The sequence below is a fragment of the Halorientalis regularis genome (assembly GCF_023698535.1).
Taxonomy (GTDB): domain Archaea; phylum Halobacteriota; class Halobacteria; order Halobacteriales; family Haloarculaceae; genus Halorientalis; species Halorientalis regularis.
This window is the reverse complement of record NZ_JALJCL010000011.1, coordinates 54,826-165,386: the sequence shown is the minus strand read 5'-3', so window position 1 is coordinate 165,386 and position 110,561 is coordinate 54,826. Positions and strand designations below refer to the sequence as shown.

95 protein-coding genes and 5 pseudogenes (1 of these 100 running past the window's edge) are annotated in these 110,561 nt (G+C 63.3%); 52 read left to right on the top strand and 48 right to left on the bottom strand.

Annotation, left to right across the window (positions count from 1 at the left end):
• Window positions 1-119 (top strand): integrase core domain-containing protein (locus MU521_RS15175; protein WP_250864791.1); only part of this gene is annotated, 119 nt, incomplete at its 5' end.
• Between the two features lie 441 nt (window positions 120-560).
• On the opposite strand, the gene MU521_RS15170 is transcribed toward MU521_RS15175, so the two are convergent.
• Window positions 561-1,670, bottom strand: a complete 1,110-nt coding sequence (locus MU521_RS15170) for a glycosyltransferase (RefSeq protein WP_092695257.1) — start codon at window positions 1,668-1,670, stop codon at window positions 561-563.
• Between the two features lie 98 nt (window positions 1,671-1,768).
• Here MU521_RS15170 and MU521_RS15165 point away from each other — a divergent pair, with 98 nt between their 5' ends.
• The 3 genes from MU521_RS15165 to MU521_RS15155 are packed head-to-tail and all read left to right on the top strand — an operon-like array spanning window position 1,769 to window position 4,163.
• The gene (locus MU521_RS15165) at window positions 1,769-2,044 is read left to right on the top strand and encodes a DUF8044 family membrane protein (protein WP_092695259.1); all 276 of its coding nucleotides are present in this window, start codon (window positions 1,769-1,771) and stop codon (window positions 2,042-2,044) included.
• Complete coding sequence (locus tag MU521_RS21675; protein WP_342670349.1) at window positions 2,045-3,163, top strand: DUF4350 domain-containing protein; 1,119 nt, start codon at window positions 2,045-2,047, stop codon at window positions 3,161-3,163. It begins immediately after the preceding gene.
• Window positions 3,156-4,163 carry an AAA family ATPase gene (locus MU521_RS15155; RefSeq protein WP_092695263.1) on the top strand — a complete coding sequence of 336 codons (1,008 nt, stop codon included), beginning with the start codon at window positions 3,156-3,158 and terminating at the stop codon, window positions 4,161-4,163. Before MU521_RS21675 ends, MU521_RS15155 begins: the two co-directional genes overlap by 8 nt.
• A 30-nt stretch (window positions 4,164-4,193) precedes the next feature.
• Here MU521_RS15155 and MU521_RS15150 read toward each other — a convergent pair whose 3' ends face one another.
• From MU521_RS15150 to MU521_RS15140, 3 genes are all read right to left on the bottom strand, one after another.
• Window positions 4,194-5,054, bottom strand: a complete 861-nt coding sequence (locus MU521_RS15150) for a DUF7982 domain-containing protein (protein WP_245681234.1) — start codon at window positions 5,052-5,054, stop codon at window positions 4,194-4,196.
• Window positions 5,044-5,418, bottom strand: a complete 375-nt coding sequence (locus tag MU521_RS15145) for a DUF8163 family membrane protein (protein WP_092695267.1) — start codon at window positions 5,416-5,418, stop codon at window positions 5,044-5,046. The genes MU521_RS15150 and MU521_RS15145 overlap by 11 nt, the downstream gene beginning before the upstream one ends.
• Before the next feature lie 67 nt (window positions 5,419-5,485).
• Window positions 5,486-6,931, bottom strand: coding sequence for a DUF58 domain-containing protein (locus MU521_RS15140; protein WP_092695269.1), 1,446 nt, complete (start codon window positions 6,929-6,931; stop codon window positions 5,486-5,488).
• A gap of 90 nt (window positions 6,932-7,021) precedes the next feature.
• Between MU521_RS15140 and MU521_RS15135 the strand changes: the two genes are divergently transcribed.
• The 4 genes from MU521_RS15135 to MU521_RS21835 all read left to right on the top strand — a co-directional run bounded on the left by MU521_RS15135 (window position 7,022) and on the right by MU521_RS21835 (window position 12,694).
• Window positions 7,022-9,211, top strand: a complete 2,190-nt coding sequence (locus tag MU521_RS15135; protein ID WP_092695271.1) for a DUF4129 domain-containing protein — start codon at window positions 7,022-7,024, stop codon at window positions 9,209-9,211.
• A gap of 51 nt (window positions 9,212-9,262) precedes the next feature.
• Complete coding sequence (locus tag MU521_RS15130) at window positions 9,263-10,285, top strand: DUF1616 domain-containing protein (protein WP_092695272.1); 1,023 nt, start codon at window positions 9,263-9,265, stop codon at window positions 10,283-10,285.
• Between the two features lie 220 nt (window positions 10,286-10,505).
• A complete protein-coding gene (locus MU521_RS15125; RefSeq protein WP_092695274.1) occupies window positions 10,506-11,831 on the top strand; it encodes a glycosyltransferase family 2 protein in 1,326 nt (441 codons plus the stop codon).
• Complete coding sequence (locus MU521_RS21835; RefSeq protein WP_092695276.1) at window positions 11,828-12,694, top strand: polysaccharide deacetylase family protein; 867 nt, start codon at window positions 11,828-11,830, stop codon at window positions 12,692-12,694. Before MU521_RS15125 ends, MU521_RS21835 begins: the two co-directional genes overlap by 4 nt.
• Here MU521_RS21835 and MU521_RS15115 read toward each other — a convergent pair.
• A complete protein-coding gene (locus MU521_RS15115; RefSeq protein ID WP_092695278.1) occupies window positions 12,666-15,665 on the bottom strand; it encodes a LamG-like jellyroll fold domain-containing protein in 3,000 nt (999 codons plus the stop codon). The two genes, MU521_RS21835 and MU521_RS15115, sit on opposite strands and share 29 nt — an antisense overlap.
• Before the next feature lie 129 nt (window positions 15,666-15,794).
• On the opposite strand from MU521_RS15115, the gene MU521_RS15110 reads away from it, so the two are divergent.
• A complete protein-coding gene (locus MU521_RS15110; RefSeq protein ID WP_092695280.1) occupies window positions 15,795-15,974 on the top strand; it encodes a hypothetical protein in 180 nt (59 codons plus the stop codon).
• Between the two features lie 331 nt (window positions 15,975-16,305).
• Entirely contained in the window at window positions 16,306-18,219 is a 1,914-nt protein-coding gene (locus MU521_RS15105; RefSeq protein ID WP_139171193.1) for a hypothetical protein, read from the top strand.
• A gap of 158 nt (window positions 18,220-18,377) precedes the next feature.
• Here MU521_RS15105 and MU521_RS15100 read toward each other — a convergent pair whose 3' ends face one another.
• The 3 genes and pseudogenes from MU521_RS15100 to MU521_RS15090 form a co-directional block, all read right to left on the bottom strand.
• Entirely contained in the window at window positions 18,378-19,784 is a 1,407-nt protein-coding gene (locus MU521_RS15100) for an oligosaccharide flippase family protein (protein ID WP_092695286.1), read from the bottom strand.
• A 54-nt stretch (window positions 19,785-19,838) separates the two neighbouring features.
• On the bottom strand, window positions 19,839-20,729 hold the full coding sequence (locus MU521_RS15095; RefSeq protein ID WP_092695288.1) for a glycosyltransferase family 2 protein: 891 nt from the start codon (window positions 20,727-20,729) through the stop codon (window positions 19,839-19,841).
• A 75-nt stretch (window positions 20,730-20,804) separates the two neighbouring features.
• Window positions 20,805-21,440, bottom strand: a pseudogene (locus MU521_RS15090) (IS6 family transposase).
• Between the two features lie 375 nt (window positions 21,441-21,815).
• On the opposite strand from MU521_RS15090, the gene MU521_RS15085 reads away from it, so the two are divergent.
• Together MU521_RS15085 and MU521_RS15080 are read left to right on the top strand one after the other, a co-directional pair.
• Entirely contained in the window at window positions 21,816-22,913 is a 1,098-nt protein-coding gene (locus MU521_RS15085) for a glycosyltransferase family 4 protein (RefSeq protein WP_092695290.1), read from the top strand.
• Window positions 22,914-23,010: 97 nt separating this feature from the next.
• The gene (locus MU521_RS15080; RefSeq protein WP_175452949.1) at window positions 23,011-24,405 is read left to right on the top strand and encodes a sulfatase-like hydrolase/transferase; all 1,395 of its coding nucleotides are present in this window, start codon (window positions 23,011-23,013) and stop codon (window positions 24,403-24,405) included.
• 28 nt (window positions 24,406-24,433) lie between these two features.
• Here MU521_RS15080 and MU521_RS15075 read toward each other — a convergent pair whose 3' ends face one another.
• On the bottom strand, window positions 24,434-25,978 hold the full coding sequence (locus MU521_RS15075) for an alkaline phosphatase family protein (RefSeq protein WP_092695294.1): 1,545 nt from the start codon (window positions 25,976-25,978) through the stop codon (window positions 24,434-24,436).
• Between the two features lie 23 nt (window positions 25,979-26,001).
• Entirely contained in the window at window positions 26,002-27,138 is a 1,137-nt protein-coding gene (locus tag MU521_RS15070) for a glycosyltransferase family 4 protein (RefSeq protein ID WP_092695296.1), read from the bottom strand.
• 161 nt (window positions 27,139-27,299) lie between these two features.
• On the opposite strand from MU521_RS15070, the gene MU521_RS15065 reads away from it, so the two are divergent.
• Entirely contained in the window at window positions 27,300-28,574 is a 1,275-nt protein-coding gene (locus MU521_RS15065; RefSeq protein WP_092695298.1) for a sulfatase, read from the top strand.
• Window positions 28,575-28,579: 5 nt separating this feature from the next.
• Here MU521_RS15065 and MU521_RS15060 read toward each other — a convergent pair whose 3' ends face one another.
• Genes MU521_RS15060 through MU521_RS15050 form a run of 3 tightly spaced genes read right to left on the bottom strand, consistent with a single transcriptional unit; the run spans window position 28,580 to window position 32,154 of the window.
• The gene (locus MU521_RS15060) at window positions 28,580-30,115 is read right to left on the bottom strand and encodes an alkaline phosphatase family protein (protein WP_092695300.1); all 1,536 of its coding nucleotides are present in this window, start codon (window positions 30,113-30,115) and stop codon (window positions 28,580-28,582) included.
• Between the two features lie 40 nt (window positions 30,116-30,155).
• Window positions 30,156-31,217, bottom strand: a complete 1,062-nt coding sequence (locus tag MU521_RS15055; RefSeq protein ID WP_092695302.1) for a glycosyltransferase family 4 protein — start codon at window positions 31,215-31,217, stop codon at window positions 30,156-30,158.
• Complete coding sequence (locus tag MU521_RS15050) at window positions 31,210-32,154, bottom strand: polysaccharide deacetylase family protein (protein WP_092695304.1); 945 nt, start codon at window positions 32,152-32,154, stop codon at window positions 31,210-31,212. Before MU521_RS15050 ends, MU521_RS15055 begins: the two co-directional genes overlap by 8 nt.
• A gap of 490 nt (window positions 32,155-32,644) precedes the next feature.
• Here MU521_RS15050 and MU521_RS15045 point away from each other — a divergent pair, with 490 nt between their 5' ends.
• A complete protein-coding gene (locus MU521_RS15045) occupies window positions 32,645-34,345 on the top strand; it encodes a hypothetical protein (RefSeq protein WP_092695306.1) in 1,701 nt (566 codons plus the stop codon).
• Between the two features lie 615 nt (window positions 34,346-34,960).
• Here MU521_RS15045 and MU521_RS15040 read toward each other — a convergent pair.
• Window positions 34,961-35,959 carry an STT3 domain-containing protein gene (locus MU521_RS15040; RefSeq protein ID WP_092695308.1) on the bottom strand — a complete coding sequence of 333 codons (999 nt, stop codon included), beginning with the start codon at window positions 35,957-35,959 and terminating at the stop codon, window positions 34,961-34,963.
• Window positions 35,960-36,116: 157 nt separating this feature from the next.
• On the opposite strand from MU521_RS15040, the pseudogene MU521_RS15035 reads away from it, so the two are divergent.
• Window positions 36,117-37,010, top strand: a pseudogene (locus MU521_RS15035) (NAD-dependent epimerase/dehydratase family protein); the annotation flags it as partial.
• Between the two features lie 52 nt (window positions 37,011-37,062).
• On the opposite strand, the pseudogene MU521_RS15030 reads toward MU521_RS15035, so the two are convergent.
• Window positions 37,063-38,317, bottom strand: a pseudogene (locus MU521_RS15030) (RNA-guided endonuclease InsQ/TnpB family protein).
• Window positions 38,318-38,602: 285 nt separating this feature from the next.
• Window positions 38,603-39,052 carry a hypothetical protein gene (locus tag MU521_RS15025; protein ID WP_092693518.1) on the bottom strand — a complete coding sequence of 150 codons (450 nt, stop codon included), beginning with the start codon at window positions 39,050-39,052 and terminating at the stop codon, window positions 38,603-38,605.
• 169 nt (window positions 39,053-39,221) lie between these two features.
• Here MU521_RS15025 and MU521_RS15020 point away from each other — a divergent pair, with 169 nt between their 5' ends.
• The 3 genes from MU521_RS15020 to MU521_RS15010 all read left to right on the top strand — a co-directional run bounded on the left by MU521_RS15020 (window position 39,222) and on the right by MU521_RS15010 (window position 42,070).
• Window positions 39,222-40,952, top strand: a complete 1,731-nt coding sequence (locus tag MU521_RS15020; RefSeq protein ID WP_092693520.1) for a transposase — start codon at window positions 39,222-39,224, stop codon at window positions 40,950-40,952.
• Between the two features lie 421 nt (window positions 40,953-41,373).
• The gene (locus tag MU521_RS15015; RefSeq protein ID WP_092693726.1) at window positions 41,374-41,622 is read left to right on the top strand and encodes a toxin-antitoxin system TumE family protein; all 249 of its coding nucleotides are present in this window, start codon (window positions 41,374-41,376) and stop codon (window positions 41,620-41,622) included.
• Window positions 41,603-42,070, top strand: coding sequence for an HVO_A0114 family putative DNA-binding protein (locus MU521_RS15010; RefSeq protein ID WP_092693522.1), 468 nt, complete (start codon window positions 41,603-41,605; stop codon window positions 42,068-42,070). Before MU521_RS15015 ends, MU521_RS15010 begins: the two co-directional genes overlap by 20 nt.
• A 1,542-nt stretch (window positions 42,071-43,612) precedes the next feature.
• Here the strand turns inward: MU521_RS15010 and MU521_RS15005 are convergent.
• Window positions 43,613-44,287 carry a helix-turn-helix domain-containing protein gene (locus tag MU521_RS15005; protein ID WP_245681193.1) on the bottom strand — a complete coding sequence of 225 codons (675 nt, stop codon included), beginning with the start codon at window positions 44,285-44,287 and terminating at the stop codon, window positions 43,613-43,615.
• A 298-nt stretch (window positions 44,288-44,585) separates the two neighbouring features.
• Here MU521_RS15005 and MU521_RS15000 point away from each other — a divergent pair, with 298 nt between their 5' ends.
• On the top strand, window positions 44,586-45,146 hold the full coding sequence (locus MU521_RS15000) for a cupin domain-containing protein (RefSeq protein ID WP_175452891.1): 561 nt from the start codon (window positions 44,586-44,588) through the stop codon (window positions 45,144-45,146).
• 575 nt (window positions 45,147-45,721) lie between these two features.
• Here the strand turns inward: MU521_RS15000 and MU521_RS14995 are convergent.
• Entirely contained in the window at window positions 45,722-46,621 is a 900-nt protein-coding gene (locus tag MU521_RS14995) for a M14 family metallopeptidase (RefSeq protein ID WP_092693530.1), read from the bottom strand.
• 56 nt (window positions 46,622-46,677) lie between these two features.
• On the opposite strand from MU521_RS14995, the pseudogene MU521_RS14990 reads away from it, so the two are divergent.
• A pseudogene (locus tag MU521_RS14990) lies at window positions 46,678-47,600 on the top strand (transposase); the annotation flags it as partial.
• Window positions 47,601-47,848: 248 nt separating this feature from the next.
• Here MU521_RS14990 and MU521_RS14985 read toward each other — a convergent pair.
• Window positions 47,849-49,102 carry a DUF2238 domain-containing protein gene (locus tag MU521_RS14985; RefSeq protein WP_245681194.1) on the bottom strand — a complete coding sequence of 418 codons (1,254 nt, stop codon included), beginning with the start codon at window positions 49,100-49,102 and terminating at the stop codon, window positions 47,849-47,851.
• A 103-nt stretch (window positions 49,103-49,205) separates the two neighbouring features.
• Between MU521_RS14985 and MU521_RS14980 the strand changes: the two genes are divergently transcribed.
• The 4 genes from MU521_RS14980 to MU521_RS14965 all read left to right on the top strand — a co-directional run bounded on the left by MU521_RS14980 (window position 49,206) and on the right by MU521_RS14965 (window position 52,800).
• The gene (locus MU521_RS14980; protein ID WP_092693531.1) at window positions 49,206-49,901 is read left to right on the top strand and encodes a TVP38/TMEM64 family protein; all 696 of its coding nucleotides are present in this window, start codon (window positions 49,206-49,208) and stop codon (window positions 49,899-49,901) included.
• A gap of 204 nt (window positions 49,902-50,105) precedes the next feature.
• Window positions 50,106-50,696 (top strand): 50S ribosomal protein L15e, encoded by a 591-nt coding sequence (locus MU521_RS14975; RefSeq protein WP_092693533.1) that lies wholly within the window; start codon window positions 50,106-50,108, stop codon window positions 50,694-50,696.
• A 231-nt stretch (window positions 50,697-50,927) separates the two neighbouring features.
• Window positions 50,928-52,214 (top strand): endonuclease/exonuclease/phosphatase family protein, encoded by a 1,287-nt coding sequence (locus MU521_RS14970; RefSeq protein ID WP_092693535.1) that lies wholly within the window; start codon window positions 50,928-50,930, stop codon window positions 52,212-52,214.
• Window positions 52,215-52,284: 70 nt separating this feature from the next.
• Window positions 52,285-52,800 (top strand): hypothetical protein, encoded by a 516-nt coding sequence (locus MU521_RS14965; RefSeq protein WP_092693536.1) that lies wholly within the window; start codon window positions 52,285-52,287, stop codon window positions 52,798-52,800.
• Here MU521_RS14965 and MU521_RS14960 read toward each other — a convergent pair.
• The 3 genes from MU521_RS14960 to MU521_RS14950 all read right to left on the bottom strand — a co-directional run bounded on the left by MU521_RS14960 (window position 52,787) and on the right by MU521_RS14950 (window position 55,473).
• Window positions 52,787-53,902, bottom strand: coding sequence for a Brp/Blh family beta-carotene 15,15'-dioxygenase (locus tag MU521_RS14960; RefSeq protein ID WP_245681195.1), 1,116 nt, complete (start codon window positions 53,900-53,902; stop codon window positions 52,787-52,789). The genes MU521_RS14965 and MU521_RS14960 overlap by 14 nt on opposite strands.
• Window positions 53,836-54,606: a lycopene cyclase domain-containing protein gene (locus MU521_RS14955; protein ID WP_092693539.1), complete on the bottom strand. Its 771-nt coding sequence runs from the start codon at window positions 54,604-54,606 to the stop codon at window positions 53,836-53,838. Before MU521_RS14955 ends, MU521_RS14960 begins: the two co-directional genes overlap by 67 nt.
• Before the next feature lie 129 nt (window positions 54,607-54,735).
• Window positions 54,736-55,473 carry a bacteriorhodopsin gene (locus tag MU521_RS14950; RefSeq protein ID WP_092693540.1) on the bottom strand — a complete coding sequence of 246 codons (738 nt, stop codon included), beginning with the start codon at window positions 55,471-55,473 and terminating at the stop codon, window positions 54,736-54,738.
• A 345-nt stretch (window positions 55,474-55,818) separates the two neighbouring features.
• Here MU521_RS14950 and MU521_RS14945 point away from each other — a divergent pair, with 345 nt between their 5' ends.
• From MU521_RS14945 to MU521_RS14915, 7 genes are all read left to right on the top strand, one after another.
• A complete protein-coding gene (locus MU521_RS14945) occupies window positions 55,819-56,280 on the top strand; it encodes a DUF6789 family protein (protein WP_092693542.1) in 462 nt (153 codons plus the stop codon).
• 74 nt (window positions 56,281-56,354) lie between these two features.
• The gene (locus MU521_RS14940) at window positions 56,355-57,530 is read left to right on the top strand and encodes a tRNA sulfurtransferase (RefSeq protein ID WP_092693543.1); all 1,176 of its coding nucleotides are present in this window, start codon (window positions 56,355-56,357) and stop codon (window positions 57,528-57,530) included.
• Window positions 57,531-57,674: 144 nt separating this feature from the next.
• Window positions 57,675-58,046 (top strand): Hsp20/alpha crystallin family protein, encoded by a 372-nt coding sequence (locus MU521_RS14935; RefSeq protein WP_092693544.1) that lies wholly within the window; start codon window positions 57,675-57,677, stop codon window positions 58,044-58,046.
• 42 nt (window positions 58,047-58,088) lie between these two features.
• A complete protein-coding gene (locus MU521_RS14930) occupies window positions 58,089-58,655 on the top strand; it encodes a DUF6735 family protein (protein WP_092693546.1) in 567 nt (188 codons plus the stop codon).
• A gap of 238 nt (window positions 58,656-58,893) precedes the next feature.
• On the top strand, window positions 58,894-59,655 hold the full coding sequence (gene nucS / locus MU521_RS14925; protein WP_394327228.1) for an endonuclease NucS: 762 nt from the start codon (window positions 58,894-58,896) through the stop codon (window positions 59,653-59,655).
• A 109-nt stretch (window positions 59,656-59,764) separates the two neighbouring features.
• Window positions 59,765-61,336, top strand: coding sequence for a methyl-accepting chemotaxis protein (locus MU521_RS14920; RefSeq protein ID WP_092693549.1), 1,572 nt, complete (start codon window positions 59,765-59,767; stop codon window positions 61,334-61,336).
• Window positions 61,336-62,079 (top strand): bacteriorhodopsin, encoded by a 744-nt coding sequence (locus tag MU521_RS14915; protein WP_092693551.1) that lies wholly within the window; start codon window positions 61,336-61,338, stop codon window positions 62,077-62,079. The genes MU521_RS14920 and MU521_RS14915 overlap by 1 nt, the downstream gene beginning before the upstream one ends.
• Before the next feature lie 64 nt (window positions 62,080-62,143).
• Here the strand turns inward: MU521_RS14915 and mutS (MU521_RS14910) are convergent, their stop codons facing one another.
• Window positions 62,144-64,825: a DNA mismatch repair protein MutS gene (gene mutS, locus MU521_RS14910; RefSeq protein WP_092693552.1), complete on the bottom strand. Its 2,682-nt coding sequence runs from the start codon at window positions 64,823-64,825 to the stop codon at window positions 62,144-62,146.
• A gap of 105 nt (window positions 64,826-64,930) precedes the next feature.
• On the opposite strand from mutS (MU521_RS14910), the gene mobA reads away from it, so the two are divergent.
• Window positions 64,931-65,542, top strand: a complete 612-nt coding sequence (mobA, locus tag MU521_RS14905) for a molybdenum cofactor guanylyltransferase (RefSeq protein ID WP_092693554.1) — start codon at window positions 64,931-64,933, stop codon at window positions 65,540-65,542.
• A gap of 59 nt (window positions 65,543-65,601) precedes the next feature.
• The gene (locus tag MU521_RS14900; protein ID WP_092693555.1) at window positions 65,602-67,260 is read left to right on the top strand and encodes a class I adenylate-forming enzyme family protein; all 1,659 of its coding nucleotides are present in this window, start codon (window positions 65,602-65,604) and stop codon (window positions 67,258-67,260) included.
• Window positions 67,261-67,294: 34 nt separating this feature from the next.
• On the opposite strand, the gene MU521_RS14895 is transcribed toward MU521_RS14900, so the two are convergent.
• The 3 genes from MU521_RS14895 to MU521_RS14885 form a co-directional block, all read right to left on the bottom strand.
• Window positions 67,295-67,720 carry an HVO_A0114 family putative DNA-binding protein gene (locus MU521_RS14895; protein WP_092693557.1) on the bottom strand — a complete coding sequence of 142 codons (426 nt, stop codon included), beginning with the start codon at window positions 67,718-67,720 and terminating at the stop codon, window positions 67,295-67,297.
• Window positions 67,717-67,998, bottom strand: a complete 282-nt coding sequence (locus tag MU521_RS14890) for a toxin-antitoxin system TumE family protein (RefSeq protein ID WP_092693558.1) — start codon at window positions 67,996-67,998, stop codon at window positions 67,717-67,719. The genes MU521_RS14895 and MU521_RS14890 overlap by 4 nt, the downstream gene beginning before the upstream one ends.
• Before the next feature lie 139 nt (window positions 67,999-68,137).
• Entirely contained in the window at window positions 68,138-68,773 is a 636-nt protein-coding gene (locus tag MU521_RS14885; RefSeq protein ID WP_092693560.1) for a DsbA family oxidoreductase, read from the bottom strand.
• A gap of 160 nt (window positions 68,774-68,933) precedes the next feature.
• Between MU521_RS14885 and MU521_RS14880 the strand changes: the two genes are divergently transcribed.
• On the top strand, window positions 68,934-69,422 hold the full coding sequence (locus MU521_RS14880) for an AIR synthase-related protein (RefSeq protein WP_245681196.1): 489 nt from the start codon (window positions 68,934-68,936) through the stop codon (window positions 69,420-69,422).
• Window positions 69,423-69,470: 48 nt separating this feature from the next.
• Here MU521_RS14880 and MU521_RS14875 read toward each other — a convergent pair whose 3' ends face one another.
• A complete protein-coding gene (locus MU521_RS14875; RefSeq protein ID WP_175452892.1) occupies window positions 69,471-69,617 on the bottom strand; it encodes a DUF7331 family protein in 147 nt (48 codons plus the stop codon).
• A gap of 207 nt (window positions 69,618-69,824) precedes the next feature.
• Here MU521_RS14875 and thiD point away from each other — a divergent pair, with 207 nt between their 5' ends.
• Together thiD and MU521_RS14865 are read left to right on the top strand one after the other, a co-directional pair.
• Window positions 69,825-71,192 carry a bifunctional hydroxymethylpyrimidine kinase/phosphomethylpyrimidine kinase gene (gene thiD, locus MU521_RS14870; protein ID WP_092693562.1) on the top strand — a complete coding sequence of 456 codons (1,368 nt, stop codon included), beginning with the start codon at window positions 69,825-69,827 and terminating at the stop codon, window positions 71,190-71,192.
• Window positions 71,193-71,271: 79 nt separating this feature from the next.
• Window positions 71,272-73,224 (top strand): PAS domain-containing sensor histidine kinase, encoded by a 1,953-nt coding sequence (locus MU521_RS14865; protein WP_092693564.1) that lies wholly within the window; start codon window positions 71,272-71,274, stop codon window positions 73,222-73,224.
• Window positions 73,225-73,247: 23 nt separating this feature from the next.
• Here the strand turns inward: MU521_RS14865 and MU521_RS14860 are convergent, their stop codons facing one another.
• Complete coding sequence (locus MU521_RS14860) at window positions 73,248-74,762, bottom strand: alpha/beta hydrolase family protein (RefSeq protein ID WP_092693566.1); 1,515 nt, start codon at window positions 74,760-74,762, stop codon at window positions 73,248-73,250.
• A gap of 207 nt (window positions 74,763-74,969) precedes the next feature.
• On the opposite strand from MU521_RS14860, the gene mutS (MU521_RS14855) reads away from it, so the two are divergent.
• A complete protein-coding gene (gene mutS / locus MU521_RS14855; RefSeq protein WP_092693567.1) occupies window positions 74,970-77,669 on the top strand; it encodes a DNA mismatch repair protein MutS in 2,700 nt (899 codons plus the stop codon).
• Window positions 77,670-77,740: 71 nt separating this feature from the next.
• On the opposite strand, the gene MU521_RS14850 is transcribed toward mutS (MU521_RS14855), so the two are convergent.
• From MU521_RS14850 to MU521_RS14800, 11 genes are all read right to left on the bottom strand, one after another.
• Window positions 77,741-78,550 (bottom strand): hypothetical protein, encoded by an 810-nt coding sequence (locus MU521_RS14850; RefSeq protein WP_092693569.1) that lies wholly within the window; start codon window positions 78,548-78,550, stop codon window positions 77,741-77,743.
• A complete protein-coding gene (locus MU521_RS14845; RefSeq protein ID WP_092693571.1) occupies window positions 78,550-79,497 on the bottom strand; it encodes a hypothetical protein in 948 nt (315 codons plus the stop codon). The genes MU521_RS14850 and MU521_RS14845 overlap by 1 nt, the downstream gene beginning before the upstream one ends.
• Window positions 79,497-81,170, bottom strand: coding sequence for a hypothetical protein (locus MU521_RS14840; RefSeq protein WP_139171136.1), 1,674 nt, complete (start codon window positions 81,168-81,170; stop codon window positions 79,497-79,499). Before MU521_RS14840 ends, MU521_RS14845 begins: the two co-directional genes overlap by 1 nt.
• Before the next feature lie 94 nt (window positions 81,171-81,264).
• Entirely contained in the window at window positions 81,265-82,470 is a 1,206-nt protein-coding gene (locus MU521_RS14835; protein ID WP_092693575.1) for a HEAT repeat domain-containing protein, read from the bottom strand.
• Window positions 82,471-82,904: 434 nt separating this feature from the next.
• Window positions 82,905-83,309, bottom strand: a complete 405-nt coding sequence (locus MU521_RS14830; RefSeq protein ID WP_092693577.1) for a Zn-ribbon domain-containing OB-fold protein — start codon at window positions 83,307-83,309, stop codon at window positions 82,905-82,907.
• Window positions 83,302-84,459 (bottom strand): thiolase family protein, encoded by a 1,158-nt coding sequence (locus tag MU521_RS14825; RefSeq protein ID WP_092693579.1) that lies wholly within the window; start codon window positions 84,457-84,459, stop codon window positions 83,302-83,304. Before MU521_RS14825 ends, MU521_RS14830 begins: the two co-directional genes overlap by 8 nt.
• A gap of 170 nt (window positions 84,460-84,629) precedes the next feature.
• Window positions 84,630-85,838 carry a CaiB/BaiF CoA transferase family protein gene (locus MU521_RS14820; protein ID WP_175452894.1) on the bottom strand — a complete coding sequence of 403 codons (1,209 nt, stop codon included), beginning with the start codon at window positions 85,836-85,838 and terminating at the stop codon, window positions 84,630-84,632.
• A gap of 62 nt (window positions 85,839-85,900) precedes the next feature.
• A complete protein-coding gene (locus MU521_RS14815) occupies window positions 85,901-86,017 on the bottom strand; it encodes a PhlB family protein (protein ID WP_217630173.1) in 117 nt (38 codons plus the stop codon).
• The gene (locus MU521_RS14810; RefSeq protein WP_139171137.1) at window positions 85,995-86,213 is read right to left on the bottom strand and encodes a hypothetical protein; all 219 of its coding nucleotides are present in this window, start codon (window positions 86,211-86,213) and stop codon (window positions 85,995-85,997) included. The genes MU521_RS14815 and MU521_RS14810 overlap by 23 nt, the downstream gene beginning before the upstream one ends.
• Window positions 86,213-87,412, bottom strand: a complete 1,200-nt coding sequence (locus MU521_RS14805) for an acyl-CoA dehydrogenase family protein (protein ID WP_092693584.1) — start codon at window positions 87,410-87,412, stop codon at window positions 86,213-86,215. The genes MU521_RS14810 and MU521_RS14805 overlap by 1 nt, the downstream gene beginning before the upstream one ends.
• Before the next feature lie 36 nt (window positions 87,413-87,448).
• The gene (locus MU521_RS14800) at window positions 87,449-88,795 is read right to left on the bottom strand and encodes an MmgE/PrpD family protein (protein WP_092693586.1); all 1,347 of its coding nucleotides are present in this window, start codon (window positions 88,793-88,795) and stop codon (window positions 87,449-87,451) included.
• 104 nt (window positions 88,796-88,899) lie between these two features.
• On the opposite strand from MU521_RS14800, the gene MU521_RS14795 reads away from it, so the two are divergent.
• The 4 genes from MU521_RS14795 to MU521_RS14780 all read left to right on the top strand — a co-directional run bounded on the left by MU521_RS14795 (window position 88,900) and on the right by MU521_RS14780 (window position 93,239).
• Window positions 88,900-90,039, top strand: coding sequence for an acyl-CoA dehydrogenase family protein (locus MU521_RS14795; protein WP_092693588.1), 1,140 nt, complete (start codon window positions 88,900-88,902; stop codon window positions 90,037-90,039).
• A gap of 181 nt (window positions 90,040-90,220) precedes the next feature.
• Window positions 90,221-91,909, top strand: coding sequence for a flavin-containing monooxygenase (locus MU521_RS14790; protein ID WP_245681197.1), 1,689 nt, complete (start codon window positions 90,221-90,223; stop codon window positions 91,907-91,909).
• Window positions 91,910-91,958: 49 nt separating this feature from the next.
• On the top strand, window positions 91,959-92,249 hold the full coding sequence (locus MU521_RS14785) for a cyclase (protein ID WP_092693590.1): 291 nt from the start codon (window positions 91,959-91,961) through the stop codon (window positions 92,247-92,249).
• Between the two features lie 51 nt (window positions 92,250-92,300).
• Entirely contained in the window at window positions 92,301-93,239 is a 939-nt protein-coding gene (locus MU521_RS14780) for a DUF5995 family protein (RefSeq protein ID WP_092693592.1), read from the top strand.
• 15 nt (window positions 93,240-93,254) lie between these two features.
• Here MU521_RS14780 and MU521_RS14775 read toward each other — a convergent pair whose 3' ends face one another.
• On the bottom strand, window positions 93,255-94,118 hold the full coding sequence (locus MU521_RS14775) for a universal stress protein (RefSeq protein WP_092693594.1): 864 nt from the start codon (window positions 94,116-94,118) through the stop codon (window positions 93,255-93,257).
• A 105-nt stretch (window positions 94,119-94,223) separates the two neighbouring features.
• Here MU521_RS14775 and MU521_RS14770 point away from each other — a divergent pair, with 105 nt between their 5' ends.
• Together MU521_RS14770 and MU521_RS14765 are read left to right on the top strand one after the other, a co-directional pair.
• Window positions 94,224-94,388 carry a DUF211 domain-containing protein gene (locus MU521_RS14770; RefSeq protein WP_139171138.1) on the top strand — a complete coding sequence of 55 codons (165 nt, stop codon included), beginning with the start codon at window positions 94,224-94,226 and terminating at the stop codon, window positions 94,386-94,388.
• Window positions 94,389-94,413: 25 nt separating this feature from the next.
• A pseudogene (locus MU521_RS14765) lies at window positions 94,414-94,839 on the top strand (VIT1/CCC1 transporter family protein); the annotation flags it as partial.
• 33 nt (window positions 94,840-94,872) lie between these two features.
• Here MU521_RS14765 and MU521_RS14760 read toward each other — a convergent pair.
• Entirely contained in the window at window positions 94,873-95,670 is a 798-nt protein-coding gene (locus MU521_RS14760; RefSeq protein ID WP_092693597.1) for an SDR family NAD(P)-dependent oxidoreductase, read from the bottom strand.
• Between the two features lie 89 nt (window positions 95,671-95,759).
• Window positions 95,760-96,518 carry an SDR family NAD(P)-dependent oxidoreductase gene (locus tag MU521_RS14755; RefSeq protein WP_092693598.1) on the bottom strand — a complete coding sequence of 253 codons (759 nt, stop codon included), beginning with the start codon at window positions 96,516-96,518 and terminating at the stop codon, window positions 95,760-95,762.
• Window positions 96,519-96,642: 124 nt separating this feature from the next.
• Between MU521_RS14755 and MU521_RS14750 the strand changes: the two genes are divergently transcribed.
• The 5 genes from MU521_RS14750 to MU521_RS14730 all read left to right on the top strand — a co-directional run bounded on the left by MU521_RS14750 (window position 96,643) and on the right by MU521_RS14730 (window position 103,941).
• A complete protein-coding gene (locus tag MU521_RS14750; RefSeq protein WP_092693599.1) occupies window positions 96,643-97,854 on the top strand; it encodes an MFS transporter in 1,212 nt (403 codons plus the stop codon).
• 55 nt (window positions 97,855-97,909) lie between these two features.
• Window positions 97,910-100,078 (top strand): DNA mismatch repair endonuclease MutL, encoded by a 2,169-nt coding sequence (mutL, locus tag MU521_RS14745; RefSeq protein ID WP_092693601.1) that lies wholly within the window; start codon window positions 97,910-97,912, stop codon window positions 100,076-100,078.
• A gap of 90 nt (window positions 100,079-100,168) precedes the next feature.
• Complete coding sequence (locus MU521_RS14740; RefSeq protein WP_092693603.1) at window positions 100,169-101,140, top strand: sugar kinase; 972 nt, start codon at window positions 100,169-100,171, stop codon at window positions 101,138-101,140.
• A 109-nt stretch (window positions 101,141-101,249) separates the two neighbouring features.
• Window positions 101,250-102,470, top strand: a complete 1,221-nt coding sequence (locus MU521_RS14735; RefSeq protein WP_092693605.1) for a carboxypeptidase-like regulatory domain-containing protein — start codon at window positions 101,250-101,252, stop codon at window positions 102,468-102,470.
• 121 nt (window positions 102,471-102,591) lie between these two features.
• Entirely contained in the window at window positions 102,592-103,941 is a 1,350-nt protein-coding gene (locus MU521_RS14730; protein WP_092693607.1) for an MFS transporter, read from the top strand.
• Here MU521_RS14730 and MU521_RS14725 read toward each other — a convergent pair whose 3' ends face one another.
• A complete protein-coding gene (locus MU521_RS14725; RefSeq protein ID WP_092693609.1) occupies window positions 103,942-104,715 on the bottom strand; it encodes an SDR family NAD(P)-dependent oxidoreductase in 774 nt (257 codons plus the stop codon).
• A gap of 138 nt (window positions 104,716-104,853) precedes the next feature.
• Entirely contained in the window at window positions 104,854-106,032 is a 1,179-nt protein-coding gene (locus MU521_RS14720) for an MBL fold metallo-hydrolase (RefSeq protein ID WP_092693610.1), read from the bottom strand.
• A 105-nt stretch (window positions 106,033-106,137) separates the two neighbouring features.
• Here MU521_RS14720 and MU521_RS14715 point away from each other — a divergent pair, with 105 nt between their 5' ends.
• The gene (locus tag MU521_RS14715; RefSeq protein WP_092693611.1) at window positions 106,138-106,761 is read left to right on the top strand and encodes a hypothetical protein; all 624 of its coding nucleotides are present in this window, start codon (window positions 106,138-106,140) and stop codon (window positions 106,759-106,761) included.
• Here MU521_RS14715 and MU521_RS14710 read toward each other — a convergent pair.
• The 3 genes from MU521_RS14710 to MU521_RS14700 all read right to left on the bottom strand — a co-directional run bounded on the left by MU521_RS14710 (window position 106,758) and on the right by MU521_RS14700 (window position 108,255).
• Complete coding sequence (locus MU521_RS14710) at window positions 106,758-107,189, bottom strand: acyl-CoA thioesterase (protein ID WP_092693613.1); 432 nt, start codon at window positions 107,187-107,189, stop codon at window positions 106,758-106,760. The genes MU521_RS14715 and MU521_RS14710 overlap by 4 nt on opposite strands.
• A gap of 64 nt (window positions 107,190-107,253) precedes the next feature.
• The gene (locus MU521_RS14705; RefSeq protein ID WP_092693614.1) at window positions 107,254-107,610 is read right to left on the bottom strand and encodes a DUF8159 domain-containing protein; all 357 of its coding nucleotides are present in this window, start codon (window positions 107,608-107,610) and stop codon (window positions 107,254-107,256) included.
• 42 nt (window positions 107,611-107,652) lie between these two features.
• Complete coding sequence (locus MU521_RS14700) at window positions 107,653-108,255, bottom strand: DUF6663 family protein (RefSeq protein WP_092693616.1); 603 nt, start codon at window positions 108,253-108,255, stop codon at window positions 107,653-107,655.
• Window positions 108,256-108,359: 104 nt separating this feature from the next.
• Between MU521_RS14700 and MU521_RS14695 the strand changes: the two genes are divergently transcribed.
• Genes MU521_RS14695 through MU521_RS14685 form a run of 3 tightly spaced genes read left to right on the top strand, consistent with a single transcriptional unit; the run spans window position 108,360 to window position 110,349 of the window.
• Entirely contained in the window at window positions 108,360-108,962 is a 603-nt protein-coding gene (locus MU521_RS14695) for a hypothetical protein (protein ID WP_092693617.1), read from the top strand.
• Window positions 108,963-108,992: 30 nt separating this feature from the next.
• Window positions 108,993-109,907: a cobalamin-binding protein gene (locus MU521_RS14690; RefSeq protein ID WP_092693619.1), complete on the top strand. Its 915-nt coding sequence runs from the start codon at window positions 108,993-108,995 to the stop codon at window positions 109,905-109,907.
• 1 nt (window position 109,908) lies between these two features.
• The gene (locus MU521_RS14685; protein WP_092693621.1) at window positions 109,909-110,349 is read left to right on the top strand and encodes a desampylase; all 441 of its coding nucleotides are present in this window, start codon (window positions 109,909-109,911) and stop codon (window positions 110,347-110,349) included.
• On the opposite strand, the gene MU521_RS14680 is transcribed toward MU521_RS14685, so the two are convergent.
• On the bottom strand, window positions 110,325-110,561 hold the 3' portion of the coding sequence (locus tag MU521_RS14680; RefSeq protein WP_092693623.1) for a DUF5658 family protein. Its footprint extends 132 nt past the window's final position; the window shows 237 of its 369 coding nt (coding positions 133-369); the start codon falls outside the window, past its right edge; its stop codon occupies window positions 110,325-110,327. The two genes, MU521_RS14685 and MU521_RS14680, sit on opposite strands and share 25 nt — an antisense overlap.

Here is a 110,561-nt window from a genome sequence, read left to right as displayed (position 1 = left end):
GGCGGGGCAGTCAGACAAGCGCGAAACAGTGGTTACGACGCTTTAGACACCACTACAACCACGAACGACCGAATCAAGCACTCGATGGACAGACGCCAGCTGAGCAGATCCAGAACTAGACAGTGCCATTTCTACAAATCAAAATAATTCTGATGTTTTGGATTACCGTCTGATTCAGCAGTTGCTCAAATCGCTCCCAGGGGCCTTGTGGAGATACTATTACAGTTGAAATATCAAATTATCAAAATTCGAGGGCAATAGATCCGTGGGTTACCTGATCAACATGAATACCCGTGGTTGATGATCGGTGCGTTACTGAAGAAGTCGAAATCTGCTGAAAGTCAGCGTACAAGACCTCTGATGATGGCGTTACTAACCTGAGAATAGAACGGATGCTACGAGAAGTATACTCCCCCACATCACGATCGATAGGAGTGTGCCTGACAATAGCCCAATCCACACCGACCCCCCACTTCCACGTTCTTGCATATTGGAACGAACCCCAGTCATATCGGTAACGTAGAGAACCAGCCACTAATAGTCAACGTATTCTGGCAAGGTTAATTCGACAGACTCTGCTGGATCTGATCTTCATAATCTGGAATAAGAGCGTCTGGCGCATAGTGTGACTTTACTGTTTGTCGAGTACTCTCGTATCGATCCACCAGAGGCATACGCTCAGAAAATTGGGTAATCATTGTGTTCAATTCCTCAAAGCTACCTGTGGAGGTATGCGCATCTCCACGGTATGGAATCTGCCCTACAGCGTTGTGTCGTGAGAGTGTTGGTGTACCATATGCCCACGCCTGAACAAGCGGCGCTGGAAATCCCATCCTTTCGGCAGTACTTACAACAGCAATTGCCCCACTGTACAACGCTGGGAGTTCGTCAACCGGGACAAAGCCATTGAAATTGACGTTTTCGGTAGCCTGAGCGCGCTCTTTGACCTCATTGTGGAACTCATTCGTGTCTTCTATCGGCCCATACATCCGGAATTGAAGATCAGGATGCTGGTCAGCGAGATCAAGAAACCGCATCGGCTTCTGGTTGGGTTGTAGTCTGTCGACCCAGAGGAAGTATTTCCGCTCTCTTGGTGACGTGAGGGTTTCCTTTGCCGGGAGATCGTAGCAGTCCTGGAGTACAGTCGCTTCACGACCGTATTGTGACTGTAGTGTCTCCTGATGTTGCTGAGTTTGCGCAACAAGAGTTGTCGTATCGTCGATTGCAGTATCGAAAATGTCTCTGACTTCACCGAGCCGACTATCGTTATGATCGGGATACACACTCACGTCCGTCATGTGGAAAATATATTCGGCATCAGTGAGTTGCGTATACTTCCAGATTAGCGGAAGGAACCCACTCTGGCCATGTACGTAATATACATCGCTGTCGGTTTTTCGAAGGGCATCCAGATATGCACTCCCCCTTTCGAGAGGGTCTTTCGTGAGATCTGCGTTTGATGGGATCCCAATGTGATCTATGTCATGTTGTTGGAACGTGGTTGGAGTTGGTTTTGGTGAAACAACTGTGACATCGTAGTCCCGCGTAGCGAATTCTCTTGCAAGTACAACGAGTGGTCGTTGCGTCCTCCCAAACCCCTCACTGTGAATCCATTCGGTAATCGCCGGCAACCCGAGAAAGCAGATAGAGTGAGACCCCTGTGCAGACATTTCTTATTCTGAAAGTAAGCTTTGCTTGCCAAGTATTTGCCTGTATTGTCTGAGGAATGTCGATACATTCTAACGATGGGGTACGCAAACACGGGTAGATGGTCACGCGCAGGCGACAGCGGTTTCTTCACGGGCAGATCGCATGGATGCTATCTACGTTGGTATTGCTTGCGGTTCTGGGTGCCCTGTCACTTGATCTCTATTTTGTTGTTTCACTTATTGGTTTTTTAATACTGGTAGAGCTGACTGCACCGTTCAACATAATGCCTCAATGGCGATCTCGCCTGAAATGGCCAATCTTGCTCGGATTGGTTGGTTTTGCAGCTATCGTTGTCAAACGGATTCTTGAAATCCTGCCACCAGGACTGATCTAGATGCCGAATTTCAACTATCCACGAACGGTATTATTGGTAGTCCTCCTCGCGATAAATCTGGCACTCATCGGTGCAGCCGTTACTTCGGCGACGCCATATGGTCCATACAACGGGGACTGGGGTGGAGCGAGCGATCTCAGAACGACTGCTAGCGATGAAAGTACTGTTACACTGGCTTATAGTACGAGGCCGTACGAAGGTGCACCAGGTAACACAACCGCATTCATAATAGCGCCGCAAGATCAGTATCGGGCTGGCGATAGCGCCCGTGTTCGGCAGTTTGTACGGCGGGGTGGGACGCTAGTGGTTGCTTCCGATGCCAATCAAACGAACAGCTTGCTAGCTGATCTCGGTCTCACTGTGCGTCTTGATGGGCGACTCCTGCGGGATGAACAGGAGCATTTTCGCAGTCCAGCACTCCCGGTTGCCACCGAAGTCACGAATCACAATCTGACAACCGGTGTCGATAAATTCACGCTCAATTATGGGACAGCGATTAATCGCTCAACGGCCACTGCGGAGAGTGAACCTGAATCCGGGAGTGGCCTGACCAGAGACGCTTGGGCAGGCACATTCCTGGTTAATTCGTCGGGATTCGCATATATCGACGCGAATAATAACAGTCAACTCGACGATAATGAGCGGGTTCGAGAACGTCCGGTAGCAGTGATTGAACCTGTTGGTCAAGGGAGAGTCGTCGTTGTCAGTGATGCGAGCGTATTTACGAACGCGATGCTCGAACGGACGGGGAACGACCGGTTCGCACGGAACCTCGTCGAGAGTGGCGACCACGTGATTCTTGACTATTCCCACGGGCATCCACTGCCGCCGCTCGTGTACGCACTACTGGTCGTCCGATCGACGCCGCTACTACAATTCGGGTTGGGGTTGCTCGCTCTCGGCTGTGTCGCCGTCGGAGTCCGCCTCTCTGACTGGTCCCTCCCGGACTGGCTGTCCATGGACGAGACAGCGACAGACGGGGACAGCTTCGGTCAGCTTGACGAGGACGAACTCACTGCTTTCCTAACCGATCGCCATCCGGAGTGGAGTGATCGGCGCGTCCAGCGTGTGACGAAAGCGATTATACGTCGGCGGGAGCAACCCGGTGACAATGACTGATCCCGCCGCCCTGTACGATACGGTCTCGGAGGAGATCGGGAAGGTCCTCATCGGCAACGAGACGGTCGTCGAGAGTCTCACGATCTCGCTTCTCACGCGTGGTCACATCCTCCTCGAAGGTGTTCCGGGCGTCGCCAAGACGACAGTTGCGAACCTCTTCGCCAGGGCGACCGGTCTCGACTACAACCGCATTCAGATGACGCCGGACATTTTGCCGGCAGACATCACCGGCACCTACGTATATCGCGAGCAGACCGGTGAGTTCGAGCTGCGGAAGGGACCAGTCTTTTCGAACTTGGTTGTTGCGGACGAGATCAACCGCGCGACGCCGAAGACCCAGAGCGCGCTGCTCGAAGCGATGCAGGAACGGCACGTCTCTATCGAGGGGGAGACGCTCGATCTCCCGGAGCCGTTCATGGTCATCGCGACGCAGAACCCGATCGAGATGGAGGGTACCTTCGAGTTGCCCGAGGCACAGCGTGACCGCTTCCAGCTGAAACTGACGGTTGACACGCCCGGCCGCGAAGACGAGAGTACATTACTCGAGCGGTTCGACGACGACCCCGACCTGGGGCCCGCCCAGATAGAGCAGGTCGTCACGACCGAGGAGGTTTTGTCGGCGCGGGAGACGGTGTCGGAGATCTACATCGACGAGACTGTCCGGGAGTACGTGCTCGACATCGTGGAGGCGACGCGGGAGAGTCCCGATCTCGAATACGGTGCGTCACCGCGGGCGTCGATCGCGTTTCTCAACACGACGAAAGCTCGCGCGGCGATCGAAGGCCGGGATTACGTCATTCCCGACGACGTGAAAGCGCTGGCGCGACAGATTCTCGTCCACCGCGTCGTCCTGAGTACGGACGCGGAGCTCAGTGACATGACTCCCGCGGACGTGATCGACTCGATCCTCGAGACGATCCAGCCGCCGGGTCGAGAGACCGTCGAAAACGCGTCGACCCGCGCCGTCGGCGACGGCGGTAACCGCGACGACGCCGCCTGACTCGTCCGCGGCGGCTCCGCTCCGCGGAAGCTATTGGTCGACGTCCCACTGACAGGTGACGAGATAGTCCACTCGGTCGTCACCCGTCGAAACCTCAGTTGTCACGGGCGTGTTGAGTGCGCTCGCGAGTCCGACGGCCAGGAACGAGGCCACTGGGTGGTCGAATCGGTCGACGGGGCCGTAGACGCTCTCGGTAACGCCGACGGTGAGACGGCCCGCGTCGGGGTCGGTGTCGGCATCGGCGCTCGTGACCAGTTCGAATTGCTCGACGAGTGCATCCGCCAGCGCCGTGGTGGTCGCGGTCGGGTCGTCTTCGATATCGTTGGTGATCGCCTGCCCGAACTCGACGGCCAGCGGGCCACCGGCCGGTTCGAGTGCCAGTCCTCGCCCCGCCGGTTCGTCCGGGACGACGAACACGTCCGAAAGGGCGTCGGCGTCGGGGAGTTCGTACTCGGATCGCTGTGGCACGAACAGCCGAACGTCGTCGGCCGCGTCGCCCGTCGGGACGTAGACATGGTCGTCTTGGAGGCCTAACTCGGCCGCGACGCCGGCTTCGTTGCGTGCCAGCGCTTCGTAGACACGCCTGCCGACATCGGCCGAGATGAACTGCTCCGGAGAGAGATAGTAGACGAGGACGCCGAAGAACACACCAGTCCCACCGAGTGCAAACAGGACGGTTCGAGCATCGGCGAACAGGACTCCGGCGATCCCAGCGAGTACACCGATCCCGGCCAGCGTGATCGCAGTCCGTCGGTACTGCGTCCGCCGGGCACGCGCGAACTCTTCTCGGAGGCGACGGTTCTCCTCCCGCAACACCTCCACTTCGGCGACGAGATCCTCGTCTTGGGACTCCGCCGGCGTCTCCGTGCGGTCCACGCCGTCAGTGCTCATCGACATCCCCTACCAGTCCGAGTGCAACCAGTTCGTACCGATGAAGGCCGTAGGCGAGAAGCGCGACACCGCCCGCAAGCAGTAGTGTCACGGTCGCGAACGAATCGACGACGGCCAGTAGGCCCCACGAGATCGCGGCGAGAACGGCGTAGAGCAGTGCGAATAGCCCGACCGATCGCGGGGGCGCGCCGGCGATCAGTTCCGCTCCGGCCAGGACGACCAGCGCACCCGCCACGAGGGCCAGCAAGACCGGCCCGTCGGGACCGGACGGGACGGCGACGAGAGCGGCGAGATACCCGAACGCGACGACGCCGACTCCAGTCATCGTCAGGTCGACGCGTCGCGACAGCACCTCCGGTGTCATCGCCTAATCTCGCAGTCGCCCAGGTGGTAAGACTGTCGCTCCGAGTCGAACTGTACCGCAGTGAGGGTCACCGTCGCCGTCCGGCGTCGAGAACGGCCTCGATCCGATCGACAGGACTTACCTCGAAGGCCGTCACGCCTTCGAGCCCGCTCAGCTCTCGCCGGAACTCCTCGAATTCGACGTACTCGTCGTACGTCCGTTCGAGATCGGCGAGGCTAGTCCGCTCGAACAACGCATCCGGAGCGAGAAAGACGAGCACACCCGCCGACTCTTTGCGTGCAAACTTGACGGTCTCACGCAGCTGTGTCCGGTCGGTGTCGTCGGTGAACAGGAGGGTCCAGGTCGCGCCCGAAATACGCTTCGAACGCGTTCGGACCGTCTCGAACAGCGGATCGTCGTTCATACGCTGGACGTAACTCTCGGCGTCGGCGTAGAACGATCGCAATGTCTGCCCGTACGCCGAATCGTCGCCGGACAGTCGCGCTTCTTTCCGCCGTGCTGCTGCCGGACTCTGTCCGCCCGAACTCGCCCCTCCATCGCTCACGGTCGGGTGTTCCCTGCGGTCCCGGGTCACACGCAGTTCGTGGAGGCGATCCCGAACCGTGTCGTATGCCTCCGGCGAGGTTTCGGGGGATTCCCAGCCCGTGGTGCCGCCGTCGTCGACGGTTGCGAGTCCGACAGGGTCGTTGACTTGGGCTGCGTTGTCGACCACGGCGAGTGCGACCGTCCGGAGGTAGTCGAGTTTCGTCTCGCCGGGCGGGCCAGTCCCCATCGGCGACCGGTGATCGACCACAAGGAGCGTCCGGTGGTCGGTTTCGACCTCGTACTCCCGAACGTGGGGGTAGTCCAGGCGTGCGGTGGCCTTCCAGTCGATGTCGCTGACCGAGTCGCCCGGGGCGTACTGGCGGAGCTCGGCCGGGTCCGTCCCCGATCCAACCTGATCGGAGCGGTGCCCGCCGTAGGCGGCGGTGACGCGGTCACCGCCTTCACCGACGTGGACGGACCGCGGCGTCCGCGGTTCGACCGTTATCGTCGGCGTCGACCCCCGTGACAGCCGCTCGCGAAAGAGTCCGTCCGGATCCGTGGCCGTTACCGTTGCCGGGTCGAACGTCGCGCGGCCGACGATCGACCAGGTGACCGGCACGGTCGTCGACACCGCCTCCTCCCCGGCCGGAAGTTCGAGTCGACGGTCCGACGAAGTGGACCCGCTCGCGACCAGCGGAAGCGACAGCTCGACGGTCAGGTCGACTCGCGAGGGCACGTTCAGTTTTGCGGCGAGCGTGACTGGCACGTCCTCGTTGCGGGCGACGGTCTGCGTGGGGAGCGATTGCTCGACCGTCAGCGCCGCGTCAGTCGCCGCGAGCGACCGGTAAAACCGGTACTGGCGTGCCACGAGCAAGGCGGCGATACCCACAGCGCCATACAACAACACTGGCCGGGCAAAGACGACTGCCAGCGCCGCGAGTATTGCTCCAACACCCGCAACGGTCCAGAAGCGGCGCGTCACCTCCATTGCTCGGTTCGAGGGTTCTCCCCCAGTTCAAGATGACGGTCCCCCGCCGGAGAACGAAGAGTTTTATCGCGGCGCGGACGTGTCTCCGCTGTGACCCCCGGGGACGAGGTGATCGATCGCACGGCCGCCGTGCTGCTGATCACAGGAATGGTGATCCTGCTCGCCGGCGTGAGCGTCGGCGTACTTGCTGGCGACGCTGCTCTCGCCGGCGATCGGGACACGGCATCTGGTCCGTCGGACCAGCGCGATCCCGCCGAAGTCAGCAGTGAGGGAAGCCTTAGTCCGGTCGAGCGCCAGCTCGCCCAGCAAGCGGCCGAACGCATCCGTAGCGGGTCGGTCAACCTGAGTGGGGGCGACTACGACCAGGTTCGCGACTCACTCGAAGACTCTCAGTACGGCGACCTGCTGGATAGATACGCCGAAGTCGCCTCACAGACGGGCAGCGAAAACCGCGCGGAGTTGCTGCGATCGCTCCGTGAGAACCAGCGCGAATACGCAGCCAGTGCCGACGCCTACTGGCGACTCTACGGCGTCTATAATGGAACCGCGAACCTCACGGATCGAGACAACCGGACGGCACTCACCGATCTGTCCTTTATAAATGGAACGAGCATGAACGCCTCGATCGCCGAGCAGGTGAACGCCTCCGAATCGAACGCTACGATACAGCCCGGGGACGTAGTCTCGTTCAACGACAGCCAGTACAAGCGACTGGCACGGGAACTCGACAACCGCTCCCGGCGTGCCGACGAAACGGGAACGGACCTGCTCCGCAATTACCGACTACTTCAGGAAAACAGCGGGACGAACTACTCCGACGCCATCGAATCAGTGCAGGAAAACCGAGAAGAGATCGTCGACACACAGCAAGTCGTTCGAGAAACCTGGTTGACCGTCGTCTCAATCACGGCAACCACGCAGAATCCCCGCGGGTCGTTCGTCGACCCAATCCGAATCGACGGACAGCTCACACTACAGAACGGGACAGCACTGGCCGACGAGCGGGTGCGGATGCGGATCGCGAATCAAACGTACCAGACGCAAACGAACGCGACTAGCGAGTTCACCGTCGACTATCGACCAGCGACGATACCGGTGAATGCCAGCACCGTCCCCGTTCGGTTCGTTCCCAACAGCACGTCGGAGTACACGAGTACAGAGACGAACGTTTCGGTCAACGTTACACAAGTCCAACCGACCGTCGACGTTGACGTTCGGCCAACGGACGTTCGGTTCAACGAAACGCTCACCGTCGACGGCTGGGTCGGACACGAGGACGCCGGCGCAGGCAACGTCTCGGTCGCCGTCGTCACCGACGGCGAATTCCTCGCAGTCAACCGAACCCGGTCGAACGGGACGTTCCGGACGAACCTATACCTGCCAGCGGCGGTGGATCCCGGCTCCCAGCAGGTCCGACTCGCGCTGTTGGCACGCGACCGGGCACTCGCGCCAGCGAACGGTACTGCCGCTATTCAGGTCGCCGAAACCCCCACCGAACTAACGGTCTCCGCGACACGGACTGACGGGCGATCGCTCCGTGTTTCGGGACGACTTGACGCCGAGGGGCAGGGTGGGATCGCCGGGCACGAAGTCCAGATTCGAGCGAACGGGACGACACTCGGGACGGCGACGACCGGTCCCAGTGGCCAGTTCCGGACGGCGATGGTCGTGCCAACGGAACTGCTCGAATCCGGTCTCAGCGATGCCGTGACGACACTGGACGTTCAGGCTGCCTACCAGGGAGACGGGACGAACCTCGAATCGTCCACCGCCGGGACGACTGCGACCATAACGCAAGCGGGGAGCCTGCTGTGGATCGGAGGACTCGTCGCCGGTGTGTTCGTACTCCTCGGAGGCTACCTCGGCTATCGCTGGTGGCGTCGTCGGGGACGCAATCGGGCCGCCGATCGACCGACGAGCATCGACGGGCCAACGGTGGGGGTGGCCGAAGGCAGCGATGGGAGCGGCGAGTCCCTGCTCGACATGGCACGTGAACAACTCACGGCCGGCCGACCGGACGCAGCCGTCGAACTCGCGTACACCGGACTCCGCCGTGACCTCGAACGTCGGTCGGGGATCGAAGAATCCGCGACCCACTGGGAGTTCTACCACCAGTATCGTCGGGACGGCGACGAGAGCAGCGTCGAAACGCTCCGACGCGCAACGGAACTGTACGAACGAGCCGTCTTCGCCTCGCGGTCAGTTTCAGCCGATTCAGCAGCCGAAATCCTCGACACCCTGGACGATATCGGTTCCACCAGTCGCTCGGCCGACGATTGAACGCTCGTCATATCAAGAGGCTTTTGACACCCACCGGACAAGGACCACTTAATGGCTACTGGGGACCGACTCCGACTTCTCCTCCCTCGACAAATCCGGGAACTCCCGGCGGATCTCGGAGCCGCACTCGCGGTTCTCCTCGTGACGGATCTGTTCGTCCTCGTACCGGTGCTGAACGAGACGCCGCTGCGTGTCGTCCTCGGCCTGCCGCTCGTGTTGTTCGTCCCCGGGTACGTCTTTATCGCCGCGCTGTTTCCCGAAGCCGGCGAATCGCCGGCTGATTCCGAGAGCGACCCCGACGCGACGGACTCAGAATCGTCGGGCATCGACGGAATCGAACGCGTTGCTCTCTCGTTCGGGCTGAGCATCGCCATCGTCCCGCTGATCGGCCTCGTGTTGAACTTCACGCCGTGGGGGATCCGGCTCGTCCCGATCCTCATCGGCCTAAACGGCTTCACGCTGGCGGCGACAGCCATCGCCGCACGACGCCGCTGGGCACTTCCAGAGTCAGAGCGCTTCTCGGCCCCCTACCGCGAGTGGGTCGTAGCTGGCAAAGCAGAGTTGTTAGAACCGGATGGCCGGGCTGATCTCGCGCTAAACGTGCTGCTGGTCCTGAGCGTGATGTTAGCGTTCGGAAGCGTCGCCTACGCCGTCACCGTTCCCAATCAGGGCGAGCGCTTCACCGAGTTTTACTTGCTGACCGAGAACGAGGACGGGGAGTTAGTCGCCGACGACTATCCCACCGAGTTCACCGTCGGACAGTCGAAACCGGTCGTCGTCGGGATCGGCAACCACGAACACGGGACCGTCGAGTACACCGTCGTGTCGATGTTACAGCGAGTCGAAACGAGTAACAACTCCACACGGGTGATGGAACAGCGCGAACTCGGACGATTCAGTGCGACGGTCGAGGACAACAAGACCGTGCATCGGACGCGCCAAATCGAACCGACGATGACCGGCCAGCGACTGCGACTGGCGTACTTACTCTACAGGGACAGTCCGCCGGCCGAACCGTCCGTCTCGAACGCCTACCGGGAAACCCACCTCTGGGTCAACGTCTCAGCGGGCTAATACGAGAGTTCGGCCGTCGAATGTCGTCTTGTGATAACGGACAGTTATTCGCTCATCGGGAGAAGTCAGTCCTCTAGGTTTGTGTCGGCGAGGACGTGACTTTGCGGAGGCCAGACCGTAATCACTATTACTCAACTCACGATAACAAAGAGGCGAGCGGTGGATCCACACACTGACATCTCGGGAGGCAGAGTCGGCATGGATCCGATAACTTGAAATTATGGACAGTCTCGATGAAGAATCAAGCGCTGACACGTCGACCCCCCGTAGCGACCGCCCTCTCGTCGCCATTCCGACGACAGGCAACAGCGACGCTATCGCCGGCCTCATACTCCGTGCACGTGACCGCGGTCACGACGTCGTCGTCGTCAGTGACGAAAGTCGTTATCACGAATCGCTTGCCTTCGCGGACCGTTTAGATGCTGCGATCGTTACTGTCGATCGGCAAGATGACGAAGCAGAACGCAAAAAAAGACTGCGACAATACGCCAAACAACACGGTTTCCCCGGGGTAATCTACCACGAAGATCCAGGTGAACCAATCGATTTCGAACGTAGTTCGACGATATTCAGAGAGAGCAACACGTATCTGGTCGAATCACAGAACAGTTCTCGAATAGAGAGCAAGCCGACCGTTCTCGCAGCGATCCCGGCATACAACGAAGCGTCTACTATCGACACAGTCGTCAAGCAAACCGCCAACTACGTCGACAAGGTGATGGTCATTGACGACGGGAGTGACGACGACACGGCTGCTGCCGCTCGGGAGGCCGGGGCGGTGGTCATCGAACATGAGCAGAACAGAGGATACGGAGCCGCACTGAAGACAGCCTTTCGGCAGGCCGAGCATAGCGGCGCCGCACATCTAGCTGTGCTCGACGGCGACGGGCAACACGACCCGGCGGACATCCAGCGAATGGTCACCCACCAGCAACGGACCGATGCTGAAGTCGTAGTCGGCTGTCGGTTCGACGAGGCGGCGGAGACGGATATCCCACTGTATCGGCGATTCGGAATCGGGGTTGTGAACCTCCTGACGAACCTCAGTCTGGGCGTCGTTCGGCCGTCGTCTCGGGTCAGAGATACCCAAAACGGGTTTCGGGCCTACGACCGCCGTGCGATCAAATCGCTGGCTGCCGACGAGACACTCGGCGACCACATGGGAGCGAGTACGGACATCCTCCATCACGCACACGCCAACGACTACGATATCGAAGAAGTAGGGACAACAGTCGACTACGATGTCGAGAACGGAAGCAGTCACAGTCCGCTACAGCACGGTCTGACGCTGGTGAGCAATCTTCTGACCACCATCGAACGGGAGCGACCGCTGCTCGTCCTCGCGATCCCGGGGTTCGTCGTCTCCTGTATTGGTATCGGCTTCGGATACTGGACGTTTGCGAATTACATTAACACCACGACGTTTCCCCTCGGACTAGCCGTCACGTCGGTCTTTTTCACGCTCTCCGGGATTTTTTCGGTATTCACGGGCATAATCCTCCACGCACTCAAACAGCATCTCCGCGCAATCGACACGGGGTTATGACCCTGTCATCGTCCACCCTCTACGATTGGCCTGACGACCGCCGTGTCTACCTGACCGTCGACTTCGAGTGTGACTTCGGAACCGCGCTCAAGGAGAACCGGTACCAGTCCGTACAGGAGGTCGGTACACTCGTTTCTCTTATCGAGCAGTTCGACGTTCCACTTACCTGTTTCGTTCAGACTGAAGTTCTCGATCACCATCCAGAGATGGTCGAACGTCTTCGTGAGGCCGCCGTCCCAGTGACGTTTCACCCTCACTCTCACACTCACCGCCCCCGAGACGAAACATCGATTTCCGAAGAGATCGAACGAAGTACCGAACGATACCGTGACTACTTCGGAGAACGGCCCGTCGGCTACCGGTTCCCGAACGGAAACGTTCAGCCGTCGGACTACGAGTTATTAGCCGAGCACGGATACGCGTTCGACGCCAGCGTCTTCCCCTCGTGGCGACCCGGCCACTTTGACAACACAGGTGAACCGTCCCGTCCCACGTACCACGCCGATTACGACCTCTTCGAGTTGCCGTTCACGGTGTACTCGAACCGTCTCCGAATTCCGACTGCCCTCTCGTACTGCCAAGTCATCGGCTGGCCCTACACTTCGCTCCTGTCGTATTCTTCCCCGTCTGTCCTCGTGTTGAATATCCACATGCACGACCTCGTGAAGCCGCCAAGTCGGAGCGACCTACCGCTCCCGTATCGGTTGCTCTACTCGCGGAATGCCCGCGGTGACCGAACGCTCACAGATCTGCTCTCGGTGTTCTCTGAACGCGGCTATACGTTCGACACACTCGATAGCGCCCACTCGAAACTCCGCGACCGTGCAGGTTCGCTCAATCCTTCGGTGGGGCCGTCCGATTGAGGACCGCTCGGTCGTACACCCTGAGGTCGTCAATAAGAACCGGTGCTGCTTGTCTCGGGCTCCCATCCGATCCGATGTAGAGTCGTTCGAATCCGTTTATCGACCGGCCCGGCGTCTCGGAGACGGAAACGAGTTTCCCGTCAACGTACAATTGTAGTTCATTCTTTTCTGCACTGTATACGACCTTCACCCGGGTCCAGTTCGAGAATCTCTCTCGCCCTATCCCGAAGTTTCGGGTGTTCGCGTCATTGATGTCGAGTCTCGCCCCGAAGTCACCGGCCTCATCGCGCGCCCAGACACCGAACGATGCATTCGGCCCTTGGAATTGGAGGACGGTCGGGAAGGATGCTCCATCCCTGGTGAGATTCCCACGTAGGTGCATACTGACGGTGAACGAGTCGTTTTCAGTAACAAGCGGCGGTATGTCTTCGACAGTGACGTGACTGGTTGGTTCCATAAGCGCGAGTGCTTGTCCGTCATCAGTACGTCGTTCGATCCGTGACGTGGCGTTGATTCGGCCGTGATATCCGCCGACGGTCTCGGCGGTATAATTCGGGTGATACTTCCCGTCGAAATCGTAGTGAGCGACGGCCCCGGAATCTGAGCGGCCTATGACGGCCTGTGGCATGAGAATTGCTTGCTCGTGGATCTGTTCGCTCGTGACCGTTCGATTGCTTTCGTCTCCAGCGTAGGTTCCCGAGTAGGGGACACGAACGCTGTACCAGCCGTCCGGACCAGCGTTCGGTCGCCGCTCGTAAGTGATCGTCTCGTTGGAGACGGTGACATCCGTCGACAGTGTCACTGGTCCGTTCGTTTCACGCTGATCGACCAGTGTCGCTGTTTTTGCTGGACGGAAAACCCGATACTCTGACCCCTCGTCTAGATACACTAGACGGAAATCGGACAGGCCTCGAGCCGAGTCAGATGCGCTTCCGAGTTGTTGGTGTAATCTGGTCTGTAGCGAAGAGTCCCGAAAGTCAGCCGAGACTGGCCCCATTACGACATACGTGTTCGAACTCTGATCACGAAGCCGATTCGCCCACGATGTTGCATCGGTTGCTGCCAGAAACTCAGCATAGTGCTCCTGGGCGTATCCATAGCTCCCGTAATCTCCGCCGACTATGAAGTTGTAGAACCGGTTCTGACCCCACTGGCTGAACACGTATGTGTCTCCGTCTTGATCGGCGGACGCTTCCGCGAGCCACTCTCCGACCTCGTAACTCTCCCCGTCTATCGCCAGTTGCTGTGTCTTTATCGGAGTCTGGATGATTCCGATACCCCCAACCAACAGGAAGAGCATGACTAACGCGAGTACTATATTTTTCGACTGTCGTGTCGGCCGCCAACTCAAATCCTCCGAACCAACAGCCTTCTTGTAAGCGAACGGTCGAGGTGGCTCGGCGATATCGACCCACTCCGCGAGATGGACAAAGCCGAGGGCAGCAAAGACGGAAGCGAAGACCGCCAACTGAGCTGCGAACCGTATCTGGATAGCGGCAGCCAACACAAAGAAAAACCAAGCGTACACCGAGAGGAAGGTCCAGCCGGCCTCACCGTCGTCCCTCGCCTGCCAGACGCCCCAGACCATGTATGGAAACGCAAGAAAGAGCGTGAACCCAAGCAGCAGGATCGGCCCCGTGACAACGCCCAGCTGACCGCTGAACAGGGAGAGTGTTTCTGCGATGTTGGTCTCGTTCGTTCGCGAGAAGTATGCAGCGAGGTCGCCCAACACCGTCTGAAACTGTGGGATAGCTGCCCAGACCACACCGAATATGAGTGTACCGACCCCCACTTCGACAAGCGCGACCTGCCGAGTCCCATAGCCCGACTTCGAGAGCCGCCAGGCCAAACCGACGGATACCACCCCGAAGAACGCTATCAGCGTCGGGATGAGTGCCCTGACGAGCGTTCCCCACTCTACCGCCACGTGTACCGCGAGGGTGAGGACGGCGGCCACCGCCAGCGCACCCAGCAGACCGCGGTTCGCTTGCAGCGGATTCCGCCCTGCCTTCAGATCACCCAGCGGAAGGACGAACAGACAGATCCCCAGTGGGACGAGCAGTATCGGGCCACCGTGCCACGCGTATATCTGCCCGAAGATACCGAGGACGAGCATCGTAAGGCCTGCAGTCGTTCGATCAGGCAGCCCGATATCACGGGTCGTCCCGGCCGTCACGACGAGACCGTACACCGTGGCCGCAAGCCAGACGTAATCGAACGCGTGGTGGTCTGCAAACCCGAGCGACGTTCGATACGCGTGCGCCGGCGTGACTGCGAGCAAGCAAACGGCCGCCAGGGCAACGCGCCTGTCACCGGAGACTCGGATGGCGATGCCATACACAAGCCCGGCGACGACGACACCAGCGACGACGGGATACCACGCTAGCACCTGTCCGACCGCCTGCTCTGTTCCACCGAACAATGCGGATATCCACCACAGGACAGTGAGAGTTAACGGTTCTCCAGTCCGGACCACGTCCGGTAGCGCCGCCAGCGCTGTCGGGTCAAACGCCGGATGCCCGTCGAGAAGTGAGCGGACCAGAAATCGACGCCGATACGGATCGTTCCCCGTGAGAACGATCCGCCCGTCGCGAAAGACCGCGCCCAAGGCGAACACGACTCGCATCAGCGCGACAAAGAGGAGACTCGCCACGAATGGCCCGGCAGCACGCCAATCGATATCCAACAGGTCCGACACGGTACTCGATTCGTCTGTTTCCTCCGGTGAATCAGGCTCGGATCGCCCCTCCAGTGCAGCCGCGACGGCAGCCCTGTCGACTAACCGGTATGCTCCGTCGTCCTTCTCGACGATACCACGCGAGACGATTTCACCGAAAAGTCCGGAATCGACTGCTATATCCTCGAACTCCCAGGCCCCGTCCTCGTCGACATCGTGTATCTCCGCCAGGGCCTCCCGCGCCTCTGGTCGTTCGGAGAGGAGGGTGTCCAAGGCCTCTCTCACGTCGGACATGACTGTTACCTCTCGAAAGAGGTGGCCCGGTTGTAGGTGTGACGATTACTCCGTACACCGTCTGGATCTCCTCGTCGTGTTCTGTTCGACACCCTGGTTCTTATTTAGACGGCGAGACGATAACTCTGTATGGATGTGGCACTCGACGACGACCTCCCCGACCGCCTCTCCAAACGAGCCGAGATCGCCGGTTTCGACTCGACCGAAGCGTACGTAAACGAACTTCTCCGGACGGTCCTCAATGAACTCGAAGAAGATCGGGAGCAGAACGATGTTGAGGACCGACTCGAGGATCTGGGGTATCTATAACGTCGGCTGTGGTGAACTGCCAGACGTAACGTAGTCCACGTTTCAGAGACGTTGCATGCTGTTGTGATAACATCCGAGAGGACGAGTTCAGAAAGAATATACCGTAACCATAGATGAACTATTCTATGGCTTACCGACGTGGTGTTTTGGCTGCTATTTTATCATCAGTGGTGGCCGGCTGTAGCAGTCTTCTGGAACGGACATCAAACGAGACCGCCACAGAAACGCCATCCTCCACTCCACAACAAGAGACGCCAGTCAATGACGAGTCACCAGAGGCAATTGTTGGCGAAAACACAGCTGTAAGCGAATCAACTACTGTAATAAACGAATGACTGGAAAGGTCCTTTTCAACGGCGGAGACGCACTGAGTGAAACCAACCTAGCCGAAGTCGCAGCGAAACACAATCAGTCGGATTATGTCGAACGTGGTCTCAGTCTTTCCCCGAGTTGGTCAACTAATGAACTCCAAATCGGCAGAGGCCATGCAGTAATCCGCGATGAGACGTTGGCCTACGATATTTTCCCGGACGAGCAAAGCGGCTCTGATGCGCTCTTGTTGCCCAACAGTAACGGGCAAAATTATGTCTACCTGACGTTCGACCCTGACGCGGCCGATCCAGACGAGTCAATTACGTATGAGATTAGGGGCAATAATACACCGCCATCGACACCGTCACTGCTCGTCGCGACTGCCGATACGTCTACCGACGACGTGATTGAACAGAATCGTGCTCCTGACGCGAAGTTCGAAGCACTCCAAACAGATGAAGGAAACATCGGATCCCATCACTATCTCGACGCAAATCTTAGCGCCTCTGAGATCCAGGAAGCGCTTGATAATGCTCAACCCAGAACAGATGAGCTTGGCATTGGTATCGTTAATGGCCGGAATCAAGAATTTATCCTGTCCAATCCTATCGAGATTCCCTCAAACGTTTACCTCTATAATATTCGCGTCAAAGCCGCTGAGGGAAGTAATACAGACCTCATCAAGTCAAAGAATTTCGACTCGCTCACTGGATCGAATACAGGAACCATCCAGAATGGTGCGAAATTCAATATCGGGCTTGTAAACGTTTTCGTCGACGGTAACAAGGCGAACAACGCCGCTGGCACTGGCGTCCAACTCTACGCCAAACAGACGTACATCGATAATCTACGGATTGACAATTGTGCAGACGTGGGCATTTACTCGGAGATGGGACAGGGGACAACCACTCCCGCCAATCATCTCGACCAGCCTGAAGCCATCATCGGCTCACTGTTCGTCGGGTACTGTGACGGCGATAACATCGTGTGGCGCGGCCCCAACGACTCGGTCGCCCGCGAGATTCTCTCACATCATAGTGGTGGACGACCATTCACACTCGAACAGAAAACTGACGAGTTCACCGGTACGGGATTTCGTGTCGCGTTTCTGCATTGTTACGCCAGCACAGACGGTATCTATCTCGGCACGCCCACTTGGGCCGACCAGATTTACGGCGACGGTGTTGATGTAACGCTTGACTCCGGATTTAATGTGAACATCAATCACATCACAGTCAAATCAGGAGGGTCACTGGAAATCAACTCAGGTGGATTAATTAATAGCATATATGCCAATGGCGACAAGGTGGAATCGTTACCAGCCGTATTATTCAATGGTCCCATTAAAGTTGGCATTGTTGACCTGTCTGGGTTCGGCAACGACGGTCTCGTTGTGGACAGTAATTCTGTTCATATCGGTGGTGGCCGGTCTGTGAACAATGGTGGTTATGGTCTTCGACTTGGAGACACAACGAATGTTGAGGGGGGTCACTTCTCGCTTGATGACCTCAATAAAAACGATAATGCAGCTGTTCTCTACAATGGCGGCGAATACAACGAATTCGAACTCCAGTCTTTCATCTCCAGCGGCCACACCGGATGGGATACCACTGACGGCCAACTACCGCAGCCGACAGACGACGCGAGTGTAATACTTTGGGGCAGAGGAGACGGCATCGGACAGACAAAAGACCGTGGGTTGTCTAAATTTGACGGCGATGGGACTACGAAGGGGTTCACAGTCAACCATAATCTCCTTGGCAGTCCGTCAAACGTCCAAGTCACATCAGCTTCTACTGGGTCCAGTGTAGACAGTTTCCGAGTTATTGATATAACGGATACAACGTTTGACGTATGGTTCAGTTTTGCCCCGCCATCTGGCACTGATAACGTCCAATTGTTTTGGGAAGCATCTGTGGACGGACGTCAGTGATCGGACGTAAATCCAGCAGTTCAGTGAACTATGCTGGATAGAAAAATGGTCTGTCTCGGGGTCTTTCCACGAGAATACCGGACGAATGCCCCCCAGTCACATCAGTAAGTTGTCCATGAACTCTAACACAGCGGATCAGAATTGCGGCTTAAGGACCACTATAGTATTTCCCCAGCGAGTTCTTGAATCGTTTGGCGTGTCTGTTTCGGGGCGGCAACTAAAACTAGGTACACCGCTACACCAAAGACTATTAGAGCGGCTAGACTGACCACACTCTCGGCTGGGACGATCTGCTTCATACCCAAAACGGCAGCACCCATCCCGACAGAGGCGAAGCAGACCATCAAGAGTTGCCACCAATCAATTTTGATGGTGATGACTTTGCTTAAATAATATGCAATGAGTGCTGACATCGACGCGAATGCCGTCGACGTCGCGATTGCTGCGCCGAGTAATCCGAATTCCTGTACAAACACTATATTCAGGAGGATGTTTAAGATAATGAATACGAACACTGCCTTAGCGTTGTCTTTGGGACGATCAATTCCGAAAAGTACCTCACCGAGAACATCTTTGAAACCCTCAAAAATGCGACCACACATCAGTATAACCAGCGGAGTCGCAGCAGCCACGTACTCGGTCCCGAATCCAACCTGAATAAGTTCCTGGCCGACCACTAAGGCTCCGACTCCTGCCGGGACGATCAATACGATAGCACCGGTGACCGCATTCGGAATGAGCGATTCGATAGTGTTCATCTTGTCGCGTGCGTGAGACTCGCTGACTGTCGGGAATATTGTTTTGCCGATCGATTTTGCCAGAATCGTCGTGAAGCCGGAGATACGCCAAGCAACTTCATAGATTCCGACAAAAGATTGTCCGAGAAATAATCCGATAACCAATGTATCGGTCCAATTATATAATCTCCCACCCGCGTCGGCGACGAAATTAAACTTTGCGTACTCCACGAGTGAATAAGCCGCGTTCATCGTCGGCCAACCCAGGTCAACAGATAGGTGAGTTAGAAGCCAAAGGCTTGTTACACCCCAACTCACGATCAGGGCGACTACCAGCCCCAGTACCCCAAAACCCATATATATCAAGCAGATACCCGATGTAACTAGTACAATACGCTGCAAAAGTCGGCCTGATGCGGCGGTATCGACATCTGCCTGGCCTTCGACTGAAACGATTAAGTATTTTTCAAACTGAGAAATCACTATTGCGAGGAGGAGATAGTGACCTACCTGAACACCAATATATGAATTTACGTACGGGAGTAAAATTGCTATAATTGATAGAATTATGACTAGTGGTATCAGACTCAAACAGAGGCCAGTTAGAAATACATCTGGTTCACCCTCACTAATCCGCTTTTTCACCGCGCCACCGATTCCTAACCCAGCAACAAAATTGGCGAGGTTTACTAGGCCGAGAAACAGGACATATGAACCATACCCGTTAGAGCCAAGAGCTCTAGTGAAATAGACGAATGCAATGATACTTGCGAAGTTTGTTGCAATTTGAGACGAAAATACTTGAACGACAGTTCTCCGTAGACTCATTTTGATATATATCTATGTTGGCTAGTTCTATTTGGAATATAAATATAGTAAACTTTACTCAGACAAATAGTTCCCATCATAGAAAAGATCTTCACCTCGATTTGATAGACGACTTCGATCAATCGTAATACCACGTTGTTCCTCAAGTTCAGCCAATGACACTGATTGGTTACTAATTGACTGATCTAGTGCGCCCATCTGCCGATATTCTTCTGATAGTCCAGTGTATCGGCCACGGCTTATGGCGATTAGAAAGGCAAATAGGGAAGCGCACAATCTAAACAAGTTTGTCCTTGGTTCTCTCCGAATATTTCTTAACGAATAGCTTAGAAAACTCCAGAATGAGATTCCTGACCGGAAATCTACCACGATAATATTAAATACATTTCGAATGTGTTCTCGTAATCTGTAGTCCTCACGCATGACTTCATAAAAGGGCTCGTGATCTAGCCAAATGATATTGTCATTAGCAAATAATCGGCGCCAAAGGTCCCTGTCCTCGCCATATCCTAAACTTCGATACGGGTATCGTAGTAGAAGATCCCTTGACGCAATATTAATCGATTTGCCTTTTAAGTATATTTGATCATCAATTTGGCTATCAATCTGCTCAAACACCTCTACAAAATCTAAGATCCCTTCCGAATATTTATCATCAAGATCCATCGACTCTAGAATATAATCACCTTCAGCCTCTCGGAACGATTGATTTCTAGCTTCAGCCAGATTATTGTTACTGCCATCTACCACTCTCAATTGTGAATTTTCTGCTTCGAGCTTATTAAGAGTCTCTAAGCTACCGTCTGTAGACCCATCGTCGACAATGATAATCTCGAACCGATCATCAAGTTGATCGGCAACACTCCTGAGGGATTCTTCAAGTGTATCATCGTTATTGAGATTACACATTGCCACCGTGTACTCAACATTATTGTTCGATCCCATTCCTGTACGTTGTTCGTTAAGCAGAAACCTGCTGTTACTCAGGCATATATCTTATCATCTTCTCTATGGTAGTGTTCAGATTAGGTGATTCCATGCGAAGGCGAATGATTGGAGCCAGTCGTCAGCTGTGTCTCGGTCGGCGTTGCTGAAACAGTTTGAGAACGAAGAGGTACGGCGTTTTACCTCACGAAAGATACGTTCGACGCTGTTTCGATTTCCATGGCGTTCGTATCTGAAATCGAGGCCGTGTCGCTGGCAGGCGTCTTTCAGCGGTGCTGCACCGTCAACGAGAAACACAGCGTCGTCAACGTCGTGTTTCTCGCGGAGTTCGGCAAAGAATGCGCGAGCGATAACGTTTGTTCTGGTCGGTTCAAGCTTTGTATGGAGTAATTCGTTTGTGTCGGGATCGACCGCAGCGTACAGCCAGTATTGCTCGTCGTTGAGTCGGATCACGGTCTCGTCGACCGCAACGTGATCCGGACTGCATCCAGTTTCGGGCTGTAGATCTGCCTTATGAACCCAATTATGTACGGTGGATCGCGCTCGCTCGACACCGAATGTATAAAGAATCTAAACTGTATTCGAAAGCGAGAGTCTAGCGAGGTGCAACTGAATACCGATCTTCATCAGCAGTCGCGGTGTCGCCTCGCGTTCAACAAACGCTAAGTCGATCTGGTCGATACTCTCGCCGAGGCGTGTGTTTTCGGGCATAGGCACTCAGAAAACACACCGCCTCGCTATTCATCCTTATCTGAACACCGCCTTCTCTATATATGATAATCTTCCTTGAGATGTGCATTGCCAATCTCCGACGGGTGCAGCCTGGAGTTTGTATTGTTCATTATCGGCTGTTAGTAGGAATCTATCATGTGTTATTCAAACCCTGGTGGTCATTCAAGCCTGTTGAGGGTATTGGCATAGATCCCTAAGGCTGTCGAGTAACGACCGTATGACTTGGGCCATCAATCCAAGATTTTAATATATTTGTTTAAGACTTTATCCCTTAGTGAACTACCAATCTTGACTGCTTCGACGTAAGAACCGGAACAAAAAAGCCGGACGCAGGGGACCCTTTCGTACTAGTCTATGCACGTCGGAGTAAGCGGGCGGACCTTTACGGTCGAAGAGCCGGGTGGAGCCGTCCGAGTCGGTATGACCCACGCCAAGCGACTTCCCACCAACGTCGACCGGACGACCGTGTTCGGGCACGACTCGCTCCGGGAAGCGGCCCAAGAGTATACCGTCGAGAGCACGGGTTTTTACGCGCAATCGTTGCCGTTCGGGATACTCTGGGAGCAGGCGCTCTTCCCGACGCTGGCGGCGCGATCTGGCGTCGATATCGGCTTCTTCCCGAACACTCTCTGCCCGCTTCGGCCGACCGAGTTTCCGGTCATCGTGATGATCCACGGCGTTCCCGAGTACCGCGGATTCGGGTCAGATCGCTACGTCGCCTTCCGGAAGCGCCTGTTACCTCGGGTCGCGAGTAGGGCGGACCACATCGTGACGGTTTCCGAGTTCTCGAAGCGCCAGATCGCCACTCACTTGCCGGTCTCGTCGGCAGATATCAGCGTCGTCTACAACGGCATCGGCGACCGGTTTCTGGGCGACGCCACCGGTGACGCGACGCTACAACTCCCCGAACCGTATCTCCTCTACGTGGGTGCACAGAGCGAACGAAAGAACTTCGCCGGCGTTTTGCGGGCGTTCGAGCGGTTCAAGCAGACCCACGACACGGACCATTCGCTCGTCGTCGTCGGCCCCTCGCAGAACGCCACGTATGACGTACTGGACCCCGAAGAGTTCTCCCCCTCTACTGCGGATGCGATATGCCAGCCCGGATACGTCTCCGACGAGGAACTGCGATACGCGTACGAAAACGCCGCGCTATTTCTCTTCCCATCCCGATACGAGGGGTTCGGACTCCCGCCGCTGGAAGCGGCGGCTGTCGGGACGCCCGTCGTCTCCTCGCGGGTGGGTGCGATTCCGGAGATCCTCGGCGAGACCGCGGAATACGTCGACCCTGACGACCCGTACGACATCGCAGACGGTGTCTGGCGGATGCTCCAGCGGACGGACGACGAACAGGTCCGCGCCACCGCGGAGGCCCTCGGAGAGTATACCTGGGCACGGGCGTCCACGCGGTTGACTGAGGTGCTTCGCGATGTATTCGAGGGCGCGTCCTAACGGCGCGTATCGGTTCTGGCTCCCGCGAACTCGGCCGGTCCCGACTAGCCGTTCCAAGCGGTGCTGTTTTATGGGTCATCCTCGGAAGGATACGGTAATGAGCGACCGTGCCGAGAACTGTATCCTCTACGTTTTCGACAGCCTCCGGTACGATGCGGTTGCGGAGTCAGATACCGAAACTCCTGCGATGGACGGCCTGTCCGAGAACGGAGTCAGCCTCACGAACGCCTGGGCCCAGGCGACCTGGACGTACGCCTCGTCGGCTTCCATCTTTTCGGGCCTGTATCCGACCGCACACGGGTGTCATCAGTACGCCGATTCGCTCACGCCGGAGATGCCCCACCTGGCGGACCGCGCCTCGAAAGCGGATATCACGAGCGCCTGTTTCTCCACTACCTACGGCGTCTCGCCGGAACGGGGATTCGAACAGGCCTTCGACGAGTTCTATCACTTCGGCACCGATGGCGACCCAACCAAACCGGGGCTTATGGAGAAACTGAACGATGCACTGCTCCCGTGGGTCGAGGACCACGCGGACGATCGGTTCTTCGTCGTAGTCTGGGCGATGGGTACGCATCACCCTTATCTCACTCCGGACGACGTCGACGAACCGATGGCTCCGGTGGAGAGCCACCCCGACAGAGACGGGACCGCTCGTTCGATGCAGGAGCGACCCCGTACACAGGTCGATACAGTGCGTCGACATTACAAGCGTGCTGTCTCGCACTCGGACGAGAAACTCGGCGAACTCGTCGATGTGCTTCGTGATAACGGGTGTTACGACGATACCGAAATGGTCGTCACCGCCGACCACGGAGAGGTTTTCGACGAACACGCCCGGATGGAGTTCGCTCACCCGTTGGTCAAGTCGGTCTCCTCCCTCCTGCTCCCCGCCGATACGCGTCGGCGGTTAGGATTGTTCGAACCCTCCGCGTTCGTCGGTCACCAGGCGATTTTTCCCACAGACGAGTTGATCCACGTTCCACTGATCTACAAGCCAGGATCGGACCGCTGGACCGACCTCGACGTTGACGACGAAGCGCTCGTCGAGTTAGTTGATCTGCTTCCGACAGTACGAGCATCGCTCGGTCTGGACGTTCCGGATGCGGTACAGGGTGCTGATATGACATCGCTTCTGACAGACGCACCGAAGCGGTTCGTTCACTCGACGACGCGTATCCACGGCGGTCCACTCACCTTCCAGTCCGTCGGAGACGGGGAGTTCAAATACATTCGAAAACACCTCGCCACGTCGGACTTCAGCCGAGACCATGTCGAGAGAGCGATCCAATCTGTGATCAACTACCTCTTCGGCAGCCGAACGCTACTGCTCCGTGACGACTCTCCCGTTTCTGATCCGGCGGTCGAAGCCGAACTCCGCACTGCGCTCCGAAAACACAACGAGGACAGCCGTGAGGTTTCGTTCGACGGGCTGCGGTTCGAAGTCGACGAGGACACGAAGTCCGCTCTCGAAGACCTAGGGTATCATTGATCGGGAGACGCGGAACAGGTCCACGACATCACTCCAGATATCCGATCTGCTCCAGACGGTCTTTGACCTCGTCGTCGAGCTGGTCGGTGCCGTTGCCCCGATCCGTCAGCGGGTCTCGTGTGGTAACTGAACGCGTTCCAGTGTCACTGTCGGACGCGAAAATTTCGGTTACGGGTCGCCCGTCCATATCGTTCGGCACTCTGTAACCGAGCCAGTGGAGTATAGTCGGCGCAATATCCGTAATCTGGATCTCACCGAAGTTCCCCGGCTCGATATCCGTCCCGTAGAACAGTGCGAGACCCGACGGTACGTTTTCGCCTCGCCAGTTCGTCGGCGCGGACATCGTTTCGTCTTGGCCCATGGCCTCGCTCGTGTGGACACCTTCTCGTTGGTCGAAGATCAGGTCCGGTGCAGAGTCGACGCAATCACCTTCGTACAGGTCTTCTCTCCGGTGGATATCGCGAGCGATGGGATCGCCGGTGATGCCGGTTGCCTCTGCGAGATCGGATTCCAGCGAATCGAGGATTCTCTCGCGCTCGGCCTCATCGTCGGCGACCACGTAGATGAGGCCCTGACCACTGCCGATCGCTGTCGTGTTCTCCCAGTCGACCATCTTGAGTTTCTCCTCTCGGACGACGCCTTCGTCGCTCGGGAACCGTTCGATGACCGCTCTGGGGACGAGCGGCCGGATCCGCTTTTCGAGTCCGAGCGTCCGAACGACGTTCGCGATGCGTTCCTGTGTGATACCAAAGTCGTGTAGACGCGAGGTGAGCGAGGTTTCGGTCGCAAGATACCCGTGTTCCTCAAGCCAGTTGTTGACGTAGAACACTGTGTCGATCTCGGTGCACCCGTGGTCCGACATCAGGACGATGTCGTGGCCAGAATCGATGAACGATCCGAGCTCCTCGTCGATGATTTCGTACGCACGCCGCGTCTCGAGTGCGTCGTAGAAGTAGTGCTGTAACACGTTGAGGTGGAACAACGTGACGTGTAGGAAGTCGACATCGCGCTCTTCGAGTAGATACTGTGCCGTTCGGAGGCGAGTTCGAAGCAGGTCGTACACCATTTCGACCTCTTCGTCGGCGTCCTCGTTGGAAGTGAGGACGTTCGGCGGGTGGACCCTGTAGTCGAACTGGTCTTCGAGTTCCTGCTGGAGTTCGGCGGGGACGGTGTAGTCGTCCTCGCGGGAGCGTGGACCGCCGGCGACCATGGCGTCGTCGATCTGTCGGGGTGGATAACTCATCGGGAGATTGACCACGGCCGCGGACTCACCGCCGTCGTTCAGGTAATCCCAGAGTTCGGGACTCTCGAAGTCCGTCGCGTCTGGAAGGTGCATCGACTGGTCCGTGGTGTCGATCCGCTCCCACCAGTAGACACCGAGCTTGCCGGGATTCTTTCCGGACGCGTAGCATTTCCAGTTCGGGCAGGTGACCGGCGGCAGGTGGCTCCGTGAGACTCCCCATGCACCCCCGTCCCGGAGCCGGCCGAAGTTCGGCAAAGTTCCATCGGCTATCCACGGCTCTATCAGCGGCCAGTTCGAGCCGTCGAGGCCGATAACGATGGTCTTGGTCATGGTAATCCTCTTCCCGACCGCTGTCAAAGACGCTTTTGCTTCCCCGCCCTCGCCGCCATCTTCTCCGTCAGCACTTTACGCTCGGCCTCGGCTGCGTCGGAAATATCGTAGCGTTCGGCCGTCTGGTGTCCCGATTTCGCTATCCTTCGTTGTTCTTCCGGGGCGTTCAGTACGCTCGACAGCCGCTCGGCCAGTGCTTGGCTATCGTCTGACGGGACCGTATATCCGTTTTCGCCGTCGATGAGGTAGTCACGAACGCCTGGCACGTCGGTCGACACTACGACACATCCGCTAGCCATGGCCTCGAGGTTCGTGAGTCCGAACCCCTCCATTCGAGTCGGGAGGACGTAGCAAAACGCCTCCTCGAACAGATCGTGCTTTTCCGATTCGGAGACGTAGCCGACGAACGACACTGTCGAGAGTGTCAGTTCGTTAGCGAGCCCCTCGAGATACTCGCGCTGCGGTCCGTCCCCGGCGATTATCAGCTCTCTCTCGACTACCGTCCGTGTCTCGACGATTTTCCAAGCACGCAACAGCATCTCGACGTTCTTTCGAGGAGTCAACTCACAGAGTGACAGCACCGGCCCGTCAGGACTGAACGCGTATTCGAAACGTTCGGTATCGATACCGTTGGTGACGACTGTAACCTCTCCGGCGTTTTTCCGAACGAGACCCGAGAGCCGCTCCTTGGTCGATTCGGAGATCGTCAGGATGTTCGACCCATCAACAAGACGATACATCTGCTCGCCTACAATTGTTCCGATTTGCGTGATCGGATGGTCCTTGTTCTGAAACGCGCTCAGCCCGTACACCGCGTGAACCTTAGTTATGAGCCGGTCGCTGTCGGCTGCGTACGCGTAGAGAAAGGGGAACGGAGACGCATTATCGTAGACGAGATCGGGTTGGATCGCACTTCGGACTCGCCGATACGCGGGTATTCCCTTCAGGAAGAACGTGGCCTTCTCGGCGAAAAACGAGTCCGGCGTCGATAGATGGTGGTACGTGATATTCTCGACGTCCGGGGGATCGTCCCCTTCCGGACAGAGAAAGTGGACGTTCCAGCCGTTCGCCGCCAGATGGGTTCCGACGTTCCAGACGACCTGTTCGGCACCAGTATGTCGATAGGGTGGTGCTTTACTGAGAAATAGGATTGTCGGCATTCGTCTGTGGTCTGTCGTATCACCGTGAAAAACATACCGTAATCGGCCGTAGTCTACCTTCGTCGTCCCGAAACTGAACGAATCCACTCGTCGGGCCGTCGAACGCGAGCCGACACAACCGCTTCTTAAGAAATATTACGCTGGGCGTCGTCCTCACGACAATGCCGGACGGCTGGGACAACATCGTACTGCTCACTGCCGATGCACTTCGAGCGGATCACCTGTCCTGTTACGGGTACGACCGAGAAACGACTCCGGAACTGGACGAGTTTGCGGCTGACGCGCTCCGATTCACTGCGGCACATAGCGTCAGCTCACACACTCGTGAAGGGGTTCCAGGGCTACTAACCGGTCAGTATCCCGATGGAGCCATCGACGAGAGCTATCACCTCGTCTCAGACTCGCTGGCCGCGACACTATCTCGATCCGGTTTCGCGACCGGCGGCTTTCACTCGAACCCCTACGTTTCGCGTGCCTACGATTACGACGTGGGCTTCGATACCTTCGACGACGACCTGCACCTCGGGCAGAACAAACTGATCGCACTCGCTCAGCGCGCCCTCGACAAGCTCCGTAACCGCCACTACGCCCGGGCCGACGAGATTAACGACCGGGCACTCAGCTGGCTCGATTCACTCGACGACCGGCCGTTCTTCCTCTGGAACCACTATATGGACGTCCACGGTCCGTACGAACCGCCAGAACCGTTCGAGAGTCGGTATCTGGACGGACAGCTGTCCGCGTCCGACGCACAGTCGCTCTTTCGACGCGCGATCCGTGACCCAAACTCTATTACAGACGACGAGCGCCAAACGCTTCTCGACTTGTACGACGCCGAAATTGCGTACAACGACCACCATATCGGGCAGTTCCTCGACGCGCTACGCGAACGCGGACTCCTCTCGGAATCGCTTGTCATCTTCACTGCGGATCATGGGGAAGCGTTCGGGGAACACGGCTACTACAGCCATCCCCGATACCTCGACGATGAACTCACTCACGTGCCAATGTTGCTGTCGACTCCCGAAACGAACGGCACTGTCGTCGAGACGCCGGTGAGTACGATCGACATCGTCTCGACGGTTCACTCGGAGCTCGACCTCGGACCGTCCGACCTCCCTGGCAGGTCGCTCTTGGCGGTCGGTGACGGCGATGCGGACCGCGCTGTCTACCAGCAGGCACGAGGAGAAGGCGACGACGCGAACCGCCGTCGGTACGCAGTCCGGACGCGAGACGAAACCTGCCGGTGTTCGGTCGACGAAACGTCCGGCGATCTGACGTTCGACGATGTCGGCGACGATTCGCTCCGAGACCGTCTCGAAGCGTATGTCACCGACCGCCTTGCTAACTGCTCGGACGCAGACTCGTCCGATACTGACCGTGTAACCGACGACACGATCGAACGACGCCTCGAAGCGCTCGGCTACAAAGATTGACCGCCTCAAAACCCATCCAGCGACTGGGCTACATCACGGATCCGGCCGAGTTCTGCAGACTGCCTGTCCATCGTTCGTCGCTCGACGGTCCGCTGACTGGCCGCCGACTCTCCGTCGAAGACATCGATCCGGACTTCGCCGTCCATGTCTGACGGGACCGGGAGTCCGTGGAGGTGAAGCAACGTCGGTGCGAGGTCAAGAATCGAGAGGTCGGCGACCTGCCCGGTCGTGAAAGACGGGCCGTGCGCCGCAAACAGGCCGTGGAGTTTGTTTTCCGCCTGCCATCCGGTCGCATCGGTCGTGGTGAAGATTTCCTCGTGGCCGACAGCGCCGGAAATGTGGACTCCATCTGCCTGCTCGATTATCAGATCCGGCGCTTCGTCGAGATACTGGCCGTGATACACGTCTTCGCGGTCGTGGACCGTCTCCACCACGGACCGTCCTCGAGTGTCAGTTAACGACTCGAGCTGTGTTCGTATCTCGTCACGGAGCCGGTTGTATCGCTCATCGTCCCGATTCAGAAGGAGATACACCGGACCCTGGCCACTGGCGAGAGCGACCGACTCATCCCAGTGGACGTTGCGCATCTTGCTTTCGCGGTTGACTGTGCCATCACTGGCGGGTAAGTGGTCGAGTACCCACTGAGGAGTGTGCTCCGCGGCGAAGTTTCGTAAGTTCAGGGTTCCCGCGACCTTGCCGATCCGATCACGGTTTATTCCCAGTGACAACAGCCCCCGCGAGAGTTGGTTGTCGAGTTCGAGATATCCCTGTTCGGCCAGCCACGTATTGATGTTGAAGACGGTCTCTATCTCTGTCGATCCGTGGTCGGACATCAGAACGATATTCGTCTCGTTGTCCAGGTAGTCCCCGAGATGCTGGTCAACAATCCGCCACGCCTCTAGCGTCGCATCGTCGTCCCAGAGATAGTGGTGTAAGGAGTTGATGTAGAACGTCGTGACCTGCAGAAACGCGGGCTCGAACTCCTGACAGAGGTGTTTCGCGGCCTCAAATCGCTGGTCGATCAGTGCCAAGATCTCTTCGACCGCGGCATCGCGCTGGTCTTTGAGCTGGTGACGTTTCGTCACACGATAGTCGAACTGCTCGTTCAGCTCCGCCTCGACGGATGGCGGATAGGCGTAGTTTCTGTTTTCGCCGTCGGGTGCTCCCGAGACCAGGAAGCCATTCACCGGGCTCGCCGGGTGCGTGGTCGGAACGCCCAGAACACCGGCTGATTCCTTTCTCCCGATGTGATCCCAGTAGGCCTCGTGTATATGCTTTCGGTGCGATGGATAGCTCACGCGCTGTTCGTCCGTATCGATGTTCTCCCACCAGAAGATCCCAAGTTTCCCGGGATTCTTCCCCGTAGCGTAGGCCTTCCAGTTTGGGGAGGTTACCGGCGGGAGGACGGACTCCAGATCCCCAGAGATGCCTTCCGAAAGGACTCTCCGCACGTTCGGCAACTCACCGGACTCGACCCACGGCGTGATGAGCTCGAAGTGGGCACCATCAAGGCCGAAGACGACCGTCTTCGGGGTGTGCATGTCTCAAGAGTGCGGCGGAGCGGGATATTAAACGTTCGTCTCACCGCGCTGTGAGCCGCTCGAAGAACGAAACGTACTCTGGCTTGAGTTTCGCTCGATCGAATCGCGTCCCGTCTTCGAGCGAGAGGTCTTCGAACGAGACGACCGAATCGACGAACTCCTGATCCGTCTCGAACGTGTTTTCGGTGGCGACTGCGACGTCGCCGACATCTCGTGCGAGCGTTCGGGTTCCAGCGAGCTGGGCCTCGACGATGACTCGCCCGAACGCCTCTGTGAGTGTGGGGTGGACAAGCAGGTCCGCGGCGTCGAAGTACGCGCCCATGAACTCGGGCTCCACCTCGCCGACGACGGTGACGTGGTCGTCGGCCGGCGGCGGCAGTTCCGGGTCTCTGTCCCCGCCGCCGACGAACGCGAAATGCAGTGACGGACGCGACTCGATGAGCTCTGGAATCCGTTCGACGAGGTAGTCGAACCCCTTGTACCGGATCCGGCGACCGACGAACAGGACGAGATCTCTGTCGCGTGGGGCCACTGTGTGGGCTGAACTGTCCCCATCCATGGTCAGCCGGCCAGGGTCGAACGGCGGGGGTAATTCGACGACGTTGTCGGGCTCACAACCACGGCTCGTGAGCCTGCGTTTCGCCGTCGGCCCGAAGACCATCTGTACGTCCGAGAGACGGAGCATAGCACGACCGAGGACGTTATTCCGGAAGAAGTAGCCGGCCTTTCGCCACCCGCTCGCCACACGATAGGTGTAGAGTTCGTCTGACCCGTACCGATACACGACAGGCACGCCGTTGCTTTTCGCGGCACCGGCCACGACTGACGGCGGAAGCGCCGAACGTGTGACGTGGACGAGAGCCGCGGGGTCGTGCGCGTCGAGATACTCACGAACTGCACGATACTCACCGGGCCGGTTCGATGCGTGAGTGGCACCGTGCTGAGCCACGTCGGCCAGCACTGCCGAACTGAACCCCGAGAAGTCGGTCGCCACGAGGTCGATATCGAATCGCTCTCGGAGCATCCAGACGTAGTGTTGAACGTCCAGTCTGACGTTGAACGGTGTCGTGGACCCGACGAAGAAGGCTAGTCGGTCAGTCATCGGTCACCTCTCGGTCGACGCGTTCGACCGCTTCGCGCATCGTCACGATATCGACTTCCCGCTTCCTAGCGGCCTGCAATATCTGCCGCAAGTCTCTGAACATCTCCGGCGTGAACGCGTGAGGATGATCCCAGAGGTGGTATACACCCCCGTCTCGACTCACACGTTCGATAGCCCGTTTCGCCATTGTTACACGAGGATGTTCCGAGAACCGTTCGTTGAGACTGCTACTGCCGGGATTGTACGAAAGTCGCTGTGAGGCCGGGACGTCCCAGACGCCCGATTCGTCCCGCCTCGGGACGACAACCGGTGCTTCGCAGCCCATCATGAAGCGGAGGTATCGACGAACCCCTCCGAGCGTGTCCGTCTCGACTGCCTTTCGTGCCGGCGACTTCCCCCTATACGCCGTTATTCCCTGTTCGGACAGCGCCGGCCGGTACCTTGCCTCGTTCCGCGGATACACGAGCGTCGACACGTCATGCCCTCGCTCGCAAGCCAGTTCACGACTCGCTTCTATCTCCGAACGTAACACGTCCGGCGTCACCGTCGGTTCCGAACAGACGACGTGTGAAAACGTATGTGACCCGATTTCGTGGTCGGGGGCGGCTGTCTCGATCGCCGTGATAATATCCGGCCCGTACCGGAGCGGGTCACATTCTACGTCTGTCCCGGGATCTTGCGCATACCAATCACCGGTGTGCGGCCACTCGGGTCTGTCGAGACTCGCGTGATCCCCATCACACGACTCCAGAAAGAGGTGTCCGACGATGGCCCAGGTTGCCGGTGCTTCGAACTCGTCGAACAGGTCGAGGAGACGGTGGATATTCTCCCGTTCGGCCCGGCCGTCCTCACTGAGAGACTGATCCTCATCGTACCCGTGGAATCCCCAGCCGAGTTCGGTGTCCAGCGAGATAATAACCTGTCCATCGTCTTCCATCGACCGGTAGAATCCGTCCCGCAATTATATGTCTTACCACCTATTTCGAGCGTCGTTGTGACTGTACAGGTAGAAAAAGCGGTTGCTCTCGGGTAGCAAATTGTTGGTCAACTCTCGTCTGTATCTGGGAGTCGTAGCGCACAACACAGCGTGTCATAGAAGCCTTCACATGGTACAGTCATATTCATTATCTTTTCAGAGAGTAACAGACGTAGAAGAGCGTGCACCAAGTGCACGACGCTTAGAATCGTTCAAAGATAGGAATTTTATTCCCGTATAGTGACTGTTCTCGCTCAGTTGGCGTTATTCGACGTAGCGACTGTGGTTTCTATGGAGCCGCAGACAGCAGGCTTGGAGCCGGTAACGCTGAATCCGTCGATAGCCATGAGAACAGTTCTATGACACCCTCCACAACATGAAATCCACCGCATTTTAGCGGTTCGCCAGAGCCAAAGAGATATATTCCGGACAGTCAAACGGCTACCCACCTGTGGATCGGTCCTCGAAATTCGGCCTCTCGCTAACGGCACTTGTCCTGGGCTTTGCTGCACTTTACACCCATGCCACTTCTTCGCTGTACCCGGGTTTATACGTCGGTATCGCCGCCGTAACGGTTGTGCTTGTTCTCACGGCGCTCGTCAGCGACCGGCGGACTTCTACCTCCCTCGTCGCAGGCATTGTCTCCGTGAGCGTCTTCTTCCGCCTCTACACATTCCTTTTCCCGGCCAGTATGATCGGCATGGACCCCGATCGGAAGGCGATCAGCGTCCAGCGCGTGATCGAGACAGGGCATACAGACATGATCGTTCGATACTTCTATCAGGACATCTCGCTGTTCAACGTATACGCCGCAGAGTTCGGTCTCCTCGCAGGTTTCGACGGACCGATGTCGCTGTTAGTGTATGCATTCGTACTTGGTATCTTGTTGCCTCTCACTGCCGTAACGCTCGCTAGACACGTTCCGAATATGGAGTCTGGAAATTTAGTCATTATCGCGGCTCTGGTTAGTACCATCGAAACATTTGGGGTGGTTGAGGGGTTCTGGATACACAACCAGTCCCTCGGGATTGCTCTGTGGTGTGGTGTGCTGGTTTGCCTAGGCGTCTCCGTCCGCAACAATCGGGCACTTGTCGTCCTCACCTCGATTCTGCTGGTCACGATGGCATTTTCCCACAAAATCCCGCTTTTCATGGTATTGAGCGTCTGCTCGGGAGCGGTGGTGTACGGCTTTCTGTATCGGTGGGATATCGGGTCGAACGGTGGCGTTCTCTCGAACTCCTCTCAGACGGTACTCTGGTCCGGAGTCCTTTCGGGAATCCTGTTGTTCGTCCAGTGGTCTTTCCTCACCGGATACTTTGAGCGGTTGGTCGGGAAAGTTGTTGCCCTCTTTGCGATTCCGTCTGGTATCGGACAAGCATCAGACCTCACGCCAGCAGCAGCGGTCGAGCCGCTTCCGCCCTTACTCGATATCGGTCTCTGGCGTTTCCACGGGTTCGCCCTCCTTCTGATCGCCGGACTGGCGTGGTTTGGCTATCACCTCTCGAACTGGCCCTTCCAGCGGGAGGCACGGCTGAACGAAACGGTAATACTGATCATGTCTGCTGCAGTTATCCTCGCGATAGGCGCTATTGCCGGTGTCTTGAAACCAGATATCGTTCCTGCTGGTCGTATCTTTAGTTACAGCGGTCCGGTTTTCGGAGTGCTGATCGCTCTGTCGTTTGCACCCTGGTACCGGGACGGGTTCTGGAAATATAGTAAGTTATTGGTTATCTGCCTGCTTCTCGTCTCACAGATATTTTCACTGATGGTCATGATCGACCACCCCGACCGGCCTCGCATGTATCTCACCGGTGGTGAGGTAGAAGCGAAAGAATTCAATCATGAGTTCACCGAGGGCGACATTCACACTGATTTCTATTACGCGAAGGAGACCGTTCCGTCGCGTATCGTAGATATTGGTCGGGGCCGACAGGTGGGAAAGATTACGACGCCGTATCAGCCGTTGCAACTCGAACTATTGAACGCGAACCTGACCACATCGGCATACGAGTACGTCTCGTATCGAACACAGGCGGCCGTTCAGCGGACACAGTACGGCAAGTTCGAACTGCGATGGGATCCGGAACGACAGTTGGACGCGGAGATGAGCAGGACATACGATAACGGTGCTGTCGTAACTTACTCTGGTTGAACCACTGGATCGGTCGGGAGAAATGTCGTCAGGACTTACTGTACGGCTATAAATCCGAATTCGGCCAACCCAACAAAAATGACCATATCATCTCGTTCGTCACCGGGAAGTCAGCATAACCGAAGGGAAGAATTCAAAGTTAATGAAGGGGTGCTACAGAAGTCTTCTCATACCCTGTGCTGCCAGGTTTCAATTTTTCAGTGGGGTAGATCCCAAGGCGATGTAGAACGGATATCGGGTTAGATATCCTGTCCGTTTATCCGAGTAGCAGTAATCGATATTCCTCGAATTAGATCTTGAAAGCCATCTATGCAAGCTAACTCTAGCCCATTCACTCCAGCTAGTCGAAAAAGCCTGATATCGTGGTAGTGACTCCGGAAGAATGAACACGCAAGACGAGACCCACAATGCCATCTGCGAATGTTTTGCCGACAACGGCTTTCATATGCTGGTTTAGCCGGTGTCCGAGTTCGTCAAGCAGGAGGAAACCGACGACGCAGAAGGGGGAACAGCGTAAGGGCGAAACTACAGGCTCATGTGACAGACCACCTTCGCTTGGTAGAGGCGAGCATAGGCAAGAACGTAGTCAGGGCAATCCCGGCGATCAGCGGCAGATTACCGAACACTGGGGACAACCCGGTGCGAACGTCCGAGATTGCGCGGTGGATCGCGTAGTCGCCGACGGGAGATAGAGTAGCGGGCCAGCGACTGTGCAATGATTCCGATCCCGAGAAGCGCCGCGCCGGCCCAGGTCGCCCGCGAACTGGGGAGCCTGCCATCACCGCGCATCAGGACCGCACTCTCGTACTCAGTGGCGATCACGAACAGCGCATACGCCGTCAGGGTGAGCCAAAGGTAGTAGAAGGCGTGGTGGTCGCCGAATCCGAGCGCGGTCAGGTTGGCGTGGACGGGCGTCAGCGCAAGCATTAGGACCGACGCGAGCCCGATACGCCGGTCAGTGGTCAGTCTGGCGGCGAGGAGGTAGACGAGCAGTGCCGTAAGTAGGGCCGATATGACGGGAAGCCATGCGAGCGCGAGACCGGCGGCGGGCGTCCCGCCCAGAAGCTCGGCCGCCCACCAGGCGACGACGACGTATAGGTGATCCTGTGCGAGGCCTGTTCCGAGAAATTCAGTGAGCGATCCGAAGGCGAGCGGCGAGAGATCCGCGGCGAGCATCTGCTCGACGTAGTACCGGTACCCCCAGGGGTCGTTTCCGGCGAGAACCATATGCTCGCCCCGAAAGACGCTGCCCCACATGAATACCACGCGAGTGACGGCGACGAGCGCGAGCGCCCCTGCGAGTGCGAGGACCGCTCGCCAGTCGACATCAGGAAGCGAGACCGCAATGGAACTGTCCGTCTCGGCGGAATCCGTTTTGATTTCTTCACCGTCGAGTGCAGCGCGGACAGCCGCTCTATCCGCTACCCGATACCCGTCGTCAACTTCCTCGACGAGACCGCGGGAGACGACTTCGCCGAAGGTCCCCGAGTCGAGCGGGATTTCGTCGAACGTCCAGGGCCCGTCGTCGTCGACCTCAAGAAGCACTTCGAGATCGGATTCGAGTCCGGGTTTCTCTGCGAGGAGGGAATCTGTCACCTCGCGTACGTCGTCCATATTGGGTTAGACCCTTAGTCTCAAGGGAATAAAGCCACCGAAGCAAGTCATCTCCGCAACCACTTCGAGGTCGAGTGGTTCGAAACACAATCTGATCCTGCGACAGATATTCGATCGGAGCGGAGAATACTTGTGCTTCGTGTTTGAGTGCGAAGACATGCAGGAAAAGCGCGTACTCGTGACGGGAGGCGCGGGTTTCATCGGCTCGAACCTGGCGAATCACCTCGCTGACGACAACGAGGTGATCGCGCTGGACGACGGCTACATCGGGACGCCCGAGAACCTGGACGACAGCGTGGAGTTCGTCGAGGCGAGCGTCCTCGACGACGATTTCCCCGTCGACGTGGACGTAGTCTTTCACCTGGCCGCGCTCTCGTCGCTCCAGATGCACGAGGACGACCCACAGCGGGGCGCTCGCGTCAACGTCGAGGGGTTCGTCAACACCGTCGAACAGGCCCGCCAGGCCGGGTGTGAGACGGCCGTCTAAGCCTCGAATTCCTCGATCTACGGCAGTCGAACCGAACCCTCGCCCGAGGAGATACCAGTCACGGTAAACACCGGCTACGAGGCCTCCAAGCTCGCCCGCGAGCGCTACGGAGAGTACTTCGCCAACTACCACGACATGAACGTCGCCGGCCTGCGCTTTTTCTCGGTCTATCAGGGCTACGGCGGCGCGGAACGACACAAGGGCGAGTACGCCAACGTCATTGCGCAGTTCGCCGACGACATGGCCAATGGCGAGTCGCCGGTGCTCTACGGCGACGGTGAGCAAACCCGCGACTTCACCCACGTCGAGGACATCGTCCGAGGCATCGAACTGGCCGCCGACCACGAATTGACCGGCATCTACAATCTGGGCACCGGCAACGCCTACTCGTTCAACACCGTCGTCGAGCTGCTCAACGACGAACTGGGAACCGACATCGAACCCGAGTACGTCGGGAACCCGATTCCCGAGGACGTCTACGTCCACGACACCTGCGCGGGTGACCTCCTCCTCGCCGTGAACGGAGAGGGAGCGAAGCTCCCTCAAGCAGTCGGGCGTAGCCCGACGACGGCGAGGCTTCCCGAACCGCACCGCAAGCGTTGGGATATTTGCCGGTCTACGGGCAGACCTGTTCTTGTGGGGCGACTCTCCCCATCGATGTATCGAACAGGCGCACCGAAGGCTGGGCCAGACAGCCGTTACTCCTATCCCGAGCGGGACTCGGAGTTACCGTCGCTCGCATATTCTCCGCCGCATTCAGGTCGCTGTTCGCGACCAGTTCGCAGTTCTCACACACGTACAAGCCACGCTCGACACGGTTCGAATCGGCTTTCATCCCGCACGCACCAGGTTATTGACGTGGCCAACTCGTACTCATCAACTCGCTCTACCTCGATACCACGTTCTTCGGCCTTGTACTCGATGTGACTCAGCACGGTGTCAAACGCCCAGTCGTGCAGACGCTTGTTCCCGTGGCGACCCCAGTCTTCATCCGCACGAATGTCCTCCGGGTGCCCGACAGCTATCGTCTCCACGCCACGGTCTGCACATTGCTCTACGATGTCTTTCGAGAGTGCGTGCAGGTAGCGGGTCTGCCGCCGGGATTTCTTCTGGCGTGCCCACTCAGCATGGGTGCTTGGACCGTTTTCGCCTTCTGTGTCGTATTCTTCTTGGCGGAAGTAGTGGGAGTCCATCTTCAAGGCGTTCCCTGGATATAACAGCGTCTCGTCACCAACAGAGACAGCCGCCGTGTTGCAGATACCGAGGTCAACACCAGCCGTCTTTTCACCCGACGAGTCGGCGGCATCGATGGCGACTTTGCAGACGAAATGCAGTTCCCAGTGGTCGCCGGTCCAGACGATGCGGACCTGTTGTACGTCTTCGACGGCAGTTAGGTCTGCATCGGGGCCGGTATCGTATTCGCAGAGAACGAAGTCACTCCACCCATCTTTCAGGTTCTTGCCTTTCGAGAGGCGGACTTGCTGGTGCTTTGTGTCGAGTTTGAAGCCGTCTTCTTTGAACGTGATTGTTGAGCGTGGTCGTTCGTCACCGTGTTTGCGGTATCCCGGTGGGTTCGCATCTGAGTTATCTTGTTCGAACCAGGACTGGAAAGCGCCAGCCAATTCTTCGACGATTGCCTGGCTTGATTGAGCGTTCAAATCTCTCCAGCACGGTTGGTTTTTCATGTAGGACTTGAGTGGTCCTTCGTCGGGTATTTCACCGGTTTCGTCCCAGATGCGGCCAGCAGTCCACCGAGCGACGTTCCAGATTTTACTGCCGGCACGAGCGAGTGAATCAAGGTCACGCACAACGCCCTCACGGTCGTTGGCGAGTGCCGCTGTAATGGTGCGTGTCGTGACCAGATTCACTATATATAGCCTATGACAGAACAATGACTTGATCTTTCGGGTCGGCGTGGAATATCCTGCCGGAAGAAACACTGTCGGCTGGGTAGCGGAGCGTAGCGATTCACGCCCGCCCTGTTCGGTCCTCGGTTCCGACACGTCGGAACACTCGTCCCTCACGGGAAGGGCGGGATTCTCTCGCTGTATCAAGATAGCTCGAAGATCAACGCGGCGACGGGATGGGAGCCCGAGATCTCCTTCGAGGAGGGGATCGAACGTGTCTGTGCCCAGTATACCAATACTGTCCCGGACTCAGGTGTCAGTTAAATAATCATCCAGACGCTGTTGCATCTCGAAGCGCTCGGTTTCGATATACGAGTCAATCTCGTCTTGCCAATCAGCATCTTCCGGCGACACCGACTGAAGTACAGCATTTTCTGCATTCCGCACACGTCGAACTGCATCTCGTCTCGCCATGTGATACTGGCGGAGGTTTTCGTCCTGAGCGAACTCCCATACTTCCTGCCCGATATCGGTCAGTTCATACACTTTTTTTGAAACACCATTTGGACGCTGCTCCAGTGTCTGTTCCCACAATTCATGCTGAACGCCGACTTTGAGACGATCGTGGACAGTACTCGAACTCAGTAACAATTTCTCGCGAAGGTCCGTATGTCGCTGGGGTTCGTGGCCTATTTCGACTAAGATCTCCATTGCTCCCTTCCTTTGGAGGAACTCAATAATCTCCTTGTCCTCAATCATTGTGTGATTTGAACATCGTCCGTCGCCGAAGTACTTTTGTGTTGCGAGTCAATATACAATATTGCTTGATTCAAACATAGTATTCTAGCAAACACAATCCGGCAGAGATTAAGTACGAGACCATCACGGCTAACGATGCTCTCTGCCACTCCCTTTCGCTCCAAAATCTATGTCATCTGATGTACCTGCGGTTGCGGAAGCCCTGGTCACTCACGCAGAAGCAGTCTGTGACTACGCTGATCACCTTTGGCGGGTCGTCGGGAACCTCTCGGTTCCAACGGACCTACTAACTGACACACGAGATACGGCGAAGGTCACGTATAGTACCGAGCAGATGGTGCGCTGTTTCCTGTACGCAGAGATTCGAGAATTCTCACACAATGAATTGGCTGATCAACTCCATACCCGTCCGGCATTGTGCAAACAGTTTGGGTTCACGACGCCGCCGACACAGCAAACTCTCTCGGAGACGTGGCGGGCCCTTGATGACGAGACACAGCGTGTTATCGACGAATCGGCAATTGCTATCGCCCACGTCGCACATGAGAACGATGTAATCTCGGAGGCACTTCTACCGACAAGTCCCGACGAAGACAAAAGAGACACCGACGAACAAGCAACCGAGCAAGACCGCGAGTGGAAACGCCAGAAGGCCACGAAGACGATCGAACTCGCGCGCAGGTATGCCTTCCCTGTCTTCGACAGCGGTCGAGCAGACAACCGCACCTACGACGACAAAGCGATTTTGGAGATGGTTGCTCGGATCTGCACGATGGGCGAGAGCGCCCACGGCGAAGGCGAATACGGCTGGCTCACCGACGATGATACCACTGCCTCCGGCGATACGATTCTTCGAGTGCTCAAGCAATTCGCCACACCTGGAACCGAAGAGGCACAGCTCACCATCGATGACTTCGCTGGGGATGACCGAATGCCGGCGATCACGGAAATCCGCGATACGCTGATGGACTCCTTCGAATCTGCGACTGACCACATCTTGGGAACGATTCGTGGCGACGATCCGTTCGATGATCGCCACGTCACCGCCGCTATCGACATTACTTACGAGCGATTCTGGCCCACGCCGTGGGAGAACAAGGACGAGGGGATTGCGAAGAGTACGTTCCCACCGATGGTAAGCGGCTACAAGCACGATGGCGAGGTGAAGCGCGGCTACAAGTACGCCACTATCACGCTTGTGGGCGATGTCGCTCCGATCATCCTCGCTGTTGAGCCAGTCAAAGAAAACTCTGTCTGGGAGGATGAAGGCGCTGCCTCGTACGCGAAGGGCGAACTAGTCGCACGCCTTCTGGACCAGGCACAACAGTATGTCGACATTGACCAAGTGATGTTCGACCGTGGCTTCCACAGCCACGATGTCTATATAGCAGTCGATGAACGTGACCTGACGTATCTTGCGCCTGTCCCGAAGTATGAAGATGACCTCGACGCCATCGAGGACATCAAATCGACCGAGGGTGTGGACGCTGGTGTCATTCACGATGTGCCGTTCGAGAGTGACGGCGGCCATCGTCACACCGCGGAATACATCTATGCGCCGGTTGATACTGATGGTGCTGATGGGAACTACGGCGCATACGTCACGAACCGTGACCACGTCGCTCCCGAGGAAATCGACTCGGTCGTCAACGAATACAACCGCCGACGGGATATCGAGAACCAGTACAAGTCTATTGAAGAGTTCCTCCCGCGGACATCGTCAACTGACTACCGCGTACGTCTGTGTAATTTTGTGTTGGCGTCACTGCTGTACAACCTCTGGCGGCTCACCGATTATCTCATCAAAGTCGGGATCGGCGAACCGATCCGGTCACCGCCGGTCATCTCGGCAAATACATTCGTTCGTGCATTGGGTGACTTCCTGCGCCGGTACGCTTAAGCACGAAGCCTCCTCTCGGTTTTCGTCGTTTGTGAGCGGCAGCACTCTTCGAATCTGACTTTTTGACGGTTTAATCCGTCAATTCCGGGAATTCTCGTCTGAGTCTTCTTCCAATTTAGATACTATGTAGTTTCCAGATGATATCCTGTATGAAATAGCACCGTAATCCCGTGTCTTGGTTGTAGCGCCCATCATCTACTCAAAGTCTGGAAGTTGGGCAGGTCCGAATCAATTCGTTGGGTGGTAATGGTTCTTAACACCATTTTCACCAAACAACATATACACAAATAGATGAATGCTGCAGGCATCTTCGCCGGGTAAGGTTTATCTCTGTTGGGGTTGAAATACAACATAGGAGACGGTGCCTGCGTCAGTTGTGTACCGGGACGGAAGCGAGAAACCGGACGGGAGCCGGTACGAGATGGTCGCGTGGCGAGTCCCGGTGAGCGAGGAGTTCCCGCAGGGGCTGAAGTACAGCTTCCAGTACATGGACGCTGACAGCGACACGCTCCTGCGATACGACAACGCGCCCTACCACCTGGACGTCGGCCGGCACCATCGACACACACCCGAGGGCGACATCACGAAACTGGAGTTCACAGGCCTCTCCGACCTGATCGCTGACTTCCAAACCGAGGTGACCGAAATCTATGAGCAACGAACCGACTGACACCGAACCCACGCACGACGAATTCACGCCCGGCCCGGACGAGGTCGACTACCCGTCGACCCTCCGCATCACGTCGCTGCCAGCGGAGCAGGCACAGCAGGCGGCCATCGAGCGCGCCGAACAGTGGGAGGACGGCGAGGAGGTACCCCACGTCGTCAACTTCGAAGACCGGGCGCGGCTCCGCCAGCTGCTCACTGACCGGCGGATGGAACTGCTTGAGGAGGTGATGGAACAGCCACCCGAGAGCATCCGCGCGCTGGCTGACCACCTCGACCGCGACGTCCACGATGTCCACGACGATCTCCACCTGCTGGCCGAGTACGACATCATCCACTTCGAGAAGGATGGGCGCGCGAAGAAGCCGTACGTTCCCTACGACACGGTCCGAATCGAAGTTGAGTTCGGCCTCCCTCGTGGCGAAGGGTCAGAGTCGGCCGCATCGGCGTGAATCGCGTTGGACCGGTTTCGGTGCGACTGAGACCGGTTGCGCGTCGATATTTTCCTGAGCCTCGTTCTGCACACGTCCACCGGAAACGCTGTGTGCAATTTCCGCCGCTCGGGAGAGTCGCCGGACTCGGCTGCCGCCACGATTACGACGACGGCCCAACCCGTGCAGGGGTACGAGGAAGGCTCAGTGATCGGCCAACGTCACATCCAGCCGCGTGTGTGCAAAACTCGAGTGCTCAGTGTAGATGCGTATGTTGCATCTCGATTTTGTACCCTGTCTTAGAGGAGTGATTAGAACGAACCACCGATACCGATGTATACGAAAATTCCAACAACGGTTGCGACTACCTGAAGTGCGAACAATATCGCGTAATCCTTGGGTTCCATGTTACTCTGTCTCTGAGCTATTCACTAAACCCTGGGGAAGACTCATAGGAGAATTTCACATACTGCTTCGGTACGTGCGATTTGATCACTCTGGTGAGTCCACGCTCTATAACCGTCACTCTCAGCAATTCACCCGGCTCCGGCTCGCCTCAAATCAACTGGCTACACGATGATTGGCGGGACCGGTTTGAATCCCCTTCTACCCCCGTAGTTTCTGAATCCTTACATAATGAACTCCAACAAGTCTACGAAGAGGTCCGCTATGTCGTCGGAGTTTGTAGTCCATCTTGGGGTGAGGACGAGACGACGACAGGCTGTTACAATGCGAGTGCAGGTCGAGAAGATTTCAACCGCGTTCAAGTCCACGACCGCGTGAGCGCCTCCAAAACCACCAACGCTGGCCTCTCAATACACAGCGTTAAGGGAAAGTGGTCGTTCGATGAAACGTGACCGGTAGACTCTCTGGAGTAATCGTTTGAGTTGTTGGTAATCGGTACCGATATATATTGAACCTATCAAAAAGTGCATGATGCCCTCCCAGGAAGACCGACAAAAAGACCTCCTGTTAATCGGTGTTGGTATCCAACTCTCCCTGTTCGCAGTGCTGATTCCAGCGCTCTTTCCGCTAGTCTTCGTTAGCGGTTTTATTCTACTCTGGGTGGTTTTCGACGAGGCAATCCGACGATTGGACGAGTATTCTGGCCGATAGATCTCGCCATCTGACCCCCAAGTGAAAATGTTTTCTGACAAAATGTCGGTAGCTGTTCAGCCGTCTCGACCGACTACGACCACACCAGTTGTGCAAGACACGCGCGCTCTACTGAGCGAATCGGGGAAGCGAAGAACAGCTATGTGAACCGTTGTATGACACCCTCACCCTCCGGTAAAGCCAGACGGGGGTGTTGGACTCTTCAGATTGGTCGGACGAAGAACGCCGAAGGAGCTCAAAGCCAAAGGTGTGAATTCTCTTTGGAAGTATAACGTAGGCAAGACCAAGGATTACAGCTATGGCGGATCCGGCATGCCATAGAATATGCATGTGTGATTTTTAACGGGTGGTCCCATATATCCAAGATCAACACTGAAACCTACACCCTTGAGAGGACGCCCAATGACACGCTTCAATAGCCCAAGCACCCGTGATATAGTGGGAATTTCATGCAGTACCACCAAACTCGTCCATCATTGCGCGGATGATTTTTGCTTCTGCCTTCTGTAGATGGTCGCTGGCTGTTGGCGGTGCACAGTCAAGTTTGGCGGCGACGTCTTCATGAGTTGCTTCTCGAGGCTGGTTATAGTAGCCGAGTTCGAGTGCAGCCCCGACTGCTTCACGCTGTCTTTCGCTTAGCGTACCTACTGGATCGTTGGAATGACTCTGAAGTCGGCCGATCCTGTCGATCTGTACCTCGACGCCGTTGGGGGCATCGTCGAGAGCGCGCTGGAGTACTGAAGCGTCTCCAATGACGCGGGCAGACATCGTTCCATTGCGATATACGATTGGTTTGCGGACGATGAGTCCCGCCTCTGTACTTGCTCGCTGGATAGCAGCGAACAGAGGGGTTTCGAGCGGTCGCATGACGACCAGCACATATGTTTGTCCCGGTGTGGTATCGGACAGTTCCACCGAATCGATACCCGCGGTGTCAGCGGCCCGTTCGGCGAACGTCGTTGGATCACCATCGACCGTATACAAGAGCGTCGACTGATCGTCGGCTGTCATGCTCCAGTCGACCAAACGGGTCTCATTAATGGCCGACGAATTGGCCAATAATTCGAAGAATTCCGGTGCGTGATCGTCGTCGATATGGACAGTGACGTGGAGGTGTTTCATAACCCATCCATCGACTGAATCAGTCATAAAACCCACATGCATACCTCACAGAATTTCCATCTACGTCGGTCCGTTATACGTAACGGAGATGGAGACCGAGACGCAGTCCAATGAACAGGGACAGAGTACCGGTGATAAGAAAGAGGTGACCATTCGGACTGGCCGCCCACTCGTAAACGGAAGCCCGATTGACGAGCCCTCACTCGAATTGAATCCTGAAACTCCTGCAAGTGTCCTCCTGCGACGGTCACCCCGTCCACTCGTTTCCGATCCAGTAAGTCGGACATGGGCGACACTGATGGAGCGACCAGACGCGGGGAACACCGATCGTCCAGTTCTTGTCCAGTGGGTGTCGCCGGACTCTCCTGAGCCGCCAGCTCACTACCATCCGAAGACAGAGACGTTCAAGACGCTTGAGGGACAGCTCACTGTCGTTCGCGATGGAGAGCCAATCCAACTCGACCCTGGAGAATCGCTGACTGTCGAACCAGGACACGAGCATACCTTCCGTAACGACACTAACGAAATAGTTGCATTCAGAGCCGAACTCCCGTCGATTCGGATGGTAAAAGGGCTCTACACCGCCTGGGGACTGGCCCACAAACGTGGTCGCGATGAGGGCGGCAACTTTCCTGGTCCGGGTCCGGTAGAGTCGCTCGTGATCGCGGCGGATCTTTATGATGAGACGGTGATGACGATGGTTCCCCAGTCGGTCCAGCGAGTTCTCTGGGCTACCACTGAGAGGATCGCTCGGCTGTCAGGAGCGACTGGCATTACGGATGTGTATCTCGACGCGTCCTTTTGGAACCGGCATGTTGAGCAGCCTGAATTGGAGTCACCTGAGGATGTTACGTGCTGACGCAGAATTGCCGGCGTTCGAAGGGGATCGCTCGTTCCTGTCACCACGTATCTCGTAGTGATCAGTGTCTCGTCTGCACTTCTGTTCGGCCCCCGCAGAATCGCCGCCACCAATCCTTGGGATAACTTGGGGCGTTTCCCTTACCCACGGAAGAGTCCTCGCGCTTCAGCGCGGGGAGGACGTCAATGGGGAGTCCACAAAATAGTTAATCCGTCAAAGAACGAGAGTATCCTATGGATGTCGAAACCTTCCAATCTATCCATCGCTACGGGGCAATACTGTCTATCGTAGCGATTGTCGGTGCGGTGCTGGCATACGTTCTCGGGGGGTCGTTACAGCCGCTCGTCTTTCCTCTCGGCTTTTCTGGCCCACTTGCTGGTTTCTACTTCATTGGAGCCGTGTGCGAAAATCACTCTAAATACTCTGTGATGGGTGAGGAACTCCTTCGAGGCGTCGCTTGGTACGGGATGAGAGGGTGTCAGAGAAGAGTTCACGAGAGAGTGTCGCAAAACAGTTGCCATCCTTCTGCCGAGAGTCTGGTGGCTACTCACTCTCTACAGAACGACACGGGTGAATTAGTTCCTAGGAGTCGGGGAGACTCCCCAAGCGTTGCGAGCTGACGAAAGCGTCTCGCCAGCGACAGCGCCTTTGTATCCCAGGATGTCGTCATACCCTGTTTCGGACATCAGAATCGGAACGAAGGAGCTATCGGCTACGTATTCGCCCCTATCGCTCCGTGCGACGGTTGTCCCTGGTTCGACCACTTCGAAGTTGTCGACGAGGAGATCGTAGTTGGCGTCCGGCTGTGTCGAGACTGCCTCAGTCATCGTGTAATACGTCGAATCTGTCTCTACAGGTTCCCCAGGAAGTGCATCAACCAACTGGAGGAAGGCCTCAACGATTTGCCGCGCGTTTTCCGTCGCCTCCTCGGTACGCGTTCGGCCTGCTTCGATAGTGAGAACGGGTGCTGACGTTGCGAATGCTCCCTCGAAACAGGGCGTCTGGTCAACAACGTGAGACACTGGGAGGCGAGCGGCTAGTGCCTGTACCTCGGGGTGTGACCGTGAAACGAGCGCGATTGGATCATCGTAGGAGTGGGTGGAATGGAGAGAGAGGACGACGCCACAGTCGCTGATTGTTTTGAGGAGCGCAGCAGCGAGTCGGCGTTCGCGGTCCTCGCTGGCCGGATCGCCTGGAAACACTCGGTTCATGTCGGCATCGATATATCGGCGATGGCTCGCGACGGCAGGCGGATTCGCTACGACGAGTTGTATCGGTCGCTGTAAGTTCGTGGAGGAGTCGAGAACCTCCCGGACTGCCCGAACGCCACTCGGTTCATCGCCGTGAATGCCCCCGACAATCGCCACGTCAGCGTCGTCTCCGGGACCGAGTACTTCCTCTGCTGGCGTAATGTCTCCTCCGAACACTCTCGCTACTATCCGGTGCAGGCCAAAATACCTCACGACCGGAACCATCCCACCTCGGCGTTCATCTAGCTCTTTAGTGTGGTAACCGTTCAATGACACCCCCTCACGAATCCAGGCGAGAGCGAACACCACTCGGCCACGCCCATCGCGAGCACGTCCGTGATCTCTCGGTCACACAGATTCGGGAGATGTACCGCCACGCCGTGAGTCGCCTCTTGGATCGAGTCGCAGAGCCAGAGGAATTCTTCCGAGCCGGCATCGTTGCCATCGATATTACCGAATCTGACCCGTTCACTGGCGACCGTGCGGGTCACGGAGACGAGATCATCGGCACGAAGGAGAAGACCGACGAGTACGCTTACCAGTGGGCGACGGTCCAGTTAGTCGGGAACGCTGTCCCAATCGTCTTAGACGCACGGCCGGTACGGAAAGGCGATGCGCGCAAGGAGATCGCCGCGGACCTCTTGGACTCGGCAGAGGCGGCTGGTCACGTCGATAACGTACTGATGGATAGAGAGTTCGACAGCCAGCACATCCTGGAGATGCTCAGCCAGCGCGGCCTCTCCTACGTCGTGCCCAAGCGGATGCAGACCAGCGAAAAAGCGCAGGCGAAACGACTTCTCAAGCGGGGGAAGACCGCTACGAGACTGATCGAAAATTGCACTTGGGCGACAAGAGTGGCACTCGACGACATTGATCTACCGGCGGAAGGAGAACTCCGAACACACCGATCATCGACAGTATTCGGTGTTCATGACGAATCGGAATAGCGGGCTCCTTGCCGAGTACGGAATGGGAGATCGAGAGCGGCTACAAATCGATCGAGCGGTTCATGGCCGCCACAACGTCGAAGCACTTCGGCCTGCGGTTCTTCTACTTCGCGTTCGCCTGTCTCCTGTACTCGATCTGGCGGGCAGTTGATTTACTCGTGCAGGTACAGTTGACCGGTGAGTACGACCACTCGCCGATCGTAACAGCCGACAATACGCTGACACTGGTGAAGAAGGAGACTGGAATCGGAGAGTGAAGGGACTCTCCCCGGGTAGTTGGCGTCTGAGTGGCAACACTATCCAGAGTCTCGGAAATCCCCTGAAATAGTTGCCTGCAAAACAGGAACGGTCGTTCAGAAAGCGATCTGAAGTAGATTCTCCTTTTCGGTTCGGCCGAAACCGCGCATTACAGGTCCGCTATACCCGCTGTAGTCTCAACTTCCGGTGGGCGGCAGTTGAGACAGATCAGACACTAGCCGGCCGATAAAGCGCCCGAGACAGCCGTTCAGCCCCGTCGGAACCGCCACTCGAAGAGGACACCGGCGAACAGGCCCGCGGCAGCGGCGTAGACGAACTCCCACAGGAGTCGGGTCTCGATCTCGTCGCCGGTCAGGCCGGGGTCGAGCAAGAAGTGGGTGCCGAGCGTCAGGTCGACGAGCCAGCGGCCGACGGCCCAGAGGCCGGCTGCGGCCATCGTGGTGACGACGACCAGCAGGACGGCGAAGGTGGGCGTCATGCGGACGGCGGTAAAGAGGTGGAGTTCGACCGCGACGGTGAGGGCGACGGCGGCGACGGCGACGTAGACGAGTGGGGTCGCGGCGAGCCACGGCTGGGCGAACACGCCGCCGAACACGGGGAGCGCGGGGAGAGCGAGGAGTTGCCAGGGGAGCGTCGCACGGGGGTCGCCGTAGGCGACCGGGGGGACGAGCGCGAGCGCGACGACGATCGCGACGGGGACGGCGAACGGGACCGCCCCGGTCGCGACCGCGCCGACGACCACGAGGGCGAGGACGCCCACGACCAGCCACGAGCGCCGCGCGTTCGTCCGGTCGCGCCGCACCACCTCGTCGAGGCTGGCCACGGCCGAGCGTTCGTGGGCGATCGGGCGGAGGGGGCTATCGCCGTCCGGCTCGTGGCGGTCGAGGCCCCGTCGGAGCGAGTCGACGGCCGACGAGACGCGTTCGGTCGCGACCGCCGCGGCAACGAGGGCTCCGAACATATCGAACAGCAGGTCCCCCAGCGTGTCCCACAGTCCGTACTGGACCAGCACCGGCTCGAGGCCGAGGACCCGGGCCCCCAGCGCCGTCCCGAATTCGAGGATCTCCCAGAGGACGCCCAGCCCCAGCGTGAATACGAGGACGTAGACGAACAGGAACCGATCCGTAAGGACGACGGCCCTGCTGTGGTCGTCGATGGCGCGGGCCAGGACGTAGCCGACGGTCGCGACGACCGCCGCCGAGAGTGTGTGCGTGAGGCGATCGTACCACCCCACCTGGTGGTAGAACCCAAGCATTCCCAGCGCGTGCAGAAACAGCGCGAGAGTGATCCAGAGCGTGAACCGCGCGTCCAGTTCGATCCGGAGATCACGCTCGATTATCGCGGGGACGAACGTCGTCGCGAACGCGATGGCGGCGTTGACCACGATCCCGACGTTGCGCGTGTAGAGGCCGACCACCAGTATCGCCAGTATACTGGCTTGGAGGAGACGGGTGCCAGCACGGACGAGGCGTCGGCGATCCGGGAGTCCCGACGGAGACATACGACGGTTCGGGGGACGGAGGGTGGCCTGTTAAACGCGTGCGTGATTCCCGGCGTTCGGTAGCGACCGGCGAGACTAATTGCCATCGATCCGACGTGTCCGTATGGCCGAGGGACGACCGACGAGCGTGTTCGAGTCACGGGCGGCCCGCCGGCGATTCGTCGCGGCGGCCGTGGCCGTCGTCACCGCCGTCGTCGGCCTCTGGCTGTTCGTCCAGGCGTATCTACCGATGCTCGCCGACGGGGCGGCACTGCGCCGGTTCGTCGACGGGTACGGCGTCCTCGCACCGCTCGTGTTCGTCGCTCTCCAGGCGGCCCAGGTCGTCGTCGCGCCGATCCCGGGCCAGGTGACGGCCTTCGCCAGCGGCTACCTGTTCGGGAGCGTCCGCGGGACCGTCTACAGTCTCGTCGGAGTCACCATCGGGAGCGCCGTCGCGTTCTGGCTGTCGCGGCGGTACGGCCGCCCCTTCGTGGCGAGCGTGGTTCGGGAAGACCTGCTGGTTCGCTTCGACGCCTTCGTCGAAGAAGCCGGCACGGTGAGCCTGTTCGTGATCTTTCTGATCCCCGGGTTGCCCGACGACGTACTCTGTTTCGTCGGCGGCCTGACCGACATCGACCTCCCGAAACTCGTCGCGATCTCGTTTTTCGGTCGCCTGCCGGCCTACGTGCTGGTGAACGTCTCCGGGTCGGGGCTGGCCAGCGGCGACCTCCGACTGACGGCGGTGACGCTGCTGATCCTGCTCGTCGGGTCGGCGTGGGGATTTCTGAACCGCGAGCGACTGCTCACCTACTTCGAATAGGTACCACGGGAGGGTCGGTGGTGGGGCCGGGGAGAGTTCGAAGTGTTTAACCGCGCCAGTGGGGAAGAGTCGGTAACTCGCTGGTCGACGGGCACCAGCGGGCACCTGCCGCGTCGGAGGTGGTTCGAGACGGCCTCCGCCCACAGGACGGGATGTGACTCCCCGGCGGGGAGTTGAACCACTCGACGCCCGTGGTGATAGCCCATGACACGGAGCTTCTACTCCCACATCCGAGAGGCGTGGGAAGACCCCGACGACGGACAGCTCGCAGAACTGCAGTGGCAGCGCCAGCAGGAGTGGCGCAACCAGGGCGCACTCGAACGCATCGAGCGCCCGACCCGACTGGACAAGGCCCGCTCGCTCGGCTACAAGGCCAAGCAGGGCGTGGTCGTCGTGCGCGCCAGTATCCGCAAAGGCGGCGCACGCAAACAGCGGTTCACCGCCGGCCGGCGCTCGAAGCGCCAGGGTGTGACCCGGATCACCCGCCGCAAGAACCTCCAGCGCGTCGCCGAGGAGCGTGCCACCCGCAAATATCGGAACCTACGCGTGCTCAACTCCTACTCCGTCGGGCAGGACGGCCGCCAGAAGTGGTTCGAAGTGATCCTGCTCGACCCGCACCACCCCGCCATCGAGAACGACGACGACCTCAACTGGATTTGCGACGACACCCAGCGGGGTCGGGCCTACCGCGGCCTGACCAACGCCGGGAAGTCCAACCGAGGGCTCGACCAGAAGGGCAAGGGCACCGAACACAACCGTCCGAGCAACAACGGCGGTCAGGGCCGCGCCAAATAACTCCGCACCCACTTTTTAGTTCCCACTTTTTCCGTCAGAGGGTCGCCGCTGGCGACCCCCTGCGCAGAAACTTGGGGAAAAAGGCCGCTCGCGCGGCTTCGCCGCGCTCGCGGGTGCTACGCTCGATTCTTTCCGCACAGCATCCGCCACAGCCGCCGCGACCGTACCGCCGACCACAGACTGCGATTCAGTCAGTAGCTTCAGGTGCCGCCGTCACGGAACCTGTCGGTAATGGAACCACCGGCAGACGACAGGTCGGTCAGCCGACGGACGGTACTGGGCGCGGTCGCCGGCCTGAGCGCGGGCGCGGCCGCCACGACCGGCGCGTCGGCTCGGTCGGCGTCCCAGGCACCCGAACTGGCGGTCCTGACCCGCAACGTCTACCTCGGCGTCGATCTGTTCAGACTGTTCGAGGCGCGCTCGCTCGCCGACGTGCGACGGATCGCCGGGAACCTGCTCGGCGAGGTCGATCCCGGACTCGTCAGGGCGCGGGCCGACGCCATCGCGGCCGAGATCGAGGCTACCGGCGCGGACGCCGTGGCGCTCCAGGAGGCCGCCGTGCTCCGGGTTCAGCGCCCGAGTGACTTCGGGACCGACTCCCCGGAGCCCGCGGAGACCGTCATCGTCGACCTGCTGGCGGCCATCCAGTCGGCGCTTTCCGAGCGGGGGCTGGAGTACGAGGTGGCCGCCTCGACCGTCACGACGGACGTGGAACTCCCCGCCGAGACCGACGACGGGACGGCCGACGTGCGCCTCACCGACCGCGACGCCGTGCTGGTCCGGAGTGATCTGGACGCCACGGCGACCGCGAGCGGGACCTTCGAGGCGGCGTTTAGCGTTCCAGCGCTGATTCCCGGGCTCGGTGGGCTCGCAGTCCAGCGCGGGTTCTGTGCCGCGGACGTGACGGTGGCCGGCGAGACGGTCACCGTCGTCTCGACGCATCTCTCGTCGGTACGTCAGGATCTCCGAACCGGCCAGGCAGAGGAACTGCTCGACTGGCTCCCGACCGACCGACCGGTGATCGTCGGCGGCGACTTCAACAGCGGCCCCGGCACGGAACCGGCGGCCTACGAGCGGCTGACGGCCGAACTGACCGATGCCTACGCCGCGCGGCACCCCGACCGGGACGGGTTCACCTGCTGTCAGGCGGCGGGGCTTCGGAACGCCCAGTCGCGGCTGGACAGCCGTGTCGACGGCCTGCTCGTCCGCGGCGACGTGTCCGTGACGGCGGCCAGCCGCGTCGGCCACCGCGCGTCGGATCGGATCGCCTATCAGACCGAGGGGGAGACGGTACGGGTCTGGCCCTCGGATCACGCCGGCGTGGTCGGGACGTTCGCGCTCTCGGCGTCGGCGTCGGTCGGGACCGCGACGGCGACCAGGACGGCGACACGGGCCGATAATTCGAGGGCGACGACCGCTCCGCCCGACGCGACGGGGACCACGGGGCCGGGGCTGGGCGTCCTCGCGGCGCTGGCGGGGGTCGCAGGCGGTGTCGCCGGCCGGCTGTGGCGGGCGTGAGTCGGGATCGGTGCCACGGCGGGCGAAACGGCGACCACGTTTTTAAGAAGTGGGTGGCTACGGGTGGTTTATGGAAAGTCGAAGTCGGTCCGTCGCGGTCGTCGGTGCCGTGGCCGTGCTCCTCGTCCTCGCGGGCTGTAGCGGGGCACCCGGCGACGCGACGCCGACGCCGAACGCCTCGGGGTATCACGAACCGGCGAGCGAGTACCTGCTGACGGCGGCGGAGTTCACAAACTGGGAAGGCAACGGCACGCGCGCGCCGGGCGCTGCGCCCGCGGGGATGGAGTCCGGGCGGGTCCTCGAACTGCGAAACGGAAGCTCGAACCTCCAGATCGCGCTGCTGGTGTTCGAGTCGCCCGCCGACGCGCGGGCTTTCCTGGCCGCACAGCGCGAGACCTATCGGTCGGACGGGGTCAACGCGACGAACGTGAGCGTCGGGGACCGGGCGTTCGGGGTCACGTCGCTGACCGAGACGGCCGTCAACGCACAGCAGGCGAACGTGTACGTGCAGGTGACCGGGACCGTGCCGCTGAACGGGTCCGAACAGTACGCCCGGGCGCAGTTGCGGGCAGTCACCGACCGGTAGTCCACACCCCTTGCTCGCGGTCCATGAGTGTCACGACGGCGACGTGTGGCAACGTCAGCACCGCGATGAGGACGAGATAGAGCCCGACCCACCCAAGGATGTCGGCGGGTGGATTCGGGACCAGCAGGTAGAATCCCCCCAGCAACGCGAGCGACGCCAGCGTCAGCGGCGTGGCTTCCCTGGCGAAACGAGCCAGCGCGGGACGAAGCTGGTGGTCGTCGAGCGCGGCCCGGGAAGTCGGTTCCAGCGGGAGCAGGCGGGCGATGTGTCGGTAGGCGTGCCAGACACAGAAGTAGACGCCGACGGCGAGCACGGGCTGGACGAGGGCGAAGAAGACGACGAGCAACGCGACTTCCCCGGCGTCGACGAACCAGACGGATCGAGCCCCGGCGCGCACGCCCGTCAGCACGAGGTAGCCGACGATCACCGCGGCGTAGCCAACGCCGAGTGCGAGTCGGGTGTCGAGTTGGAACACCCAGGCGAGGCTGGCGGTCGAACCCAGTGCGAACAGCGAGATCAGCGCGTTGGCGACCCGGCGGTACCAGTCCGGAAAGAAGAGGAGCGGTACGAGCATCGGCAACCCGCCGCGGACGACGACCGCGAGCGCGCGCTCGGCGCGGGTCGAGAGGTAGTCGGCGTCGAGGACGGCCAGCAGTGCGTAGAGGTCGCCCTGCCCCCAGTGCGCCCAGGTCAGCAGGATGAAGAGGGCGAACGCGGCCGCAGGGGCGAGAAACCAGACGACGGCGTAGACCACCCCCAGGATGCCATAGAGGGCGAACACGCCGGCGATGGCCCGGAGCGTGGGGTCCTGTCCGCGGACGCGGGGGAGCGCGAGGTGGTCGATCGCGCCGTGGGGCAACCCGAGGACGAGGACGCTGGCGACGAGCGGGACGTACTGGACGACCGGCGGGACGGTGACGCCGAAGCCGAACGGCACGATCAGGGCGGCGGTGAGGACCCAGGACGGCCAGAGGACGCCCCGGGTCAGCGTGGCCCGAATCGAGCCGTCGAGGTCGACGCCGGGGGCGGTACGGATCATGAGCCAGTGGGGGTCCTGCGGTTCCAGACCGTCCGGACCTGCTCCCAGCGGTCGGTCACCCACCAAAAGAGGAGGAGACCCTGGACGAGAAAGGTGTTCGTCAGCGCGAAGAAGAGCAGTTCCTCGATGGGGAGGCCGAAGATCGCCAGCCCGGTCATGAACGCCTCGTCGAAGGTCCAGATGCCGAGTTCGATGGCGATGCGGTCGACGGCCGCGAGGTAGGCGGTGGGGACGCCGACGCCGAGCGCGAACGTGCGGCGACGCTCCCAGAGGACGGGCCAGCCGAAGGCCCACTGGACGGCCAGGACCGGACTGGCCCACAGCAGCAGGGTCCCGAGGTAGTAGGTCGACTCGGCGAGGAAGACGAAGCCGAGGCCGGCGACGAGGCCACCGCCGAGCAGGCCCAGCGCGCGCTGGGGGAGCGAGATACCGAACTCGTGGTCGCTCGCGGTCGGCAGCCGGGCGAGCCAGAGACTCGTCAGCACGGGCTGGAGGATGAAAAAGAGGTACTCCTCGATCGGCGCGTGCCAGATCCGGAAGGCGACGGTCCCCTCGCCGTAGGCCCAGACGCCGGTGGCGATGAGGTGGTTGTCCCACGGCGTCGTGTAGAGGATGGCGACGGCCGCGAGGAGCGCCACGCCGAACGGGCCGGCGTAGGGGCGTTCGACGGGACCGGCGAGGAGGAACAATGCCACGAGCGGCGGCAGGATGAACAGGAGATGAAACTCCAGATAGGTGAGTGCGGCGAGGACGGCCCCGTCACTCATCGGGGCGGGCCTCCCCGGGAGCGTGGATGGCTGATCCGGTCATAGTGGTGGTATCCAGGGCGGGTCTGTTAGTGGTTGGTGTGGTATCGGTGGGTTCCGGGTACGAAAAAACTGCACCGTGGTCGGCGGTTAGTCGGCGGCGGCGGCTTCGGGTTCGGCGGTGCTGGAGGTGGCCTGGTCGAGGACGCCCCGGCTCCGGAGCAGCAGGAAGCCGAAGCCGACCTTGGCCAGCACGTCGAGCACCATGAACGCGGCCGTCTCGTAGTACAGCGGGACGAGGCCGAGGCCTTCGGTCCCGACGATCCACACGACGGGATAGGCCAGCCACAGCAGGATCACCACGTTCCTGAGCGTCCCGAACAGGTTGCCAACGTCACCGGGCATCTCCGATGCCTGCGCGGTGAGTCTGCTGACGAGGATGTACAGCAGGACCAGGAAGAAGCCACAGCTGATGCCCCACCAGGCGATCCGCATCGCCTGGCTCGCGGTGGTCAGCGCAGCCACCAGACCCGTGATGATCATCCCGACGTCCAGGCCGACGAGCGTCGCGATGGTGTTGCGGTCGGCCCCGGCGAGCAGTGCCAGGTCGATCAACAGCAGCGGCGTGGTGAACAGCCAGTCGGCGTACCGAGCCCAGTAAATGTCCAGCATCTCACCGGCCACTGTCACCTCCGTCAGGCCGTATCCCATGGCCATCGAAAAGTACGACACGGCTGCGATGGCCGGGATGAATATCGTGATGATATAGAATTCTTGTTTCTGTTCGTCCGTCTCGTTCCAACCCATACCGATGAACGCCAACGTACCTAACGCCATCAGTGCGGTGCCGATCCACAGCCAAATGCTCTCCGGACCAGGTTGTGGCATGATGCACTGTATAATTATATTTAGATAGTTAAAACATCCTTGCCCAACCAGTTGGGCTTGCGGAGTAGCGTGTCTGAAAAGCCGGAAGCCAGCATTTTTCAGAACCCGAGCGGCAAGAATAGATCGACAGCCTTGCGGCCATCGACTCGACGTATCCGTGTCGACCGGCACGTGACCGGCCGCCGATAGGGGACCACTGGACGACCGAACCCAGACGGCCGCCAGCGTCCGTGCGTGGTTCGTCGTCGCCGGATACGGATGTGTTTTTTGCGCTCGTGTGCGGCTATAACACAGACACAGACGCGAGGTGGTGTTACGTACTCAGCCGTGGACACTCCGGATGCGATGGCGACCGAAACAGATACGATCATGAAGCGTGGAACGGGGCTGAAAGATTGGCAGGCCGGCGTCGCGGGTGGCGTCGTCGCTGCGGCAGTGATGGCGGCGCTGATCGTCGCGATGAACCCACCGACGATCGCGGCCGCGATCCCGGCGCTGTACGGACTCTCGGGTGGTATCGCTGGCATCACCGTCCACGTGGCACACGGGGCGGTGCTGGGCGTCGCGTTCGCGGCGCTCCTGCGGTTCGCGCCGATTCCTGACGACTCGGCGGCCGCCGTCGTCGGGACGGGGCTGGCCTGGGGCGTCGTGACGTGGATCACCCTCGCGGCGCTGGTGATGCCGGTGTGGCTGGGTGCGGTCGGGTTCCCGAAGGCACCGCCGCTGCCCAACTTCGCGATCCCGAGTCTCGTGTGGCACGTCGTGTACGGCGGCGTCCTCGGCGTCGTCTACACGGCCCTGCGCTGAGTGCCGTCGGCGGCACAGCACCGGCGCGCACCGACGACAAAGGGGATTTAAGCCCCAGTCGTCTCTGGGCGGGTATGGAGCCGCCGGGTGCGGACACAGTCGTCGTCCGTTACGGGGACATGAGTACGAAGAGCAGTCGCGTCCGTCGTGGGATGGAAAAGCGCCTGGTCGAGAACATCGAGGCCCTGCTCGAAGACCGCGGCGTCGGCGGGGACGTGGAGCGACGGCCGACCAGACCGCTCGTCTGGACCGACGAACCCACGGCGGCCGCCGAAGTCGCCGCCGACGCGTTCGGCGTCGTCTCGACCAGTCCGGCGCGGTCGCTCCTGGCCAAGCCTGACCCGATCCTCGACGCGATGGCCGAGACCGCCGAGGCCCACTACGACGGCGGGAGTTTCGCCGTCAGCGCGCGGCGCGCGGGCGACACATTTCCGATGGACAGCGAGGACCTCGGCCGGGAGGGCGGACAGGCGATCTGGGACGCCGTCGAGGGTGACTTCGAGCCGGAAGTAGACCTGGACGACCCGGACTTCACGGTCAACGTGGAGGTCCGCGAGGACGCGGCCTTCCTGTACCTCGACGAGATGGCGGGGCCGGGCGGCCTCCCGCTGGGGAGTCAGCGCCCGGTCGTCGCGCTGGTCAGCGGCGGTATCGACTCGCCCGTGGCGGCCTACGAGATGCTGCGGAAAGGCTGTCCCGTCGTCCCCGTGTACGTCGACCTCGGGGAGTACGGCGGCCAGGACCACCGCGCCCGAGCCGTCGAGACCGTCCGGACGCTCGGCTCGTACGCGCCCAATTTCCGGGAGCCCCTTCGGGTGGTCCCCGGCGGCGAGACGGTCGAACTGCTGGCCGCCGACCTCGAACAGGGCCGGATGCTCGCCTTCCGCCGGTTCTGCCTCGCGGTCGCAGAGGAGGTCGCCCTCGACGCGGGCGCGGCCGGGATCGTCACCGGCGAGGCCATCGGCCAGAAGTCGAGCCAGACCACCCAGAACCTCAGCGTCACCGATCCGCTCACCGACCTGCCCGTGTTCCGCCCGCTCCTCACGATGGACAAGAACAGCATCACCGAACGGGCCAGGGAGATCGGCACGTTCACCGACTCGACGATCCCCGCGGGCTGTAACCGCTTCGCCCCCGTACAGGCCGAGACCAACGCACGACTGGACCGACTCCGCGAACTGGAACCGGACGACCTCCGCGAGCGCGCCCGCGACGCGGTGGCGGACCTGGAACTGGTCGAGTGTCACTGATAAACTGACCGTCTGTCGAAGATCCGTCTTCGTCCGTGGTACCAGAAACACGCTGCAGTACAGCGGTTTCGGTTCTGGTTTGTGACCATACCTCAACAACATTTATCACGAAGCGCGAGCCTACATCTAGCTGGGTGTTGCGCAATGGCACTGCCCGATCCCGCCAGTTCGTGGACGAGAGGTATCGACCTGCCGTCCCGGCTGTTCTCCGGGTTCGGCAGTGACGACTACGAACTCTACGAGGAGGACGACGAGTTCGTCCTCACCGTGGAGATGCCGGGCTTCGAGCCCGAGGAGATCGAGGTCAACTGGTACGAGGGCCGACTGAACATCTCGGCCGAACACGTCGACGGGTCAGCCGGGCGCGAGCGGACCTATCACCGCGCGTTCCGGATGCCCAAGGAGATCGATCCCGAGGAGATCGGTGCCCGGTACCGCAACGGCGTCCTCGAAGTCCGGCTCCCGGTCCTCGAAGGCGCGACGCGACGCGGCCACAGCATCGAGGTCGAGAGCTGACCGGCCGCACTTTTTTGTCCGAGAACGGGACCAGCCCGGCCCGTGACCACCGTGGGACAGCGCGCACTCGTCGCCTACGAACGGACGGACAGCCGATACGACCTCCACTACGCACACTGGGGTGCCCACGAGTGGCTCTTGGCGGCGTCACTCGCCGCGATCCGGCCGGGGAGCCGGTTCGGCCCGACCGACGGCACCGGCTCGCTCACCGGCGTCGACCCGGACCCGCTGGCGACCGACCGGTCGTTCGAGGACCTCCTGACCAGCCACGTCGACTGGCAGACCTACGACGCCTGCTACGTCGTCGCGGCCGACGGAACCGTCCAGCCGTACCTCGCGGCCTGGTTCGGCCTGCCGGGTCACGACACGGTCCGTCCCCGGGACGGCGCGCTGGTCGGCGTCGATCCCGACCGCGTGGAACCGGACGGGGAGTTCCTGCGCGGCCGCGTCGCCGGGCTGAAAGCCGCCACGCTGGCGATGGTCCGGGCAGACCGCCTCCCACTGGCCACCGCCAGATCCTTCCTGGCCAGCGAAGTCCGGTCCTGGCACGCCGAGGGCCGGACGGTCCACCTCGGGCCCGACGCCGATCCGGAAGGGTGGGGGGACTGAGGCGGTTCGGGAACAGTCAGTATCTGCAGGCGCTGCTTCCACATCCTGGCGGACTGAAAGGGCGAGGTCGTCTCGACGAACCCCGGCGACGCAAGCACTGCAGGCCGCGTCGCGGCCGAAGCGCACAGCGAGCCGCGGGAGTCGAGACGGCCGAGGGCTTTCGAGGCGTTCTCACCCGATTCACCGCCGTCGCCCGCTCCCGACGCGCTTATCCGCCGACCGTGACTACGGCCGGGCAGTGACAGACGAGGGTGACGGGAGTGTGGACGCCGAGGACGCGGCCGCAGTGACGACCCTCGCGAGTCCGACGCCCGCCGACGCCCGGGAGGCGGTCGCCGCCGCCATCGAACGCGAGGACGTGGTCTCGGTCTTCGGCACCTGTACGGTCGAGTACGAGGGCCGGGCGTCGAGCCATCTCGGCCCGGGCGACCGGCTCGTCGTCTGCAAGCCCGACGGGACGACGCTGGTCCACACCGACGAGGGCCACCAGCCGGTCAACTGGCAACCGCCGGGCTCGACCCAGGAGGCCCGGCTGACCGACGGCCGCCTCGAACTCCACAGCCTGCGCTCGACGCCCGAGGAGGAGTTGCTGGTCCGCTTCGCGGAGATAATCCAGGTCACCGCCTACGACGTGACCGACGAGACCGAACTCGCCCTCGAAGGCACCGAGGAGGACCTCCGGGAGCGGGTCCTCGACAACCCGGACCTCGTCGAGTCGGGCTTTACCCCGCTGGCGACAGAGCGCGAGACGCCGGCGGGCGCGGTGGACATCTTCGGCGAGGACGGACAGGGGCGGCGGGTCGTCGTGGAGTTGAAACGCAGGCGGGTCGGGCCGGATGCGGTGGGGCAACTCGGCCGCTACGTCGACGCCCTGGAGCGTGACCTCCACGCCGAGGCCGACGTGCGCGGGATTCTGGTCGCGCCCTCTGTGACGGACCGGGCGCGGCGACTGCTCGCCGAGCAGGGCATGGAGTTCGTGGCGCTGGAACCCGCGGCCTGACCCGTTCCGACCGCTCACGGCCGGAGTTGATTTTTCCGCGGTGTGAGACCATATTAATTCGTGATAATCGCGGCCCGTCATATAACATGGTGAGAGCCAACAGTCAGGCATGTTGGAACGGGTCCGGCGGAGTTTCGGGTTGAAACTGTTCCTCGGGTACGGGACGACCGGGTTGTTGATCGTCGTCGTGGCGGTCGGAACGGGGAACCTCGCGGCGACGGTCGTGGCCGGGTTGTCCGGGCTGCTGGCGCTCGGGTCGGTGACAGGCACGGCGACGATCGCAGCCGTGTCCGAACTGGAAGAACAGGCGAACGAGATCGCGGACGGGAACTTCGAGACCAGGGTCGAGACCGAGCGGGTCGACGAGATCGGCCAGCTGTACGTGACGCTCGACGAGATGCGCGAGTCGCTGGCGAGTCGGATAGAGGACCTGGAGGCAGCAAAGCGGGAGGCTGAGGCCGCGAGAGAGGACGCCGAGACGGCCCGGGAGGAGGCCGAGCAGGCCCGGGAGGAGGCGTCCGAGTTGGCGACCGAGTACCGGGCCGCGGCCGAGCAGTACGCCGAGACGATGCAGGCGGTGGCGGCGGGCGACCTGACGCGGCGGATCGACGTCGAGACCGACCACGACGCGCTGGCCACGATCGGCCGCGAGTTCAACGCGACGATGGACGACCTCACCGCCGCGTTCGAGGACGTGCGGTCGTTCGCGACCGAGATCCAGAACGAGGCACGGACCGTCGCCGACAGCGCCGAGCGGATCGAGCGAAACGTCGACGACGCCGCGGAGACCGCGGCCGGGATCACCGAGGAGACCCGGACACAGCGGGAGAAACTGGAGTCGACGGCCCAGGACATCGACAGCATGTCGGCCGCCGCCGAGGAGATCGCCGCGACCGCCGACGACCTCGCGAGCCGGAGCGAGGAGGCGACCGCGGCCAGCGACCAGGCCCGGACGGCCGCGACCGACGCGATCGAGGAGATGGAGCGGATCCAGCAAGAGACCGCCGAGACGGTCGAACAGATCGAGACGCTGGCCGACAGCGCCGACGAGATCACGGACATCGTGGCGATCATCCGCGACATCGCCGAGCAGACGAACATCCTCGCGCTGAACGCCTCCATCGAGGCCGCCCGCGCCGGCGAGGGCGGCTCCGGCGACGAGGCCGGCGACGGGTTCGCCGTCGTCGCCGACGAGGTGAAGCAACTGGCCGAGGAGACCCAGCAACGGGCCGACGAGATCGCCGCGATGGTCGAGGAGGTCCAGACCGAGACCGACGAGGCGGCCGCGTCGGTCCGGGCGACCCGAACGCGCGTCCAGGACGGCGTCGAGACCGTCGAGGACGCGCTCAGCGAACTGGAGGAGATCGCCGACTCGATGGAGGACATCAACGACGGCGTGTTCGAGATCAGCGACGCCACCGACGACCAGGCACAGACCGTCGAGGCGACCGCGGCGGCGATCAACGAGGTGACCGATCGGAGCCGCGAGACGGAAGACTCCGCCGAGACAATCGCGGACACCGTCACGAACCAGGCGAGCGCCGTCGACGAGATCACGGCGACGATGCGGGGCTTCGAGACGACCGCGAACGAACTGATCGGCGAGATCGACCGGTTCGAGGTGACGACCGAACCCGGCCGCCATCACAGCGCCGCCGCGACCGACGGGGGTGAGCGCTGATGGTCGCCTTGCCCGTCGACCCGGTCCGGGTCCTGTACGCGCTCGCGGTCCTCGGCTTCGGCGTCGGGGTCTGGATCGGGTGGCGGTTGCTCACCGACGATCCGGCCCTCGCGGAGCGGGGCGCGTTCAAGTACCTCCTCGTCATCCCGGTCGTCGCCGGCGCGTCCTACGTTCTGATGTTTTTCGACATCGGGACGCTGACGGTCGGGGAGCAGTCGATCGTCGTCCCGCGGTACGTCGACTGGCTGATCACGACGCCGATACTGGTCGGGTACATCGGGTACGTCGCCGGCGCACCCCGCCGGTGGATCGTCGGGCTGGCCGCGGCCGACGGCGCGATGATCCTGCTGGGCGCGGTCGCGACAGTGACGACCGGCCCCACGAAGTGGCTGTCCCTCGGCCTGTCGGGGCTCGGCCACGCGTCGCTGTTGGTCGTCCTCTACGTCGTCTTACCCCAGTACCTCCCGGACGAGCCGAAACGCAAGGGGCTGTTCAAACTCCTCCAGAACCACGTCGGCCTCCTGTGGCTGGCGTACCCGAACGTCTGGCTGGTCGGCCCGGCCGGGTTCGGCCTCATGTCGGGCGTGGGACTCAGCATGATCATCGCGTACCTCGACGTGGTGGCGAAGACACCGTACCTCTACTTCGTCTGGCAGAACGCCCGGGCGTTCGAGACGGGGTCGGCGGACCCGGCGAGCGACGCGACGACCGACGAGGGAGCCGCCGGCAGTCCGACCGCCTGACACGCCGCGGTCGGGCCGGTCCCGGGATCCACAACCACGCCGCCCCGGCGGCGACACCGGACGGTCACTCGTCCTCCACTCGCTCCTGGAGATCCTGTAACAGCGCCAGCGCCTCCATCGGCGTCGTCGTCGCGAGATTCTGCTCGCGGATGGTCTCGGCGAGGTCGGGGTCCGCGTCCGCCGCCCCGTCGTCACCCGACCGGCCCGCCGTCGCATCGTCCGCCGTCGCGGCGGTCTCGCCGTTCGTCCGCGCGTCCGGCCGGTGCCCGTTGGTCACGTTCTTTCCGTGCTCCGACCGGTCGGCGGTGTCGGCGTCGAGCAGTTCCCGGGAGCGGTCCACGACGGCGTCCGGAATCCCGGCCTCGCGGGCGACCTCGACACCGTAGGAGGCAGCGGCGGGACCCTGGCGAATTTCGTGATCGAAGACCACGTCCTGGCCGTCCTGATCCGCCGCGAAGTGCAGGTTGAACACGCCGTCGAGCGCGTCGGCGGCGTCGGTGAGTTCGTGGTGGTGGGTGGCGAAAAGCGTCCGCGCGCCGATCTCGTCGTGGACGTACTCGGTCACTGCGCGGGCGATGGCGAGGCCGTCGGTGGTGCTGGTGCCTCGCCCCACCTCGTCCAGCAGGATCAGCGAACTGTCGGTGGCACTCGCCAGAATCTCGGCGAGTTCGGTCATCTCGACCATGAACGTCGACTTCCCGCCGGCGATGTCGTCGCTGGCCCCGACGCGAGTGAACACCCGGTCGACTAGCGAGAGGCGGGCGTCGGCGGCAGGGACGAAGCTACCGGCCTGGGCCAGGAGTTGAATCAGCGCCACCTGGCGCATGTAGGTGGACTTCCCGCTCATGTTCGGTCCCGTCAGGACAGCGAAGCAGTTCTCGGCGTCGAGGTGGGTGTCGTTGGGAACGAACGATTCCTGCGTGCGCTCGACGACGGGGTGGCGTCCGCCCTCGATCTCGGTTCGGTTCGGGTCGTCGACGAACGCGGGACGGGCGTAGTCGTACTCGGCGGCGACGGTGGCGAACGAAGCCAGCACGTCCAGTCGGGCGAGCGTGTCGGCCAGCGTCTGGATTCGTTCGGACTCGGCGGCGACGGTGTCCCGGACCTCTCGGAACAGGTCGTATTCGAGGTCGTCGGCGCGCTGTTCGGCCTGGATGATCTCGTCCTCCCTCGCTTTGAGTTCGGGTGTGTAGAACCGTTCGGAGTTTTTCAGGGTCTGGCGGCGCGTGTAGTCGTCGGGCACCGAGTCGAGATTGGCGTTCGTGACCTCGATGTAGTAGCCGTGGACGGAGTTGTGGCCCACCTTCAGCGAGTCGATCCCCGTCCGATCGCGCTCTTGCGCCTCCAGCGAGTCGATCCACTGCTTGCCGGAGCGTTCGGTCTCTCTGAGGTCGTCCAGTCGCTCGTCGTATCCCGGGGCGATGACGCCGCCCTCGGTAACCTCGATGGGTGGTTCCGCGCGGATCGCACGTCCGATCAGGTCCCTGATCTCGTCGAGCGCGTCGAGGTCGGCCCGGATCTCCCGGAGCGTGGCGCAGTCGGCGTCGGCCAGCGCGGCTTCGATCTCGGGCACCACGTCGAGGGTGTCTTTCAGCGACCGCAGGTCGCGGGCGTTGGCTCGGGCCCGTGAGACTCGCGAGATCAGCCGCTCCACGTCGTACACGTCCCGCAGGCGGTCGTGGAGGCGCTCACGAGTTCGCACGTCGCCGGCGAGTTCGCCGACCGCGTCGTGACGGGCCTCGATGGCTTCGCGCTCGGTCAGCGGTCGCCGGAGCCAGTCTTTCAGCTCGCGGCTCCCCAGGGCGCAGGCGGTCTCGTCCAGCACCTCCACGAGCGTCGCCCCGGCGCGGCCGTGGACGGCCCGGCGCTCGAACAGTTCCAGACTCTCCAGGGCCACCCGGTCCAGTAGCATGTACTCGCGCGGGTCGTATCGGGTGACGTGGTTGAGATAGTCCAGTCGGTCGCGCTCGCCGTCGGTGTCGTCGCCCTCCGCACCTCTCGTATATTCGGCATAATCAAGCAGGGCTCCACAGGCCCGAACTTCGGCCGCGGTCCCGAGGACGGTCCCGGGGTCGCCGAAGTACGACTCGACGAGCCGTTCGGGACTGTCTCCCTCGAAGGCACTCCGGTCGTGGGGCGTCACCATGCAGTCGTCGTCGAAGGGGTCGGTCGGGGCGTCGGGACCGACGACGGCTTCTGAGGGACTGAACCGGCCGAGTTCGTCGGCGACGGCGGACTCGTCGGTCGTGCTGGTGACGTAGAAATCGCCGGTGGACACGTCCAGCAGGGCCAGCCCGTACCGGTCCCCCGAGCGAGCGAGACAGGCGACGAAGTTGTTGTCGTCGGTCCGGAGGAGTTCGTCCTCGGTGAGCGTGCCGGGCGTGACGATGCGGGTGACCGCACGGTCGACGACGCCAGTCGCCTCATCTGGGTCCTGTACCTGATCGGCGACGGCCACGCGGTAGCCCGCGTCCAGCAGGGTCTCGATGTAGCTCTCGGCGTTGTCGATGGGGATGCCGGCCATCGGGTACTCGCCAGTCGAGTCCTCCCGCTTCGTGAGGGTGATCTCACAGAGTCGCGATACCCGCTCGGCGGCGTCACAGAACGCTTCGTAGAAATCCCCCACCTGAAAGAGGACCAGGGAGTCCTCGTAGGCCGAACACAGCTCGAAGTACTGCGACATCATCGGCGTCAGTTCGTCGGCCCGGTCCGCCATCCGTTCGGGTGGGCCAAGCGCCGCGTCCATGGGCGACCGCAGTGTCGCGGACGGCATATGCCCTCCGGATGGCCGGCGGGCCGCGGTCGGCCGTTCGGGGCGGCCTTCTTGTGGGCCGGGTTCGTAGCGCCGGTCATGCGAACGGGTGTGATCGTCGCGGGCGGGTACTCCACGCGGTTCGGGGACGGCGACAAGGCCGTCGCCGACCTCGCGGGCACGCCCATGCTCCGACGGGTCGCCGACCGTCTCGCACCCGTGATCGACCGACTGGTCGTCAACTGCCGCCCCGACCAGCGAGGGAGCATCGCGGCCGCGCTGGCGGGCTACGACCACTCCGTGACCGTCGCCGAGGACGACGACCCCGACCGCGGGCCGATGACAGGTATCTTGACCGGCCTGCGCGCGGTCGAGACCGAGTTCGCGGTCGTCGTGGCCTGTGACATGCCCTTCGTCGCGCCCGCGCTGGTCGAGTACCTCGCCGAGCGGGCGCAGGGACACGACGCCGCGGTTCCGCGCGTCGACGGGCGCGATCAACCCCTGCAGGCGGTCTACCGGACCGAGGCGACCGTCGCGGCCTGCGAGGCCGCGCTCGCCCGGGACCAGCGAGCGGTCTTCGCCGCCCTGAACGATCTCGACTGGGTCTTCGTCCCGGAAGGGGAGATCGAGACCCACGCCACGCTAGACTCGCTCCGGAACGTCAACACCCGCGCGGACCTGCGGGCGGCGGCCACCGACCTGGAGGGGTGACCTTCGGCCGTGTGAGTGGCCCCCCTCGCTTATGGTGTGTGAGAGAGATGATGACAGGCATGGAGTATTACAACGGTAACCAACTGGCACACATGGGCGACCTGCCGTCGATGGCGGCGGACAGGTACGGGGAGCAAACGGCGTTCGTCTTCCAGGGACTGGAGACGAGTTTCGCGGAGGTAGAGGCCGAGGCCAACCAAGTCGCGAACATGCTCGTCGACCACGGCGTCGGGGCGGGCGACCGCGTCGGGCTGTTCATTCCCAACACACCACGATTCCCAAAGAGCTACTTCGGGGCGATCAAGGCCGGCGCGATCCCGGTCCCGCTGAACCTCCGGATGGACCCGGAGACGCTGGCCTTCGTCATTCAGGACGCGGGCATCGACGTACTCTTTGGCTCGCCCTTCCTCGCCGACGAGGTCCAGGAGCTGGCCGCGGCCGCCGAGGTCGGGACGCTCTTTTTGCCGGGCGTCTCCGACGACGGCGTGGTCAACTACTCGCACGCCATCGCCGACCACGCGGAGACATTCGACCGCGAGGCCCACGGCGTCGACCGCGAGTTCGAGGACGTAGCGGTCCAGCCCTACACCAGCGGGACGACGGGCAAGCCCAAAGGGGTGCAGTTGACCCACGGGAACCTGCTGTCGACCATCGCGGCCTACGACAACGGCGGGCTCCCGCTCGACCCGGACGACACCTTCCTGCTCGTCCTGCCACTCTTCCACATCTACGGGCTGAACGCCCTGCTCGGGTCCGGCCTGTACAGCGGTTCGAAGATGGTGCTGGTCGCCCAGCCCGAACCGGAGCCGATGCTGAACGCGATCCAGAACAACGACGTGACCAACTTCGCGGGCGTCCCCGCGATGTACACGATGATGTTCCGGGAGTACCGCGAGAACCCCGGGGAGTACGACCTCTCGAGTCTCGACTCGGTCACCTGCGCGGCCGCGCCCCTCGCGGACGCGACCCGGCGGGAGATCATGGCGGAGTGGGACGTACCGATGGTCGAGGGCTGGGGGATGACCGAGACGGCACCCGCCGGCACGGTCGAACCCTCTCGCGGCGTCCAGAAGGCCGCCGGCTGTGTCGGGCCAGTGCTGGACGACGTGGAGATCAAGCTCGTCGATCCCGAGACGCGGGAGACGAAGGTATCGACCGACCAACTGGAGCCGTTCCCCGACGACGACCTCGACTTCGAGGACGAGGAATCGGTCACCGGCGAAATCGCGATCCGGGGCCCCAACGTCTTCGAGGGCTACTACAACCGCCCGGAAAAGAACGAACAGGTGTTCGACGACGAGGGCTACTTCTACACGAAAGACATCGCCCGTGTCGACGAGGACGGCTACTTCTGGATCGTCGACCGCGCCGACGACATGATCATCGCCGGCGGGGAGAACATCTACCCCGCGGAGGTCGAGGACGCCCTCTACGAACACCCCGACGTTGAGGAGGCCGCCGTGGTCGGCGCACCCCACGAGGTGAAAGGTGAAGCCCCCGTCGCCTACGTCGTCCTCGCGGAGGGGACAGACGTGAACGAAGAGGAACTCCGGGAGTTCACGCTGGATTACGTCCCGTCCTACGCCCACCCGCGCCGGGTGTTCTTCGTGGACGAACTGCCTCGGAGCGCGACCCAGAAAGTCCAGCGGTACAAGCTGGAGGAAGAGACCGAGGACCGGTTGAGCGAGCCGCTTCGGTCCGAGGACGAGGACCTGTAGTCGGGGCAGTCTCCGACAAATTTCGTTCCGGAAGTCAGGCGGAGGCACCGGAGTGACCACCGACAGTACCGCGTCCGATACTGAACGAGATGTCGACGGTCTCTGCACCACCTCTGAGGACCGGTCGTTTGCTCGCACCGTCGTCCTCGAACTCGACCACTCCCAGTGACTCCAGTTCTTTCAGGTTCCGATGGACTTCCTTGTAGTCGCGGTCGACAGCCGCCGCAGTCTGACGAATACTATCGGGCCGGTCGTTCACGATGGCTTCCAGCAGCGTCAGATTCGACGTTCGCATGAGGCGTTCGACCTCGCCGAAGTCCTCGAAGTTCAGGATGAACCGGGCATCCTGTTCGATCTCCCCGCCGCGCTCGCCGGCTTCCGCTTTTCGCAGGCGGTCCCGGGCCGCATCGGCGTGTTCGTCGGCCTGTCCGAACGTGATTTTCAGCGTGTCCGTGGTCATGGTAGGTCCTCGATTTCGGTCGTGAAACGGTTCCGGAGTGCCAGCATTCCCGGGAACTCGATCTCCTCGATACCGTCGGGCGTGTGTCGCTCGTGACGACCCGGCGTCCGGTTCTCGTTGTCGTATCGGGGGATGGTGCCACGGCCGTCGGTGTGCCCGTAGCGGAGCGCGTACCGATACCCACTCGGGAACTTCGGGTCGTCGGTGCGGTGAATTTTCCGCCGGACGACCAGGTTACCGTCGCGGTCCTCGACGTCTTCGATGACCTCGCGGCCCATCTCGTACTATGGTATTGTCCCCATCAGCTTGAACTATGGGATCAGGACCATCACTTCCGAATCCGTGTCAGGTCTGTCGCCGGGTGAGCATCTGCAGGGACCGAACCATCAAACCGCAGATACTGTACACGAGAGATACCTAACTTCCCTCGACCAGCCGTCGCAACTGCTCGGGCGGGACCGCGCCGCGGGCGGCGTACCCGTCGTACGTGAACGTCGGCACGCCGCTGACGCCCTGGTTTTTCGCGTCGTCGAACAGCGTGCGGACGCGCTCGCGGAGGTCGTCGTCGTCGAGGGCCGCCCGAACGTCGTCGGGGTCGACGCCGGTGTCCTCGGCGAGGTCGGCCAACACGTCCGGCTCGCCGATGTCGCGCCCTTCGGTCCAGAGGGCCTCGAAGATGGCCCAGTCGAAGTCCAGCCACGTGTCGTAGTCGTACTCGTCGCGGACGCGGACCGAGGCGATCTGGGCGGACAGGGAGTCGATGTCCCGGGAGAGTTCGAGGTCCATCGCCACGTCGTACTCGTCCTGCAGGCGGCGGACGTTCTCTTTGGCCTGTTCGTAGTAGTCCTCGTCTTTGCCGTCGTCCACGTCGTGGTCGATGCTCCCGTCGGGGTTGCGCTTGCCGGCCCGGAGGTCGAAGGGGTGCCAGTCGATCACGAGGTCCTCGTCGCGTTCGTCCTGGTACTCCGCCAGCGAGTGCCGGCCGAGATAACAGAACGGACAGACGTAGTCGGAGTAGACGGTGATCCGGTCGTCGCCGGTGGTGTCGGGCATAGCCGTTCCAGTGGCTTGAAACGGGAAAAAGACGCGATACGAGAGAGCCAGTCGCGACGGTGACCCGACGGGTCAGGCGCTCGATTCGCCCTCCTCGCCGAGGAACTTCAGCACCGTCCCGAGCCTGACGACGACGCGTTCGAGCGCGACGGGAGCGACGGTGACGAGCGACACGAAGCCGGCCATCGAGGCCACGGGACCCCTCTCGATCCAGTACGAACCCCTGCTGGCCGAGGCCGTCGACGCCGACACGCTGCAGGCCACACAGGACCGCGTCTACGACATGAGTCCCGTCAGGGACGCGCTGACGGCCGCGGCGGCGGGCCCGGTGACGGCGATGCACGACGCCACCGAGTGTGGCATCTACGGCGGACTGTTCGAGATGGGCCGCGCCGCGGACGTCCGAATCGAGATCGAACGGGACGCGGTGCCGGTCCAGCACGGCGTCGTCGAGGCGTGTGACTTCTTCGGCATCGATCCCTGGATCTCGATCAGCGGGGGGACGCGCCTGGCGACGGTCGGCCCGTCGGGGGTCGACGACGTACTCGCGGCCCTCGACGACGAGGGGATTCCAGCCGCCGACGTGGGCGAGGTCGTCGCGAGGTCGGGGCTGGCCGTCGACGGCCAGGAACAGGACCACCCGGGATAGGACCCATTCTGGGCGGCCGTGGAGGAGTACGCGGAGAAACTGGAGTGATTATTGCTCGACCGGCGTGACTGTGTTGGACTGGATCCACGCCGCCTTGTCGTCGCGGTCGTAGACGATCAGGTCGCCGTCGTCGGTCTCGAACTCGCCGTACTTCTCGTCGATCTCGGAATCGATCCGTTCTGCTGGTTCTGCCATTGTTGTGTTCACGCGCGGTCGCGCCGTGTCATCACACCACGTCCGTCGCGTCTCACCCGTATGGGAGCCGTTGTCGAATATAAGTATTGTGCTGAATGTTGTATGGAGTATTGTTAGCATACTAGGATGGATAAGGGAGTGGCACTCGCTCGGAGTCGACGGACCGCACCGCCAGCAACTTAGTGTGTCCCGGCCGGACTTGGGGGTATGAAACGACGAGCGGCACCGGAGTCCCGGCCGGTCGCGCTGACCGTCGCCGGCAGCGATTCCGGCGGTGGCGCGGGCATCCAGGCGGACCTGAAGACGATGGAGGCCTGCGGGGCGTTCGGGACCAGCGCGATCACGAGCGTCACGGCACAGAACACCCGCGGCGTCGAGGGGACCCACCTGCTCCCGACCGCGGAGATCGAGGCCCAGCTGGACGCCGTCCTCGACGACTTCGACGTGGGCGCGGTGAAGACGGGGATGCTCGCGACCGCCGAGGTCGTCGAGACGGTCGAGAGCTATGCCGACCGCCTCCCGAACCTCGTGGTCGACCCGGTGATGGTCGCGGCCTCGGGCGACCGCCTGCTCGAACCCGAAGCGGAGGCGGCCTACGAGGACCTGATCGGTGCGGCGACGCTCGTGACGCCCAACGCCGACGAGGCGACAGTCCTGACCGGGATCGAGCCGGAGACCGAAGCGGAGATGCAGGCGGTGGGCGAGCAACTGCGCGACCTCGGCGCGACCGCCGCGCTGGTCAAGGGCGGCCACGTCGAGTTCGCCGACGACGACCGAACCGACGAGGTCGTGGACGTGCTGGTGACCGAGGAGACCGTCGAGACGTTCCGTCACCCCCGCGTCGAGACCGACGCGACTCACGGGTCGGGGTGTACCCTCTCCAGCGCCATCGCGGCCCACCTGGCTCGCGGGGCCGACCTCTCGGCGGCCGTCGCGACCGGCGTCGACCTGCTCGCGCGGGCCGTGCGCTACCCGCTGGACGTGGGTGAGGGACCGGGCAGCGTCCATCACACGGTCGAGCGTCGGAACCGGGCCGCCCGCGAACCGACGGCCGAGCGCGTCACCGAGGTCGTCGAGCGGTTCGTCGACCGCGACGTGTCACCACTGGTCCCCGAAGTCGGGATGAACGTCGTCGGTGCGACCCCCTACGCCGAACGTCCCGACGAGACAGCTGCCGTCGAAGGCAGAATTACGCGGACGCTCTCGGGCGTCCGGCCCAACCGGGGGGTTCGCTTCGGCGCGTCGAGTCACGTCGCGCACTTCCTGATCGCCTGCCGGGAGTTCGACGCCGCCCGGCGGTTCGCGGTGAACTGCCGGGTCGACGACGACGTGGCGGCAGCGCTGTCCGATCTGGACGGCGAGGTCGTCACAGTCCACGATGCCGCACCCGACGCGCCGGAGTCGATCCAGCGGTGGCTGGCCGAGAGGGCGTTCGAGCGAGCGGAGGGGTCGCCCGTCGCGGTCGTCGACCGGGGCGGCGTCGGGCGGGAACCGATGGTGAAACTGCTGGCCGACGACGCCGCGGCGCTGGCCGAGCGAACACTGGCGGTCCGGGACGGGCTCGAGGTCGAGTAGACTGATACATCCGGTATTTTTCCATAGAACTATTCCGGAAAACATTCAACGGGGTCGGCAAGACTGGCAAGCAAGACTGGTGACGACCGACGATACAGTTCCAGCGGTGGTGACGGCCGACCTCGCGGACGCCGTACTCGACCTCGGGAATCTCCTGAACGGATACGAGGTCGAACGGGTAGCGACGGTCTCGGCGATTCGTCGGGCGATGGCGGACACCGAGCCGGATTGCATCGTCGTGACCGGCAAATCGCCGGACGGAGCGTGGCGACGGTGCGTGGACGCCGTTCGCGCTGTCGACGCCACACTGCCCGTCGTCCTGGTCGCGCCGGACGGGAGCGAGCGGCTGGCGGCCGCAGCGGTCGAGGTCGACGTGGCCGCGTACGTCAACCTCGCAGCGGAGTCGGATCCGAGCGGTCGGCTCGCCGCGGCGGTCGAGGCGGCCAACGAGTGGAGTTCGGGCGACCACTCCGCGCGGCGCGGTTCCGACGCCGAGGCCGGGAGCGCTCGGCCCGCGGACTACTACCGGACGCTCGTCGAGACCGCCGGCGATCCGATGTACGTGCTGGACGCGGACGGGAACCTGCGGCTGTACAACGAGGCCATGGCCGAGCGGGTGGGCTACGAAGACGCGGATCTCGTCGGCGAGAGCGTCGAACGGTTCACGACGCCCGACTCGGTAGCGACCGCCGACGCGGCCATCGAGCGCCTGCTCGCCAACGGCGGCGGGACCCACGAGACCGTCGAGATCGACCTGCTGACCGCTGCCGACGAGCGGGTGCCCTGTGAGGTGTCGCTCGCACCCGTCCGTGACGACGAGGGCGCCTTCGCCGGGTCGGTGGGCGTGGTCCGGGACATCACCGACCGGCGGGCGCGCGAGCGCGAACTCGAACGCTACAAGCGGATCTTCGAGACCGTTCCCGACGTAGTCTTCGTGTTCGACGCCGACGGGGTCGTCGAGACGACCAACGAGCGCGCGACCGACGTGTTCGGGATCGACCGGGCGGACCTGATCGGGCGGTCCTACACCGACCTGCTCGACGCGGACGTGTTCGGCCGGGAGGCAGTCGACCGCTATCTGGAGACGGTCGCGCGGCTCCTCGACTCCGACACCGACGCGCCGGGGCGATTCGAGGTCACGCTGACCACGCCCGACGGACGGGAGCGCACGTACGAAGTCCACGTCACGCTCCGGTCGGTCGACGGGGAGTTCCGCGGGACCGTCGGCGTCATGCGCGACATCACCGACCGGACGCGCCGGCAAGCGGAACTCGAACGACAGAACGAGCGGCTCGAACGGTTCGCCAGCGTCGTCTCCCACGACCTCCGCAATCCGCTCGAAGTCGCGCGGGGCCGGCTAGAACTCGCACAGGAACACGGTGACGACCGCCACCTCGAACACGTCGACGGTGCCATCGACCGGATGGAGACCATCGTCGACGACCTGCTCGCGCTGGCCCGCCAGGGAACCACAGTACAGGACACCCAACTCGTCCGCCTCGACCGCGTCGCCCGTGCTGCCTGGGAGGTCGTCGATACGGGCGACGCCGCGCTGACGGTCGCGAGCGACTGCACCGTCCGCGCCGACGGGAGCCGCCTCCAGCAACTGTTCGAGAACTGCTTCCGGAACGCTGTCGAGCACGGCTCGACAGGCAACCGGAACTCACAGAGTTCCGGTGACGCCGTGGAGCATGGCTCCACGAGCAGTCGGACGGGGTCCGGCGACGCTGTCGGGCAGGCTGACACCGACGGCTCGGCCCCGTCCGTCTCCGTCCGCGTCGGCCTCGTCTTCGACGACGACGGAGAGCCCGATGGCTTCTACGTCGAAGACGACGGGCCCGGTATCCCCGCCGACCAGCGCGACCACCTCTTCGAGTACGGGACCGCCGGCAGCAACGGCGGGATGGGGCTGGGGCTGGCCATCGTCAAGGACATCGTCGACGCCCACGACTGGCGGATTCGCATCGCGGACGGCGCGGCCGGGACGGGCGCACGCTTCGAGATCTCCGGCGTCACCGTTCGCGAGCAGTGAGTCCGGAAAACGGTGCCGGGCGGCTACCGCGGTCGCTGTGGCAGATTCACCCTGGACTCGCCGGGCCTGATCGTGACGCCTTCGGACTCGCGGGAGTCCAGATAGTAGGGACTGGAGACCTCGATCTGGAGTCCCAACTGATCGCTCGGCGAGACGAACCGCTGAAGCGTCGGGAACTCGAAGCTGATCCGCGAGACGCCCGAGCCCTCGATCCGGTAGGCTTCGCCGATGCCGTTGATCGGCTCGCCGTTCCGGAGCATGTTGACGAAGATCCGGGCTTCGGGGCCGTGCACGTCCAGCGAGAGGTCGATCTGTGGCGTCCCGTACCACTCGGCGCGGTCGCGCACGTCCCAGGTGTAGGTGACGTTCGAGTCGTACCACCAGCTCCACTGCTCGATGCGGTCGTCCCCGTTCGCGTCGGCGTTGCCGAGGTCGTACGTGACGAACTCGGTGTCGTCCGGCGGGAACTGCTCCTCGGTCCGGAACTCCTCACGCTGTTTGAGGTACGTGTTCGACTGGGGGATGTCGGTACTCTCGCCGCGGAGGTGGCGGTCGAACCACGTGTTCACCAGTCCGTTCATGTACCCGCGCTGGTCGAACGGCACGGTGATCTCCTCGGGGGCGTGCCCGCCCTCGTAGAAGGCCAGTCGCGACTCGACGCCCCGGTCCTGCAGGGTCCGGTAGGTCCGGACAGCCTCGATGGGCTTGAACAGCGAGTCGTCCCACCCCTGGATGAGGAAGGTCGGCGTGTCGTAGTCCTCGAAATACGGGAAGGATCGCTTCTCGTTCGCTTCGAGGATGCCCGGCGGCAGGTCGTTGGTCCGCAGCGCCTGCTCGTACCAGTCGTACAGCCGCGGGTCGATGTTGGTGTCGGGCCCGATCAGGTTGGCGCTGAGCCCCCCGAGTCCGAGCAGGATCGACAGCCAGCCGATCTTGATGACGCCGTTCGGTGCCAGCGAGTACTGCAGGTCGTTCCAGGCGATCCGCGGTGCGACCGCGTCGATCCGGTCGTCGGCCGCCGCCGCAGACAGCTGGATGCCCCCGGCGTAGGAGACGCCGTCCATGCCGACCTTCGGGTCGTCGGTGGCGTCGAGCGCCACCTCCGGCCGGTTGGCCAGCCAGTCGACCAGCCGCTGGGCGTCTTTGATCTCGTTGGGCCCGTCGAGCCCGACGGTCCCCTCGGAACTCCCGAACCCGCGGGAGTCGTAGGTCAGGACGGTGTACCCCTGCTTGGCGTGGAACTTCGCCTTCGGCAGCGTCAGCGGCGATTCCCGGAACGCCCCCCAGCCGTGGGTCATCAGGACGGCCGGCTGTGGCTCGTTGGCGTCGGGCGTGTACAGCGTCGCCTCCAGTTCGGTCCCGTCCCACGACTCGATGGTGTAGTCCTCGGAGGTGACACCCGATCCGAACGACGCCGAGGCCGTCCCCACGCCGGTCGCGAGCGCCGTCAGGGCCGCCCCCGAGGCCCCGAGGAATCGCCGTCGGTTCACCCGCCCCACGTCTGTACCCCGTTCGTCCGCATTGTGGTCCGCTCCCATGATGCGTACCAACAAGCTTCACAAACGAATTCAATTAAGTGTTTATATCTCCCATCTATTTTCGGTATTTTATATGTTACGCGTTGAAATTTTTACCCGATCGGGGATGCGGTAGCGAACGGGCCGGCGGCCGCCGGGCCGAGGTGGGGCGACCACTTCCGCCACGGACCCACAGCGTTTTATTCGGTGTCGCTCCCAGAGCAGGGTATGACAGAGGCGACGGGCATCGTCGGAGAGTTTCTCGCCCTCAAGGAGGAGACGGATGCGGATCTGCTGGCGATGCAGTGCGGTGACTTCTACGAGTTCTTCGACGAGGACGCGGAAACCGTGGCCGACGAACTCGACCTGAAAGTGTCACAGAAGTCCTCGCATGGCTCGTCGTACCCGATGGCGGGCGTGCCGGTCGACGATCTCACCCCCTACCTGACGGCGCTGGTCGAACGCGGGTACCGGGTCGCGGTCGCGGACCAGCACGAGACCGAGGACGGCCACGAGCGGGCGATCACCCGTGTCGTGACGCCGGGGACGCTGATCGAGACGACCGACGACGACGCCCAGTACCTCGCCGCGGTGGTCCGCGAGGGCGACGGGTACGGCGTCGCCGCCGCGGACGTGACGACCGGCCAGTTCTTCGTGACCAGCGTCGGCGGCGAGGACAGCGAGGGCGCGCTCCTGACGGAGTTGTACAAGTTCGACCCCGCGGAGGTGCTGCCCGGCCCGGACGTACGGGCCGACGAGGCGCTGCTGGACCGGATTCGCGAGCGGACGACGGCGACGCTGACGTTGCACGCCGCGGAGTCGTTCGCGCCGGGACGGGCGCGCCACCGCGTCCGCGAGCAGTTCGGCGACGACACGACCGAGAGCGTCGGGATCGACGACGACGAGGCGGCGATCCGGGCAGCCGGCGCGGTGCTCGCCTACGTCGAGGAAACCGGCCAGGGCGCGCTCGCGTCGGTGACGCGCCTGCAGACCTACAGCGGGAGCGACCACGTCGAACTGGACGCGACCACCCAGCGCAACCTCGAACTCACCGAGACCATGCAGGGCGACCGGTCGGGATCCCTGTTCGCGACCATCGACCACACCGTCACCAGCGCCGGCGGTCGCCTGCTGAGCCAGTGGCTCGTCAGACCGCGGCGCTCTCGGCGAGAACTGAAGCGCCGCCAGTCCGCGGTGGCCGCGCTGACCGAGGCCGCGATGGCTCGCGAAGAACTCCGGGAGGTGCTTTCCGGCGCGTACGACCTCGAACGGCTGGCCAGCCGGGCGGCCTCTGGGAGCGCCGACGCGGGCGACCTCCTGCGGGTCGCCGAGACGCTCGCACTCCTGCCCCGCGCCGCCGAGGTGATCGACGGACGGGACCAGCTGGCGGAATCGCCGCTGAGCGAGATCGTCGCCGGAGCCGACCGCGAGAGCGCCGCCGACCTCGCCGCCGAACTCGACGAGGCGCTGACCGACGACCCGCCCGGCACGGTCACGCAGGGCGGCCTCTTCCGGCGGGGGTACGACGACGAACTCGACGAGATCATCGAGCAACACGAGGCGGCCAGAGAGTGGATCGAGACGCTCGATCAGCGCGAGAAGGGGCGGCATGGAATCACCCACCTGCAGGTCGACCGGAACAAAACTGATGGATACTACATCCAGGTCGGCAAGAGCGAGGCCGACGACGTGCCCGACGAGTACGAGCCGATCAAGACGCTGAAAAACTCGGAGCGGTTCACCATCCCCGAACTGGAGGAGAAAGAACGGGAGATTCTGCGACTGGAGGAGCAACGGGGTGACCTGGAGTACGACCTGTTCCAGACCCTCCGGGAGCGGGTTGCCGACCGGGCGACGCTCCTGCAGGACGTGGGCCGGGCGCTGGCGGAACTGGACGCGCTCGGGAGCCTCGCGACCCACGCCGTCCGCAACGACTGGACCCGGCCGGAACTGGTCGAGGGTCGGGACCTGGACATCCGGCAGGGCCGCCACCCCGTCGTCGAACAGACCACCTCGTTCGTCCCCAACGACCTCGCGATGGACGACGACCGGCGCTTTTTGATCGTGACGGGCCCGAACATGAGCGGGAAGTCCACCTACATGCGACAGGCGGCGCTGATCACGCTGCTGGCCCAGATCGGGAGTTTCGTCCCCGCGGAGTCGGCGCGGGTGGGCCTGGTCGACGGCATCTTCACGCGCGTCGGTGCGCTGGACGAGCTGGCCCAGGGCCGCTCGACGTTCATGGTCGAGATGCAGGAACTCTCGAACATCCTGCACTCGGCGACCGACGACTCGCTCGTGATTCTCGACGAGGTGGGTCGCGGGACGGCGACCTACGACGGCATTTCCATCGCGTGGGCCGCGACGGAGTACATCCACAACCAGGTCCGCGCGAAGACGCTCTTCGCGACCCACTACCACGAGCTGACCGGGCTGGCCGACCACCTGGAGCGGGTGGCCAACGTCCACGTCGCTGCGGACGAGAGCGACGGCGACGTGACCTTCCTCCGGACGGTGCGGGAGGGCCCGACGGATCGCTCCTACGGAATTCACGTCGCGGATCTGGCCGGTGTCCCCGATCCGGTCGTCGACCGCTCGCGGGACGTGCTGGAACGGCTCCGTGAAGAGAAGGCCATCGAGGCGAAAGGCGGCGGGAGCGGGGAACCGGTGCAGGCCGTCTTCGATCTCTCCTCGGGGAGCTTCCAGCACGGAGCGGCCGGCGATGAGGGACAGGCCACAGCGGACGAGCGAGCGACGGCCGACGGCGGGGACGCGGCCGAAGTGGGCGCGGACGGCGCGACGCTCGATCCGGCGGCCGAGGCGGTCCTCGACCAGTTGCAGGACCTCGACGTGAACGAGACGCCGCCGGTCGAGCTGATGGCGACGGTCCAGGAGTGGCAGGCCGAACTCGACGGGGACGACGACTGAGTTACCCACTCGGATCCGACCTTGCTTCGCCCGAGTAGCGCCGGTTTTGCTGTCTGCAGGGGAACGCTCGGTTAGTCCGGTGTCGTCCCGTCTCGAAGATCGATGTCGAACAGCGAGAGAACGTCGTCGACGCTCATCTCTGTTCCGTCGTCGCCGCTCGTGTCGTCGACGGCGGCCATGACTGCGTCTTCCAGTTCTTCCAACCGTTCGGTGATCTTTTCGAGATTCAGGATGCGAGGTGCGAGCGTGAGATAGGTCGTCCCGTCCTGTTCGTAGAGATCGTCCGCGCCCATCTCCGGGAGTCGTTCCGCAGGGCCGCCCGCGTCGTCGACTTCGATCTGCCCGAGTCCGGCCACTGCGACGGGCGTCGTCAGTTCCAGGGGGCCCTCGGCGATCGCCTGTGGCAGGACCAGCGTGGTGTTTTCGAGCGTCGTCTCCCCCTGGCTACGGAACGTGTAGCAGAGAGACTCCTCGATGGCGAGTTCACGTTCGGCAGTGGCGATGCCGAGGACGATACAGTCTTCCAGGATGACGTTGGCACCGACGACGTTCCCGCGGACGACACAGTCGGTGAGACGAACACGCTGGCCGGTTACGGTCCCGTCGATGTGCGTGTCGGTCGCGAGGACCTTGTCGGGTGACCCGACCTCGCCATCGACGTGTGCGCCGTCGAGTTCGATACCCGCGGCCGCCATGATCGATCCTTCGACGGTGACGCCGTCGTCGGCTTCGACCGTGCCGCCGTAGACGCTTCCCTGAACCACGGCCCCATCCCGTAACCGAACGGGCCGTCCGAGTTCCGCCTGTTCGTCGGGAATGATCCGTCCATCGAACGTTTCCTCGGCCTCGACGACCGCACGGCTCTGTTCGATCTCCGCCATTATTCCGCGACCTCCTGTGGCACGTCGACGCGTCCACTCTCGGGAACGGCATCCGCGACAGCGTCGGCGTAAGACAACCCCAGTGGTGAGGACGAACTGTACTCGGAGAGCGTGTCCCGCAGCGTCTGTTCGGATAGCGTGTCGGTCGTCGCCGGATCGGTAACTGGGTCGACGTTGCCAAGCAGCGTCGCCACGCCGTCGCTGGCCTCGAGGGTCGCGCTACACCACTCGGTCCCGCCCTCGGACACCGACGATGGGACGATCACCTGCCTGTCGACCACACCGTCTTTCTCGTACTCGACGACGTAGTACGGGACCTGTAACTGGCCCGGTTCGTCCGTCGGGAGTGTGTGCTCGGCGGGATCGTATCGGTGATCCCGGATCGATTCGAGGAGCTGCTCCTGCCGGTCGATGAAGTCGTAGATCCGCTGAATTGCCTCACTCGTCGTCTCCTTGACCGCTGTTGCCCGTTCGTCACCGACGTCGGCGTTGTGGGCCTGGAGCGACTGCCACGCCGTGGTCACTTGCTCGGTGAAGGGGTCTTCGATCCCGTCTTCGAACTGCTCTTCTTCGATCTCGAAGATATGGGAGCCGAGGTCCCGGATACGGTCCTGGGCTTTCTCGTCTAGTTCGGCTTGCTTTCGCTGGTATCGCTCGCCGATGCTCTCGAGTCGGCCCTCGAGTTCGCTCCGCTCCGTTTTGATCTGTTCGTACTCGGCGTCGATCTGTGGCTTGACCGACTTTACCTCCATGACGTACTCCATCAGCTTGAGTTCGGCCTGTGCCTGGATGTTCTCCTGTATAGCGTCCCGGATGGTTTCGGCCCCGTTCGTGATCGCTTCTTTGATCTTCTTGGCTTCACCCGTGAGCTTCTGGACGTCCTGACGGAGATTCGATATCGTCTCGTTGATCGCTCTGAGTGGCTTGAGGAGGTCGTCGTTCGCCATCAGGAATCACCCCCGGCAGACGCTCCGAGGAGCCGGTCTTTTTTCATCCGTGCCTTGTCGATCCGACCGGAAAACGACGTTCGGCCACGGGTCTCTAGCATCCACTCCTCCCGGTGTTGGCGCCGTTGCATCTCCATTTCCTCGTCGTGACGGTCCGCTTGTTGTGCGAGTGTCGCACGCGTTCGTTGGTCCTCCAGCTGTTGCTCGGCGACGAATTTCTCGATCTCCCGCCGCCGTTTCTCCTCGCGCATCATCTCGGCTTTCTCCTTGGCCGCCTGTTCAGCCTCCTCGATTCGTTCTTGCTCTTCGTTCCGGGTCTGTTCGAGAATCTCTTCCGTCTCCTCGTCGATTTCGGCGAACGACGACTCGACTTCTTGCTCGAAGGCCTGCTTTCGCTCGTCGTGAATCCGCTCGTACTTGACCATCAGATCCCCGATCTCCGAGACTTTCCCCTCCGCGGCTTTGGCTTCCGTCTTGAGGTCTCGGATCCGCGATCGGAGGTCACGGATCCGGTCGGTCGTCGACCGGATCTCCTCGCTGCGCTGTTCGAATTCCCGCTCCTGTAAGTCGGCTTTCTGGTCCTCGATGTTCTCGTACACCTCGCGACGTTGGTCGTCTTTCTCGATCCACAGCTGGTCCCAGACGGGGTTCACGAGATCGTCTTTGAGGCGGTGTCTGGGAATGACGGCCGACGTATCGTGAGTCGTTCGGCACGTTTCACAGTACCAGCTCCCAGCCTGTGGGTCCGTGAGTTCGACCACCGAATCGATATCGTCGGTCTGACAGTCCGGGCAGTAGAAGTTGTAACTCACCAGGCCGAACGCGTCTGCAGCGGTCCCGATGTGGTCGTTCAACAGGTCGACGGCAGTCTCCTGCATTCCGGATAGGTCATCGACGAGCGTCCGACTCGTGTCGGACAGTTCCTCTAACTCACTCTCGGCACCGTCCGAGGCCGCCATTTGCTCGAGTTCGTCGAGTTCCTGAATGTCGGTCCGGGCCTGGTCAACTGGAATGTCGAAGTCCGCATCGACGGTGTCGTCCGGGTCGGCCATCTCGAGCAACGTCTCGATAGCCGCTCGTTCGGAGCCGGTCGCGGGAATGATCGGCGCTTCGACGGTGAACTCTTCTGCAGTTTCGATCTCCGTCGTAATCTCGTCGAGCGTCTCCGTCAGCGTGTCCTCGACGTTTTCGTCCTGTGCCATCACGACCGGGTACTCACTGACGTCTGCGAGTGTATCGTTGGCCGCTGCGATCTTGTCGTGATCGGTCAGTTGCTCCAGATCGAAACTCGTCGTTTCGATAGACTGGGTGGCGTCGTAGAGTATCGAGCCATCCTGCACGGGAAGACTGTGTGCTGTCCAGTATCCTTTCTGAACCGAGCGCACCGTCACGTCCGGAGACTGATCGTTGAGGTAGGCATAGCCGCCGCCAGCGATGGCCAGACCGAGGAGGAACAGCCCGCCGCCGACCAGAGCCCCATCGACTATCCCGAGCGCAACGATGCCCACCACCGCGGTGGCAGCACCGATTCCGACCGCGTATCGCAACTTGGTTTGTTTCTCGTCGAGGAACTCGGAGAGCGGTTCCCGCAGTGCTTCGTTGATCGCGAGTGCGCGAGCTCTGTCTTCGGCCACTGGACGGTCGGCCTCGCGAACGACATCGGTCACACGCATCCGGACCACCCCTCGTCGGGTGTAGGGACCCGCGACTGGTCTCCGAGATCGATTCGACGTTCGATACGATCGGTAACTGAGTGATACATCGTACTCATTCTATGTTCCGAAGTGCCTGACTCGCTGCACGACTCACGTCCGGGTCGGTGTCGATGCGAAGGTCCTCGAGTTTCGGTTTGACCTGTTCCGCGCCGAGCTGGCCCAGTCCGCGACAGGCCACAGCCCGGACCTCCGGATCCTCGTCTTCCAGTCGCTCCGAGAGTGCGTCGATGGCGGCCTGCGTGGGAACGGAATCCGAACTGGTTGCGGCGACGAGATCCTCGACCGCTGCTCGCCGGATCGATGCCGAGTCGGCGTGTAGCTCCTCCCGGTACTCCTCGACCGGATCGCCCTCGACCGCTCCAGCATCCGCCCGGGGTTCCGCACTGTCCGTCTCCCCTGCGTCCGTTTCCGAGGGGTCGGATTGGTGGTCACCCTGACCACCGTCGCCCGGATCTTCGGTTTCGTCGTTGGCGGACGGTTCGGGAGCCGGTTCCGTCGAGGTGGTGTCCGCGGGAGGAGTGTCCGTTCGTTCCGTCTGTGACGATGCCGTACCGTCAGTTGGGGCGTCAGCTGCCGGTTCAGAATCTGACGGAGGGATGTCCTCGTGGTCGACCGCCCCCCCTGTGTCGTGAGACTGTCGCTCGATTGACTCCTGCTGCCCGGATTCATCTCCCGTCGGGGAGCCGCCAGCGTTCGATAGTGTCATCAGTGCTGGTCGTCCCGTATATCCGAGATAGCCGAGGATGCCGTAGATACCGATCGTGATGAGACCACCAGGCAGCGCGAACACCGAGAGGACGATTTGAAGGCCGCAAAACGCCATTCCGAGATACCACGAGGCCGTCGTCCACCTCGTCAGTCCGAATCCAACGCCAATCGGTGCGAGGCTGAAGACGACGACTGTGAGAAGGAGTCCGTCGACCAGTGCGGGTCGGAACCCGCCGATCGGTGACTGTGCGATATTAAAAACCGCGAAGAGACCGACCAGCAGTTGCACCACACCGACTGCAATCAGCCCCTTGCGGAACCGCTGGATGTTGTTTTTCGCCTGCGTCGCTGCCACGCTGAGCCCCTCTGGAGAATCCGCCAGCGTCTCCGGGGTACCCTCCGTGGCCTCAGTCTCCGCCTCTCCCGTTTCTGCCCACTGCTCGGTCGACTGCTCGGTGCCCAGGAGTCGCTTGATCAGTTTGAACGGGAACAGTACCAGTTTCAGGAAGAGCCGAAAGACAAACCGTATGAGTTTCAACGCGAAAAACATCAGTTGTTAAACATTTTACCGTTCAGAATTTTGATGTTTTGTCCGTGATCGACATTTGCTCTCGTTTTTTCCAGCTGCCACCAGTCGAAGGTTATCAGCCGCTCGAACGAGCGATTTGTCCGACTCGAGATGTACGGGTTGCTCACCTATCACACCCCAACAAATAGAGATTCCGTGACATAATATTATTGGAAAAGGTGATATTTCGCCGCGGTCCCGGCTCGAGCGAGGGTGGGTCCGCGCGGTGTCGACGAGACACCGCCGGTGGAACTGCTGACGAAAGTCCAGGAGTGGCAAGAACGGGTCGCCGAGGAGTGAGTGGTCCGGCCCGTCGCCGCGTCGCCGACTCGACTCACGGACGTGGGCACCTGGGTCCGGCAGTCGGACCCGCAACCGACGGCGGAGCGGGTCGCAGCGCAGAGTGGCGGCGGCGTTCACTCGGCGTCGGGACGGGGTTCAGCGGTGAAGAAGGGCGCGTCGGCCCAGCGGCCGCGGTCGTGATCGCCCGCGCCATCGGTGGGAACGAGTGCGACCGGGTCGCCGATAGAGAGCGCGTCGTAGGGCGCGTCGATCGGTGCGAGGACGCGGACGCCCTCGACGACGACGGTACCCACGACGGCGGGTTCGTCGAAGTTCGGTGGCGTCCGGAGGAGTTCCGTGAACGCGTAGAGGCGACCACGAGCGTCCGTTCGCTCCCAGTCCACGTCGGCGGCGTGGCAGTGCGGGCAGACGGGTGCCGGCGGGAGGAACGCGCGGTCGCACGCGCCGCAGCGTTGCACCGCGAAGGCATCGTCGGCGAGCGCCTCGAAAAAGGGCGCGGCGATCACGTCCTCACGCATCGATACCACCCCGGAAGACGGTGGTGTTGACGCCGTCGACGTGCCCGTGTTCCGCCGAGGTCAACACGACGTCGGCGTTCGCGACCTGATTCGCGGCAGTACCACGGAGCTGGCGAACGGCTTCGACGTGGTTGAGGATCGGGGTGACCATCGCGGGATGCCCGCGACCGAGGGGCCCACCGGAGGGACTGATCGGGGTCGGGCCGTCGACGGCAGTCGCGCCGTCGGCCGCAGCGAGTGCCCCGCGGCCGCGCTCGAACAGGCCGAGTTCCTCAGTGAGGATCGCTTCAGTGTGCGGGAAGGGTGCGTACAGCTCGAACGCGTCGACGTCCGCGACGGCGAGGCCGGCCGCGCCGAGCGCTTCGTCGGCGGCCCCCGCGAACGCGGGGTGTTCGGTGAGCGCCCCCTCGCGTGTCCCGAGATACTGGCTCGGCGGGTGGTCGTACCCGGTGCCCGCGACTTCGACGGTCGCGGCCGACGCGGCGGCCTCGCTGGCGAGGACGACCGCGGCCGCGCCGTCACAGGGCGCGGGACACTCGTAGAGACGGAGCGGACGCGCGATGGGGCGCGAGTCGAGGACGTCCGTCACGGTTGTCCCGCTGGAGAACAGTCCCTCGGGGTTCGACGCGCCGTTCCCGTGGTTTTTCACCGCGATGTCCGCGATCGCCTCCCGCGGGACGTCGTACTCGTGACGGTAGCGCTGGAGGCTCTGGGCGTAGATCCCCGGGACGGTCGGCCCGGCGGGGGCCTGGATGTCGTGGTCGAAGGTTTCGAGCACGTAGGCTAGGTAGTCGTCGGTCTCGACGGTGGAGTTGCGTTCGGCGGCGAAGACGACGGCGACGTCGAGCGTTCCGCTCGCGACGTCGCGGGCGGCGAGTCGGAACGCGCTCCCGCCGCTGGTCCCGCCGGTGTAGGTCTCGACGTTCCGGTCGAGGTGGAGGCCGAGTCGGTTCGCGAGCGAGGTCGAAAAAAAGCCCTGTTCGGTCCACGGCCGCGGTTTCGGGAGATAGAGACCGTCCACGTCGTCGAGGTCGAGGCCCGCGTCGTCGACCGCGCCGGTGAGGACACCCGCCGCGAGTTGCCAGGTCGGCACGTCGTAGCTGCCGTTCGGGACGGCGCTCACGCCCTCGGCGAGGACCCGCCGGCTCATCGCTGTTCCCTCCGGGGCGTCCCGTCGCGTTCCGTGCCGACGGCCTCGCCGTCGCCGTCGTCGTCCCGGAGCACGTCGCCGGCGTCGGTGGGTGCCGTGTCTCGGCCTATCATACCATACGGTTCCGCGAGTCGGCGGAAAAACCTTTGTAGGGCGGTAACGGTCCGTGGTCAGGCCTGTTCGGCGACGCCGTCCGCCAGCAGCGCGTCGACGGTCTCCTCGTCGTAGCCCAGTTCGGCGAGCACGTCACGGGAGTGCTCGCCGAGGACGGGTGCGTGCCGACGGATCGAAGGCGGGGTCTCCGAGAGCGAGAGCGGCGTGTCGGTCAGCGTCACCTCGCCGTACCGTGGGTGGGGCACGTCGACGAACGCGTCGCGCGCGTCGAGGTGGTCGAGTTCCGCCGCTTCGCCGATGTCGTTGACGTGGGCGGCCGGCACGCCGGCGGCGTTGAGTTTCTCGACGGCCTCGTCGGCCGGTTGTTCGACGAGCCAGGCCTCGAAGAGCGTCGAGAGCTTCGACGCGTCGTCCATTCGACCCGCCGCTGTCTGGTACTTCTCCGCGGCCGCGAGGTCGGGTCGGTCCATGAGGTCACAGCAGGCGTCCCAGATGCGGTCGGAGTAGAGCAACAGTGCGACGACGACGTAGCCGTCCGCGGCCTCCGCGGACCCGTACAGCATGTCCGGTCGGCTGAACGTGTTCCGGCCGCCCGCCTGGGGCACCTCACCGAGGTTCGTGTAGTACTCGAACGCGCCGTCGAGGTTGTGGATGAGCGATTCGAGCAGGGACACGTCGACTTTCTGGCCGCCCTCGCCGCGGTCGACGCGCCGGAGCGCGGCGACGGCGCTGAGCGCGGCGCTGTAGGCGGCGTAGACGTCAGCGAGCGAGGACTGGGAGCGAATCGGCGGGCCGTCCTCCAGCCCGTCCCCGAGCAGGCTCGTGAACCCGGACATGTGCTGGACGATGGTGTCCATCCCAGGGTTGTTCGCGAGCGGCCCCGTCTCGCCGAAGCCCGTGATGTGGACGTAGACGAGGTCCTCGTTGATCGCCGAGAGTGTCTCGTAGTCCGCGTCGAGGTTCTCGGCGACGCCCGGCGGCCAGTTCTGGACGAACACGTCGGCTTTCTCGACGAGGTCGTGGAGGCTCTCGCGGCCCCGCTCGCGCTTCAGGTCGAGGCTGAGCGAGCGCTTGTTCCGATTGTAGAGCTCGAATCCCGGGTTGAACGGTTCGCCGTCGAGACGTCGGCGATCGGTGCGGAACAACTCGCCGTCTGGCGGTTCGACCTTCACGACGTCCGCACCGAGGTCGCCGAGGAACGTGCCCACGAGGGGACCGGCGATGACCTGCCCGCACTCGACGACACGTGTGTCTGAGAGTGGCACACCATGGGGTGTGACGGCCGCCCTCTTAACGATACGCACCGCAGCACGGCGACGAGTGACCGTCAGTCGAGGCGGAAGGCGGGAATCGCGACGTCCTCGCGGTCGGTGGGCACGAACGCGACGGAGACGGGGACACCGACCGGGACCTCGTCGGGATCACAGTCGACGGAGTTGGTCATCATTCGAGGGCCCTCCGCTAATTCGGCGTAGGCGGTTCGAGCAGAGGCCGCCGCCGTCGGTGTTGAACGGGAGGTCGCCGTCGGCCCGCAGCGCGCCCGCCGCGACCTCCGCGTGGAGTTGCATCGTCGGTTTCTCCGGGGCTTCCCGGGTCGGATGCTCGAATGTCCCCGCGACGGAGACGGATTCTTCCGCCATCAGTACGATCGGGGAAGTCCGAGGACGTTCTCGCCGATGTAGTTCAGCGCGAGTTGCTGTGTGATCGGGACGAGTCTGGTGAGCCGGGCTTCGCGGAAGTAGCGTTCGACGTCGTACTCGCGGGCGATGCCGAACCCACCGTGGGTCTGGACGGCGGCGTCGGCGGCCTCGAACGCCGCGTCGGCGGCGAGGAACTTCGACATGTTCGCCCGTGCGCCGACGTCCTTCTGGCTCCCTGCCTCCGCCTCGCTCGCGGCGTCGTACACCATGCTCTTGGCGGCCTGGACGCGCGCGTGGGCCTCGGCCAGCGGGTGCTGGATGGCCTGGTTCGAGCCGATAGCGCGCCCGAACACCTCGCGCTCGTTGGCGTACTCGACGCCGGCCTCGATGGCTGCTTCCCCGAGACCGATACACTCCGCGGCGATGGCCAGCCGTTCCTCGTTGAGGCCGTCGAGCATCTGGTAGAACCCCTCGTCGACCTCGCCGATGACGGCCGTGGCCGGAACCCGGAGGGACTCGAAGAACAACTCGTAGGAGTGGACAGCCCCGCTGGCCGTCTTGTCGATCTGTTCGATCTCGAGGCCGTCCTGAGCGTACGCGTCGTCGAGGTCGACGAGGAACATCGTCAACCCCTGGGTCCGTTTCTCGACCTCGGCTTTCGGCGTGGTGCGAGCCATCAGGACGATGTAGTCGCTCGCGTCCACCCGGGAGATCCAGATCTTCTGACCGTCGATCACGTACGCGTCGCCGTCGCGTTCGGCGCGAGTCTCGATGGACGTGGAGTCCGACCCCGCGTTCGGTTCGGTGAGTCCGAACGCCTGGATCGACTCCTCGCCGCGTGCGACCTTCGGGAGGAGGTCGTCCTTCATCGACTCGCTCCCGTACTTCACGAGCGGCACGGAGTTGTAGATCGCGCCGTGGACGGCCTGAGCGGCGCTGAACCCGCCGCCCGAGGCCGCGATCTCCTCCATCATCACGACGACTTCTTCGGTCCCCATGCCGGCACCGTCGTAGGCCTCGGGCAGGAGCGCCCCGAACCACCCGCCGTCGGCGAGCGCGTCGGCGAACTCGTGGGGATACTCGCCCTGGACGTCCTTCTCGCGCCAGTAGGACTGGTCGAAATCCGAGCAGATGTCCCGGATCGAATCCCGGACCAGCCGTTGCTGGTCGGTCAACTGGACCGTGTCTCGGTCTACCATCTATCGTTCGTCGACCAGGTGGCGAACGGAGTAAAGCTATGTGGGGCCGGCAGCCCGAATCGCCGCGGCCACGTCCGCACAGTCGTCGAGCGACAGGAACAGGGCCGCGAGCGCGTCCGCAGTCGCTTCCGGGACGGCCCGGTGTGCACACTCCTCGAACTTGCCGCGGAGTTCCCCGTCGGAGAGGGGATTGTCGTGGGTGCCCGGCGGATTCTCCCGTCGGCGTTCGTAGGTCCCCTCGCCCGTCTCGACGCGGACGACGGCCTCGTGGGAGTCGTAGTGGAGCGCGTCGTCGACCTCGTAGTCGACGGCGTCGCGGACCCGCTGGACCGCGGGGTCGTCGATACAATCGTCGTCGAAAGCGGCGAGCCCGACGCGGTCGCGGACGGCGGCGCTCGCGACCGTGTACTCCAGGGAGAACTTCGCCTCCAATCCGGTGTCTGGGTCGCTATGGTGGAGGGCGTCGGCGGCCCCCTGTGCGACTGCGACGTGGATACGTTCGATCTCCGCGGGACGGATCTCGTACTCGTCGGCGAGAGCCTGCATCCCGGCGATGCTGGTGTGCGTGAAGTAACAGCAGGGGTAGTACTTGACGTTGATGCCGCGCTCGACGAGCGCCCACTCCTCGGGGTCGAACGCGAAGGCGTCGCGGTCGTCGGGGCCGTAGAGGTCCCAGAATCCGCGGTCGCCGCTCACCGCGTCGGGGTCGGCGGTGAAACCCCTGGCGGCGAGGCGGGCAGCGGTGACGCCAGACCGCGCGGCCAGTCCAGCGTGGAGGGGTTTGGTCGTGGACCCGAAGTTGCGTTTCAGGCCGGCGGGAGTCGAGGCGGCGACGGTCAAGGCGTGTCGGGTTTCCATCGCGGAGAGGTCCAGGAGGGATGCGGCGGCGGCCGTGGCACCGAGCGCGCCGAACGTCGCGGTGGCGTGCCACCCGGCCTCGTAGTGGTCGGGGCTGATCGGAGCGGCGAGGGCACACTCGACCTCGAAGCCGGCGGCGTAGGCCGCGATCAACTCGTCGCCGCTCGCGCCGGTCTCGCCCGCGAGGACGAGTAGTGGCGGGACGAGCGTGACGCTGGGGTGGCCGTCCATCGCCCACGCGAGGTCGTCGTAGTCCAGCGCGTGGCTCGCGGTGCCGGTGTGGAGCGCGCGCTCGGTCGGTGGCCGCTCGGTGCCGACGCCGAGGATCGTGGCCGCGTCCGCATCCGCGGCGTCGATCCCGTCGGTCTCGAACGCGGTCGCGCCGGCATCGTCGAGCGCGCCGGCGAGCGTGACACCGACGGTGTCGAGGAAGGCGCGGCGGACGGTCTCGCGTGCGGCCTCGGGAACGTCGCCGATGGTGAGCGCGGCGACGAAGTCGCTCAGCGTCTCCTCGGGGGCCCTCATTGGCGTCCCTCGCGGGGCGGCCCGCATAAACGTTCGTCCCGCGGACCGAGCGGGACCGCTGCCGGCGGGAAAAGACCTAACACGGTTTGGCGGGAGTACTGTCCATGGTTTCGCTGACCGACGAACAGCGGATGCTGGTCGAGACCGCCGCGGAACTCGCCGAAAACGAGTTCGCGGAGCGGGCCTACGAGTGGCAGGACGAGCCACCCTGGGAGAACCTCGAACTGCTCGCCGACCGCGGCTTCCTCGGGATCAACTTCGACGAAGAGTACGGCGGCGCGGGGCTCTCGGAGTTCGAGGCGATGTTGCTCAACGAGGCCGTCGGCCGGGTCTGTCCGGACACCGCGGCGTATCTCAACTCGATGCACATGACCGCACCCCGGACGATCGACATGTTCGGGACCCCCGAGGCCAAAGAGAAGTACCTCCCGCCGCTGACCGAGGCCGAGGACTTCGTCGCGATCTGTATCTCCGAACCGGAGGCCGGGTCCGACGTGCACGCGATGAACACGACCGTCGAGGAGCGCGACGGCGACCTCGTCGTCAACGGCGAGAAGACGTGGGTCTCGCGGTTCGAGGACTCCTCGGCCGGCGTCACGTGGGTGCGGTTCCCCGAAGGACTCGGGACCGTGATCGTCGACTTCGACGACCCCGGCGTCGAGGTCGCCAATCACTACACGAACATGGCCGGCCACAAGCAGACCCACTACTACATGGAAGACGTCGTCGTCCCCGAGGAGAACGTCCTCACGCGCGGCGACGACGCGTTCAAAGCACAGCTGAAGGCGCTCAACTGGGAACGGCTCGGTGTCGCGTCGATCTCGAACACGTGGGCACTGGCGGCGCTGGACTACGCGCTGGAATACGCGGGGGACCGCGAGCAGTTCGGCCAGGCCATCGGCGAGTTTCAGGGCATCGAGTGGAAACTCGCCGACCTCGTCACCCAGCTGGAAGCGTCGCGGTCGCTTACCTACCGCGCAGCCGAGGACGCCGTCGCGAAGGGGCGGATCCCGGACCCGCTCCAGACCGGGGCCGCGAACCTGTTTTCGGGACAGATGGCCGAATCGGTCATCAGCGAGTCGCTCCAGATCTGTGGCGCGAACGGCTACCAGCAGGGCCACCCGCTCGAGTACCTCTATCGCCTCCAGCGCGGCTGGCGGTTCGCCGGCGGCACCGACGAGATTCAGAAAAACACCATCGCCCGCTGGCTCAAACGGGGCGGCGTCCCGACGGTGTTGGACTGAGTCCGCCGACGATTCCATCGAGTCGGCCACCGAGAACGAACGCGAAGAGATCCGCGAGACCCACGGCCACCGGCACGGACCGCCCGGATCACACCGAACCGATCGCCACTCATATACGCCCGATGTTCTGGAGGAGTGGTTTTAATTGGGACCGACCGTTGTATATCGTCAGTGATACACAGTGTCTGGCGCAGACGTTGACGCGGACGTGGACAGGGGGGCTGCGGAGACCGACGTGGACGCCGTCGTGATCGGCGCGGGCTTCTCCGGGCTGTACATGCTACACAAACTGCGCGAACAGGGGCTGGACGTTCGCGTCTACGAGAAAGGCGGCGAGGTCGGCGGGACGTGGTACTGGAACACGTACCCGGGGGCACGCTGTGACAGCGAGAGCCACATCTATTGCTTCTCCTTCGACGAGGGCCTCCACCGGGAGTGGACCTGGAGCGAGCGCTACCCGGAGCAGCCCGAGATTCTGGACTACCTGCAGTGGGTGGCCGACCGGCTGGACCTGCACCGAGATATCGCGTTCGAGCGGGAGGTCACGTCGGCGACCTACGACGACGAGACGGCGACCTGGACCGTCGAGCTGGCCGACGGCGAACGGGTCAGGACCCGGTACTTCGTCACCGCCGTCGGCTGTCTCTCCGAGCCGTTCCTGCCCGACTTCGACGGGCTCGAGGAGTTCGAGGGCGAGTGGTACCACACGGCCCGGTGGCCCGACGAGGAAGTCGACTTCGGCGACGACCACGTCGGCGTAATCGGTACCGGCTCGACCGGCATCCAGTTCATCTCGGAGGTCGGCGGCCGGGCCGACCACCTGACGGTCTTCCAGCGGACGCCCAACTACGCGGTACCGGCCCGGAACCGACCGCTGGAGGACGACGAGTACGAGGAGATCCGCGAGAACTACGACGACATCTGGGAGCGGGCGCGAGACTCCCGGCTCGGGATGCCGTTCGAACACGAACACGAAACTGACTACGGCCTCTCGGAGGACGAGATCCGCGAGGTCCTCGAAGACCGCTGGCAACAGGGCGGCTTTCGCTTCCTCCACAGTTTCGAGCCGGGGTCGATCCTGTCGAACCCCGAGTTGAACGAGGTGGTCTCGACGTTCATCCGCGAGAAGATCCGCGAGAAAGTCGACGACCCCGAGACGGCCGAGACACTCGTCCCGACGGATCATCCCTACGGCTCGAAGCGCCCGCCGATGGACTACAACGACTACTACGGGACCTACAACCGTGACGACGTGAGCCTCGTCGACGTGGACGAGAACCCCATCGAACGGGTGACGGCCGACGGGATTCGGACCACGGCCGACCACTACGACCTGGACATGCTCGTGTTCGCGACGGGGTTCGACGCGATGACGGGCGCGATCCTCGCGATGGACATCGAGGGCGAGAACGGTCAGACGCTCGAAGAGAAGTGGGAAGCCGGACCGCGAACGTACCTCGGTCTCATGACCCACGGCTTCCCGAACCTGTTCACTATCACCGGGCCCCAGAGCCCGTCCGTGCTGACCAACATGCCACTGGCCATCGAACAGCACGTCGAGTGGATCGCCGACTGCATCGCGTACATGGACGAGCGCGGCTACGACCGCATCGAGGCCAGCGAGGACTCGGAAGACCAGTGGGTCCAGAACACCAACATGCTGGCCGAGAATATGCTGTTCTCACAGGCCAAGTCCTGGTACCGCGGCGCGAACGTTCCCGGGAAGACGCAGGTGTTCACCCCCTTCCCCGGCGGCCTCGACAACTACCGAGAGATCTGTGCCCGGGTCGCCCGCGACGACTACGACGGCTTCGAACTCGGGCGGGCCAGTGACACGGCGGACGGAGCCGTCTCCGAGCCCGGCGACTGAGGGGAGCGGGAGCCCCCGATTCTTTCCCCCTCCCGCCCGCACTGCTGGTATGGCCTACATCTACGCGAAACACGAGATCGAGGACTACGAGCGGTGGGAGCGCCACCACGAGGCAAACGCCGACCGGCGGGCGACCCACGGGTCGCTCGGGACGCAGGCGTTCCGCCCGACCGACGACGAGAACACCGTCGTCGTCCTGCAGGAGGTCGCCGACGACCGCCTCGACGAGGCGCTGGCCTACTACGACAGCGAGGAATTCGCCGAGACGCTCGAATCGGCCGGCGTCGTCTCGATGGCTGAGTCGGCGGTGCTAGAGAAAGTTCACGAACAGGACGCCTGAAGAACTGTCCAGCCCCCTACAGCTATCAGTCGTCGCTGCGAGGGCCCGACGATGACCGCGCTGCTTCGCACGCTGTCGGCCTACGGGGACGCCGCCCGCCTGGTCGACACCCGCCGGATCCGGGGGATGGCCCGCGCGCTCCGTCACGACGTAGCGCAGTACGACCCACCCGATACCCCCGACGCCGAGCTGGTCGGCGTCGCGCAGGGCGCGTTCGAGTCCGTCGCGGACGCTGCCGAGCGCCTGCGTACACTGGAAGACCGGCTCCGGGAGCGCGAGGACCGCCGGGCGGTCTTCCTGACCATCTACACCCGCATGACCGAGCGGATCAGTGCGAGAATCGCGGCCGGCGGTTTCCGGGACCCGGAGTGGATGCGTGCCTACACCACGAGGTTCGCGAACTACTACCGGCGGGCGTTCCTGGCCTTCGAGCGCGGCGAACTCGGGGCCGTGCCCGATCCCTGGCGGATCGCCTTCGGCACCGCAACCGGCAGCGACGCGCTGGTACTCCAGGATGCCTTCCTGGGCATCAACGCCCACATCAACTACGATCTGGCGCTCACCCTGCGGGACGTGGGGATCGACGCCGACAGGGCGGCAAAGCGGGCGGACCACCGCGCGGTGAACGAGGTGTTGGCCCGGTTGATCGACGCCCAGCAGCGGGCGCTGGCCGAGGTGTACGCGGCCGGGGTGGCGGACGTGGACGCGGCGCTCGGGCGGCTGGACGAGCGACTGTCACTGCTCGGCCTCAGAGAGGGACGGGAGCAGGCCTGGCGGGTCGCGGTGGTCCTCACGGACGTGGGGTTCCCGCCGGTCGCGTCGCTGGCGCGGTGGGTCCTCCGGGCGACCGCGACCGGCGGGGCCGCGTTCGTCCTCGGGCCGTCGCTCGATCCGGACCTGCTGGCCGAGCTACGGCGGTTCGAGCAGGTGGGGTTCGACCTCGACGACGTGCTGGAACGGCTGGTGCGGCGACTCGACGAGTCCGCGTAACGCGCCGGAACGGCCTCACTCGGACGCCTCGGGCATCCGGACGGTCAGCACGGGGACCGACGCCGTCCGGACGAGTTTCTCGGCGACGCTGCCCAGCAGGTACCGGTCCAGCCCGCTCCGGCCGTGGGTCCCCATCACGATCAGGTCGATCCGCTCCTCGTCGGCGTAGGATTTGATTGCATCGTGCGCTCGCCCCTCCAGCACGGCCGTCTGCGTGTCGTCGATACCGGCCTCGCGTGTGGCTTCGGCGACCGTCTCGACGGCGGTCTGGGCCCGTTCCCGGAGTTGATCCCTGATCACGTCGAACTGCACGTCGGGGGCCATCGCGCCGGTGTCGACGACCGACACCGCGTGCAGGTCCGCCCCGTAGGTTTTCGCGAGGTCGGTCGCGCAGTCGACGGCCACGCCGGCCCCGTCGCTCCCGTCGGTCGGGACGAGGATGCGCTCGTAGGGGACGCTTCCAACGTCGACCTCCGCGGGGTGGACGCTGAGAACTGGCAGGTCCGACAGCCGGACGACCTTCTCGGCGACGCTTCCCAGGAGGTAGCGGCGCACGCCGGTCCGGCCGTGGGTCCCCATCACGATCAGGTCGATCCACTCCTCGTCGGCGTAGTCCAGAATCTCCTCGCTCGGGATGCCGGCCCGGACGACCCCCTCGGGCGTCGGGTCGACGTCGAGGTCCTCGATGGCGTCGTCCAGGTCCGTCCGAGCCACCTCCGTGCGCTCGTCAAGATCGGAGCTCCCGTCGAGTTCGCGGGTATCGACGACGCGGAGGGCGGTGAGGGTCGCGTCGTACCGTGTCGTGAGGTCGGCGGCCTGTTCGAGCGCCCGCCGCGCCGGGTCGCTGCGGTCGGTCGGCACCAGGATCCGTTCGAACACGGTTCCCCTATCGACGGGCAGGGGTATAGGTGTGGCCCGGACCTGCCCGCGTTCGCCGCCGCGACGGGTCGAGGCTCTAGGTGCGTCGGGGTGCCAGGTCCGGGTATGGTCGCCGTCCGCAGACTCGTCATCGACGTGTTGAAACCGCACGAACCGTCCCTGCTCGCGTTCACCGAGCAGGTCGCCGCCGTCGACAGCGTCGAGGGCGCGACCGGCTCGCTGCTCGAACTCGATCAGGAGGTCCGGGACTTGACATCCTCCCACCCCTGAAGGGGTGGGCTTCCGCTCGCTACGTGTCAAGATCGGCCTGGGAGCGGCGGTGGGCCTGGGCACGTCGGCGGTCTGGAGCGTCTGGGAGATCGAACGCGCCGAAACCCGCGCGGAGATCAGGCGGATGGAGCGGGCGATGTTGACCGACCTCGACGACACACGGGTCGAGAGCCAACAGCGAGGCGCGCGTGTGCTCCACGCGTCCGCGAGCGGCCTCGGCCCACTGATCGGGGTACTCGTCCCGCTCTCGCCGTTCGTCGTCGCGGGGACGGGGCGACTCCTGACGATGGTCGAGGCGGCCATCGCGGCCGTGGTCCTCGGCGTCGGCGTGTTGAGCGTCTTCGGGGCCTACATGGGCTCGATCTCGGGCCAGCGGTGGTACGTCTCCGCGGCCCGGATGGGGCTGGCCGGGCTGGTCGTCGCCCTGCTCAATCTCGTCTTGCCGGGGTGAACCGACCCGAGTCGAACCGCGGGCCCGGCCGACCTACTGCAGACCGAGGTCGTGTTGCATCGAGTTGCCCGGCCGCGGGACGCCTTTGACGGTGACCGTCTCGCCAGTCATGAACGCGGCGGCGGGCGAGACCAAAAACTGTACCACGTCGGCGATATCCTCACCGTAACCGATGCGGCGGTCGGTCTGCTCGCGCGGTGGCATGTCCTCGCTGTCGATGCCCAGCGTCTCGGCGACCCCGGGCGTCTGGATCAGCCCGGGCGCGACGCAGTTGACCCGGATGCCGTCGTCGGCCCACTCGGTCGCGACGGTCTCGGTCAACTGGATGATCCCCGCCTTCGCCGTCGCGTAGTGGCTCTCGTTGGGCGCGGGGTGCTGGCCGTTGACGCTGGCCATGTTGACGATCTTGCCCCCGCCGTCCTCGCGCATGTGTTCGCCGGCCACCTGCATCCCGTGGACCGTCCCCATCACGTTCAGGTCGAGGATGGAGTCGAAGCCGTTGGGCGAGATGTCCTCGAAGGGCGCGACGAACTCCCCACCGGCGTTGTTGACCACGACATCGAGGCCGCCGAACTCGTCGACGACCTCCGCGACGAAGGCCTCCATCTGCTCGCGCTCGCGGACGTTACACTCCACGGCCAGCGCCTCGCCGTCTGCGTCGCTGTCGTTGATCTCGTCGGCGACGGGGCCGACCCGGTCCATCTCTCGGGAACAGATGCCCACGTTCGCCCCGCCAGCAGCCAGTGTCTCTGCAATAGAGCGTCCGATACCCTGACTCGCACCGGTGACGATGGCCGTCTCGCCGGCCACGCCAAAGTCTGCTTCGTGCATCGACGGATGGGCGAGCGCGAGCGAAATGATTCTATCGGTGGCTTTCGGGGCAGGATCTGGTCGAAGGAACGGTGATCGTGCTCGTGGTGTCAGGCACAGGAGAAGCCGCCGTCGATCACCAGCGCCTGCCCGGTGATCCAGTCGGCTTCCTCGGAGGCCAGGAACAGCATCGCGTTGGCCACGTCTTCCGGTTCACCCAGTCGCTTCAGCGGGTAGTGCCGGGACAGCTCTTCTTTCCGGGCCTCCCACTCCTCGGCGGTCTGGCCCGCCCGGGGCATCGGCGTGTCGGTCACGCCGGGACAGACCGCGTTGACCCGGACGCCGGCGGGGCCGACCTCGGCGGCGATGGCCCGCGTGAAGTTCACGACCGCGCCCTTCGACAGCGAGTAGCCCGTCAACTGGGGCGCGCCGATGACCCCCGCCAGCGAGGCCGTGTTGACGATGGCACCCGACTCCTGTTGCTTGAAGTGGGGCAGGACGGCCTGACAGCCGTTCCAGACACCCTTCACGTTCACGTCGAGGACGCGGTCCCGTTCTGCGTCCTCGATACTCTCGAAATCCATCCGGTCGTGGGAGACGCCGGCGTTGTTCAGGAGGATGTCGATCCCGAACTCCGCGGCGGCGGCGTCGACCGCTGCCCGGAAGGCGTCGCCGTCCCGCACGTCGAGCACGTGGGTCGCGACCTCGCCGCCCAGGTCCTCGACCAACGCGGCAGTTTCGTCGAGGCCGTCCTCGTCCACGTCCGCGGCGACGATGGTCGCGCCTTCCTGTGCGAACCGTTCCGCGGCGGCCCGGCCGAGACCGGAGCCGGCGCCAGTGATGAACGCTGTCTCGCCTTCGAGTCGCATACCCGAGTCTGTGGCGGGTGGGGCTTAAGCGGCGGGGGCAGTGCAGCACTCGACCTGTCGGCCGAGCGACTCGGAACCGAGGAATAGAACGCCCTTTTGTATCGCCGACTCAACTTTCCGTCGAATGGCTTCGTCGGTCGTGTCGCGCCGCTACGGCCTCGTCGTCGCCGGGGCGCTCTGTTACACCAGCCTCACCTTCGTCTGGTTCAGCCTGCCGGCCTATCTGGCGACGATCATCGCCGAGGTCGGCCTCTCGGGCACGGAAGCGGGCCTGCTAGCCGGCGCGGTGCCGCTGACGTACATCCCCATCGCCCTGTTCTCGGGCCTCGCGGTCGACCGGATCGGCCCGGCCCGGAGTCTCGCGGTCGGCCTCGTCGTGACCGGCATCGCTCAGGTCGTCCGGAGCGTCGCTGGCGGCTTTCCCACCCTGCTGGCGGCCACCCTGCTCCTTGGCGTCGGCGCGACGGCGATCACCTTCGGTCTCCCGAAACTCGTCTCGGTCCTCTTCCCGCCCGACGAGACCGGCCTGCCCTCCTCCGTGTACATGGTCGGGGCGGCCGTCGGGACGGCGAGCGCGTTCGGGCTGGGGCGGCCCGTCGTCGGTCCCCTGCTCGGCGGCTGGCGGCCGCTCTTCTTCTGGAGTGGCGTCGCCGCGCTCGGCTACGCGGTCGTCTGGCTGGCGGTCGTCCGTATCGTGCCCATCGGCGGCGAGGACGGGACCGCGAACGGCGACCGGGAGCGGGCGTCGACCTCGGTCCGGACGGACCTCCGGCGGGTGCTGAGCCACCGCGACCTGCGCCTGATGGTCGTGCTGGGGATCGTGTACCTCGCGCTGGTCCACGGGTTGCAGGGCTGGCTCCCGACGATGCTTGAGGCCCGCGGGCTGTCGGCCGACCGGGCGGGCCAGACGACGACCCTGCTGGTCGGCGCGAAGGTCGTCGGCGTGCTGGCGATCCCGACGCTGGCCGACCGGATCGACGCCCGGCGCGGGGCGGTCATCGGCTGTGGCGGGCTGGCGGCGGTCGGCGTCGCCGGCGTCATCGCGGGCGGTGCCACGGCGGTCGCGGCGCTGGGCATCGTGATCGCCGGCCTCGGCGTCGGCGGGCTCTCCCCGCTGATCCGGGCGATCCCGCCGAATCTCGACGGGATCGGGCCGGAGCTGACCGGCGTCGCCGTCGGGCTGGTGTTCGCCGTCGGCGAGATCGGCGGCTTCCTCGGCCCCGTCCTCGTGGGGACGCTCCACGACCTGACGGGGTCGTACGTCCCCGGCTTCGGCGTGCTGGTCGGGGGCGGCGTCGTCGCGGTCATCGTCGGCGCGGCGCTGGGGGACGTTTGATCGACCCAATGTGCCAGCGGCATACTCAAGTACGTGAGACTGTCACTCCTGTGCAATGAGCGAGGACGGGTCGATCAGGGAACTCGACGGAAAGACCGTCGAGCGGATCGCGGCCGGCGAGGTCGTCGAGCGCCCGGCCTCGGTCGTGAAGGAACTCGTCGAGAACAGTCTGGACGCCGACGCGACCAGAGTCTCGGTCGCCGTGGAATCCGGCGGCAAGGACGGCATCCGGGTCAGCGACGACGGGATCGGCATGACCGAATCCGAGGTCCGCAAGGCCGTCCAGGAACACACCACCTCCAAGATCCGGGACATCGAGGACCTCGAAGCCGGCGTCACGACACTGGGCTTCCGGGGCGAGGCGCTGCACGCCATCGGCGCGGTCTCGCGGCTGACCGTCGAGACGCGGCCGCGTGGCGGTGGAAGGGGGACGAAACTCCGCGTCGAGGGCGGTGAGGTGACGACCGTCGAACCGACCGGCTGTCCGGAAGGCACGACCATCGAGGTCGCGGACCTGTTTTTCAACGTCCCGGCCCGCCGGAAGTACCTCAAACAGGACGGGACGGAGTTCGCGCATATCAACGACCTGGTCACGAGCTACGCGCTGGCGAACCCGGACGTGGCCGTCTCGCTCGAACACGACGGCCGCGAGACGTTCGCCACGACCGGCCAGGGCGACCTCCAGAGCGCCGTGCTGTCGGTCTACGGCCGCGACGTGGCCGAGGGGATGGTCGACGTGGTCCGTGCGACCGACAGCGACGGAGACGACGAAACAGACGACCGCCGCGAGGGTCCCCTCGACGGCGTGTCCGGACTGGTGAGCCACCCGGAGACCAACCGGGCGAGCCGCGAGTACGTCACGACCTACGTCAACGGCCGGTACGTCCGATCCGCGACGGTCCGGGACGCGGTGGTCGAAGCCTACGGCAACCAGCTCGCGCCCGACCGCTACCCCTTCGCCGTCCTCGATCTCTCGCTGCCGGGCGACACCGTAGACGTGAACGTCCATCCCCGGAAGATGGAGGTCCGCTTCGCCGACGCCGAGGGCGTCGCCGAGCAGGTCCGCACCGCCGTCGAGGACGCCCTGCTCCGGGAGGGGCTGATCCGCTCGTCGGCCCCCCGCGGCCGGAGCGCGCCCGAACAGACCGAGATCGCGCCCGACCGTGGCGACAGTGCAGGCGAGGAGTCCGATTCCGACGAGTCGGCGGGCGAGAGCGCACAGGAGACCGAGGTCGACGAGACCCCCGAGCCCCCGGAGACGACGGCCCGCTCGCCCATCGGGCCGGGCGACGTGCGGGACGCCGACCCGGAGCAGTCGGGCGGGACCGACCGGACGGCCGAGTCGGGGGCCGATGCCAGCGCCGACGTCGACGCCAGCACGGTCGAGGACCGAGAGACCGAGCGGACCCGAAACGAGGGTGACGGGCGCGTGACCGACGGGACGGATACCGAACCGGAACCCACCGGCGACACCGGGACAGGGCGGAGCGACGGGACTGTAAGCGAGGGCGAGCCAGCGGCCCCGCACGACCGCGGGAGCGCCGGGCGGTTCCGGCCGGGCACCGACCAGGCGCGACTCGGCGACGGGGAGCCAGCGACGGGCGAGCGCGAGTCGTTCGAGCGCCTGCCGTCGATGCGGGTGCTGGGCCAGTACCGCGACACCTACCTCGTGGCCGAGACCGACGACGGACTGGTGTTGATCGACCAGCACGCCGCCGACGAGCGGGTCAACTACGAGCGGTTGCGCGAGCGCTTCGCCGAGGGCGCGACGAGTCAGGCGCTGGCCGATCCCGTCGAGCTGTCGCTCACGGCCCGCGAGGCGGCGCTGTTCGAGGAGTACGAGCCAGCGTTGCGACGGCTTGGATTCCGAGCCGAGCGACAGGGTGAGAGAACCGTCGAAGTCCGGACGGTCCCGGAACTGGTCGCGCAGGCGGCCGGGCCGGAGTTGATCCGGGAGGTGCTGTCGGCCTTCGTCACGGGCGAGTCGGCGGCCGCCGAGACCGTCGACGCGGTGGCCGACGACCTGCTGGCGGACCTGGCCTGTTACCCCTCGATCACGGGCAACACGTCGCTGACGGAGGGGTCGGTCGTGTCGCTGCTGTCGGCGCTGGACGACTGTGAGAACCCGTGGGCCTGCCCGCACGGGCGGCCGGTCGTCATCGAGTTCGACCACGAGGAGGTCGAGAACCGGTTCGAGCGGGACTACCCCGGCCACGGCGGCTGAGCGTGGCGAGATTCGGAGACGGCGCGTGTACTGGTGTCGGCGTGCGAACCCACCACACGAACTAAACCCCCCGACTCCGATGTTGGGGATATGACACAGCTGGTGACGTTCGGGGAGGCGGTGTTGCGGTTGTCGCCGCCGCCGACGGCACGACTGGAGACGGCCGAACAGTTCGACGTGTGGACGACGGGGGCGGCGAGCAACGTCGCGGTCGCGGCGAGCAGGTTGGGGACGGACGTGACGTGGCTCTCGAAGCTGTCGGACACGCCGCTGGGCCGGCGAGCGGTCGCGACACTGCGCGGACACGGGCTCACGACCGACGTGGCATGGGTCGACGCCGACGAGAGCCGACAGGGGCTGACCTTCTACGAACACGGCACGGCACCCCGTGAGAGTACGACCATCGACGACCGCGACAGGACGGCCCTGGAGACCATCGAACCGGCTGAGTTGCCGATGGACACGGTCCAGAACGCCGAGGCGGTGTTCGCCAGCGGCGAGTCGCTAGCACTCTCCGACGACGTGGTCGAGACGACACAGGCGGTGTTGCGGGCCGCTGGCGGCAAGTCGGTCCTCGGGCTGGATCACCGGCCCGACCTGTGGTCGAGCGAGGAGGCACGCGAGACGATCACGGACCTGTTCCCGGCGGTCGACGTGTTCGTCACCAACACGGAGGAGGCCCAGCGCGTGCTGAAACAGACCGGCAAGCCGCCGGAGATAGCCCACCAGCTCGCCAACGAGGGCGACTTCGAGACGGTCGTGATGACCCGCGGGGAACACGGGGCGCTGGTCTGGCACGACGCGACGATCCACGAGCGCGACGCCGTCGAGACCGACGCCGCCGACGTGACCGGGCAACACGACGCCTTCGTCGGAGCGTTCCTGAGCCGCCGGCTGGCCGGCGACGACGTGGGCGACGCGCTGGCACACGGGGTGGCCGCAGCGGCGCTGACCCGGACGATCCACGGGCCGGTCCCGACCATCGACCCCTCGGAAGTCGAGCACGTCATCGCGGACCTGGACCACGGGTCACCGGGCGGAAGTGGCGGCCCGCTCAGATAACTCGACACGCGGCGAGAGCGTCCATTCCGCCCTCGCAGGAATCGTTTCGGGACGCCGTTGGTCGGTGATAGCCGACAAAGGTATATGAGAGTGTTCCGGCTCGTCGGACATGAACCGGACAACGACGTTGCTTCTCGCGGTCGTCGTCGTGGTGGCCGCCGTTCCGGCGGTAACGGCCGCAGAACGGACACAGAGTGACCTCGTCACGGTCACTGTCACGGTCGAGAACGAAGCCGGCACGGCGGTCGGCGGTGCTGAGTTGACCGCGACCTGGGACGGTGGCAACCGGACGGCGACGACCGTCTCGAACGGCCAGGCGCTGATCGACGTGCCACGGGGCGCGGACGTGGATATCTCCGTCCAGAGCGACGACTACGTCCGGAACACGCCCTACGAGGTCGACAACGCCGGCCAGGAGTCGGTGACGATCACCGTCGCCGAGAAGGGCTTTGCGACCGTCAGGGTCCTCGACCGGAGCGGCGTGCCGGTCAACAAGGCCGTCGTCCAGTTGTTCCACGACGGCGAAACCGTCGTCAACACCCGGACGAACGCCAACGGCATCTACCAGACCGACGCCATCGAACAGGGCGAGTACACGCTCCGCGCCCTCAAAGAGCGGTACTTCACCAACGGGACCACCGTCGAGGTGACCGGGAACACGTCGGTCTCGACCCGCATCGAGACGGGATCCGTGCTCGTGACCTTCGACGTGACGGACGACCACTTCGACCCCGCCCGGCCGGTCGAGGGCGCGACCGTCTCCATCCCCAAGCTCGGTGATACTTCACAGACGCTCGCCGACGGCGAGGCGACCACCAGCGTCCCCGTCAACACCAACTTCGAGGTCGAGATCACGAAGGAAAGGTACGAGACGGTGACGGAGCAACTGGACGTCGGCGAGGAACGGACGACGCTGAGCGCCACCATCCAGCGTGAAGAGGCCATCACCCTGACCGTCTCGAACTCACAGATCATCGTCGGCGAGAACGTCACCGTCGACGTGGAAAACGAGTACGGGACCGTCGTCGAGGGAGCGACGGTCACCGTCGACGGTGAGACCGTCGGCGAGACCAACGCCAACGGCGAGCTCACGTTCAGCATCGAGAGGTCCGGCGTCAACGCGATCCGCGTCGAGTCGGGCGACCTCTCGGATAGCGCGACCGTCGAAGGGTTCAGCCCCGACGAGGGCACGCCGGAAGACACCGCCACCGAAGTCGAGACGACCGAGGACGAGACGACGACCTCCAGCGGCATCGGTCCCGGGTTCACACCCGTCGCCGCCGTCGTGGCCGCCCTGCTGGCCGTCCTCGTCCTGCGGCGACGCGCCTGATCGGCGTCCGCTGAATTCGATTCCGCCGCCATCGACTGCCAAACGCTCGTTTTGTTTGGGAACGTTACACACAGGAGCCGTCGGAACCGCGATTTAACTCGGCTAGCTGCCAAGTGATAGTATGGCCGACGCCACGGAGGGGGGACGGGTCGAAGACGACGGGGAGAGCGTGCTGGGGACGCTCCGGGCCTTCTTCGCGCTGGAACGGGACGTGCTGGTCCTCTCGGTGGCGATGTTCGCCTTTAGCCTCGGCTTCCAGATGACCGGCCGGTACGTGCCCCGCTACATGAGCCTGCTGGGCGCGGGCGGACTGGCGATCGGGCTGTTCGGCACCGTCGGCAACCTCGTCAGTGCGGTCTATCCCTATCCCGGCGGGGCCGTCTCCGACCGGATCGGCTCGCGGCTGGCGCTGACGGCGTTCGGGCTGGCCTCGACGGTGGGCTTTCTGGTGTGGCTGGCCGCGCCCCTCGTCGGCACCGTCACCGTCGACCCCTCCGTCCTCCCGCTCGTGACCGTCGAGGCGGTCGTGCTCCCCGTGGGCATCTTCCTCGGGCTCTTTCTCGCGCAGGCCTGGAAGTCGTTCGGGCTGGGCGCGACCTTCGCGGTGGTGAAACAGGCCGTCCCGCCCGAGCGGCTGGCGACGGGCTTCGCGAGTACCGAAACCGTCCGTCGGCTGGCCTTCCTCGTCGGCCCCCTGCTCGCGGCCGCCCTGATCGCCGTCTACGGGTTCGACCTGGGCTTCCGGGCGGTCCTCCTGGTGGCCGCTGCGTTCGGGCTGGTCGCGACGGTCGCCCAGCACGTCCTCTACGACGCCGGCGGCGACAGTCTCGGCAAGTCCTTCGCGGGACTGTCGGCGATCAGGGCGGACCTCCGATCCATGCCCCCCGCGCTCCCGCCCCTGCTGGCGGGGGACACACTCGTGCGCTTTGCCAACGGCATGGTGTACGTCTTCTTCGTCATCGTCGTCACGGAGTTTCTGGCGGTGGACGCCACGCTCCCGCTGGTGGGCTATCTCTCGCCGGACGCGCTGTTCGGCGTCCTGCTGGCGGTCGAGATGGTCGTCGCGCTGGCGTCGATGGTCCCGATGGCGAGAATCGCGGATCGGGTGGGACTCAAACCCGTCGTCGCGCTCGGCTTTTCGGTCTACGCGATCTTCCCGATCCTGCTGATCAACGCACCCGCCGACCCGCTGGTCGTGGGCCTGCTCTTTGCGTTCTCGGGGCTCAGGTTCGCCGGCCTGCCCGCCCACAAGGCGCTGATCGTCGGTCCGGCCGAGCAGGACGCCGGTGGCCGTGTCACGGGTGCGTACTACCTCCTGCGGAACACGCTCACCATCCCGAGCGCGCTGGTCGGCGGGTACCTCTACGACGCCGCCTCGCCGGAACTGGCCTTCGGCGTGGCGACGGCCATCGGCCTGGTCGGGACCGGTGTGTTTCTCGTATTCGGCGAGGAGTTCGACCCGAACGAGTAGTTATCCGCCGCCGGAGGCGCGGTAGCCGCCGTCGACGAGCAGGCCCTCGCCGGTGATCCAGGAAGCCTCGTCGGAGGCCAGGAAGAGAATGGCGTCGGCGATCTCCTCGGGTTCGCCGAGTCGACCCAGCGGGTAGCCGTCCTCCATCTTCTCGCGGGCGGCCTCGGGGTCGTCCGAGGTGGCCAGCATCTGTTCGACCAGCGGCGTGTCCGTGAACCCGGGACAGACCGTGTTGGCCCGGACGCCGTCGCGGCCGGCCTCGGCGGCGACGGCGCGCGTGAAGTTCAGGACCGCGCCCTTCGTCATCGAGTAGGCGGCGTTGCGCGGCAGGCCGAACACGGAGGCCAGCGAGCCGACGTTGACGATAGCGCCGTGGCCCTGTTCTTTCATCAGCGGGAGGGCAGCGTGACAGCCGTTCCAGACCCCCTTGAGGTTCACGTCGATCACGAAGTCACGCATCGACTCGTTGATGTCCTCCGTGACGGCGGGCGGGTGGCCCGTCCCGGCGTTGTTGACCATCACGTCCAGCCCGTGGTCCTCGTGGACGGCCTCGACGGCCGCGTGGAACTCGTCGGCCTGGGTCACGTCGACGCGGTGGGCTTCGGCCCCGCCGGTGTCGAGATCCTCGACCTTCGCGGCGGTCTCCTCGGCGCTCTCCTCGTCGACGTCCGTCGCGATCACGTACGCCCCCTCCTCCGCACAGCGCAGGGAGGTGGCCTGCCCGATACCGGACCCGGCACCGGTGATGAACACCGTCTTGTCTTCCAGTCGCATGGCCCGAACGATTGGCTCCACCGTGATAAACCTACCAGAATTAGCAGTGCGGAGTTTCGGGTTTCCACAGTTAGCTGAGAAGTGTTTTTCAGCACTAGCTGGAAACAAAAACAATCGTTTCGGTCCTGTGCGTAACACTCACTCGCCCAGCGACGGGGTCGCGGCGCAGTTGTTCGGCCCGAGTTCGACCTCGAAGGCCGCGCCGTCGTCCAACTCCGCCAGCCCGAGATTTGCCGCCACGATCCGCTCGAAGTTGTCGGGTTGGGGCGGGATGTCCCGCATGATCCGGGCGGTGAACGCCGTCCGGTCCATCTCGAAGACTGGGAGGGACTCACGCAGGTCCCCGAGCCTGGCGGCGAACGCGCCGTCCGCGTCGGGGTCGGTCCCCTCGCTGTAGTGGCCCGGCGCGACGAGCGTGTCGCCGTCGAAGTCGGCCAACCGTTCGGTCAGGGACTCGTACAGCTGTGCGGCCAGCGCCTCCGCGCCGCCCTCGCCCCGCTGGAGGTCCGGGCGAGCGACCGATTCGAGGAAGATGCTGTCCCCCGACAGGAGCACGTTGCCGACGGTGAACGCGGTCATCCCGGTCGTGTGGCCGGGCAGGTGGACCGCCCGGAGCGTCGCGTCACCGACCGCGCGTTCCTCGCCGTCGATGATCGTCTCGACGTCGAACTCGACGCCACGCTGGACGCTCAGGCGGGGCAATACGGGCGTCGCCCCAGTCTTCTCGGCCAGTTCCCGGAGGCCGCTGACGTGGTCGGCGTGGACGTGCGTGTCCACGACGGTCGTGATCTCGGCGTCCCGCTGGGCGGCCGCCACGACGTAGCGGTCGGTGAACGCCCGGAGCGGGTCGATCACGGCGGCCTCGTCGCCGGCGACGAGCAGGGAGGAGAGACAGCCGCTCGCGGGCCGCTGGAACTGGACGACGGTCGCGGCGTCACAGGGGAGTTCGACCGTGCGGGCGACGCGAGCCCAGCCCTGCATCCCCTCGGCGAGGTTGTGGGCCTCGATCCCGGCCTCGGTGAGCAGGCCGGCGACGTAGGCGCTCGCTTCGCCCTTGCCACAGACGACGGTGATCGGGCCCTCGCCGTCGATCTCGTCGGCGCGGTCGGCGACGCTGTCCTGTACCTCGGCCTGGAGCCACTGCATGTACGGGATCAGCGTGGCCTCGACCGACGGACCCGTAATCTGCCAGTCCTCGAACTCGTCGCGGTTGCGCACGTCGAGCAGGCGCACGGGGTCGCCCGCGGTCAGTCGGTCGGCCAGCCACTCCGGCGACCGCGACTCGACCGCCACGTCGGGTTCCGGGTAGTCGCTCATGCCGGTGGGTAGGCCGCCGCCGGGAATAAACGACCCGGGACCGGGGCCGGCGAGTGGCCGTGACGGGCCCCGGAAGCTAAGCCGCCGGCTGCTCAAGGCGATGGTATGGACGGACAGCAGTTTCTCGACCGGGTGCGGGAGACCAAACGGACCGCCCTCGAACGCCTCGGTTCGGACAAGGCCCTGCTGGCCGCGACCGGGGCCGACCTCGACACCGACACCGTGCTGGGCGTGCTGGCCGCCACCGAACTGTTCCACGCCGACGCGTTCCGGCGATGGAGCGAGGAAGCCGACGAGGAACGGGTCGCCGCGGCGTTCGAGACGGCGGCCGACACCGCGGGCGACCACGCCGACCGCCTCGACGCGGACCTGGACGCGGTGCCCGACCAAAGTGGCATCGAAACGGGCGTCGGCGGGCAGGACGGCGACGGCGAGCGAGCGGCGGCGGGCCTCGTCGGGGCTTCGCTGGTGCTAGATCGCATTCTGTTGCAGGCGGTCAACTTCTTCGTCAACGAGGCCGACGAACGACGGGCTGACCTGATCCGGGAGGTCCGAAACGCGGCCGAGGACCGGCGGGACGCGGGGCTGGCGCTGCTCGAGGAGATCTGCGAGTCCGACGAGGCGTGGGAACGGGCCGCGACGGCGGCCGAGGCGGCCATCGCGGCGGCGTACGACGACTACGTGGCGACGCTGGAGGGAATGGGAATCGACCCGAAACCGGTGTGTTAGCTTTCTTCCGGCGGCGTGTCCTGGAAGTCGGCGACGGCCGACCGGAAGCTATCGGGAATCCGAGTCGGCTCCCCGGTCTCGCTGTCGATGGCGACGTGGGTAACCGTGCCCTCCGCGAGCAGTTCGCCGTCGTCGGCTCGGCGGGCGACGTACTCGCCGGTCATGCTCGACTCGCCGATGCGCTCGATCCGGTAGCCGTGGACCAGTTCGTCCGCGAAGGTGGCCTGCCCGCGGTAATCCATGTCGACGTTGACGACGTGCATATCCCAGCCGGCCGACGCCACGTCCTCGTAGCTGTAGCCGATCTCGCGGAGAAAGGCCGAGAAGGTCTCGTCCTGGAACGTGACGTAGTTGGCGTAGAAGACGACGTCCTGCATGTCGGTCTCCTCGAAGCGCACGCGGTTCTCCCAGACGACGGGGACGTTCATGCCCGAAGGAGGCGAGCGCCCGGCAGTTACTCCTTTCGGTGGAGTCGGGAGCGGGCCGGTCCGCTCAGGCCGTGTCGACGGTCTCCAGTACCCGCTGTGAGAACTCGGTCTCGGTGATCTCGTCGCGACCCAGCTGGCGGAACCACGCAGCCTCGGCTTCCCACGAGCCCAGTCGCTCGCCGTCGAGGTCGGTGACGGTCGCCCGGAGGTCGACGGGCTCCCAGCCCTCCTCGCGGAAGTCCCGGAGGACGTTACAGAGGCGGCCGATGTCCCGGTCTGGAACTGCGTCCGCATCGCTGTCGGCGTGGACGGTCTCGTAGGTGATTTCGAGGGGGTCGCCCCGGTCGAAGTCGGTCACGTAGATGCCGTGGCTCACGAGGCGGTTCTCGATGCGCTCGTAGATATCCTCGGGCGTGGACATAGCCCACCTAGCGCCGAACGGGGCTTGGCTCTTGGGGCGCGGTCAGGGGTGTTCGGGGTCGTACTCGTCGTGGAGCGTCTCGGCGAGCAGGCCGCCGGCGTCCAGCGCGATGTAGATCACGAAGAAGGGTTCGGTCGCGGGACGGATGCAGAACACCTCGTATGGCGGTTCGACGCCGCCGGCCTCGACCTTCCCGAGCATCGGCTCGATGGTCTTGCGGCCGTCACAGAACTCGGCGAACAGGTCGCGTTCGCCGGCCTGTCTGGCGACGACGTAGAGGACGCCGTTGGGTTCGCCGTCGGTGTCGAACGTCTGCGTGGGATAGATCGGCATCTCCTCGGTGCGAGCCTGCTGGAATGCCTCCTTGGCACGCTCGAAGATGTCGGGCGTGTCGTCGGCGACGAACAGCAGCGTGCGGTGCAGGACGGCCAGGTCGGTGATGGCGGCCGGTTCCTGGCTCCAGTCGAGCGTGGCCTCGACGAGGTGGCCCGGGCGAAGGTCGGCGACGGCCTCGGCCAGGGAGGCGTCGTACCCGCCGGTGCGGACGTAGGTGGGCTGTTCGGTGCCCTGCTCGACGAAGCTCAACTCCCCCTCGTCACGGTCGCTCCCGTAGACCCGAAAGGTCCCGGATTCGGTCGCCGTCATCAGCGGGACTTGCCCTGCCGGGCATTTAGCTTCGTGGATGTGATACAATCCGGAACCATATTAACCAGAACGCGGAATCTTGTGGAGAGGCAGAGTGAACGCGTATGGGCAAGGTTTCAATAGCCGGGAGTGAGTTCGAGGTCGGAGTCGTTTCGCGTGGCGAACAGGTTACCTTTCGGCTCGTCGTCGAGTACGAGACCGCGGGCGGAGACCGGGTCGTCGAGCGGTCGACGCTGGCCGTCGACTCGCGCTCGGAGCTGACGACCGACGCGGTGTCGGCGGCACTGACCGAGTGGGCCGACGAACGCGACGTTGCGGAGGTGGTCGGGTTCGCCGTCGTCGAGGAACAGCCCGCGCGTCGCGGCGGCGAGCCACCGAACGTCGGGGAGGCGGCGTTGCTGGTCGACCCGTCGGATCGGGACACCATGTCCGAACAGGCCACCGAGGAAGCGGTGGCCAGGTCCTCGTGGTACGTCGAAGGCGACCACCTGCTCTACCACGAGGGCGGGCCGGACAGCACGGTCTACGGTTACACGACCGAGGGGATCGTCGCGGAAGCGCCGCCCATCGAACACCAGCACCGCGAGAACGAACCGGACAAGATCCGTCTCGACGTGGGCAAGCGAACGAAACTGGTCCCGCTGGAGTGGGTGATCGGCCACGCCGACGAGACCGACGAACCCATCGACAAACCCCGGGATCTCTAATTTTTTGAGGATGGGGGCCGTAGCCAACCCATGCGCATCGTCTCGCTGCTCCCCTCGGCGACGGAGATCGTCTATGCCCTGGGGCTGGAGCCCGTCGGCGTCTCCCACGAGTGTGACTACCCGCCAGCCGCCGCCGACGTACCCGCCGTCAACCGGTCGCGGGTCGATCCCGAGGCGAGCGGTGGGGAGATAAACCAGCAGGTCGCCGACGCCGAGGCGAGTGGCGACGGCGTCTACGAGATCGACCTCGATACCCTGGAGCGACTGGACCCCGACCTGATCGTCTCACAGGGCATCTGTGACGTGTGTGCCGTCGACGAGGTGCTGGTCCGGGAGGCCGTCGAACGGCTCGATCTGGACGCCGCCGTCCTCACGACCGACCCACACAGTCTGGACGACGTGTTCGCTGACATCCGCCGGATCGGGGACGCGACGGGGACGAGCGAACGCGCCGCGGACCTCGTGGCGGACCTGCGCGAGCGAGTCACGGCGGTCGAGCGGACGGTGGCGGCCGCCGACGAGCGTCCGCGCGTGGCGGTACTGGACTGGCTCGATCCGGTGATGGTCGCGGGCCACTGGATCCCCGAGATGGTCGAACTGGCGGGCGGCGCGTACGGCATGGCCGACCCGGGCGCGCGGTCCGAGCCCCGGGAGTTCGACGCGGTTCGGGAGTACGATCCCGAGGTGCTGGTGGCCGCGCCCTGCGGGTTCGAGCTGGACCAGACCGAGCGGAACCGCGACGACCTGCTCGACCGTGACGGGTGGGTGGACCTGACTGCGGTTCGGAACGGGCGAGTCTTCGCGATGGACGGGCACCACTACGTGAACCGGCCCGGGCCGCGGCTGGTCGACACACTCGAACACCTGGCGGCGTGCGTGCATCCGGATCTGTTCGACGTGCCGCCGAGTTCGGTCGTCCGGCCGTTCCCGGGCGCGCTGGCCTGAGATGCTCGCACTGACCCGCGAGGTGTACGACGGGAGCATCGCTCACGCTCGGGAGTGTGCCCCCGAGGAGTGCTGTGGGGTGCTCGGGGGCGCTCGCGGCGGCGATGGGGAGTGTGAGCGCAGCCACGCCGACCGCTACCGGCGGGTGGCAAACGTCGCCGAGGAGCCGCGGACGACCTACGAACTCGATCCGGCGGAACAGCTGGCGCACATGCAGGCCATCGAGGACGCGGGGCGGGAGGTGGTCGGGTTCGTCCACTCGCATCCGGCGGGGCCGCCGGCACCGAGTCCGACGGACGAGCGGGAGGCGACCTGGACGGGCTACTCGTACGTGATCGTCGCGCTGGGCGGCGCGGAACCGTTCGTCGGGTCGTGGCGCTGGACGGGCGAGGGCTTCGAGCAGGAAGTGATAGCGGTTCAGATGGCCGACAGCCCGACGTAGACGTTCGTGACGACGATGAGGGTACCGAGGCCCGTGACGGTGAGGATCCAGGAGCGCCACAGCGGCACTCGTTCGATGGTGTCGCGGTAGGTCAACAGCGTGACGCCGACGATCAGCGCGACGGCGGCCTTCATCGCGAGCATGAGCAAGGGGTGGTGGGCGAGCAACTGCCGCACGAAGGGGTTGGCCTCCATCCCGATGTCGCCGGTGAA

Coding starts and splice junctions, on each gene's coding strand:
- MU521_RS15170 (WP_092695257.1), bottom strand. CDS start 1,670: ATGTCTGCACAGGGGTCTCACTCTATCTGCTTTCTCGGGTTGCCGGCG.
- MU521_RS15165 (WP_092695259.1), top strand. CDS start 1,769: ATGGTCACGCGCAGGCGACAGCGGTTTCTTCACGGGCAGATCGCATGG.
- MU521_RS21675 (WP_342670349.1), top strand. CDS start 2,045: ATGCCGAATTTCAACTATCCACGAACGGTATTATTGGTAGTCCTCCTC.
- MU521_RS15155 (WP_092695263.1), top strand. CDS start 3,156: ATGACTGATCCCGCCGCCCTGTACGATACGGTCTCGGAGGAGATCGGG.
- MU521_RS15150 (WP_245681234.1), bottom strand. CDS start 5,054: ATGAGCACTGACGGCGTGGACCGCACGGAGACGCCGGCGGAGTCCCAA.
- MU521_RS15145 (WP_092695267.1), bottom strand. CDS start 5,418: ATGACACCGGAGGTGCTGTCGCGACGCGTCGACCTGACGATGACTGGA.
- MU521_RS15140 (WP_092695269.1), bottom strand. CDS start 6,931: ATGGAGGTGACGCGCCGCTTCTGGACCGTTGCGGGTGTTGGAGCAATA.
- MU521_RS15130 (WP_092695272.1), top strand. CDS start 9,263: ATGGCTACTGGGGACCGACTCCGACTTCTCCTCCCTCGACAAATCCGG.
- MU521_RS15125 (WP_092695274.1), top strand. CDS start 10,506: ATGGACAGTCTCGATGAAGAATCAAGCGCTGACACGTCGACCCCCCGT.
- MU521_RS21835 (WP_092695276.1), top strand. CDS start 11,828: ATGACCCTGTCATCGTCCACCCTCTACGATTGGCCTGACGACCGCCGT.
- MU521_RS15115 (WP_092695278.1), bottom strand. CDS start 15,665: ATGTCCGACGTGAGAGAGGCCTTGGACACCCTCCTCTCCGAACGACCA.
- MU521_RS15110 (WP_092695280.1), top strand. CDS start 15,795: ATGGATGTGGCACTCGACGACGACCTCCCCGACCGCCTCTCCAAACGA.
- MU521_RS15105 (WP_139171193.1), top strand. CDS start 16,306: ATGACTGGAAAGGTCCTTTTCAACGGCGGAGACGCACTGAGTGAAACC.
- MU521_RS15100 (WP_092695286.1), bottom strand. CDS start 19,784: ATGAGTCTACGGAGAACTGTCGTTCAAGTATTTTCGTCTCAAATTGCA.
- MU521_RS15095 (WP_092695288.1), bottom strand. CDS start 20,729: ATGGGATCGAACAATAATGTTGAGTACACGGTGGCAATGTGTAATCTC.
- MU521_RS15085 (WP_092695290.1), top strand. CDS start 21,816: ATGCACGTCGGAGTAAGCGGGCGGACCTTTACGGTCGAAGAGCCGGGT.
- MU521_RS15080 (WP_175452949.1), top strand. CDS start 23,011: ATGAGCGACCGTGCCGAGAACTGTATCCTCTACGTTTTCGACAGCCTC.
- MU521_RS15075 (WP_092695294.1), bottom strand. CDS start 25,978: ATGACCAAGACCATCGTTATCGGCCTCGACGGCTCGAACTGGCCGCTG.
- MU521_RS15070 (WP_092695296.1), bottom strand. CDS start 27,138: ATGCCGACAATCCTATTTCTCAGTAAAGCACCACCCTATCGACATACT.
- MU521_RS15065 (WP_092695298.1), top strand. CDS start 27,300: ATGCCGGACGGCTGGGACAACATCGTACTGCTCACTGCCGATGCACTT.
- MU521_RS15060 (WP_092695300.1), bottom strand. CDS start 30,115: ATGCACACCCCGAAGACGGTCGTCTTCGGCCTTGATGGTGCCCACTTC.
- MU521_RS15055 (WP_092695302.1), bottom strand. CDS start 31,217: ATGACTGACCGACTAGCCTTCTTCGTCGGGTCCACGACACCGTTCAAC.
- MU521_RS15050 (WP_092695304.1), bottom strand. CDS start 32,154: ATGGAAGACGATGGACAGGTTATTATCTCGCTGGACACCGAACTCGGC.
- MU521_RS15040 (WP_092695308.1), bottom strand. CDS start 35,959: ATGGACGACGTACGCGAGGTGACAGATTCCCTCCTCGCAGAGAAACCC.
- MU521_RS15025 (WP_092693518.1), bottom strand. CDS start 39,052: ATGATTGAGGACAAGGAGATTATTGAGTTCCTCCAAAGGAAGGGAGCA.
- MU521_RS15020 (WP_092693520.1), top strand. CDS start 39,222: ATGTCATCTGATGTACCTGCGGTTGCGGAAGCCCTGGTCACTCACGCA.
- MU521_RS15015 (WP_092693726.1), top strand. CDS start 41,374: ATGGTCGCGTGGCGAGTCCCGGTGAGCGAGGAGTTCCCGCAGGGGCTG.
- MU521_RS15010 (WP_092693522.1), top strand. CDS start 41,603: ATGAGCAACGAACCGACTGACACCGAACCCACGCACGACGAATTCACG.
- MU521_RS15005 (WP_245681193.1), bottom strand. CDS start 44,287: ATGAAACACCTCCACGTCACTGTCCATATCGACGACGATCACGCACCG.
- MU521_RS15000 (WP_175452891.1), top strand. CDS start 44,586: ATGGAGCGACCAGACGCGGGGAACACCGATCGTCCAGTTCTTGTCCAG.
- MU521_RS14995 (WP_092693530.1), bottom strand. CDS start 46,621: ATGGTTCCGGTCGTGAGGTATTTTGGCCTGCACCGGATAGTAGCGAGA.
- MU521_RS14985 (WP_245681194.1), bottom strand. CDS start 49,102: ATGTCTCCGTCGGGACTCCCGGATCGCCGACGCCTCGTCCGTGCTGGC.
- MU521_RS14980 (WP_092693531.1), top strand. CDS start 49,206: ATGGCCGAGGGACGACCGACGAGCGTGTTCGAGTCACGGGCGGCCCGC.
- MU521_RS14975 (WP_092693533.1), top strand. CDS start 50,106: ATGACACGGAGCTTCTACTCCCACATCCGAGAGGCGTGGGAAGACCCC.
- MU521_RS14970 (WP_092693535.1), top strand. CDS start 50,928: ATGGAACCACCGGCAGACGACAGGTCGGTCAGCCGACGGACGGTACTG.
- MU521_RS14965 (WP_092693536.1), top strand. CDS start 52,285: ATGGAAAGTCGAAGTCGGTCCGTCGCGGTCGTCGGTGCCGTGGCCGTG.
- MU521_RS14955 (WP_092693539.1), bottom strand. CDS start 54,606: ATGAGTGACGGGGCCGTCCTCGCCGCACTCACCTATCTGGAGTTTCAT.
- MU521_RS14950 (WP_092693540.1), bottom strand. CDS start 55,473: ATGCCACAACCTGGTCCGGAGAGCATTTGGCTGTGGATCGGCACCGCA.
- MU521_RS14945 (WP_092693542.1), top strand. CDS start 55,819: ATGGCGACCGAAACAGATACGATCATGAAGCGTGGAACGGGGCTGAAA.
- MU521_RS14940 (WP_092693543.1), top strand. CDS start 56,355: ATGGAGCCGCCGGGTGCGGACACAGTCGTCGTCCGTTACGGGGACATG.
- MU521_RS14935 (WP_092693544.1), top strand. CDS start 57,675: ATGGCACTGCCCGATCCCGCCAGTTCGTGGACGAGAGGTATCGACCTG.
- MU521_RS14920 (WP_092693549.1), top strand. CDS start 59,765: ATGTTGGAACGGGTCCGGCGGAGTTTCGGGTTGAAACTGTTCCTCGGG.
- MU521_RS14915 (WP_092693551.1), top strand. CDS start 61,336: ATGGTCGCCTTGCCCGTCGACCCGGTCCGGGTCCTGTACGCGCTCGCG.
- mutS (WP_092693552.1), bottom strand. CDS start 64,825: ATGGACGCGGCGCTTGGCCCACCCGAACGGATGGCGGACCGGGCCGAC.
- mobA (WP_092693554.1), top strand. CDS start 64,931: ATGCGAACGGGTGTGATCGTCGCGGGCGGGTACTCCACGCGGTTCGGG.
- MU521_RS14900 (WP_092693555.1), top strand. CDS start 65,602: ATGGAGTATTACAACGGTAACCAACTGGCACACATGGGCGACCTGCCG.
- MU521_RS14895 (WP_092693557.1), bottom strand. CDS start 67,720: ATGACCACGGACACGCTGAAAATCACGTTCGGACAGGCCGACGAACAC.
- MU521_RS14890 (WP_092693558.1), bottom strand. CDS start 67,998: ATGGGCCGCGAGGTCATCGAAGACGTCGAGGACCGCGACGGTAACCTG.
- MU521_RS14885 (WP_092693560.1), bottom strand. CDS start 68,773: ATGCCCGACACCACCGGCGACGACCGGATCACCGTCTACTCCGACTAC.
- MU521_RS14875 (WP_175452892.1), bottom strand. CDS start 69,617: ATGGCAGAACCAGCAGAACGGATCGATTCCGAGATCGACGAGAAGTAC.
- thiD (WP_092693562.1), top strand. CDS start 69,825: ATGAAACGACGAGCGGCACCGGAGTCCCGGCCGGTCGCGCTGACCGTC.
- MU521_RS14860 (WP_092693566.1), bottom strand. CDS start 74,762: ATGGGAGCGGACCACAATGCGGACGAACGGGGTACAGACGTGGGGCGG.
- mutS (WP_092693567.1), top strand. CDS start 74,970: ATGACAGAGGCGACGGGCATCGTCGGAGAGTTTCTCGCCCTCAAGGAG.
- MU521_RS14850 (WP_092693569.1), bottom strand. CDS start 78,550: ATGGCGGAGATCGAACAGAGCCGTGCGGTCGTCGAGGCCGAGGAAACG.
- MU521_RS14845 (WP_092693571.1), bottom strand. CDS start 79,497: ATGGCGAACGACGACCTCCTCAAGCCACTCAGAGCGATCAACGAGACG.
- MU521_RS14840 (WP_139171136.1), bottom strand. CDS start 81,170: ATGCGTGTGACCGATGTCGTTCGCGAGGCCGACCGTCCAGTGGCCGAA.
- MU521_RS14835 (WP_092693575.1), bottom strand. CDS start 82,470: ATGTTTTTCGCGTTGAAACTCATACGGTTTGTCTTTCGGCTCTTCCTG.
- MU521_RS14830 (WP_092693577.1), bottom strand. CDS start 83,309: ATGCGTGAGGACGTGATCGCCGCGCCCTTTTTCGAGGCGCTCGCCGAC.
- MU521_RS14825 (WP_092693579.1), bottom strand. CDS start 84,459: ATGAGCCGGCGGGTCCTCGCCGAGGGCGTGAGCGCCGTCCCGAACGGC.
- MU521_RS14815 (WP_217630173.1), bottom strand. CDS start 86,017: ATGACCAACTCCGTCGACTGTGATCCCGACGAGGTCCCGGTCGGTGTC.
- MU521_RS14810 (WP_139171137.1), bottom strand. CDS start 86,213: ATGGCGGAAGAATCCGTCTCCGTCGCGGGGACATTCGAGCATCCGACC.
- MU521_RS14805 (WP_092693584.1), bottom strand. CDS start 87,412: ATGGTAGACCGAGACACGGTCCAGTTGACCGACCAGCAACGGCTGGTC.
- MU521_RS14800 (WP_092693586.1), bottom strand. CDS start 88,795: ATGAGGGCCCCCGAGGAGACGCTGAGCGACTTCGTCGCCGCGCTCACC.
- MU521_RS14795 (WP_092693588.1), top strand. CDS start 88,900: ATGGTTTCGCTGACCGACGAACAGCGGATGCTGGTCGAGACCGCCGCG.
- MU521_RS14785 (WP_092693590.1), top strand. CDS start 91,959: ATGGCCTACATCTACGCGAAACACGAGATCGAGGACTACGAGCGGTGG.
- MU521_RS14780 (WP_092693592.1), top strand. CDS start 92,301: ATGACCGCGCTGCTTCGCACGCTGTCGGCCTACGGGGACGCCGCCCGC.
- MU521_RS14770 (WP_139171138.1), top strand. CDS start 94,224: ATGGTCGCCGTCCGCAGACTCGTCATCGACGTGTTGAAACCGCACGAA.
- MU521_RS14760 (WP_092693597.1), bottom strand. CDS start 95,670: ATGCACGAAGCAGACTTTGGCGTGGCCGGCGAGACGGCCATCGTCACC.
- MU521_RS14755 (WP_092693598.1), bottom strand. CDS start 96,518: ATGCGACTCGAAGGCGAGACAGCGTTCATCACTGGCGCCGGCTCCGGT.
- MU521_RS14750 (WP_092693599.1), top strand. CDS start 96,643: ATGGCTTCGTCGGTCGTGTCGCGCCGCTACGGCCTCGTCGTCGCCGGG.
- mutL (WP_092693601.1), top strand. CDS start 97,910: ATGAGCGAGGACGGGTCGATCAGGGAACTCGACGGAAAGACCGTCGAG.
- MU521_RS14740 (WP_092693603.1), top strand. CDS start 100,169: ATGACACAGCTGGTGACGTTCGGGGAGGCGGTGTTGCGGTTGTCGCCG.
- MU521_RS14735 (WP_092693605.1), top strand. CDS start 101,250: ATGAACCGGACAACGACGTTGCTTCTCGCGGTCGTCGTCGTGGTGGCC.
- MU521_RS14730 (WP_092693607.1), top strand. CDS start 102,592: ATGGCCGACGCCACGGAGGGGGGACGGGTCGAAGACGACGGGGAGAGC.
- MU521_RS14725 (WP_092693609.1), bottom strand. CDS start 104,715: ATGCGACTGGAAGACAAGACGGTGTTCATCACCGGTGCCGGGTCCGGT.
- MU521_RS14720 (WP_092693610.1), bottom strand. CDS start 106,032: ATGAGCGACTACCCGGAACCCGACGTGGCGGTCGAGTCGCGGTCGCCG.
- MU521_RS14715 (WP_092693611.1), top strand. CDS start 106,138: ATGGACGGACAGCAGTTTCTCGACCGGGTGCGGGAGACCAAACGGACC.
- MU521_RS14710 (WP_092693613.1), bottom strand. CDS start 107,189: ATGAACGTCCCCGTCGTCTGGGAGAACCGCGTGCGCTTCGAGGAGACC.
- MU521_RS14705 (WP_092693614.1), bottom strand. CDS start 107,610: ATGTCCACGCCCGAGGATATCTACGAGCGCATCGAGAACCGCCTCGTG.
- MU521_RS14700 (WP_092693616.1), bottom strand. CDS start 108,255: ATGACGGCGACCGAATCCGGGACCTTTCGGGTCTACGGGAGCGACCGT.
- MU521_RS14695 (WP_092693617.1), top strand. CDS start 108,360: ATGGGCAAGGTTTCAATAGCCGGGAGTGAGTTCGAGGTCGGAGTCGTT.
- MU521_RS14690 (WP_092693619.1), top strand. CDS start 108,993: ATGCGCATCGTCTCGCTGCTCCCCTCGGCGACGGAGATCGTCTATGCC.
- MU521_RS14685 (WP_092693621.1), top strand. CDS start 109,909: ATGCTCGCACTGACCCGCGAGGTGTACGACGGGAGCATCGCTCACGCT.